At 58.8% G+C, this 113299-nt stretch carries 111 protein-coding genes, 1 other RNA gene and 1 riboswitch (2 of these 113 only partly in view); of the genes, 39 read left to right on the plus strand and 73 right to left on the minus strand.

Annotation, left to right across the window (positions count from 1 at the left end; genetic code table 11):
• The 13 genes from murC to rsmI form a co-directional block, all read right to left on the minus strand.
• Positions 1-959: the 5' portion of a UDP-N-acetylmuramate--L-alanine ligase gene (gene murC / locus AB4N82_RS05035; protein ID WP_032886323.1), read on the minus strand. The gene continues 487 nt to the left of window position 1, outside the view; only the first 959 of its 1446 coding nucleotides appear in the window; it begins with the start codon at positions 957-959; its stop codon lies beyond the left edge, outside the window.
• Positions 952-2022, minus strand: a complete 1071-nt coding sequence (murG, locus tag AB4N82_RS05040; protein ID WP_032886322.1) for an undecaprenyldiphospho-muramoylpentapeptide beta-N-acetylglucosaminyltransferase — start codon at positions 2020-2022, stop codon at positions 952-954. Before murG ends, murC begins: the two co-directional genes overlap by 8 nt.
• Positions 2012-3235, minus strand: coding sequence for a putative lipid II flippase FtsW (ftsW, locus tag AB4N82_RS05045; RefSeq protein ID WP_032886321.1), 1224 nt, complete (start codon positions 3233-3235; stop codon positions 2012-2014). The genes murG and ftsW overlap by 11 nt, the downstream gene beginning before the upstream one ends.
• On the minus strand, positions 3232-4578 hold the full coding sequence (gene murD / locus AB4N82_RS05050) for a UDP-N-acetylmuramoyl-L-alanine--D-glutamate ligase (protein WP_122764748.1): 1347 nt from the start codon (positions 4576-4578) through the stop codon (positions 3232-3234). Before murD ends, ftsW begins: the two co-directional genes overlap by 4 nt.
• A 6-nt stretch (positions 4579-4584) precedes the next feature.
• On the minus strand, positions 4585-5667 hold the full coding sequence (gene mraY / locus AB4N82_RS05055) for a phospho-N-acetylmuramoyl-pentapeptide-transferase (protein ID WP_032886319.1): 1083 nt from the start codon (positions 5665-5667) through the stop codon (positions 4585-4587).
• Positions 5667-7037 (minus strand): UDP-N-acetylmuramoyl-tripeptide--D-alanyl-D-alanine ligase, encoded by a 1371-nt coding sequence (locus AB4N82_RS05060; protein ID WP_122764747.1) that lies wholly within the window; start codon positions 7035-7037, stop codon positions 5667-5669. The genes mraY and AB4N82_RS05060 overlap by 1 nt, the downstream gene beginning before the upstream one ends.
• Positions 7030-8493 (minus strand): UDP-N-acetylmuramoyl-L-alanyl-D-glutamate--2,6-diaminopimelate ligase, encoded by a 1464-nt coding sequence (locus tag AB4N82_RS05065; RefSeq protein WP_122764746.1) that lies wholly within the window; start codon positions 8491-8493, stop codon positions 7030-7032. The genes AB4N82_RS05060 and AB4N82_RS05065 overlap by 8 nt, the downstream gene beginning before the upstream one ends.
• Entirely contained in the window at positions 8493-10235 is a 1743-nt protein-coding gene (locus tag AB4N82_RS05070; RefSeq protein WP_163033163.1) for a peptidoglycan D,D-transpeptidase FtsI family protein, read from the minus strand. The genes AB4N82_RS05065 and AB4N82_RS05070 overlap by 1 nt, the downstream gene beginning before the upstream one ends.
• The gene (ftsL, locus tag AB4N82_RS05075; RefSeq protein WP_003216203.1) at positions 10235-10528 is read right to left on the minus strand and encodes a cell division protein FtsL; all 294 of its coding nucleotides are present in this window, start codon (positions 10526-10528) and stop codon (positions 10235-10237) included. Before ftsL ends, AB4N82_RS05070 begins: the two co-directional genes overlap by 1 nt.
• Positions 10525-11472: a 16S rRNA (cytosine(1402)-N(4))-methyltransferase RsmH gene (gene rsmH / locus AB4N82_RS05080; RefSeq protein WP_032886315.1), complete on the minus strand. Its 948-nt coding sequence runs from the start codon at positions 11470-11472 to the stop codon at positions 10525-10527. Before rsmH ends, ftsL begins: the two co-directional genes overlap by 4 nt.
• Entirely contained in the window at positions 11469-11924 is a 456-nt protein-coding gene (mraZ, locus tag AB4N82_RS05085) for a division/cell wall cluster transcriptional repressor MraZ (RefSeq protein ID WP_003171868.1), read from the minus strand. Before mraZ ends, rsmH begins: the two co-directional genes overlap by 4 nt.
• Positions 11925-12278: 354 nt before the next feature.
• An RNA gene (gene rnpB, locus AB4N82_RS05090) (RNase P RNA component class A) lies at positions 12279-12630 on the minus strand.
• A gap of 95 nt (positions 12631-12725) precedes the next feature.
• Entirely contained in the window at positions 12726-13631 is a 906-nt protein-coding gene (rsmI, locus tag AB4N82_RS05095; RefSeq protein WP_163034886.1) for a 16S rRNA (cytidine(1402)-2'-O)-methyltransferase, read from the minus strand.
• Between the two features lie 187 nt (positions 13632-13818).
• On the opposite strand from rsmI, the gene AB4N82_RS05100 reads away from it, so the two are divergent.
• The 4 genes from AB4N82_RS05100 to AB4N82_RS05115 all read left to right on the plus strand — a co-directional run bounded on the left by AB4N82_RS05100 (position 13819) and on the right by AB4N82_RS05115 (position 17265).
• A complete protein-coding gene (locus tag AB4N82_RS05100; protein WP_122764745.1) occupies positions 13819-15630 on the plus strand; it encodes a penicillin-binding protein activator in 1812 nt (603 codons plus the stop codon).
• Positions 15630-16001 carry a YraN family protein gene (locus AB4N82_RS05105; protein WP_032886313.1) on the plus strand — a complete coding sequence of 124 codons (372 nt, stop codon included), beginning with the start codon at positions 15630-15632 and terminating at the stop codon, positions 15999-16001. Before AB4N82_RS05100 ends, AB4N82_RS05105 begins: the two co-directional genes overlap by 1 nt.
• Before the next feature lie 92 nt (positions 16002-16093).
• The gene (locus AB4N82_RS05110) at positions 16094-16687 is read left to right on the plus strand and encodes a phosphoheptose isomerase (RefSeq protein ID WP_032886312.1); all 594 of its coding nucleotides are present in this window, start codon (positions 16094-16096) and stop codon (positions 16685-16687) included.
• Positions 16684-17265 (plus strand): BON domain-containing protein, encoded by a 582-nt coding sequence (locus tag AB4N82_RS05115; protein WP_032886311.1) that lies wholly within the window; start codon positions 16684-16686, stop codon positions 17263-17265. Before AB4N82_RS05110 ends, AB4N82_RS05115 begins: the two co-directional genes overlap by 4 nt.
• A 68-nt stretch (positions 17266-17333) precedes the next feature.
• Here AB4N82_RS05115 and AB4N82_RS05120 read toward each other — a convergent pair whose 3' ends face one another.
• From AB4N82_RS05120 to AB4N82_RS05150, 7 genes are all read right to left on the minus strand, one after another.
• Positions 17334-18107 (minus strand): OmpA family lipoprotein, encoded by a 774-nt coding sequence (locus AB4N82_RS05120; RefSeq protein ID WP_032886310.1) that lies wholly within the window; start codon positions 18105-18107, stop codon positions 17334-17336.
• Between the two features lie 235 nt (positions 18108-18342).
• Positions 18343-18987 (minus strand): MBL fold metallo-hydrolase, encoded by a 645-nt coding sequence (locus AB4N82_RS05125; protein ID WP_095183863.1) that lies wholly within the window; start codon positions 18985-18987, stop codon positions 18343-18345.
• Between the two features lie 162 nt (positions 18988-19149).
• Entirely contained in the window at positions 19150-21879 is a 2730-nt protein-coding gene (locus tag AB4N82_RS05130) for a LuxR C-terminal-related transcriptional regulator (protein WP_095183862.1), read from the minus strand.
• A 242-nt stretch (positions 21880-22121) separates the two neighbouring features.
• A complete protein-coding gene (locus AB4N82_RS05135) occupies positions 22122-23486 on the minus strand; it encodes a DUF1329 domain-containing protein (protein WP_032886307.1) in 1365 nt (454 codons plus the stop codon).
• A gap of 28 nt (positions 23487-23514) precedes the next feature.
• Positions 23515-25377: a DUF1302 domain-containing protein gene (locus AB4N82_RS05140; RefSeq protein ID WP_095183860.1), complete on the minus strand. Its 1863-nt coding sequence runs from the start codon at positions 25375-25377 to the stop codon at positions 23515-23517.
• 330 nt (positions 25378-25707) lie between these two features.
• Entirely contained in the window at positions 25708-27390 is a 1683-nt protein-coding gene (locus tag AB4N82_RS05145) for a fatty acid--CoA ligase (RefSeq protein ID WP_095183859.1), read from the minus strand.
• 261 nt (positions 27391-27651) lie between these two features.
• Positions 27652-28284, minus strand: coding sequence for a LysE family translocator (locus tag AB4N82_RS05150; RefSeq protein WP_016978297.1), 633 nt, complete (start codon positions 28282-28284; stop codon positions 27652-27654).
• Between the two features lie 84 nt (positions 28285-28368).
• Between AB4N82_RS05150 and AB4N82_RS05155 the strand changes: the two genes are divergently transcribed.
• From AB4N82_RS05155 to AB4N82_RS05165, 3 genes are all read left to right on the plus strand, one after another.
• Positions 28369-29334, plus strand: a complete 966-nt coding sequence (locus AB4N82_RS05155; RefSeq protein WP_032886304.1) for a 2-hydroxyacid dehydrogenase — start codon at positions 28369-28371, stop codon at positions 29332-29334.
• Positions 29335-29364: 30 nt separating this feature from the next.
• Positions 29365-30363 carry a class I SAM-dependent methyltransferase gene (locus tag AB4N82_RS05160; protein WP_032886303.1) on the plus strand — a complete coding sequence of 333 codons (999 nt, stop codon included), beginning with the start codon at positions 29365-29367 and terminating at the stop codon, positions 30361-30363.
• Positions 30364-30413: 50 nt separating this feature from the next.
• A riboswitch (yybP-ykoY riboswitch) is annotated at positions 30414-30535 on the plus strand.
• 88 nt (positions 30536-30623) lie between these two features.
• Positions 30624-31208, plus strand: coding sequence for a TMEM165/GDT1 family protein (locus AB4N82_RS05165; protein WP_005784895.1), 585 nt, complete (start codon positions 30624-30626; stop codon positions 31206-31208).
• A gap of 135 nt (positions 31209-31343) precedes the next feature.
• On the opposite strand, the gene AB4N82_RS05170 is transcribed toward AB4N82_RS05165, so the two are convergent.
• The 4 genes from AB4N82_RS05170 to AB4N82_RS05185 all read right to left on the minus strand — a co-directional run bounded on the left by AB4N82_RS05170 (position 31344) and on the right by AB4N82_RS05185 (position 33415).
• Positions 31344-32162 (minus strand): M48 family metallopeptidase, encoded by an 819-nt coding sequence (locus tag AB4N82_RS05170; protein ID WP_122764744.1) that lies wholly within the window; start codon positions 32160-32162, stop codon positions 31344-31346.
• A gap of 141 nt (positions 32163-32303) precedes the next feature.
• The gene (locus AB4N82_RS05175; RefSeq protein ID WP_095183857.1) at positions 32304-32924 is read right to left on the minus strand and encodes an SOS response-associated peptidase; all 621 of its coding nucleotides are present in this window, start codon (positions 32922-32924) and stop codon (positions 32304-32306) included.
• Between the two features lie 36 nt (positions 32925-32960).
• Positions 32961-33221: a putative signal transducing protein gene (locus AB4N82_RS05180; RefSeq protein WP_095183856.1), complete on the minus strand. Its 261-nt coding sequence runs from the start codon at positions 33219-33221 to the stop codon at positions 32961-32963.
• Between the two features lie 11 nt (positions 33222-33232).
• The gene (locus AB4N82_RS05185; protein WP_081797681.1) at positions 33233-33415 is read right to left on the minus strand and encodes a CPXCG motif-containing cysteine-rich protein; all 183 of its coding nucleotides are present in this window, start codon (positions 33413-33415) and stop codon (positions 33233-33235) included.
• Positions 33416-33547: 132 nt separating this feature from the next.
• Here AB4N82_RS05185 and AB4N82_RS05190 point away from each other — a divergent pair, with 132 nt between their 5' ends.
• Positions 33548-34711, plus strand: a complete 1164-nt coding sequence (locus AB4N82_RS05190; protein WP_177326426.1) for a 1-acyl-sn-glycerol-3-phosphate acyltransferase — start codon at positions 33548-33550, stop codon at positions 34709-34711.
• A gap of 120 nt (positions 34712-34831) precedes the next feature.
• Here the strand turns inward: AB4N82_RS05190 and AB4N82_RS05195 are convergent, their stop codons facing one another.
• Positions 34832-35089 (minus strand): hypothetical protein, encoded by a 258-nt coding sequence (locus AB4N82_RS05195; RefSeq protein WP_095184310.1) that lies wholly within the window; start codon positions 35087-35089, stop codon positions 34832-34834.
• Between the two features lie 183 nt (positions 35090-35272).
• Here AB4N82_RS05195 and AB4N82_RS05200 point away from each other — a divergent pair, with 183 nt between their 5' ends.
• Positions 35273-35482, plus strand: coding sequence for a hypothetical protein (locus tag AB4N82_RS05200; protein WP_032886298.1), 210 nt, complete (start codon positions 35273-35275; stop codon positions 35480-35482).
• A 56-nt stretch (positions 35483-35538) separates the two neighbouring features.
• Here AB4N82_RS05200 and AB4N82_RS05205 read toward each other — a convergent pair whose 3' ends face one another.
• On the minus strand, positions 35539-36126 hold the full coding sequence (locus tag AB4N82_RS05205; protein ID WP_032886297.1) for a YajG family lipoprotein: 588 nt from the start codon (positions 36124-36126) through the stop codon (positions 35539-35541).
• 194 nt (positions 36127-36320) lie between these two features.
• Between AB4N82_RS05205 and AB4N82_RS05210 the strand changes: the two genes are divergently transcribed.
• Entirely contained in the window at positions 36321-36554 is a 234-nt protein-coding gene (locus tag AB4N82_RS05210; RefSeq protein ID WP_032886296.1) for a hypothetical protein, read from the plus strand.
• A gap of 728 nt (positions 36555-37282) precedes the next feature.
• Positions 37283-38791 (plus strand): malate dehydrogenase (quinone), encoded by a 1509-nt coding sequence (gene mqo, locus AB4N82_RS05215; RefSeq protein WP_032886295.1) that lies wholly within the window; start codon positions 37283-37285, stop codon positions 38789-38791.
• Between the two features lie 55 nt (positions 38792-38846).
• Here mqo and AB4N82_RS05220 read toward each other — a convergent pair whose 3' ends face one another.
• From AB4N82_RS05220 to AB4N82_RS05230, 3 genes are all read right to left on the minus strand, one after another.
• Positions 38847-39134, minus strand: coding sequence for a PA4642 family protein (locus AB4N82_RS05220; protein ID WP_095183854.1), 288 nt, complete (start codon positions 39132-39134; stop codon positions 38847-38849).
• A 125-nt stretch (positions 39135-39259) separates the two neighbouring features.
• Positions 39260-39745 (minus strand): hypothetical protein, encoded by a 486-nt coding sequence (locus AB4N82_RS05225; RefSeq protein WP_032886293.1) that lies wholly within the window; start codon positions 39743-39745, stop codon positions 39260-39262.
• 60 nt (positions 39746-39805) lie between these two features.
• Positions 39806-40363, minus strand: coding sequence for a hypoxanthine-guanine phosphoribosyltransferase (locus AB4N82_RS05230; RefSeq protein ID WP_032886291.1), 558 nt, complete (start codon positions 40361-40363; stop codon positions 39806-39808).
• 164 nt (positions 40364-40527) lie between these two features.
• Here AB4N82_RS05230 and upp point away from each other — a divergent pair, with 164 nt between their 5' ends.
• Positions 40528-41166 carry a uracil phosphoribosyltransferase gene (gene upp, locus AB4N82_RS05235; RefSeq protein ID WP_004372055.1) on the plus strand — a complete coding sequence of 213 codons (639 nt, stop codon included), beginning with the start codon at positions 40528-40530 and terminating at the stop codon, positions 41164-41166.
• A gap of 2 nt (positions 41167-41168) precedes the next feature.
• The gene (locus AB4N82_RS05240; RefSeq protein WP_032886290.1) at positions 41169-42443 is read left to right on the plus strand and encodes a uracil-xanthine permease family protein; all 1275 of its coding nucleotides are present in this window, start codon (positions 41169-41171) and stop codon (positions 42441-42443) included.
• A gap of 124 nt (positions 42444-42567) precedes the next feature.
• Here AB4N82_RS05240 and hisC read toward each other — a convergent pair whose 3' ends face one another.
• The 10 genes from hisC to AB4N82_RS05290 form a co-directional block, all read right to left on the minus strand.
• Positions 42568-43620, minus strand: coding sequence for a histidinol-phosphate transaminase (gene hisC, locus AB4N82_RS05245; RefSeq protein WP_032886289.1), 1053 nt, complete (start codon positions 43618-43620; stop codon positions 42568-42570).
• Positions 43621-43623: 3 nt separating this feature from the next.
• Positions 43624-44943, minus strand: coding sequence for a histidinol dehydrogenase (gene hisD / locus AB4N82_RS05250; protein WP_032886288.1), 1320 nt, complete (start codon positions 44941-44943; stop codon positions 43624-43626).
• Positions 44944-45071: 128 nt separating this feature from the next.
• Entirely contained in the window at positions 45072-45707 is a 636-nt protein-coding gene (hisG, locus tag AB4N82_RS05255; protein WP_003171824.1) for an ATP phosphoribosyltransferase, read from the minus strand.
• Positions 45708-45946: 239 nt separating this feature from the next.
• On the minus strand, positions 45947-47212 hold the full coding sequence (murA, locus tag AB4N82_RS05260; RefSeq protein ID WP_010213103.1) for a UDP-N-acetylglucosamine 1-carboxyvinyltransferase: 1266 nt from the start codon (positions 47210-47212) through the stop codon (positions 45947-45949).
• A 23-nt stretch (positions 47213-47235) separates the two neighbouring features.
• Complete coding sequence (locus tag AB4N82_RS05265) at positions 47236-47475, minus strand: BolA family protein (protein WP_032886286.1); 240 nt, start codon at positions 47473-47475, stop codon at positions 47236-47238.
• A gap of 114 nt (positions 47476-47589) precedes the next feature.
• Positions 47590-47895 (minus strand): STAS domain-containing protein, encoded by a 306-nt coding sequence (locus tag AB4N82_RS05270; RefSeq protein WP_032886285.1) that lies wholly within the window; start codon positions 47893-47895, stop codon positions 47590-47592.
• On the minus strand, positions 47892-48539 hold the full coding sequence (locus tag AB4N82_RS05275) for an MlaC/ttg2D family ABC transporter substrate-binding protein (RefSeq protein ID WP_032886283.1): 648 nt from the start codon (positions 48537-48539) through the stop codon (positions 47892-47894). Before AB4N82_RS05275 ends, AB4N82_RS05270 begins: the two co-directional genes overlap by 4 nt.
• A gap of 11 nt (positions 48540-48550) precedes the next feature.
• Positions 48551-49018: an outer membrane lipid asymmetry maintenance protein MlaD gene (gene mlaD, locus AB4N82_RS05280; RefSeq protein WP_003171814.1), complete on the minus strand. Its 468-nt coding sequence runs from the start codon at positions 49016-49018 to the stop codon at positions 48551-48553.
• Positions 49018-49815 (minus strand): lipid asymmetry maintenance ABC transporter permease subunit MlaE, encoded by a 798-nt coding sequence (gene mlaE / locus AB4N82_RS05285; protein ID WP_010213107.1) that lies wholly within the window; start codon positions 49813-49815, stop codon positions 49018-49020. Before mlaE ends, mlaD begins: the two co-directional genes overlap by 1 nt.
• On the minus strand, positions 49815-50624 hold the full coding sequence (locus AB4N82_RS05290; RefSeq protein ID WP_460104562.1) for an ATP-binding cassette domain-containing protein: 810 nt from the start codon (positions 50622-50624) through the stop codon (positions 49815-49817). Before AB4N82_RS05290 ends, mlaE begins: the two co-directional genes overlap by 1 nt.
• A gap of 311 nt (positions 50625-50935) precedes the next feature.
• Here AB4N82_RS05290 and AB4N82_RS05295 point away from each other — a divergent pair, with 311 nt between their 5' ends.
• The 10 genes from AB4N82_RS05295 to AB4N82_RS05340 all read left to right on the plus strand — a co-directional run bounded on the left by AB4N82_RS05295 (position 50936) and on the right by AB4N82_RS05340 (position 57959).
• The gene (locus tag AB4N82_RS05295) at positions 50936-51910 is read left to right on the plus strand and encodes a KpsF/GutQ family sugar-phosphate isomerase (protein ID WP_032886281.1); all 975 of its coding nucleotides are present in this window, start codon (positions 50936-50938) and stop codon (positions 51908-51910) included.
• Complete coding sequence (locus AB4N82_RS05300) at positions 51911-52435, plus strand: KdsC family phosphatase (protein WP_032886280.1); 525 nt, start codon at positions 51911-51913, stop codon at positions 52433-52435.
• Positions 52436-52443: 8 nt separating this feature from the next.
• Positions 52444-53016 carry an LPS export ABC transporter periplasmic protein LptC gene (gene lptC / locus AB4N82_RS05305; RefSeq protein WP_032886279.1) on the plus strand — a complete coding sequence of 191 codons (573 nt, stop codon included), beginning with the start codon at positions 52444-52446 and terminating at the stop codon, positions 53014-53016.
• On the plus strand, positions 53003-53536 hold the full coding sequence (gene lptA / locus AB4N82_RS05310) for a lipopolysaccharide transport periplasmic protein LptA (protein WP_095183848.1): 534 nt from the start codon (positions 53003-53005) through the stop codon (positions 53534-53536). The genes lptC and lptA overlap by 14 nt, the downstream gene beginning before the upstream one ends.
• Positions 53536-54261, plus strand: a complete 726-nt coding sequence (gene lptB, locus AB4N82_RS05315) for an LPS export ABC transporter ATP-binding protein (RefSeq protein WP_004372092.1) — start codon at positions 53536-53538, stop codon at positions 54259-54261. The genes lptA and lptB overlap by 1 nt, the downstream gene beginning before the upstream one ends.
• A gap of 197 nt (positions 54262-54458) precedes the next feature.
• Entirely contained in the window at positions 54459-55952 is a 1494-nt protein-coding gene (locus AB4N82_RS05320; protein ID WP_122764743.1) for an RNA polymerase factor sigma-54, read from the plus strand.
• A 75-nt stretch (positions 55953-56027) separates the two neighbouring features.
• Entirely contained in the window at positions 56028-56333 is a 306-nt protein-coding gene (gene hpf / locus AB4N82_RS05325) for a ribosome hibernation-promoting factor, HPF/YfiA family (RefSeq protein WP_095183847.1), read from the plus strand.
• Positions 56334-56345: 12 nt separating this feature from the next.
• A complete protein-coding gene (gene ptsN, locus AB4N82_RS05330) occupies positions 56346-56810 on the plus strand; it encodes a PTS IIA-like nitrogen regulatory protein PtsN (protein WP_027604813.1) in 465 nt (154 codons plus the stop codon).
• Positions 56811-56812: 2 nt separating this feature from the next.
• The gene (rapZ, locus tag AB4N82_RS05335) at positions 56813-57670 is read left to right on the plus strand and encodes an RNase adapter RapZ (protein ID WP_032886275.1); all 858 of its coding nucleotides are present in this window, start codon (positions 56813-56815) and stop codon (positions 57668-57670) included.
• A gap of 16 nt (positions 57671-57686) precedes the next feature.
• Complete coding sequence (locus tag AB4N82_RS05340) at positions 57687-57959, plus strand: HPr family phosphocarrier protein (protein ID WP_032886274.1); 273 nt, start codon at positions 57687-57689, stop codon at positions 57957-57959.
• Positions 57960-57996: 37 nt separating this feature from the next.
• Here the strand turns inward: AB4N82_RS05340 and AB4N82_RS05345 are convergent, their stop codons facing one another.
• From AB4N82_RS05345 to pmbA, 6 genes are all read right to left on the minus strand, one after another.
• On the minus strand, positions 57997-58890 hold the full coding sequence (locus tag AB4N82_RS05345) for a ZIP family metal transporter (protein ID WP_122764742.1): 894 nt from the start codon (positions 58888-58890) through the stop codon (positions 57997-57999).
• Positions 58891-58923: 33 nt separating this feature from the next.
• A complete protein-coding gene (locus tag AB4N82_RS05350; protein ID WP_122764741.1) occupies positions 58924-59535 on the minus strand; it encodes a superoxide dismutase in 612 nt (203 codons plus the stop codon).
• A gap of 1 nt (position 59536) precedes the next feature.
• The gene (locus AB4N82_RS05355) at positions 59537-59965 is read right to left on the minus strand and encodes a hypothetical protein (protein WP_032886271.1); all 429 of its coding nucleotides are present in this window, start codon (positions 59963-59965) and stop codon (positions 59537-59539) included.
• Positions 59966-59992: 27 nt separating this feature from the next.
• The gene (locus AB4N82_RS05360) at positions 59993-61369 is read right to left on the minus strand and encodes a class II fumarate hydratase (protein WP_095183842.1); all 1377 of its coding nucleotides are present in this window, start codon (positions 61367-61369) and stop codon (positions 59993-59995) included.
• Positions 61362-61757: a FagA protein gene (locus tag AB4N82_RS05365; RefSeq protein ID WP_095183841.1), complete on the minus strand. Its 396-nt coding sequence runs from the start codon at positions 61755-61757 to the stop codon at positions 61362-61364. Before AB4N82_RS05365 ends, AB4N82_RS05360 begins: the two co-directional genes overlap by 8 nt.
• Before the next feature lie 141 nt (positions 61758-61898).
• Complete coding sequence (gene pmbA, locus AB4N82_RS05370) at positions 61899-63245, minus strand: metalloprotease PmbA (RefSeq protein ID WP_122764740.1); 1347 nt, start codon at positions 63243-63245, stop codon at positions 61899-61901.
• 108 nt (positions 63246-63353) lie between these two features.
• On the opposite strand from pmbA, the gene yjgA reads away from it, so the two are divergent.
• Entirely contained in the window at positions 63354-63875 is a 522-nt protein-coding gene (yjgA, locus tag AB4N82_RS05375; RefSeq protein ID WP_017138246.1) for a ribosome biogenesis factor YjgA, read from the plus strand.
• A gap of 45 nt (positions 63876-63920) precedes the next feature.
• Here the strand turns inward: yjgA and tldD are convergent, their stop codons facing one another.
• From tldD to mreB, 8 genes are all read right to left on the minus strand, one after another.
• On the minus strand, positions 63921-65363 hold the full coding sequence (gene tldD / locus AB4N82_RS05380; RefSeq protein WP_032886267.1) for a metalloprotease TldD: 1443 nt from the start codon (positions 65361-65363) through the stop codon (positions 63921-63923).
• A gap of 16 nt (positions 65364-65379) precedes the next feature.
• On the minus strand, positions 65380-66228 hold the full coding sequence (locus AB4N82_RS05385; RefSeq protein ID WP_122764739.1) for a carbon-nitrogen hydrolase family protein: 849 nt from the start codon (positions 66226-66228) through the stop codon (positions 65380-65382).
• A gap of 63 nt (positions 66229-66291) precedes the next feature.
• Positions 66292-70107, minus strand: a complete 3816-nt coding sequence (locus tag AB4N82_RS05390) for a YhdP family protein (RefSeq protein ID WP_122764738.1) — start codon at positions 70105-70107, stop codon at positions 66292-66294.
• A 76-nt stretch (positions 70108-70183) separates the two neighbouring features.
• On the minus strand, positions 70184-71641 hold the full coding sequence (rng, locus tag AB4N82_RS05395; protein ID WP_032886264.1) for a ribonuclease G: 1458 nt from the start codon (positions 71639-71641) through the stop codon (positions 70184-70186).
• A gap of 70 nt (positions 71642-71711) precedes the next feature.
• Positions 71712-72308 carry a Maf family protein gene (locus tag AB4N82_RS05400; protein WP_032886263.1) on the minus strand — a complete coding sequence of 199 codons (597 nt, stop codon included), beginning with the start codon at positions 72306-72308 and terminating at the stop codon, positions 71712-71714.
• A 51-nt stretch (positions 72309-72359) separates the two neighbouring features.
• Positions 72360-72848: a rod shape-determining protein MreD gene (gene mreD, locus AB4N82_RS05405; protein WP_032886262.1), complete on the minus strand. Its 489-nt coding sequence runs from the start codon at positions 72846-72848 to the stop codon at positions 72360-72362.
• The gene (gene mreC, locus AB4N82_RS05410) at positions 72848-73969 is read right to left on the minus strand and encodes a rod shape-determining protein MreC (protein ID WP_122764737.1); all 1122 of its coding nucleotides are present in this window, start codon (positions 73967-73969) and stop codon (positions 72848-72850) included. The genes mreD and mreC overlap by 1 nt, the downstream gene beginning before the upstream one ends.
• A 138-nt stretch (positions 73970-74107) precedes the next feature.
• The gene (mreB, locus tag AB4N82_RS05415) at positions 74108-75145 is read right to left on the minus strand and encodes a rod shape-determining protein MreB (RefSeq protein ID WP_002555108.1); all 1038 of its coding nucleotides are present in this window, start codon (positions 75143-75145) and stop codon (positions 74108-74110) included.
• 210 nt (positions 75146-75355) lie between these two features.
• Here mreB and gatC point away from each other — a divergent pair, with 210 nt between their 5' ends.
• The 6 genes from gatC to AB4N82_RS05445 all read left to right on the plus strand — a co-directional run bounded on the left by gatC (position 75356) and on the right by AB4N82_RS05445 (position 80579).
• Entirely contained in the window at positions 75356-75643 is a 288-nt protein-coding gene (gatC, locus tag AB4N82_RS05420) for an Asp-tRNA(Asn)/Glu-tRNA(Gln) amidotransferase subunit GatC (protein WP_003188556.1), read from the plus strand.
• 16 nt (positions 75644-75659) lie between these two features.
• Positions 75660-77111, plus strand: a complete 1452-nt coding sequence (gatA, locus tag AB4N82_RS05425) for an Asp-tRNA(Asn)/Glu-tRNA(Gln) amidotransferase subunit GatA (RefSeq protein WP_122752411.1) — start codon at positions 75660-75662, stop codon at positions 77109-77111.
• Positions 77112-77121: 10 nt separating this feature from the next.
• Positions 77122-78567: an Asp-tRNA(Asn)/Glu-tRNA(Gln) amidotransferase subunit GatB gene (gatB, locus tag AB4N82_RS05430; RefSeq protein WP_032886259.1), complete on the plus strand. Its 1446-nt coding sequence runs from the start codon at positions 77122-77124 to the stop codon at positions 78565-78567.
• A 158-nt stretch (positions 78568-78725) separates the two neighbouring features.
• Positions 78726-79097, plus strand: coding sequence for a septal ring lytic transglycosylase RlpA family protein (locus AB4N82_RS05435; RefSeq protein ID WP_032886258.1), 372 nt, complete (start codon positions 78726-78728; stop codon positions 79095-79097).
• Between the two features lie 58 nt (positions 79098-79155).
• Positions 79156-80202, plus strand: a complete 1047-nt coding sequence (locus AB4N82_RS05440; RefSeq protein WP_122764736.1) for a calcium/sodium antiporter — start codon at positions 79156-79158, stop codon at positions 80200-80202.
• On the plus strand, positions 80199-80579 hold the full coding sequence (locus tag AB4N82_RS05445; RefSeq protein ID WP_032886256.1) for a carboxymuconolactone decarboxylase family protein: 381 nt from the start codon (positions 80199-80201) through the stop codon (positions 80577-80579). The genes AB4N82_RS05440 and AB4N82_RS05445 overlap by 4 nt, the downstream gene beginning before the upstream one ends.
• On the opposite strand, the gene AB4N82_RS05450 is transcribed toward AB4N82_RS05445, so the two are convergent.
• The 5 genes from AB4N82_RS05450 to kdgD all read right to left on the minus strand — a co-directional run bounded on the left by AB4N82_RS05450 (position 80576) and on the right by kdgD (position 87148).
• The gene (locus AB4N82_RS05450; protein ID WP_032886255.1) at positions 80576-81517 is read right to left on the minus strand and encodes an AEC family transporter; all 942 of its coding nucleotides are present in this window, start codon (positions 81515-81517) and stop codon (positions 80576-80578) included. The two genes, AB4N82_RS05445 and AB4N82_RS05450, sit on opposite strands and share 4 nt — an antisense overlap.
• 191 nt (positions 81518-81708) lie before the next feature.
• Positions 81709-83262: a galactarate dehydratase gene (gene garD, locus AB4N82_RS05455; RefSeq protein ID WP_032886254.1), complete on the minus strand. Its 1554-nt coding sequence runs from the start codon at positions 83260-83262 to the stop codon at positions 81709-81711.
• Positions 83263-83273: 11 nt separating this feature from the next.
• Positions 83274-84638 carry an MFS transporter gene (locus AB4N82_RS05460; protein WP_032886253.1) on the minus strand — a complete coding sequence of 455 codons (1365 nt, stop codon included), beginning with the start codon at positions 84636-84638 and terminating at the stop codon, positions 83274-83276.
• Between the two features lie 98 nt (positions 84639-84736).
• A complete protein-coding gene (locus tag AB4N82_RS05465; protein ID WP_460104579.1) occupies positions 84737-86182 on the minus strand; it encodes an aldehyde dehydrogenase family protein in 1446 nt (481 codons plus the stop codon).
• Between the two features lie 54 nt (positions 86183-86236).
• Positions 86237-87148 (minus strand): 5-dehydro-4-deoxyglucarate dehydratase, encoded by a 912-nt coding sequence (gene kdgD, locus AB4N82_RS05470; protein WP_032886251.1) that lies wholly within the window; start codon positions 87146-87148, stop codon positions 86237-86239.
• 234 nt (positions 87149-87382) lie between these two features.
• Here kdgD and AB4N82_RS05475 point away from each other — a divergent pair, with 234 nt between their 5' ends.
• Both AB4N82_RS05475 and AB4N82_RS05480 read left to right on the plus strand, forming a co-directional pair.
• A complete protein-coding gene (locus AB4N82_RS05475) occupies positions 87383-88537 on the plus strand; it encodes a phospholipase (RefSeq protein ID WP_095183833.1) in 1155 nt (384 codons plus the stop codon).
• 276 nt (positions 88538-88813) lie between these two features.
• The gene (locus AB4N82_RS05480) at positions 88814-89056 is read left to right on the plus strand and encodes a hypothetical protein (protein ID WP_032886249.1); all 243 of its coding nucleotides are present in this window, start codon (positions 88814-88816) and stop codon (positions 89054-89056) included.
• Positions 89057-89136: 80 nt separating this feature from the next.
• On the opposite strand, the gene AB4N82_RS05485 is transcribed toward AB4N82_RS05480, so the two are convergent.
• The 8 genes from AB4N82_RS05485 to rplM form a co-directional block, all read right to left on the minus strand.
• Positions 89137-89883, minus strand: coding sequence for a FadR/GntR family transcriptional regulator (locus AB4N82_RS05485; protein WP_032886248.1), 747 nt, complete (start codon positions 89881-89883; stop codon positions 89137-89139).
• Between the two features lie 157 nt (positions 89884-90040).
• Entirely contained in the window at positions 90041-90460 is a 420-nt protein-coding gene (locus AB4N82_RS05490) for a ClpXP protease specificity-enhancing factor (protein ID WP_032886247.1), read from the minus strand.
• A gap of 17 nt (positions 90461-90477) precedes the next feature.
• A complete protein-coding gene (locus AB4N82_RS05495; RefSeq protein ID WP_032886246.1) occupies positions 90478-91095 on the minus strand; it encodes a glutathione S-transferase N-terminal domain-containing protein in 618 nt (205 codons plus the stop codon).
• Positions 91096-91243: 148 nt separating this feature from the next.
• Complete coding sequence (locus AB4N82_RS05500; RefSeq protein WP_095183832.1) at positions 91244-92023, minus strand: cytochrome c1; 780 nt, start codon at positions 92021-92023, stop codon at positions 91244-91246.
• Positions 92023-93234 (minus strand): cytochrome b, encoded by a 1212-nt coding sequence (locus tag AB4N82_RS05505; protein WP_032886244.1) that lies wholly within the window; start codon positions 93232-93234, stop codon positions 92023-92025. Before AB4N82_RS05505 ends, AB4N82_RS05500 begins: the two co-directional genes overlap by 1 nt.
• A complete protein-coding gene (gene petA, locus AB4N82_RS05510; protein ID WP_032886243.1) occupies positions 93234-93827 on the minus strand; it encodes a ubiquinol-cytochrome c reductase iron-sulfur subunit in 594 nt (197 codons plus the stop codon). The genes AB4N82_RS05505 and petA overlap by 1 nt, the downstream gene beginning before the upstream one ends.
• Positions 93828-94093: 266 nt before the next feature.
• A complete protein-coding gene (gene rpsI, locus AB4N82_RS05515; RefSeq protein ID WP_003216038.1) occupies positions 94094-94486 on the minus strand; it encodes a 30S ribosomal protein S9 in 393 nt (130 codons plus the stop codon).
• A gap of 14 nt (positions 94487-94500) precedes the next feature.
• A complete protein-coding gene (rplM, locus tag AB4N82_RS05520) occupies positions 94501-94929 on the minus strand; it encodes a 50S ribosomal protein L13 (RefSeq protein ID WP_003171742.1) in 429 nt (142 codons plus the stop codon).
• Positions 94930-95177: 248 nt separating this feature from the next.
• Between rplM and AB4N82_RS05525 the strand changes: the two genes are divergently transcribed.
• Entirely contained in the window at positions 95178-96218 is a 1041-nt protein-coding gene (locus tag AB4N82_RS05525) for an NADP(H)-dependent aldo-keto reductase (RefSeq protein WP_122680367.1), read from the plus strand.
• 105 nt (positions 96219-96323) lie between these two features.
• Here the strand turns inward: AB4N82_RS05525 and AB4N82_RS05530 are convergent, their stop codons facing one another.
• Positions 96324-97460 carry an acyl-CoA dehydrogenase family protein gene (locus AB4N82_RS05530; protein WP_099601127.1) on the minus strand — a complete coding sequence of 379 codons (1137 nt, stop codon included), beginning with the start codon at positions 97458-97460 and terminating at the stop codon, positions 96324-96326.
• Positions 97461-97680: 220 nt separating this feature from the next.
• Between AB4N82_RS05530 and AB4N82_RS05535 the strand changes: the two genes are divergently transcribed.
• Positions 97681-98601, plus strand: a complete 921-nt coding sequence (locus AB4N82_RS05535; protein ID WP_177326430.1) for a GlxA family transcriptional regulator — start codon at positions 97681-97683, stop codon at positions 98599-98601.
• Positions 98602-98713: 112 nt separating this feature from the next.
• Here the strand turns inward: AB4N82_RS05535 and zapE are convergent, their stop codons facing one another.
• The 3 genes from zapE to AB4N82_RS05550 all read right to left on the minus strand — a co-directional run bounded on the left by zapE (position 98714) and on the right by AB4N82_RS05550 (position 101897).
• On the minus strand, positions 98714-99808 hold the full coding sequence (gene zapE, locus AB4N82_RS05540) for a cell division protein ZapE (RefSeq protein WP_032886239.1): 1095 nt from the start codon (positions 99806-99808) through the stop codon (positions 98714-98716).
• 79 nt (positions 99809-99887) lie between these two features.
• Complete coding sequence (locus AB4N82_RS05545) at positions 99888-101243, minus strand: tryptophan--tRNA ligase (protein WP_122752409.1); 1356 nt, start codon at positions 101241-101243, stop codon at positions 99888-99890.
• A 24-nt stretch (positions 101244-101267) separates the two neighbouring features.
• A complete protein-coding gene (locus tag AB4N82_RS05550) occupies positions 101268-101897 on the minus strand; it encodes an alpha/beta hydrolase (protein ID WP_095183828.1) in 630 nt (209 codons plus the stop codon).
• A gap of 147 nt (positions 101898-102044) precedes the next feature.
• Here AB4N82_RS05550 and AB4N82_RS05555 point away from each other — a divergent pair, with 147 nt between their 5' ends.
• Complete coding sequence (locus tag AB4N82_RS05555; protein ID WP_032886236.1) at positions 102045-102482, plus strand: Z-ring associated ZapG family protein; 438 nt, start codon at positions 102045-102047, stop codon at positions 102480-102482.
• A gap of 168 nt (positions 102483-102650) precedes the next feature.
• Here the strand turns inward: AB4N82_RS05555 and AB4N82_RS05560 are convergent, their stop codons facing one another.
• The 3 genes from AB4N82_RS05560 to AB4N82_RS05570 form a co-directional block, all read right to left on the minus strand.
• Positions 102651-104375, minus strand: coding sequence for an ABC transporter ATP-binding protein/permease (locus AB4N82_RS05560; protein ID WP_122764735.1), 1725 nt, complete (start codon positions 104373-104375; stop codon positions 102651-102653).
• A 97-nt stretch (positions 104376-104472) separates the two neighbouring features.
• Entirely contained in the window at positions 104473-105033 is a 561-nt protein-coding gene (locus AB4N82_RS05565) for a response regulator transcription factor (protein WP_003171731.1), read from the minus strand.
• Complete coding sequence (locus AB4N82_RS05570) at positions 105026-106288, minus strand: ATP-binding protein (RefSeq protein WP_032886234.1); 1263 nt, start codon at positions 106286-106288, stop codon at positions 105026-105028. The genes AB4N82_RS05565 and AB4N82_RS05570 overlap by 8 nt, the downstream gene beginning before the upstream one ends.
• 396 nt (positions 106289-106684) lie before the next feature.
• On the opposite strand from AB4N82_RS05570, the gene AB4N82_RS05575 reads away from it, so the two are divergent.
• The 4 genes from AB4N82_RS05575 to AB4N82_RS05590 form a co-directional block, all read left to right on the plus strand.
• Positions 106685-107389: an SIMPL domain-containing protein gene (locus AB4N82_RS05575; RefSeq protein ID WP_095183826.1), complete on the plus strand. Its 705-nt coding sequence runs from the start codon at positions 106685-106687 to the stop codon at positions 107387-107389.
• A gap of 880 nt (positions 107390-108269) precedes the next feature.
• A complete protein-coding gene (locus AB4N82_RS05580; RefSeq protein ID WP_460104588.1) occupies positions 108270-110774 on the plus strand; it encodes a hypothetical protein in 2505 nt (834 codons plus the stop codon).
• Between the two features lie 111 nt (positions 110775-110885).
• A complete protein-coding gene (locus AB4N82_RS05585) occupies positions 110886-112487 on the plus strand; it encodes an ABC transporter substrate-binding protein (RefSeq protein WP_122764734.1) in 1602 nt (533 codons plus the stop codon).
• A gap of 258 nt (positions 112488-112745) precedes the next feature.
• Positions 112746-113299, plus strand: the start of a protein-coding gene (locus AB4N82_RS05590; protein WP_032886231.1) for an ABC transporter substrate-binding protein. The gene runs 1075 nt beyond the window's last position; the window shows 554 of its 1629 coding nt (coding positions 1-554); the start codon lies at positions 112746-112748; its stop codon lies off the right edge, out of view.

A 113299-nucleotide genomic window follows, 5' to 3' on the forward strand; every position in this document is an offset into this window, starting at 1 on the left:
CCCGCAAAACGCGACAGGCCTTCCACGATGGCTTCATCGCTGACGCCTTCATCGGAAGCGATGCAGATGGTCGCCAGGGAATTCAATACGTTGTGGTTGCCCGGCATGTTCACCGACACATCCAGCGGCTCACGGTCAGGACGCAGTACGGTGAAGAAGGTTTGCATGCCTTCCTGGCGCACATTGATCGCACGCACGTCGGCGTCTTCGCTGAAGCCGTAGGTCACGGTCGGACGCTTGACCAGCGGCAGGATTTCACGCACTACCGGATCGTCCAGGCATACCACGGCCAAACCGTAGAACGGCAGGTTATGCAGGAACTCAACGAAGGTTTTCTTCAACTTGTTGAAGTCACCGTCGTAGGTCGCCATGTGGTCTTCGTCAATGTTGGTCACGACGGCCACAAGCGGTTGCAGGTGCAGGAAGCTCGCGTCGCTTTCATCGGCTTCGGCGATCAGGTAGCGGCTGGTGCCGAGCTGGGCATTGGTGCCGGCTGCATTCAGGCGACCACCGATAACGAAGGTCGGGTCCAGGCCACCAGCGGCGAACACCGAAGCGATCAGGCTGGTCGTGGTGGTCTTGCCGTGGGTACCGGCGACGGCGATGCCGTGGCGATAACGCATCAACTCGGCCAGCATCTCGGCACGTGGCACCACGGGAATGCGGCGCTCAAGGGCGGTGGCCACTTCCGGGTTGGAAGTGTTCACGGCGCTGGACACCACCAGCACGTCGGCCTCAGCGGCGTTCTCAGCGCGGTGGCCGATGAAAATCTGTGCACCAAACGACTTCAGGCGCTCGGTGACCGGCGACTCTTTCAAGTCCGAGCCGGACACTTGGTAGCCCAAGTTCAGTAACACTTCGGCAATGCCGCACATGCCCACGCCGCCGATACCGACGAAGTGGATGCGACGGATGCGGCGCATCTCGGGTTGTGGCATGGCTTTCTGATTCTCAACCATGGGCCACCTCCAGGCAGATATCCACCACGGTGCGGGTTGCGTCAGGTTTGGCCAGGCGGCTTGCGGTGCTCGCCATATTGTTGAGTCGTTCCGGTTGCATCAAAACCTCGGTCAGGCGTGCGGCCAAATCGGCGGCGCCAGTCGTTCTTTGCGGCAGCAGGAAGGCAGCGCCCTCCCCGGCCAAATATTCGGCGTTGCGGGTCTGGTGATCGTCGATGGCGTGGGGCAAAGGCACCAGCAAGGACGGCAGACCGGCGGCGGCCAGTTCACTGACGGTCAGCGCACCAGCGCGACAGACCACCAGGTCGGCCCAGCCATAGGCATGGGCCATGTCTTTAATGAAAGGCTGTACGTTCGCCTCGACACCGGCTTCGCGATAACGCGTGGCGGTGATTTCATCATGGTTCTTGCCGGCCTGATGGAAGATCTCCGGGCGCAATTCCACAGGGAGTTGCGCCACCGCTTCCGGTAGCAATTTGTTCAATGGCTCAGCGCCCAGGCTTCCGCCCAGGATCAGCAGGTGCGCCTTGCGACCCGCCAGTGCTTCGCGGGCGATGTCCATAAACAGCTCGGTGCGCACCGGGTTGCCGGTGGTACGGCGCTTATCCGACACACTGAAAGTGTTGGGAAACGCTTCACACACCCGCGCAGCCAACGGCACCAGCAAGCGGTTGGCGGTGCCGGCCACAGCGTTCTGCTCGTGCACGATCACCGGCACACCGGCGAGCTTGGCCGCGACGCCGCCAGGGCCGGTTACATAACCGCCAAAACCGAGCACACACACTGGCTGCAATTCACGGATGACCTTGCGCGCCTGCCACACCGCCTTGAGCAAGACGAAAGGTGCCTTGAGCAAGGACAACTTGCCTTTGCCGCGCAGGCCAGTGACGTTGATCAGATGCAACGGCAAACCGGCACTCGGTACCAATTCGTTTTCGATACCGCGCGGCGTGCCCAACCAGTGCACGGTGTAGCCACGGTTCTGGAACTCGCGCGCACACGCCAGGGCTGGGAATACGTGGCCCCCAGTGCCGCCAGCCATGATCAGCACATTAGCGCCCATGGGTCGGCTCCTCGGCGAAGTCGCTTTCGCTGAACTCCATCTCTTCGCTGCCCAAGTGGGTTCGACTCTCCCACTCGATGCGCAGCAACAAGCCCAGACAGGCGCAGCAAATCACCAGCGAACTGCCGCCGTAACTGAGGAACGGCAAGGTCAGCCCCTTGGTCGGCAGCAGGCCGACGTTCACACCGATATTGATCAAGAACTGGCCGATCCACAGGAACGACAAGCCGTACGCCACATAGGCGGCGAAATACTGTTTGGCCTTCTCGGCCCACAAGCCGATGTACATGCCGCGTACGCACACGAACACAAACAGCGCGACGGTGCACAGCGAACCAACCACGCCCAACTCTTCGGCGAGTACCGAGAACACGAAGTCGGTGTGGGCTTCCGGAAGGTAGAACTGCTTCTGCACGCTATTGCCCAGGCCAACGCCCAGCCACTCACCACGACCAAAGGCGATCAACGCCTGGGTCAATTGATAGCCGGAGCCAAACTGGTCGGACCACGGGTCGGTAAAGGTAATCAGACGCGCCATCCGGTAGGGTTGCGCCTGCACCAGGATGGTCACGGCCGCCACTGCCAGCACCACCATCAAACTGAAGCGGAACAGGCCCACGCCGCCGAGGAACAGCATCGCCGCTGCCGCCCCCATCATCACGACGGTGGCGCCGAAGTCGGGCTCCATCAGCAACAGGCCGGCCATTGGCAAAAGCACGATGAATGGCTTGAAGAAGCCCATCCAGCTTTCGCGCACTTCCTTCTGACGACGCACCAGGTAACCGGCGAGATAGATCACCACGAACACCTTGGCGATTTCAGACGGTTGCACGTTGAACGCGCCGAAACCAATCCAGCGCATCGAGCCGTTCACCTCGCGGCCGATACCCGGCACGATCACCATGACCAGCAAGCCAAACGCGCCGATCAGCATCAGCCAACCGAGACGCTGCCAGGTGGCGATGGGGATCATCATGGTGACGATGCACGCACCCAGACCGATGATCAGGTACACCAGGTGACGGATCATCATGTACAGGGTGTTGCCCGACTGCACGGCAGCCACTTCGGAAGAGGCCGAGGTGATCATCACCAGGCCCAGGCCCAGCAGCGCGAGGCAACCGGCGAGCATTGGGAAATCGAGGTCAATGCCGCGCCCGGTAATGATCGGCGACGGGTACGGCTTAATGATGTTTCTGAAATCAATGCTCATGCCAAGCCCTCCACGACGCGGGCGAACAACTGGCCGCGCTCTTCGTAGTTCTTGAACATGTCGAAACTGGCGCACGCCGGCGACAGCAGTACCGCATCGCCTGGTTGGGCCAAGGCTTTGCATTGGGCAATGGCGTCATCAAGGGAGGAGGCACGCACCTGTGGCACGGCATCACCAAGCGCGGCGGCGATCAAGTCGGAGTCGCGGCCCATCAAGACCACGGCGCGGCAATGCGCAGCCACCGGTGCCTTGAGATCTTTGAAATCGGCGCCCTTGCCATCGCCACCGGCGATCAGCACCAGCTTGCCGTCGATATCGGCGCCAAGCCCTTCGATCGCAGCCAGTGCGGCGCCGACGTTGGTGGCTTTGGAGTCGTTGTAATAGCTGACGCCATCGAGATCACGCACCCACTGGCAGCGGTGTTCAAGACCGGCGAAGGTGCGCAGGCTGGAGAGCATCGCGTCGAATGGCAGACCGACGGCATGGCCAAGCGCCAATGCCGCCAGTGCGTTGGACTGATTATGGGCACCACGAATTTTCAGCTCGCGCACTGGCATCAGGTTCTGAAATTCGAAGGCCAGGTATTTCTCGCCGTTCTCTTCGCGGATACCGAAGGCCTTGAAGTCGGGCTTGCCCAAACCGAAGGTCCAGCAGGGCATGCCCTCGCCCATCAGCGGACGGCTCAGGGCATCCTGGCGGTTGACCACAAATTGCTTGGCGCCGCGGAAGATCCGGTGCTTGGCCAGATGATATGCCGGCAGGCCGCTGTAGCGGTCCATGTGGTCTTCGCTGACGTTCAGAACAGTGGCGACTTCGGCGCCGAGGTCATGGGTGGTTTCCAGCTGGAAACTAGACAGTTCCATCACGTACAGCTCGATGTCGTCGCTGAGCAGGTCCAGCGCCGGGGTGCCGAGGTTACCGCCCACGGCCACGCGCTTGCCGGCCGCCATCGCCATCTCACCGACCAGTGTGGTCACGGTGCTTTTCGCGTTGGAACCGCTGATGGCTACTATCGGCGCCTTCGCGTTACGCGCGAACAGGTCGATATCGCCGGACAGCTTCACGCCACGGGCCGCTGCGGCTTGCAGGGCCGGTGTCGCCAGGGCTAGGCCGGGGCTCACGTAGAGCTCATCGGCGCGGCACAGAAACTCGACATCCAACTCGCCACAACGCACTTCCACGTGCGGGTAGTCACGGCGCAGCGTGACCAGCTCCGGTGGATTTTCCCGCGTATCGGCAACGGCAAACGACGTGCCCCGGTTCGCCAGGAAGCGAACCAGGGACATGCCGCTCTTGCCGAGGCCGACAACGATGCGGAAGTGGTCTGAAGCGATCAGGGACACTCGTTTCTACCTCAGTTTCAGGGTGGCAAGGCCAACCAGTACGAGAATCACAGTGATGATCCAAAAACGGACGATCACGCGTGGCTCGGGCCAGCCCTTGAGTTCAAAGTGGTGGTGAATCGGCGCCATGCGGAACACGCGGCGCCCGGTCAACTTGAAGGACGCCACCTGGATGACCACCGACAGGGTTTCCATCACGAACACACCGCCCATGATGAACAGCACGATTTCCTGGCGAACAATCACCGCGATGGTGCCCAGGGCTGCGCCCAGCGCCAGTGCGCCGACGTCGCCCATGAAGACTTGTGCCGGGTAGGTGTTGAACCACAAGAAGCCCAGACCGGCACCGATCAAGGCGCCGCAGAACACAATCAGTTCACCCGCGCCCGGTACATAAGGGATCAGCAGGTACTCAGCGAACTTCACGTTACCTGACAGGTAGCAGAAGATGCCAAGCGCGCCGCCCACCATCACCGTCGGCATGATCGCCAGACCGTCGAGGCCGTCGGTCAGGTTCACCGCGTTGCTGGAGCCGACGATCACGAAGTAGGTCAGCACCACGAAGCCGATACCCAATGGAATGCTGGCGTCCTTGAGCATCGGGATGATCAGGGTGGTTTCCACTGCGCTTGGCGCCGTGGTGTACAAGAAGATCGCTGCGCCCAGGCCGAACACCGACTGCCAGAAATACTTCCAGCGGCTTGGCAGCCCCTTGGAGTTTTTCTCGATCACTTTGCGGTAGTCATCGACCCAGCCGATGGCGCCGAACAGCAGGGTCACCAGCAGCACCACCCAGACGTAGCGGTTGTGCAGGTCGGCCCACAGCAAGGTGCTGATGCCGATGGACGACAGGATCAACGCGCCGCCCATTGTCGGGGTGCCGGACTTGGACAGGTGCGACTGCGGGCCGTCATTACGAACCGATTGACCAATTTGCAGGTTCTGCAGGGTGCGGATCATCCACGGCCCCAAAAACAGCGACAAAGACAGCGCGGTCAGCACACCCAGGATCCCGCGCAGGGTCAGGTACTGAAAGACCGCGAAGCCTTTGTGGAACTGTTGCAGATACTCAGCCAGCAGCAGCAGCATTAATGTTTCTCCGTACTTGAGCCACACAAGGCCGCGACGACGTTTTCCATCACCGCGCTGCGCGATCCCTTGATCAAAATGGTTGTGTGTTTGTCTTGTTCTGCTGTGCCCAGCGCCTGAATCAACTCGGCCTGGGTTGCGAAATGTCGCGCACCTTGGCCGAAGGCAGCCACGGCATGGGCCATGTTCGTACCAACGGCGTAGAGGGCGTCGACTTTGCCTGCGGCATACGCGCCGACTTCGCGGTGGCCTTGTTCAGCCCAGTCGCCCAATTCGCCGATGTCACCCAGTACCAGCACCTTGCGACCGTCAAAACCGTTTAGCAGGTCTACAGCGGCATTAATGGACGATGGGTTGGCGTTGTAGGTGTCATCAATCACACGCATGCCGTTGGTTGCCAACTGCGCCACGGTACGACCCTTGACCGGTTGCACCGCGCCCAGGCCCGTGGCAATACCGAACAGCGAAACGCCCAAGGCATGGGCCGCAGCGGCGGCGGCCAGGGCATTGGCGACGTTATGGTTGCCCAACAAATTCAGTTGCACGTGTTCGTCACCTTGCGGGGTGTGCAAGGTGAAGGACGGACAGCCGCGGGCATCGACGGTGATGTTGGATGCATGGAAATCAGCCGCTGCGTTAAGCACGGCAAACGTCAGGACCTTGCGACCGGCGGCGCGTACACGCCAGGTCTCGAAGGCCTTGTCGTCCAGATTCAAAACCGCGGTGCCCGATGCATCCAGGCCCTCAAGAATCTCGCCCTTGGCTTCGACGATTTTTTCCGGGCCACCGAACTCGCCAACGTGGGCAGTACCGGCGTTGTTGATAATTGCTACGTGGGGCTTGGTCAGCGCCACGGTGTAGGCGATTTCGCCGATACGCGAAGCCCCCAGTTCGATCACTGCCGCCGTGTGTTCCGGGGCGAGTTCAAGCAGGGTCAGCGGAGCGCCAAAGTCATTATTAAGGTTGCCACGGGTCGCAAGCACCGGGCCGCGCGTACGCAGTACACCAGCAAGCAGTTCCTTGATCGTTGTCTTGCCGCTGGAGCCGGTAACGGCTGCGACAGGCTTATCAAAAGCGGCACGGTTCAGCGCACCCAATTGACCGAGAGCCAAGCGGGAATCCGCGACCAGCAGTTGCGGCAAGGTGGAGTCGGCGACTTCGCGCTGAACCAAGGCACCCACGGCACCTTTTGCGGCAACTTCGTTCAGGTAATCGTGGCCGTCAAAACGCGGGCCGGCCAAGGCGACAAACAGTTGCCCTGGCTTGATCGCGCGACTGTCGATACTCACGCCATCGAAGCAGCAATCGCTCGACAGCATACGAGCGGACAGAGCCTGGGTCAGTTCGCTGAATTTCATCGCTTTAAGCATGGGCAACCTCCCAGGCGGTCAAGGCGTGATCGGCCTCGACCAGATCGGAGAAGGCATGACGCTCGCCATTGATTTCCTGGTAGTCCTCGTGTCCCTTACCGGCCAGTACTATCACGTCATCAGCGCTGGCACTGGCGATCAACTGGGCGATGGCGGCACCACGACCGGCAACGAAAGTAGCCTTGGACGCGTCTTTAAAGCCTGCGCGGATATCGTCGAAGATCTGGCTCGGGTTTTCGCTGCGCGGGTTGTCATCGGTGACGAGTACGCCGTCGGCCAGTCGCTCGACAATCTCGGCCATCAGCGGACGCTTGCCGCGATCGCGATCACCGCCGCAACCGAACAGGCACAGCAACTTCCCTTTGGCGTGAGGACGCAAGGCTTCGAGGACTTTTTCAAGGGCATCCGGGGTGTGGGCGTAATCAACCACCACCAGCGGCTGGGTGCCGCCACCCAGGCGTTGCATGCGACCAGCCGGACCTTCCAGCTTCGGCAGCACTTTGAGGATTTCGTCCAGGGCGTAATCCAGGCCAAGCAGCGCGCCGATAGCGGCGAGAACGTTGCTGAGGTTGAACCGCCCGAGCAAGGTGCTGCGCAGGTGATGTTCGCCTTGGGGCGTTACCAACGTGGCGCGAACGCCTTCGTCATTAAATTGGGCTTCGCGGCAATACAGGTACGCGCTGGAGTCCAGCAGGCTGTAGCTGATCAAACGCGATTCGCTGTCCTGCGCAGCCAACTGGCGACCGAACTCGTCGTCCAGGTTCACAACCCGGCACTTCAGGTCATTCCAGGCGAACAGCTTGGCCTTGGCGGACGCATACGCCTCCATCGTCCCGTGGTAGTCCAGGTGGTCGCGGGACAGGTTGGTCATCACCGCCACATCAAAGGCCAGGGCGGTTACGCGGCCCTGGTCCAGACCGTGGGACGAGACTTCCATGGCAACCGCCTTGGCACCGGCCTTTTTCAGGTCGGCCAGGGTCGCTTGCACAGCAATAGGATTGGGCGTGGTGTGCAGGCCGCTTTGAAGCGCGCCATAAAAACCGGTGCCAAGGGTGCCAACGATGCCGCAGTGCTGGCCCAGCAGGTCAAGCGCCTGGGCAACCAGTTGGGTCACACTGGTCTTGCCGTTGGTACCGGTCACACCCACCAGATTGAGATAGCGGCTCGGGTCGCCATAGAAGCGCCCGGCGATGTCCGACAATTGCTTGGCCAAGCCTTTGACAGGGATCAGCGGCACGTCGGTGATCGGCAGCACGGTGGCGCCTTCCACTTCATAAGCCACGGCTGCGGCGCCGCGCTGCAAGGCGTCGGCGATATGCGCACGACCATCGACCTTGCCGCCTGGCACCGCCAGGAACAGGTCACCGGCGCGCACGTTACGGCTGTCGAGGGTCAACTCGCGAATCAGCAGATCGCGACCAGCGTGGGCAAAAATCTTATTCAGGCTAAGAGACATCAGCCGCGCCCTCCATTGGCTTTGACTGCAGCAACCGGTGGTCCGGCATTCGCTTGTTGAGTCGGCGGCAAGTTGTCCGGCGTGATGTTCATCAAGCGCAGGGTGCCGGACATCACTTTGCTGAACACTGGCGCCGAGACCAGACCACCGAAGTAACCGGCTTTGCTCGGCTCGTCGATCACTACAACAATGGCGTAACGTGGATCGCTCATCGGGCCAAAGCCGGCGAACAGCGAACGGTAGGAGTTTTCGGCATAGCCCTTGGTACCCACCGACGTTTTACGCGCGGTACCGGACTTGCCTGCCACGTGATACGCCGGCACCTGGGCACGGAATACACCGCGCGGCGCTTCGATCACTTGTTGCAGCATGCCTTGCATAGTCTTGGCGACGTTTTCCGGGATCACCTGGGTGGCTTTCGGCGCTTCGTCGACGTGAATCAGGCTCAGCGGCACCATGCGACCGTTGTTGGCCAGCACGGAGAACGCGTGCGCCAGTTGGATTGCGGTTACCGACAGGCCGTAACCATAGGAAAGCGTGGCGGTCTCGGCCTTTTTCCAGTCGCGGTAGTTCGGCAGGTTGCCGACACGCTCACCGGGAAAATCCAGACCGGTGGGTTGGCCCAAGCCGATTTTCTGCGCCAGGTGGTAGATGGTTTCACCGCCGATATCGAAGGCGACCTTACTCATGCCCACGTTACTGGAGTTGATCAGGATGCCTGTCAAATCCAACACCGGACCTTCGGTGCGCGATACGTCACGAATAGTGTATTTGCCAAGCTGCAAAGTACCTGGGTACACCTCGACCTTGTCGCTGGGTTTCCAGCGCCCGGTTTCCAGGGCGGCACTCATGGAGATGGCTTTCATGGTCGAACCCGGCTCGAACACGTCGATCATGGCGCGGTTGCGCATCATCGCCGGCTGCAGGTTGCGACGGTTATTCGGGTTGTAGGTCGGCTGGTTGACCATAGCCAGGATCTCGCCGGTCTTCACGTCCATGATCACGAGGCTGCCGGCCTTGGCGCCGTTCTCGATGATCGCGTTACGCAGCTCGCGGTTGGCCAGGTATTGCAGACGCAGGTCAATCGACAACGCCAAGGGCTTACCGGCCTTGGCGTTTTTGGTGACTTGGACATCCTTGATCAGTCTGCCGCGCCGATCCTTGATGACTTGTCGTTTACCAGGAACACCAGCCAGCCATTCGTCGTAGGCCAACTCCACGCCTTCGCGGCCGTGGTCATCGATGTCGGTAAAGCCGACCATGTGGGCGGTGGTTTCACCGGCCGGATAGAAACGACGGAATTCCTCGATGCCGTAGACACCGGGGACTTTAAGGTCGAGCACTTGCTGGCCCTGCTCGGGGGTGAGGCCACGAACAAGGTAGATGAATTCTTTATTGGCTTGAGCCTCAAGGCGCTCGGCCAAGGCTTTTGGATCCTGGCCCAGTGCGGCAGCCAGCTGTGGCCACCTGTCCTTGGCAACCTGCAACTCCTTGGCGTTGGCCCACAGGGTAGTTACCGGCGTACTGACGGCCAGAGGCTCGCCGTTACGGTCGGTAATCAGGCCGCGGTGCGCAGGAATCGGGATATGACGAAGGCTACGGGCGTCGCCCTGGCCGATCAGGAAGTCACGATCGACGACCTGCAAGTCAATGATCCGCCAGGCAATCGCCCCCACCATCAATGCCAGCAACCCGAGCATCAGTCGGAAGCGCCATGGATAAAGTGCGCCCTCGAGCTTCATCATGGCGCCACCATGCGGACTTCGGCCGCGCCCGGAATGTGCATTTTCAGTTGTTCGGTGGCCAGAACTTCGATACGGCTATGGGCCGTCCAGGTGCTTTGCTCCAGGATCAACCGACCCCATTCCGCCTGCGCTTTGTCGCGCACACTCAATTCCCCGTACAGGGTGTTAAGCAGTTGACGGTTGTAGTGGGCGCTGTAGGACACCGCAATCGCGGACACCAGCACGCCGACAAACAACAGCAACATAAAGAAGCTGCCGCCCGGCAGGGGCTTGGCGAAAAGCTTGCTCACCGCAGCTTCTCCGCGACGCGCATGACGGCGCTACGGGAGCGTGGGTTGGCCTTGAGTTCGGCTTCGGAAGCAAACTGCGCTTTGCCATGGATTTTGATTTTCGGCACAAAGGCTTCGAAACGCACCGGCAGGTTGCGCGGCAGGTTGTCGGACTCACCCTTGACCAACCGACGCATGAACAATTTGACGATGCGGTCTTCAAGGGAGTGGAAACTGATCACCACTAGACGACCGCCCACTTCCAAAGCGTCCAGCGCGGCTTCAAGACCAGCTTCCAGATCGCCCAGTTCGTTGTTGACGTGAATGCGCAGGCCTTGGAACGCACGGGTCGCAGGATTCTTGCCCTTTTCCCATGCAGGGTTGGCGACTTTGAGTACTTCGGCCAGGTCGGCGGTGCGTTCGAACGGCTGAATTTCACGGCGCTCCACCACGGCACGTGCCATGCGACCAGCGAAACGCTCTTCACCGTATTCCTTGAATACGCGGGTAATTTCTTCATGGGGAGCGGTGGCGATGAACTGTGCCGCACTGATGCCACGGGTAGGATCCATGCGCATATCGAGAGGGCCATCGTTCATGAAGCTGAAGCCGCGCTCCGGATCATCGAGCTGCGGCGAAGACACGCCTAAGTCGAGCAAAACCCCGGCCACCTTGCCCGCCATACCACGCTCGGCGACTTCAGCACCCAGCTCGGCAAAGCTGCGCTGCACAACGACAAAGCGGCCGTCTTCGGCCGCTAGCGCTTGCCCGGTGGCAATCGCTTGGGGGTCTTTGTCGAACCCGAGGAGCTTGCCGTCGGGACCGAGCTGGCTGAGTATCAACCGGCTGTGCCCGCCCCTGCCAAAGGTGCCATCCAAATAGCAGCCATCCGCGCGTACGGCGAGAGCCTCAACGGCTTCGTCAAGCAGTACGGTGATGTGGTTAAAGCCGCTATCAATAGTCACAGGATCAAATCACGCAGTTCATCAGGCATAGCGCCCGGTTGTTGAATAGCAGCCAGGTCAGCTGCAGAAACAGCATCCCAGGCATCTTCGTCCCACAATTGGAACTTGTTCAGTTGGCCAACCAGCATTGCGCGCTTGTCCAGCTTGGCGTACTCGCGAAGACGCGGGGGCACCAGGAAACGACCACTGCCATCGAGCTCAAGGTCGACGGCATTACCGATCAGCAAACGCTGCAGGCGGCGGTTTTCTTCACGCAATGAAGGCAGGGCGCGCAATTTGGTTTCAATCAACTCCCACTCATCGAGCGGGTAAACACATAAACAAGGATCAACAGCATCGATAGTGATGATTAATTGCCCGGAACTTCGCGAAATCAGCTCGTCACGATACCGGCTCGGCATGGCGAGACGGCCTTTTGCATCGAGACTGATAGCGTTAGCTCCGCGAAACACAGATGCGTTTCTCCAAATTTTAGCGTTTTACGTTCAAAAAACCCACTTTGTGCCACTTTCCGCCACTTGCGCACACTATAGGAATGCGCCCACCACACCGTCAAGGCGCGGATTCAAGGAAAAGCCTTACAGAACGGAGATTTAGGAGCGTAAAAGCAGGAGAAACCAGAGTTCGGCGGTATTTCTGACCCAATAAGGGCAAATAGCTCAAAGAGCTACGACTTAAAGTTAAAGTAATTTATTAAGAGTAAGATTTTTTTGGTATTACGAAGATGCATCTGCCAATGATTTGGCAGGGAAGGATTCTTGCGTTATTACCGGTTTTCTGCCCGAGACTCGGGCAGAAGGAAAAAGGTGGAGAGTCGATCTGTAAGCCGGGTTCTGTCTTGAACAGTCATTCGTCTACGATGGCCATCACTGGACATCTTTAGCAACCTACCCGGTCCCAGCGCGGGCCACGCCTTGGGACCCTATTTGGTCTTGCTCCAAGTGGGGTTTACCTAGCCACGAACTGTTGCCAGTCGTGCGGTGCGCTCTTACCGCACCTTTTCACCCTTACCGGTACCGAAGTACTTAGGCGGTTATTTTCTGTGGCACTTTCCGTAGGCTCACGCCTCCCAGGCATTACCTGGCACTTCGCCCTATGGAGCCCGGACTTTCCTCCCCCCTAATTTTCATAGAAGGCAGCGACTGTCCAATCGACTCTCCGCCGCGCAGGTTAACGGCACGACGGCCTCAGGACAAGTAATAATAGTCACCAAGGCCATCACGTTCAGACGGAATACCGGTTTAACCCCGGAACTATTCAGCTTTCTGTTTATCCAGCGCAACTTGATACAACACATTCTTGCGCAGACCGGTAATTTCTGCAGCCAGGGCCGCGGCGCGCTTGAGAGGCATCTCCTTGAGGAGCAGGTCAAGAATACGCATGGCCTCGCTGCCGACCGCATCTTCGGCCTCCGGCGCCGTCCAGCCCGCCACCAGCACCACACACTCGCCACGCTGTTGATTGCTGTCGCCCTCGACAAATGCACGCAACTCCTCCAGCGGCAGCCCCTTGAGGGTTTCGAATGTTTTAGTCAGTTCTCGCGCCAACAATGCCAGGCGCTCGCCGCCAAACACCAATTCCATATCTTGCAGACATTCAAGGATGCGGTGCGGCGCTTCGTAGAAGATCAAAGTACGCGGCTCTTCCTTTACCGCTTCAAGACGCGCACGACGCCCCACTGCTTTGGCCGGCAGGAAACCTTCGAAAATAAACCGATCTGAAGGCAGCCCCGCGGCAGACAATGCAGCAATCAGTGCGCACGCACCCGGAACAGGCACTACATTGATACCAGCGGCCCGCGCCTGGCGAACCAAGTGGTAACCCGGATCAGAAATCAGCGGCGTTCCCGCGTCTGAGATCAGCGCCACATCGTCACCGGCCAGCAGGCGCAAGATAAAGCGGCTGCCTTCTTCGCGCTCGTTGTGCTCGTGACAGGCGGCTAATGGCGTGCTGATACCAAAATGCTGCATCAACCGCTGGGAGTGCCGGGTGTCTTCCGCCGCGATCAATTTAACCTCGCGCAACACTTTCAGCGCCCGGGCACTGATGTCGTCCAGGTTGCCAATGGGCGTCGCCACGACAAAAAGCGAGCCTGCAGTGGAATTCAAAGGACCTGGAGCAGTCAAAACGCACACCTCGATGGTTGGCAAAAGCCGCATTGTAGCGCGTAGATGCTTTGAAAATATGCCATCACGGTCGATGCCGTTTCTGCCGCCGATTGCCTACAACAGCCCAATACCAACATTTGCACGACCTAAATCGACGGTTTCACACCAGTAACATCGCGCCTGGGCCAGTGCTTGGGTACAATTCCACGCTAATTTGATCGGTATCAGGAACACTTACATGATCGCTTGCCTGCGGCTGCTCTCTGCCCTCTGCCTCGCTGCCTTACTGGCGGCTTGCGCCAGCTCGCCCTCGTCCAGCCTTGGCGAACTTCCACGGACCCCGGATGCCAGTATCGAGCAACTGCTCGAACAGGCAACCACCGCCAAGACGCCAGAAAAGGCCGCATTGCTGCGCCTGAGTGCGGCAGACATGGCCTACAAACAAAACGACGCTGGCCGCTCGTCGCAAATTCTTGCCCAAGTGCCCCTGGATGCCCTCAAGCCGGCAGCACAAGTGTTCGCCAGCACCCTGGCCGCCGAGCTGGCCATGGCACGCAACCAGCCGAAGGCTGCGCTGACTGCCTTGAACCACGCTAGCCTGCAAAGTCTGAAGGACCTGCCGACTGAACAGCAGATCCGCACAGGTACCGTGCATGCTCGTGCTTATGAGGCTGATGGCCAAACCCTCAACGCTGCCCGCGAGCGTGTCGCCATGGCGCCACTGCTCACTGGCGATGCAGCCCAAAGCAATCACGAAGCCATCTGGACTTTGATTGCCGCACTACCTGCCGAACAACTGCAAGCCAGTGGCAACCCGACCCTGGACGGCTGGATCACCTTGGCCCAAGCGGTCAAGGGTGCCGGCACGCTGGAGCAACAACAAGCCGCTATCGACACCTGGCGCGCGCAGAACCCCGGCCACCCGGCTGCCGTGCAGTTGCCAACACCGCTGACCAAGCTCAAGGAACTCGCAAGCCAGCCCTTGAGCAAGATTGCCCTGCTACTGCCCCAAGAGGGCCCCCTGGCTTCCGTGGGCAAGGCACTGCGCGAAGGCTTCATGGCCGCTCACTACCAGGCTGAACAAGCCGGGCAGAAGCCTCCGGTGATCGAGTTCTATGACAGCTCGCGCCTGACTTCCATCGACGACTTCTACGCCAAGGCCCAGGCTGCCGGCGTGCAATTAGTCGTCGGCCCACTGGAGAAGCCGCTGGTCAAGCAGCTCAGTGCGCGCCCGCAACTGCCGATCACCACCCTGGCACTGAACTACAGCGAAACCGATCAAGGTCCAGCGCAATTGTTCCAGTTCGGCCTGGCCGCTGAAGACGAAGCTCGCGAAGTCTCGCGCCGCGCCCGTGCCGACGGCCTGCATCGCGCTGCCGCGATGGTGCCACGTGGCGAATGGGGTGAGCGCGTCTACAAAGCGTTCCGCCAGGATTGGGAAGCCAACGGCGGCACCGTCATGGGGGTCGAGTATGTCGACCAGCCGGTCGCCCTGGCCCAGCAGATTGCCGATCTGTTCCAACTGCGTAAAAGCGAAGGCCGCGCCAAGAGCCTGCAAAGCACCGTTGGTACTGACGTAGCGGCACAACCGTCGCGTCGCCAGGACATCGAATTCATCTTCCTGGCCGTCACTCCGCAACTGGCCCAGCAGATCAAGCCGACCCTGAACTTCCAGTACGCCGGTGATGTACCGGTCTACGCAACGTCCCACGTTTTCAGCGCCAGCGGTGACCGCAACCAGTACCTGGACATGACCAATGTGATGTTCTGCGAAACGCCTTGGCTGCTCAACACCACTGACCCGCTGCGCAACCAGGTTGCAGCGCAATGGCCACAAGCCAACGGCAGCCTGGGCCGCCTGTATGCAATGGGTGTCGACGCCTACCGCCTCGCGCCACGCCTTGGCCAGCTCAAGGCCCTGCCGGACACACGGGTTGACGGCCTTTCGGGCAACCTGGGTATCAGCGCCAACCAGCGCGTTGATCGCCAGATGCCATGGGCGAAGTTCGTCGGTGGCGAGATCCAACGCCTGCCGGACACCCCGCGCTGATGCCCGAGAGGTCCAGTGCGCAAAGCGGCAAGGATGCCGAACTTCAAGCTCTGCAACACTTGCAAAAACAAGGCCTGCGCCTGCTGGCGCAGAACTGGTTGTGTAAACGCGGCGAGCTTGATCTGGTCATGCTTGACGGCGATACAGTAGTATTCGTCGAAGTCCGCTACAGAAAACACGCACAATGGGGTGGCGCGCTCGCCAGTATCGACGGGCGCAAGCGTCAGAAGCTGATACTCGCCGCGCAGTTTTTCCTGCAAAAAGAGCATCGCTGGGCCAACTCCCCCTGCCGTTTCGACGTGGTTGCCATAGAAAGCACACCGTCAGGCAAGGCTGATCTGAACTGGCTCAAAGATGCCTTCGACAGCTGATTCGCCGGACATCTTCACCACACACTTTTGCTCTTTGCTTTGCGGGCTGCACATTCCTGTGCCAAATAGCCGCGCTAATTAAGGTCACACAGATGGACATGCAATCCCGAATTCGCCAGCTTTTCCAGGCCAGCATCGACACCAAGCAACAGGCGATGGACGTACTTGCACCGCACATCGAGCAAGCCAGTCAGGTCATGGTTAATGCCTTGCTCACCGAACGCAAAATGCTTTCGTGCGGCAACGGCGGTTCGGCCGGCGATGCCCAGCATTTCTCGTCCGAATTGCTCAACCGCTTCGAGCGGGAGCGTCCGAGCCTGCCGGCTATCGCCTTGACCACCGATTCGTCGACGATCACCTCGATAGCCAATGACTACAGCTACAACGAAATCTTCTCCAAGCAGATCCGCGCCTTGGGCCAACCAGGCGATGTACTGCTGGCGATTTCCACCAGCGGCAACTCGGCGAATATTATTCAAGCGATCCAGGCCGCACATGATCGCGAAATGATTGTCGTAGCATTGACCGGACGCGACGGCGGCGGCATGGCCTCGCTGTTGCTGCCCGAAGATGTTGAAATTCGCGTCCCGGCCAATGTCACCGCACGTATTCAGGAAGTCCACCTGCTGGCGATCCACTGCCTGTGCGATCTGATCGACAGCCAACTGTTTGGGAGTGAAGAATGACCGTTAACCGCCTCGGCCTCTTGGCCATTACGCTGTGCCTCGGCATCAGCGGCTGCAGCACGGCGATCACTGCGACACGTGACACCCCTATTCAGGATGACAAGGGCACCCGCACCTTCGGCAGCAAGATTGACGACTCGTTGATCGAAACAAAGGTCGAAGTAAACGTCGCCAAAGCCGCAACGGACTTGGGCAACGGTGCGTCGCGTATCGTCGTAACCAGCTTCAATGGCGTGGTGCTGCTCGCAGGCCAAACGCCGCGCGCCGACCTCAAGGCCCAGGCCGAACAGGCCGCTGCGTCGGTTCAGCGGGTCAAGAAGGTCCACAACGAATTGCAGGTCATGGATCCGATCACCCTGCTTGCCATCAGTAATGACGCGCTGCTGACCACCAAGATCAAAGCGCAGATGCTCACCGACAATGCGATCCCCGGCTCGCGTATCAAGGTCGTGACGGACAACGGCATCGTTTACCTGATGGGCCTGCTGACCCAGGCAGAAGCCACCCGTGCGTCCAACCTGGTACAGGGCGTATCCGGCGTGCAGAAAATCGTGAAGGTGTTCGAATACATCGACTGATGTAATCGACAGCCACAAAAAAGGGCGCCGTGCATTGACTGCACGGCGCCCTTTTTATTAGCCGTTGTTTACTGGTACTGCGAGTACGGGTTGCCTTGGAACTGGTTGTTCTGTTGTGGCGCCTGTTGCTGGGTGCCCGGCTGGCCGTACTGCTGGCCAGGGATTGGGCCCAGGTTAACTTCCACGCGACGGTTCTGAGCGCGACCGTTGACGTCGGCGTTGCTGGCAATCGGGTTATCCGGACCGGCACCACGGGCACTCAGGTTTGCACCGTTGACGCCTTGGGAGGTCAAGTAGTTGGCCACGCTCTGCGCACGACGCTGGGACAGATCCATATTCAGTTGGCGGCTACCGGTACTGTCGGTGTAGCCCACAATCTGGATGGTGTTTTGGTTGAACTGTTTGAGGGAGTTGGCCAGGTTGTTCAGCGGCTGATAGAAGCTACTGGAGATCGCATCCGAGTTGGTCGCGAAGGTGATGTTGCCCGGCATGATCAGCTTGATCTGGTCACCCTGGCGCTGAACTTCAACTCCAGTGTTGGCCATGCTCTCGCGCAGTTTCTTTTCCTGTTGGTCGGCGTAGTAGCCATAACCCGCGGCACCAGCACCCGCCACCACCGCACCGATCAGCGCACCCTTGCCACGGTTGTTATGGTCAATGGCAGCACCGGCCAACGCACCGGCAAGAGCACCGAGACCACCGTACTTGGCGGTTTTGCTCATACCGCTGGATTCATTATTCGCCTGTCCCTGGCTGCTGCCGTCATAAGGATTAGGTGAAGCGCAGCCGGACAAAAGGGCTACGGCGGTGGCGACTACAAGCAGACGACGCGGAGTGAACATGAAGAGAGCTCCTACTTTTTGCATTCTGTGGTGCAGAGGACATTGGCAATGGACCTTTGCCGAGTTTGGAACACGACAAATGGCAAAAATTCCGTGAACACTCGCGCAGCTGTAACGAAACGTTAGCCCGCATTACCGCTGTAGAAAACGTAGCAGACCCAGCCTGAACGCGACCTGCGTTTTTACTACAACAGATTACCCCTCATGAAACATGCATCAGCCCGCTTTCACCTCCTCAAGCCCGCACAAATGGATTCTCGCGCATCTCATCGCCCAGTCGCGTGTCCGGTCCGTGGCCGGTGACCACCGTGGCACTCTCGTCCAGCGTATAAAGCCGCTGTTTGATCGAGCGCACAATCGTGGCCTGGTCCCCACCCCACAGATCTGTACGCCCCACGCCACGACGGAAAAGCGTATCGCCGGCGATCAACAGCTTGGCGTCCGCAAACCAGAAACTCATCGAGCCCGGCGTGTGACCCGGAGTATGCAAGGCAACGCCACAGCCGCAGGCTAACTCTTCATCATCTTCCAGCCAACGGTCTGGCGACGGCACGGGGGTATAAGGCACGCGAAACATCTGGCACTGCATTTCCAGGTTGTCCCACAGAAACTGGTCTTCCTTATGCAGGTGCAAGGTGGCGCCAGTTTTCTCTTTCAACTGACCCGATGCCAGGAAGTGATCGAGGTGGGCGTGGGTATGGATGATGCTCACCACCTTGAGGCCCAGCGCGTCCAGGCGGGCCAGGATCAATTCATGGTTGCCGCCCGGGTCGACCACAATGGCTTTTTTGGTAATGGGATCGCCGATGATGGTGCAGTTGCACTGCAGGGGACCGACAGGGAAGGTTTCGCGTATGAGGGGTGGCTGTGCGGTTTCCATGAACGGGCCTCTGGTGCAAATTAACTGGGGGGTTGGGCAGTATCGCCAGGATAATTGCACTATTAAAACAGACTGGGACCGCTTCGCGGCCCAACGCAAGCAAGCTCGCTCGCCACAAGAAGCTTACTCACACAAAAAACTCTCACCGCAAACGGTCAAGCGCTAACCAATCAACCTCAACTCCTGCGCCCTCGCCACCGCCTGGGTGCGTCGCTCCACGCCGAGCTTGCTGTTGATATGGCTGGCGTGAGTCTTGACAGTGTGCAGGGAGATAAACAGTCGGTTGCTGATCTCCTGGTTGGAGCAACCTTGGGCGATGAGTTGCAGCACTGCCAGTTCCCGGGCGCTCAGACTTTCATGACTAGGTGACGCGTGCACTTCAGCAACGGTAGGCAGAAGTGCCAGAAGGCTCTGATTCAGCAAGCCATGGGGATCCTTGCCGAGTTGCTCGCGCATCCAGTCCGGGTGGTTTTCCAGCAGCCTCTGGAAAGGTTGCAACGCCCCTCCGGCGCCAGCCTCAAGCGCTCGGGACAGTACCGGCCGCGCCTTGGCTTCCTGACCGCATTCCAGCAGCAACTGCGTCTGCTGGGCGAATGCCATCAGTGCAATCATCTGCCGCCCACAGCTATGAGCGTGTTGTGCCAGTTCGCCGAGCCGTTGCAAAGCAGCGTCGGGTTGATGACGAATGGCATCAAGGGCGGCTTGTTGCAGCCCGATATGTTGCGGCAAATGCGGGTGGAATTCCGGCGCAGCGGCAGCATGCTCGCCGTTGTAAGTCTGCCCCAGCCGCGTCAACCAGGCATCGGCCAGATCGGTGCGGCCTTGGGCCAGCCACAGCTCGCATTTGATCAGGGTGATCATCGCCAGATAGTAGATCGGCGGCACGTCCCAGATATGCATCAAGCGTTCGGCTTCGGCGAGTTCGGCGAAGGCTTTGGAAAAGTCATTGCGCCGCCCTTCGAAGCTGGCGATCACGCAATGGCCGATCAGTACGCTGATGTCGCGACAGGCGCGCGCCTCGGCCAGCCCCGCCCGCAGGTGAGCGATACCGGCGTCAGGTTGATTACGCATTAACAGCAAATAGCCTTCGTACAACGACAGTCGCGCACGCACCGCATACAGCCTCTGCGGCGCCAGACCGTGCAAACGTTGCAGGCCCTGACGCACTTCATCAAGGGCACGCAGGATCTCACCGCGGGCCTGCAATACCCGCGCGCGGTCGTAATGGGCCAGGGCTTCGAACAAAGGGTTGCCGACGCGCTGCGCCAGTTCCAGGGATTCGCGGTTCAGGCCACGGGCGCGCCACAAATCGCCATCGGCGATGGCCAAGTTGGACAGCGTCGACAGACACACCAGGCGCTGGCCGTAACGCCGTTGCGGCAGGCTTTCCAACGCCTCACTGCAATAGCGCTGAGTCAATTCACGATCACCTCGGCCCCGAGCGATAATCCCGCTCAGCGCCAGCCATTGGGCCAGCATTGAGCGCTGTGCAGTGGCCGAGGGCGCCGGCAGGAAGCGACTGAGGTACGCGGACAATTCCTCCGCCGCATCCAACTGGCAGGCCAACCCCAAGGCCCAGCTGTACAACACGATCAAGCGCGGTGTGCTGATCAGCAGGCTGTCGGGCAAGTCCATTTTCCAGCGCAGCAACATGCCGACATTCTGCTCGGCCAGCAGTTGCTCTTCGGACAGGTTCTGCACCAGGTTGGCCGCCACGTCGAGGTGCCCGGCGCGTAAAGCCTGCTCCACCGCCTCATCGATCAAACCCTGGGCGTTGAACCAACGACACGCGCGCAGGTGCAGGCTGGCGGCTGGCAATACATTGCTGCTCGCACGGCGGGTGCGCAGCAGGTCGGAGAATAAATGATGATAACGGTACCAGTGGCCCTGCTCGTCCAAGGGCACCAGGAACACTTGGTGCGCTTGCAGATAACGCAGGATTTCGGCGCTGTCATGAGCTTCGCGCACGGCGTCACACAGTTCGCTGCAGAAACGGTCCTGGGGCGCAGTGTCGAACAGGAACGCCTGCACTTCGGGTGGCAAGCAATCGATCACCTCCTCCAGCAGGTAGTCGCGGATCAGCCCTTCTCCACCGTGCAGGCTTTGCGGCAATGCGTCTTCGTTGCCGGCTTCGGAAGCCGCCAGCAGCCAGAAACGCAAACCGGCTACCCAGCCTTCGCTGCGGCGGATCAGGTTGTCGAGGGCCTCACCACTCAGGGAACTGCTGTGGCGATCCAATAGCGCCTGAGATTCGGCATGGGTCAGGCGCAGGTCTTGCTCGTGCAACTCCAGCAAGTGCCGTGACAGACGCAAGCGTGCCAGATGCCAGTCGGGGCGCTGGCGACTGGTGACCAATACCAGCAGGCCATCCGGCAAATGGTTGAGGAAAAACTGAAGACAACGGTCCAGCACCGGACCCTGGGCCAGATGATAGTCATCCAGTACCAGTAACAATGGCGCGCGCGTGGACAGGTGAACCGCGAGCTCATCAAGCAGGCCATCGAGCCATTCTTCAAAGGCAAAGGGCTGGTGACGCTGGCGCATTTTCAGCAAGCCCAGGGATTGAGCGCCGAGTGCGGGGAAGTAGTGTTGCAACCCCTCGAGCAGACGCTCAAGGAAGCGCCCCGGGTCGTTGTCCCGAGGGCTCAGCCCAAGCCATAGACTTTGCCAGTGAGCCGGCAGGCTCTGGCAGAACTCCACCGCCAGCGAACTCTTACCGAACCCCGCCGGGGCGCTGACCAGCAGCAACCGTCCTTCGAGGCCAGCGCTCAGCCGTTCACACAGGCGGGGGCGCAGCACATAGCCGTCAGGCAGCGGAGGCCTGTAGAAGCGACCTTCCAGAGTCGGGATTACCGCACTGGCAGGCCCTTGGATTCGGGACAGATCAGTCATCGCCGGGCTCTTGTAGAAGGCTGTTGTCGGCATTGCAGATGTCCGCAGACTAGCGGTAAAAGCAGCAGCTTTGTAGATCTTTGCAACATTTGCCTGAAAAAGAACTGAGACAAAAAATATCGCCACAAACAAAAAGTGGGAGGGGGCTTGCTCCCGATAGTGGCGGATCAGTCAATACGCGTGCTGACTGTCACACCGCTATCGGGGGCAAGCCCCCTCCCACATTGAGTTACTCGTGCCGCTTAGCGAACACCGTCCTGGCGCAGGGCCGCTGGGGTGAAGTCGCTGGTAGTGGCGGTGAAGCCAAAGTCATAGGCCTGCTTCTCTTCGTTCTTCATGCCCAAAGCCAGGTAGCGGCCGGACTGCAGGTCGTAGAGGGTTTCCAGGGCATACCAAGGCACCTGTTTGTCGTAGTAGTTCTCGGCATGGGCCTCGGCGACGCGCCACAGTTGGCCGCGACCGTCGTAGTGATCGATCACTGCCGCTTGCCAGGTGTCTTCGTCGATGAAGAAGTCACGCTTGGCATAGATGTGGCGCTGGCCTTCTTTCAAAGTGGCGACCACATGCCAGACACGGCGCAGCTCGTAGCGCGTCAGGTCCTGGTTGATGTGGCCGGCCTTGATGATGTCGGCGTACTTGAGTTTCGGATCGTCGATCTTGTAGCTGTTGGAGGCGATGTAGATTTCCTTCTTGCCTTCCAGTTTCCAGTCGTAGCGATCCGGCGCACCGTTGTACATGTCGAGGTTATCGGAGGTACGCAGGCCGTCGGCGGCGGTACCCGGACCGTCATAGGACACTTGCGGCGCCCGGCGCACACGGCGCTGGCCGGCGTTGTAGACCCACGCCGAACGCGGCTCCTTCACCTGGTCCAGGGTTTCGTGCACCAGCAGCACACCACCGGCCAGACGTGCCGGCGCGGTCACTTGCTGCTTGAAGTAGAACAGCACGTTGCCCGGGTTTTTCGGATCGAAGTCCTTCATCTTGTCGCGGAACACGAACTGGTCGCGGAAGTACACCAGGCTGTAGGAACCGTTGGTTTGCGGCGTGGCCTGGGTCACCAGGCGGGTCACGCTGCCACCGCGATAACGGGTGATGTGGTTCCAGATAACTTCCACGCCGCTTTTCGGGATCGGGAACGGTACGGCGGTTTCAAAGTTTTCCAGGCCGTTGCCGCCCGACACCAGGTTGGTGGTGGTGGCGTTCTTCTTGATGGCGGCGAACACATCCGCCGGCACGGTAGCGCCGCGATGGGTCGGGTAGACCGGCATCTTGAAGGTTTCCGGGTAACGCTTGAACATCGCGTACTGCCCCGGCGCCAGCTTGTCTTTGTACTGCTCGACGTTCTGCGCGGTGATGGTGAATTGCGGTTGTTCACTGGCGTATGGGTTGGCCAGGAAGCCTTTGGCATCCACAGCACCCGCGTTGGTAGGCAGTGGCGACCACTTAGGGATAGTGCCCGCCGCGTTACCAGCCATTTCAGCGCCCATCGGGGTCAGGCTCGTACCCAGCTTGGCGGCTTCATCCGCCGACACTGCCGCCATGACGTTGCTCGCCAGGATCGACAGCCCAAGCACACCGACGTGCAACAGACTTTTGGTTATTTTCATGTTCTGGTCTTCCTAGAAATACGTTCGCTTAGAAGTTGGCGCCGACACTGAGCGCGATGAAATCGCGGTCATCCACGGTGGAATACTTACCGCCGAAGAAGTTGGTGTAGGCCAAGCTCGCGGTGTAGGTATTCTGGTATTCGGCATCCAGCCCAAGGCTTACGGCTTTACGGCCTTCTTCAAAGTTGCCGCCAGGGCCTGGGGAGTAACCACTGACGTCGTGGGACCATGCCACGTTAGGCTTTAGGTTCACACCCGCAAACACATCCGGATATTCCCAGATGGCACGGCCACGGTAGCCCCAGGAGTTAGCGGTGGTGAAGCCGTCGTTGTTGCAGTTAGTGGTCAGGTTGCTGCGGTCGGTGCCAGGACCTGCACCGTTGAACGTACCGGTATTAAGGGCGGTACACATAGGGCCTCGACCTGGACCGAATACCGGGTCACGTCCGTAACGGGCTTTGTCACTGCTTTCCAGGCCGCCGACGTGGGTCAGGCCCACCTCGCCCACCAATGTCAGACGGCTGGCGCCCATGACCTGATCAAAGAAGTGCGTGAAGGTCGTCTGGATCTGAGTGATTTCCTTACGGTTATACCCATGTAGGTCCTGGCCCTCGACACCTTTGAGCGGCGAGGCATTGGCGTAAGCCGCAAGAGGCGTTACGCCGGCATAGAGGATGTCGGTGGTATTCAACTGCACCGGCGCATTGGGGCGATAGCTGATTTCACCGCTCCACGCGGTACCGGTAGGAAGCGTCGTGGAGAAACTCAACCCGTAAAGGCGAATATCTTCCGGGTACTCGATGAAGTACTTGGAATTACCCGCCACTGCGAGCGGCTGTAAAGTCGCCGGCAAGCCCGCTCGAGCAGCAGCGTAAACGGAGGGCGGAGCGCCAGTCGCACTGAAGATCGGAGCACGGCTGTGATAATTCATGAAGTAGGCGCCGAACTCTGTGTCCAGCGGCTCGTAGTTGTAGTGGAACGCTGCACCGAACTGGCCGCCATCACGCGCTTCGCGATCCTTGCTGCGCTGGACAAGCACACCCTCTTCGTTGATGTTGACCCCGAACCGGTTCAACACGGGCAAAGCACCCGCGCCCGCCATCACTGAGCGCTTGCTGAGCAACCGGAGGTTGTCATCGCAACCTTTGGAGATCACATCAGCCTGCGAAAAAAACGTTCCGCAGTTATCGGTGACAGTCTGCTGCCAATCCAACTGATAGAAGGCTTCAGCCGACAAGTTATCCGTCAGCGTCTGCGACACATAGAACATGTTGACTGGAATCAAGCCTTCCTTGATTTCAGCCCCGGGACGACGGAAAGCAGCCACATCGACCGGGTTGATCGAGTTGATACCGCCACCAATGAAGGTACTTTCACCCCAGCTCACGACCTGCTTACCAAAACGCACGGAACCCGGCTCATCGGCAATGGAGTAGTTGTGGTAGATGAATGCGTCGAGAATTTGCCCACCAGACGACCTTGCGCCCTCTTGGCGACCTTTATCGCTGATGTCCTTGAACTCACGGTTTTCATCCTTGAGTTCAAAGTCATACCAGTACTTGCCACGCACAAACACGCCGGTGTCACCGTACTTCAGTTCCAGGTCATGGATACCCTTGAAGATCTTCGAGAATGTCTCCCCACGCTTGAAGTTCAAATGGCCGTCATCCGAGGTCTGGGACAAGCCCTTGCCACCGTTGTTAACACCAATCAGGTCGCGGTTGGCCTTGGCTGTCGACCAGCTCGCCCCCACCGAAAGCGACGAGTCAAAACTCCCTTCGATTTCACCGATATTGAAACTGACGCCGAATGCGGGCCCGGCGAGCGTAGAGGCGAGACTGACGGCCAGGGGCAGTCTTGCCCGGCGCCAGAACTGGTTTACTGAGGTCATCGACGCTACTCCATGTGCATTATTGTTATGGCAGTGAGTTCTTTACGTGATGCTTGTAACGGCCGGAATACAACGATTCCAATGCCGCCTGGCAACTGAACCTCCATGGCCCGAAGCGACGCATCCTTGAAAAACTCTGGGTGGGACTATAGCCAGCAGGGGGTACCGCTTGATCCCTCTAAAGTGTGATTTGCATCACCAACCCGTCTGCCACAGCCCTTTCGCCATGTCGGCGAAGGCCGACGCGGCAAGGATGGCTGAAAATTGGCAAATCACAAGTGAGGGCGCGAGATAGAGCATCGCCGTGCCACGAGGGCACGGCAAATCAGCTCAGAGGGTGGACAGGAAGGTACTGTTGTTGGCCTGCCACTCGACGATGTCAATACGGATACGTTTTTTGTCGAGCTTACCGACACTGGTCTTGGGAATTTCGGTAACAACGGCGATCTGGCTCGGAATCGCCCACTTGCTCAAATGGCCCAGTTCGACAAAAGGCTTGAGGTGCTCCTTGAGCTCGCGGGCCCCTATCACATGGCCATCATGCACCACCAGCAGCGCAAACGGACGCTCGCCCCACTGCGGATCGGCGATGCCCACCACCGCTACTTCGCGTACCGCCGGGTGACGGCTGACCAGGTCTTCAAGGGCCAGGGAGGAGATCCACTCGCCGCCGGTCTTGATCACATCCTTGATGCGGTCGCGGATATCGATCACGCCAAATGCATCCAGCGTGGCCACATCGCCGGTGTGCATCCAGCCGCCGGCCCATAGCTCCGCGCCCTTCTGCGGCTCGTTGAAATAGCCCTCGCTGAGCCACGGCGCACGCAGCACCAGCTCGCCCTGGGACTCGCCGTCGGCGGGCAGGAAGTTGCCCTCGCTGTCGATGATTGCCGCGTCGACCAACGGCCCTGGCACGCCGGCCTTGATGCGGTAGGTGATGCGCTCGTCTTCGCTGCCGGCCAGTAGTTCTTCGTTGAGGTGGGCGCAGGACACCAGCGGCCCTGTCTCGGACATGCCGTACGCAGCGGTCAGCTGAATCCCACGCGCCTTCGCCGCCTCATACAACGTGCGATTGAGGGCGCTGCCACCGATGACGATTTTCCAACCGCCAAAATCGACGCCTTGGGCGGCCTTGGCGTTGAGCACCATTTGCAGGATGGTCGGCACGCAGTGGGAGAAAGTGACCTTCTCCTTGCGCCACAGCTCCACCAGGTATTCGGGGTCGTAGCGGCCGGGGTAGACCTGTTTCAGGCCGAGCATGGTCGCCACATACGGCAGGCCCCAGGCGTGAACGTGAAACATCGGCGTGATCGGCATGTACACGTCGTTGGTGCCTAGCAGGCGCACGCTGTCGATGCTGCCCATGATGGTCGACACCCCGATGGTGTGCAGTACCAATTGGCGGTGGGTGAAGTACACGCCTTTGGGGTTACCGGTGGTGCCGGTGGTGTAGAACGTGGTCGCGACGGAATGCTCGTCGAAATCCTGAAAGTCGTACTTGGTGCTGGCCGCAGCCAGCAGGGTTTCGTACTCGCCTACCAGGTTAGGCAGCTCGGCCGTTTTTGATTCACCGTCAGTGAGCAGCAGCGTCTTGTCGACGGTGGTAAGTTGCCCGGCGATGGCTTGGTACAAGCCCACGAACTCACTGTTGACCAGCACAAAGCGGTCTTCGGCGTGGTTCATGGTGTAGAGAATCTGTTCCGGCGACAGGCGCACGTTGATGGTGTGGATCACCGCGCCGATCATCGGGATAGCAAACATGCATTCCAGGTAACGATGGCTGTCCCAGTCCATCACTGCCACGGTATCACCGGCCTTTACCCCGGCTTCGGTCAGCACGTTAGCCAAGCGCGCGACCCGCTCGATCAGGGTCGGGTAGGTGTAACGCAGCTTGTCGCGGTAGACGATTTCCCGGGTCTTTTCGTAGCGGGCGCCGGACATCAACAGGCGCTTGATCAACAGCGGATATTGGTACGCACCTTCGGCGGGGGGAATAACACGGGTCTGCAACATACGAATCCCTTTTATGACTGCACGGTCTTGGCTGAACGATCTGCACTGTAGAGCGCTTATGTTTCAGCTAAATCAGCCAAAGGAATGATTTGCAGCGCCCAGTGAATGCTAGCTTTGCGCCATTATCCAGGGACACTAGAGGTCAAATGTGGGAGGGGGCTTGCTCCCGATAGCGGTGTTTCAGTCGACACACGTATTGACTGATCCACCGCCATCGGGAGCAAGCCCCCACATTCGATTGTGCTCACTTGAGACCCGCGTTTACTTCATGCTCGTGAACGCCAGTTTCACGCCGATTGCAATCAACACCGCCCCCATGGTCCGATCAAACCAGTGCCCCATCCGCGCAAAGCCTGCGCGCACGCGCTGCTGGCTGAACAACATCGCCACCAGGCAAAACCACAGCGCCGTCGCCACCGCCAGATACACACCGTAACCGGCCTGGATCGCCAGCGGCGTGTGCGGGTTGATCACTACGGTGAACAGCGACAGGAAGAACAGCGTGGCCTTGGGATTCAAGCCATTGGTCACGAAACCGGCGGTAAACGCGCCGCGCGGGGTGCGCTCGCCCGCTTCACGGTGCAACTCGCCCTCGGCGACAGGCTTGGCCGGTTGCGCGCGCAGGGCCTTGAAGCCGATGTACAGCAGGTAGGCCGCCGCCGCCCATTTCAGGGCGTTGAACAACACGATGGACTGGGAAACGATCAGGCCGATACCGAGCAACGAATAGCCCACGTGCAGAAAAATCGCCGAGCCCACACCCAGCGCGGTCCAAGTCCCGGCGCGACGGCCGTGGGTAACACTTTCGCGAACCACCACCGCGAAATCCGGGCCGGGGCTGGCCACCGCCAACAGGTGAATCAGGGCTACGGTCAAAAACTCGGCGGCGTACATATTCACTCCATTAAGTAACGGATTATTTCATCTGATAGGCTCGGCAGATTACGCCTTCGAACCCTGTCGCAAAAGGTACAGTTGATGACGAACAATCGCCGCGCCGTCTTCCTTGATCACCCGTCCCTGGACCTTGGGGACCTCGACCTCAGCGGTCTGAGAGACTGCTTCAGCGACCTGCAGCTGTACTCTGATACCACGCCGCTGAATGTGATTGCGCGCCTGCAAGGCGTCCAAGTAGTTATCAGCAACAAGATTGCCCTGAACACCGAAACCCTGGCGGCCTGCCCGGACCTCAAGCTGATCCTGGTATCGGCCACCGGCACCAACAACGTTGACCTCGACGCCGCCCGCGCCCACGGCATCACGGTGAGCAATTGCCAGGGCTACGGCACGCCTTCAGTGGCGCAGCATACGATCATGCTGCTGCTCAACCTGGTGACGCGTGTAAAGGACTATCAGCGCGATGTGAGCGCAGGCAAATGGCAAGAAGCCAAGCAGTTCTGCCTGCTGGACTACCCCATCGTCGAGCTTGAAGGCAAAACCCTCGGTTTGCTCGGCCATGGTGAATTGGGCAGCGCCGTGGCGCGGCTGGCCGAGGCTTTTGGCATGCGCGTAATTCTTGGGGCCATTCCCGGGCGCCCTGCACGTGCCGACCGCGTGCCCCTGGATGAACTGCTGGCCCAAGTGGACGCACTCACCCTCCACTGCCCACTCAACGAGCACACTCGCGACTTTATCGGCGCCCGCGAACTCGCACTGCTCAAGCCAGGCGCGTTTGTGGTCAACACCGCGCGCGGTGGCTTGATCAACGAACAGGCCCTGGCGGATGCCTTGCGCAGCGGTCACTTGGGCGGCGCGGCCACCGATGTGCTGAGCGTGGAGCCACCGGTCAACGGCAACCCGTTGCTGGCCGATGACATTCCCCGGCTGATCGTCACACCGCACAATGCCTGGGGCAGTCGCGAAGCGCGGCAGCGGATCGTCGGCCAACTGACGGAAAACGCCCTGGGCTTTTTCAGCGGCGCCCCGCTGCGCGTCGTCAGTTGATAAACTGCGCCCCTTTTCAAGGAGCAGACCATGGATCCGCGCAGTGAAGTACTGCTTCGTCAGGCCGAACTTTTTCAAGGCAACCTGCTGTTGGTGGGCTTGCCCGCCGACGACCTGCTGGGTCGCCTGCCCAACGCCCATGGGTGGTGCTGGCATGCAGGTGACCAAGCGGCGCTCGACGCACGCTTCCCGGACCGCAGCCAATTTGGCGTGAATGTGCCAGAGCGTGAGTTCGACGCCGCGGTGATTTTCCTGCCCAAGTCCAAGGACCTCACTGACTACCTGCTCAACGCCGTGGCCGCACGCCTGCCCGGCGCCGAGCTGTTTTTGGTCGGCGAGAAAAAAAGCGGTATCGAAAGTGCCGCCAAGCAGATGATCCCCTTCGGCAAGCCGCGCAAGCTCGACAACGCCCGGCATTGCCAGCTGTGGCAAATCACCGTTGCCAACGCGCCGCAAGCAGTGGAACTGGAGAGCCTGGCGCAAGTCTTCGAAGTGCCACTGGCCGAAGGTCCGCTCAAAGTAGTGAGTCTGCCAGGCGTGTTCAGCCATGGCCGCCTGGATCGTGGCACCGAGTTGTTGCTGGCGCATTTGGACAAATTGCCGAGTGGCCATCTGTTGGACTTTGGTTGCGGAGCCGGCGTGCTGGGGGCTGCGGTGAAACGTCGCTACCCGCACAACAGCGTGACGATGCTGGACGTGGACGCCTTCGCCGCTGCCAGCAGCCGCTTGACCCTCGCTGCCAATGGGCTGGAAGCCGAGGTGCTCACCGGTGATGGCATCGATGCTGCACCGATGGGTCTGAATGCGATCTTGAGCAACCCGCCGTTCCATGTCGGTGTGCACACCGATTATTTCGCCACCGAGAACCTGCTGCGAAAAGCAGCGAAACATTTGGCAAAAGGCGGCGAACTTCGCCTGGTAGCTAACAGTTTCCTGAAATACCAACCGCTGATTGAAGAGCATTTGGGCGTGTGTGCGATCAAGGCCGAGGGCAATGGTTTTCGCATCTACCGTGCCAAACGCGGCTGATGGCTATTTGAAAAAGAAGGCTTGCCGAATGGATTTTGCCTAGGCAGAATCCGCTCCGTCCTAGGGGAGTAGTCTCCCACGAGCGCCACGCTCGTCCGGCATACGTCAACATACTTGGTCAACAGACCATGGCGTATGCGACCCAGGAGTCCGCACAGACGGACCGGGGTTTGACAAGACCTATGACACGCACACCTTACCCGGGGCGGGAAGGCTGTACGTGTCATAGCCGTGTCGACCCGCCCCTGGAAACTTACCTGATGCTGGATTCATTACTCGTTCCTACCGCAATCGTTGCCTTGGCCGAAATCGGCGACAAGACGCAACTGCTCGCGCTCATTCTCGCTGCTCGCTTCCGCAAGCCTTGGCCAATCATCGCCGGCATCGTCGCCGCGACCCTGGCCAACCATGCGGCTGCCGGCGCAGTGGGGGCCTGGTTTGGCAGTTTTTTCTCGGATGCGGTGTTGCACTGGATCCTCGCAGCGAGCTTCTGCGCCACTGCGCTGTGGACCCTGGTGCCAGACAAACTCGACGATGACGAAGCCAGTACCACCCGCAAGTTCGGGCCGTTCCTGACCACGCTGATTGCATTCTTCCTGGCGGAAATCGGTGACAAGACTCAGATCGCCACGGTGATGCTGGCCGCGCAATATCCGGAGCTGTGGCTGGTGATTATCGGCACCACTCTGGGCATGTTGATTGCCAACGTACCGGTGGTTCTGGCGGGGAATTTCGCGGCGGAGAAACTGCCGCTGACGTTGATTCGTCGACTGGCGGCTACGGCGTTTTTTGTCCTGGCGATCGTGGCGGTGTACAAGGCCATGCAGAGCAGCGGCTGGATCTAAGGATCTAAGCCTGCAAACCCAATCCAATGTGGGAGGGGGCTTGCCCCCGATAGCAGTAGATCAGTCAATGCATCTGCTAACTGACCTAACACCATCGGGGGCAAGCCCCCTCCCACATTTGGATCTTCATCAGCCTTAGGACTTCTTGGCCTGTTGATACAACGGCATCACCTTAGGAATCGCCGCCTGCAAGGACGCGATTCGGCTGTCCGACGCCGGGTGAGTACTCATGAACTCCGGTGGCGAGCCTTCCGATGCCTTGGCCATCTTGTTCCACAGCGTGATGGCGGCGTTCGGGTTGTAGCCGGCGCGAGCCGACAGTTCCAGCCCGATCAGGTCCGCTTCGTTTTCATTGCTCCGGCTGTTGGGCAAGGTCATGCCGTAGTTGGCAACCGTGTCCGCCAATGCCAGGCTATCTTGACCCAAGCCGAACAACGCACCAGCACCCTGCTTGGCGATCTCGATACCGTACGCCTTGGACATTGCCTCACGACCGTGCTCGCGCAAGGCGTGGGCGATTTCATGGCCCATCACTGCTGCCAACTCGTCATCGGTAAGCTTGAGATTGTCGATCAGTGCGCTGTACACAAAGATCTTGCCGCCTGGCCCACAGTTGGCGTTCATCTCATCGCTTTTGATCAAATTCACTTCCCACTTCCACTGCGCTGCATCAGGACGGAAGGTGGGCGCCTGGGCGATCAAACGCTTGGCAATTGCCTGCACGCGCTTGGCGTTGGTGCTGGTCTTGTCCAACTGGCCTTTGGTACTGGCCTCACCCAGCGTCTGCTGGTAGGACTGGGCATACATCTGGTCGACTTCCTGACTCGACAGCATGCTGAACATGTATTGCTTGCGCTCAACCCCAACGGCGCCGCCGCTGGTGGTATTGACCGACTGACACCCAGCCAGCAGCATCGCCGCAGCCAATACACTTACCGCCAATGTTCTTTTCATCAACACTCTCTCCCTGAAAAAGACGCCCTGAAAAACGCCCTCAAAACATGGCGCGTATCGTAGGCGCTCATTTGTATCAGCGCCAGATACAACAGACGCGTAACCGAGGAATTTCGGATACATCCCACGGCGCCTTCAGGTTTAGGCCGGAGTCAGGCACTCCGGCCCATTGAGCTTGGGATCGTTGACCATATTAGCCAGGACCCGCTCGCGCAGTGGGATGGGCTCACTGGCCAATAGACCTTGCAACACATGCAACGGCGTCTCGGGATCGAGCCAGGCGGCCTGCCCTGCGGCATCAAGAATCAGCGGCCGGCGCTGGCTCTGGGCCGCCTGGGTCACTACCGCCGTGCTCAACCACACTTGTTCCTGCACAGGGTAGGCCTCCCAGATCGCCGCAAAAAACAACGTGGAGCCTTCCCCCGGCGTCAGCCAGTACGGGCGTTTGCGCTGGGTGCCGCGCCATTCATAAAAACCATTGGCGGGCAGCAGGCAGCGGCGCTGACGAAAGGCCTCGCGGAACATCGGCTGCTCGGCGAGGGTTTCGGCGCGAGCATGGGCCGGGGTGCGGGAAAGGTCGGTCAGCCAGGGCGGCGTCAGGCCCCAACGGGCGCGGGCCAGGGTGTGATGGCCGTCGTTCAGGCGCTGGATCAGCACCGAATCATTCGGGGAGATGTTCCACTGGGCCTGCTGGTCAGCCGGAAAGCCTGGCAAGGCAGCAAAGGAGGGATTCCAGCGAAACAGGGCATAACGTCCACACATGGGGCAACACGACTCTTGGGTAAACCGGCCGACAGCCTAACAGACCAGCACGTCGGGGAAGCTGTCGGGTTCATCACCCGGCAGCGGTTGCGCCCCGATATAGGCAGTAATCAGCTCCCGGGCATCAGCCGCCCGGTCATTGTCTACTTCCAAACCCAAAAGTCCGAAGATCGGTAGCTCGCCGGTGCCGCCGAGCAAATGGCGCCCCACCAAATGTGCTTCGATGCCTTCGCTGGCGAGCATCTGTTGCAGCAGCTCGCCTTCCATCAGGTTTTCCGGTTCGTAGATTCGCTGCATGAGCTTGCCTGTTATTCGTTTTCACTGCGGGTTTCAAGCATCCACTCTTCACCATGGACCTGCAGGTCGAAAATAATCGGTCGGCAACACACCTGACAATCTTCTATGTAGGTCTGATCACCGCCGGATAAATCCACCGCTGTCTCTACCGTTTCACCACAATAAGGACAATCGTACGTCGTAGTTTCCAGCATCGCAGCCTCCAAGGTGACTTGTGCGTATAATCGCCGGTCTATTTACAGGGCTATTTCCGGCCGAGCCCATTACTCGGGCCGCACCCTGATATTTCCTCTACTTACCCTAGCCGTTTCTAACAAGAGAGCATGATGGGCGAATTCGATACCATCCGACCTTACAACGACAGCGAAGTCCCGGCAGTGCTGGACCGACTGTTCAGTGACAAGGCCTTTCTGGACATCCTGACCCACTTCCGCTTCCCGCGCTTTGCCGGCGCCCTGGGCTGGCTGCTCAAGCCGATGATTGCCCGCAAGCTGCGCCGTGAATTTGCCGGCGTCACCACCGTGGCTACGCTGCAGGACAAAGTCGAGTACTACGTCGACCATACCATTGACCGGGCGACCGATGGCGTTACCTACACAGGCGTCGAACAGCTCAAATCCGGTACCGCTTACCTGTTTCTGGCCAACCACCGCGACATCGTGATGGACCCGGCCTTCGTCAACTATGCCGTGTACCACGCCGGCCTGCCGACGCCACGCATCGCCATCGGCGACAACTTGCTGCAAAAGCCGTTTGTCAGCGACCTGATGCGCCTGAACAAGAGCTTTATCGTGCACCGCTCGATCACCGGGCGAAAGGAGAAGATGGCGGCGTTCAACCTGCTATCGGCCTACATCAATCATTCGATACGCAACGACTGCCAGTCGATCTGGATCGCCCAGGCCGAAGGCCGCGCCAAGGATGGGGATGACCGCACCGAGTCAGCCATCCTCAAGATGTTCCATGTCAGCCGCAAGGACGAGCCGTTTGCCGAGGTGATCCAGTCACTGAACCTGACGCCGGTATCCATCAGCTACGAGTACGACCCGTGCGATGCAGCCAAGGCCCGCGAGTTGTATATCCGCGCCACCACCGGGACCTACGTCAAGGCACAGGGTGAAGATGACGTGAGCATTGCCCTGGGCATCACCGGCTACAAAGGCCGCGTGCACATCAACTTCGCGCCGCCCATTAGCGAGCGCTTCGAAGACACCAAAGTGCTGGCCGTGGAAATGGATCGGCAAATTCTCGGCGGTTATCGGCTATTCCCGGTGCACTACCTGGCGTACGCCCAGTGGGCCGACGCCGACCCGCAATTGCAGGTGCCAAAGGCGGCCGAAGTGTTCCCGGCCGATGAGCTGGCGAAGGCGAAAGCTGAGTGGGAACGGCGCTTGAACGAATGCCCGGCGGAACACCGACCATTTCTGGTGGTGCAATATGCGACGCCGGTGCGTAATCAATATCGGGTCAAGGCCGGAATCCCGCTGTAAACACCGATCAGAAAATGTGGAAGGGGGCTTGCTCCCGATAGCGGTGAGTCAGCTAATGAATACTTGGCTGACACACCACTATCGGGGGCAAGCCCCCTCTTACATTGGTTCTGCCGTGTTTTAGATTCGGGTGCTGAGCCAGGAAATAGCCAGCGCCAGCACCAGGCAGGCGAACCCGATGCGGTAAGCCACACGATTTGCCCGCTCGGTACGCGCGTCCAGGAACAGCATGGGCTGATCAATCGCGCGCGCTTCACTTTGCGCAGCCAGGTCAGCCATGGCGCGCTGCTCGCGCAGGCGGGTGATGGAGAGCAGCGCTGCACCGGAGCAGGCCACCAATAAAGCCACAACATTGATCAACAGTGCGGGCAGCGCCATCGCAAACCTCGGGTGAAACGGTGTCTGGGTATCGGTTCCGATATCAACCTGAACGGTAGTGGCGGCCAGCGCCAAACCGCTCCATCTTCCATGGACGGCTAATGTATCCAGTAATTTACGGCGTCACCTGAACGTCACCTTAACAAGCCACTCTGTTGCCCTTCGAACACTCAGGAGCTTGTCATGCTGCACGCGCACAACCAGGATCGGCTGTATCTAATTGCCCAAAGCGATGAGCAGGAGGCGCTGGTCGGCAGCCTGGCGTTCAACGTGCAGGACCGCCATTGGCTGGTCTATTGCGCCCTTGGCGGGCACCAGCATGCAGACTCGCCAGAGGCCGACCTGTTGACGGGTGTGAGCCTGCTGGACTTCTGTATCGACACCGCCGCGTGAAACTGCAGACGAAAAAAAACCGGGCACATGACTGAGCCCGGTTTTTATTTGGACGGTTACTGCGAGCTGAGCAATGAACCGATGCTTGGATCCTTGAACAGGCGAGTCAAGGCGTCGCTCAGGACGTCGCTGACCAGCTTGGTATTGGTTTCCTGGTTCGGCGACATACCGAAACGCTGGTTCAACGATGCGCCGTAACGACCGCTATAGCGACGGGTGCCAGCGGTGACATCGGACTTGAAGGTTGCGCCGATGGCGGCTTCTGTCACATAGAGACCTTCTTTAGGCGACTGATACTTCAGCTCAGCCAAGGTGATGGTCAACTGAGGAGCGCCCGGCGCGTTGGCGCTCGGGGTAAAGCCCAGCAGGCGCACGGCGGCTTCGGCCTGAGCTTGCAACTTGGGCAGCACGTCCTGACCAGTCACCGAGATAAGCGCGGTCTCCGGGTACAAGCCCCCGCGAGAGCCCAACGTTGGCGAAGGACGACCATCCACTACACGCACCGACACTGGCTGACCATGACCCACTGGCGCCAACTGCGTGGTGAGCTTCGGTTGCGGGCTCAGTTGTTGCGGGCTGTTGGCGCAGCCAACCAAGGTCAAACTGGTCACAGTGATCAAACCGAACAACAGGCGTTGCAACATGCGCTTCTCTCCAGAAATCAGGTACCGACAGGCCGGCAGTATAACGGGGCGCCCCCGCAGGGAACTAGCGTCAGTTACAACCTATGACTCGTCGGTTCGACAGCGGTTCGCTGTCACCGATATGTAATAGCCGTTACATGGGCTCGTCATCCTCGCAAGGCATGCTTGGCCTCAATCTCAGGAGGTCTATCGCCATGCATTTTCTCTGGACGCTATTTACGCGCAAACCTGCCCTTCGCCAGTTCGCCCGGCTTGATGCGCAAGGCCGCTGCCAGGCCTTCAAAGAGTGCAGCCAGCCGCCTTTGGGCGACGGCTGGGTGGAAATTGATGAAATCCGCCTGAGCTGGATGCACCACCCGCTGCCCGCCGGCGCCCGTGTCAGCCCACGCCCGGCGCGGTCGCCGCGGCACCAGCCGTTGGCCGCCTGACCGAAGACCTAATAAAAGTCATAAAACACGCCCATTTCCCTGACGTTCTTCGCTACAATCTCCCCCCGATTATAAGGACGTCTCCTGATCGGGCCTCGCAGCATCGTTAATGCCTCGGTATTAACTCCAAGAATCGCCCACAGAGAGCCGCCCACACAGATCGAGTGAAGCTGGCGCGCTTGCTGTTTCCTTTGCAAACCACCCACCTTTACCGAATCTGCCAGAGCTGCCATTGCGCTCGGCCACTTGAGTTGTTTGCCCGTATTGCCGCGTGTCGGCAGATGTCTTGCGAGCCAAGTGCCAGGCTGAGGCAGCCCTTTTTTGAGGTTCACGTCTTCAAAAGAGCGTGAAAAAACGGGTTTTCACAACTTCACAAGAGTGTGGCGAGCAAATGAATAGTTTGGCGTTTGTAAAAGCACCATCAGCGTCTGGAACAGCCCAACCACACAGGACTGAGTACTCCTCAACAACCGGAGCTTGAGCCTGTCCGCTACGGATTGATTGCACGAATCGCACGCTTTGACCATAAGTCGAATTGCCACAGGCGCCCATGAATGCGTTCATAGGCAGATTAGGCCGGGCAGGAAGCGTGCGCCGAAGTTGCAAAGAATTGCGAAACGGACATGGCGATCCTGGCCATGGGTAACCTGGGGCAACACGTGAACCGCCCCGTCACTCCTGGCAGCCATGCCGTCAATTTGGTGCTGCAGATTTTGGAGACGCGTTAAATGGCGCATAACGAAGCAGTCGACGTAGTACTGGTAGGGGCCGGCATCATGAGTGCCACCCTGGCCGTATTGCTCAAAGAGCTCGACCCCGGCCTCAAGCTGGAAGTCGTTGAGCTGATGGATTCGGGTGCAGCGGAGAGTTCCAACCCATGGAACAACGCCGGTACCGGTCATGCCGGTCTGTGCGAGCTGAACTACACGCCGCAGGCCGCCGATGGTTCCATCGACATCAAGAAAGCCGTGCACATCAACACTCAGTTCGAGGTGTCGAAGCAGTTCTGGGCGTACCTGACCAAAAAGGGCACCTTTGGCTCGTCCAAGTCCTTTATCAGTCCGGTGCCGCACCTGAGCTTCGTACAGGGCGACAAAGGCGTGGACTTCCTCAAGAAGCGCTTTGAAACCCTCAGCCAGCACCACGCGTTTTCGGACATGCACTACACCGAAGACCGCAGCGAAATGGCCGAATGGATGCCGCTGATGATGCCGGGCCGCCCGCTCGACGAAAAAATCGCTGCCACTCGCGTAATGAATGGCACCGACGTCAACTTCGGCGCCCTGACCAATCAGCTGCTTAGCCATCTGACCAGCTCCCCGGATGCCCAGGTCAAGTACAGCAAGCGCGTGACCGGCCTCAAGCGCAACGGCGCCGGCTGGACCGTGAGCATCAAGGACGTCAACAGCGGTACCAGCCGTGAGGTGGACGCCAAGTTTGTATTCCTCGGCGCCGGTGGCGCGGCGCTGCCGCTGCTGCAAGCTTCGGGCATCGAAGAAAGTAAAGGCTTCGGCGGCTTCCCGGTCAGCGGCCAATGGCTGCGTTGCGACAACCCGGAAGTGGTCAAGCACCACCAGGCCAAGGTCTACAGCCAGGCCGCCGTCGGCTCGCCACCGATGTCGGTGCCGCACCTCGACACCCGTGTAGTGGATGGCAAGAAATCCCTGCTGTTCGGGCCATACGCCGGTTTCACCACCAAGTTCCTCAAGCACGGCTCGTTCCTAGACCTGCCGATGTCGATTCGTGCCAGCAACATCGGCCCGATGCTGGCCGTGGCCCGCGACAACATGGACCTGACCAAGTACCTGGTCAGCGAAGTGCGTCAGTCCATGGAACAACGCCTGGAATCCCTGCGTCGCTTCTACCCTGAGGCGAAAGCCGAAGACTGGCGTCTTGAAGTGGCCGGCCAACGGGTGCAGATCATCAAGAAAGACCCGAAAAAAGGCGGCGTGCTGCAATTCGGCACCGAGCTGGTAGCGGCCAAAGACGGCTCGCTGGCGGCGCTGCTGGGCGCGTCCCCAGGCGCTTCGGTGACGGTGTCGATCATGCTGGAACTGATTGAGCGCTGCTTCCCGGCCAAAGCCGCCGGTGAGTGGGCGGCCAAGCTGCACGAGATCTTCCCTGCCCGGGAAAAAGTGCTTGAGACTGATGCCGAGCTGTATCGCAAGATCAACACGCAGAACAACATCAGCCTGGAACTGGTTGAGCAAAGCAACGAGGCCGAAAGCTACGCTTGAGGCCTGGCTGCAATAAAAAAACGCCCCTCGGGGCGTTTTTTTGTGGCCGGGATAATCAGCCGCGAGCGTTTTTGATCAGCTCGATGTAATCGTCCGCGTTGCGCTGATCCTTGATCAGATCAACGAAGGTCTGCCCATGCTCATCCTTGCCATCCAGGTCCAGGCCGGCTTCCTTGAAAAAGCCCAGGAAGCGCTCAAAGTCGTCGATACGCAGGCCACGATAGGCCTTGATCAGTTTGTGCAGGGACGGTGAAGTCGCGTCGACCGGCTCGAAGTCCAGGAACAACTTGATCTGATCGTCGCCGATCTCATCGCCAATCACCTGTTTCTTATCTTTACGCATTACCGACTCCAGCCTGCAGACATTTACACGGGGTTTGAAGTCTACCTGCGAGCCGCGGGCTTCGAAAGCGCTGAAGAACCAATATGGGAGCAATCCCCCACCACATTTATTCTTCAATGTTAGCGCTACTTGGTACGTACAACGCCGGTATGCAGGTCCGCCCAGATATGGCCGTTGGCGTAACTGAGGAACTGAACATACACCGTGTCATTGCGCAGCAAATCGACGATCACCCGGTACTGGGCCACCGGATAAGACAGCGTCAGGGTCTTGCTCTTGTCGTCAAACACCGGCTTTTTCAGGCTTTTACTTTCGGCATCGAAGTTGAGCACCACTTGGCTGATGCTCGCACCTTTGTTCAGGGGCTTGCCCTTAAGCCGGAGCATCAGTGGCGAAGTCACCGGGATAGGTTGCTGGTTGGATTGGCGCTGGTTGCCCACCACCACCGCGTACTCCGTGACTTGCAGCAACTGCTGCTGGTCAGGGCTTTCAGTCCGCAGGGTGAGGTCATCGGGAGGCAGAAATTGACCATGCATAGGCGCCGGTGCGGCGGCCAGGGGCAAACTCAGGGTCAGCGCCAGGGCGGCGCAAGTGCGAATCAACAGGCTCATGGACAGCTCCAGACGCAGGGGCCAAGCACGATAGCATGACAACCCTGCGCCAGGCCTGGATCACATACCTTTGACGGCGTAGATCCCATTGGCGTTGCGCCAGTAGCCTTTGTAGTCCATGCCATAGCCGAAGATGTAGCGGTCGATGCACGGCAGGCCAACGTAATCAGCCTTAAGGTCCGGGCGAGCCTTGCGGTCGTGGTCTTTGTCGATCAGTACGGCGGTGTGCACTTTGCGCGCGCCGGCGTGTTTGCAGAAATCGATGATCGCGCCGAGGGTGTGACCTTCGTCGAGGATGTCGTCGATGATCAGCACGTCGCGGTCAATGAACGAGACTTCCGGCTTGGCCTTCCAGAACAGATCGCCGCCAGTGGTTTCGTTGCGATAGCGAGTCGCGTGCAGGTAAGACGCTTCCAGCGGAAATTGCAGGTGAGTCAGCAATTTTCCGGCGAAGATCAGGCCGCCGTTCATCACGCAAAAGACCACCGGGTTGGTGTCGGCCATTTCGCGAGTGATGTGGGCGCCAACCTTGGCGATCGCAGCTTCGACTTGCGCTTCGGTGTACAGGCAATCAGCCTCACGCATGATTTGACGGATATGCTCAAGATCAGCGGACATGGCGCTCTCCAAGGGGGTGCTGTGGCAAGAAAAGCGGGCGAAGGTACGCTTCTCATGCGCTCCGAGCAAGCCTTAATGGACTAACGTACTAGATGCCTATAGGACAACACCCTCGGATAGATTAATCTAGGCCGGTTTTTTTGCCCGCCGCCGGAGCCTTTCCCATGCCCACTCGCGAGATCCGCCACCCGCTGATCCAGCACAAGCTCGGCCTTATGCGCCGCGCCGACATTAGCACGAAGAACTTCCGTGAGCTTGCTCAGGAAGTCGGAGCGTTGCTCACTTACGAAGCCACCAAGGATTTGCCCCTGGAAACCTACGAGATCCCCGGTTGGGCCGGTCCCGTCCAGGTGGAAAAAATCGCTGGTAAGAAAATAACCGTGGTGCCGATCCTGCGCGCAGGTATCGGCATGCTCGAAGGTGTACTCAGCCTGATTCCGGGTGCCAAAGTCAGCGCCGTGGGCGTGGCCCGCAACGAAGAAACCTTGCAGGCTCACACCTACCTGGAAAAACTCGTACCGGAAATCGACGAGCGCCTGGCCATGATCATTGACCCGATGCTCGCTACCGGCAGTTCCATGGTCGCCACCATCGACCTGCTGAAGAAAGCCGGCTGCAAGGACATCCGCGCCATGGTGCTGGTCGCCGCTCCCGAAGGCATCGCCGCCGTCGAGAAAGCCCACCCGGACGTGCAGATCTACACCGCTTCCATCGATGAGCGCCTGAATGAACACGGTTACATCATCCCTGGCTTGGGCGACGCGGGTGACAAGATCTTCGGCACCAAGCAGAAGGACGCGTGAGCATGCAGGATGAATTCAACGACCCGCTTTGGCGCCAGATCCTGTCTGGCGCACAAATGCTCTTCGTAGCATTTGGCGCGCTGGTGTTGATGCCGCTGATCACAGGTCTTGATCCAAACGTCGCACTGTTCACCGCCGGCCTGGGCACGTTGTTGTTCCAGGTGGTGACAGGGCGGCAGGTGCCGGTATTCCTGGCATCGAGCTTTGCCTTCATTACCCCGATCATTCTCGCCAAGCAGCAGTTCGGCCTGGCGGCGACCATGGGCGGGGTAATGGCGGCCGGTTTTGTTTACACCTTCCTAGGGGCAGCGGTAAAAATCAAAGGCACTGGTTTCATCGACCGACTACTACCGCCCGTGGTAATCGGGCCAGTGATTATTTCCATCGGCCTGGCCATGGCGCCGATCGCGGCCAACATGGCGATGGGTAAAGGCGACAACGGTGCCGAACTGATCCCGTACAAGACCGCCATGCTGATCTCGATGCCAGCGCTGCTTACCACGTTGATCGTGGCGGTGTTCGGCAAAGGTATCTTCCGCCTGGTGCCGATCATCTCCGGTGTGCTGGTAGGTTTTGCCATGTCGTTCTACTTTGGCGTTGTCGACACGGCCAAGATCGCCGCTGCGCCTTGGTTCGCCCTGCCCCACTTCACCGCGCCGGAATTCAACTGGCAGGCGATCCTGTTTATCGTCCCAGTGGCCCTGGCCCCGGCGATTGAACACATCGGTGGTGTGATTGCGGTGGGCAGCGTGACCGGTCGCGACTACCTGAAGAAGCCTGGCCTGCACCGCACCCTGCTGGGTGACGGGATCGCCACCACGGCAGCAGGCATGTTTGGCGGCCCGCCGAACACTACCTACGCCGAAGTAACCGGCGCGGTAATGCTGACCAAGAACTACAACCCGAAAATCATGACCTGGGCGGCGGTATTCGCCATCAGCCTGGCGTTTATCGGCAAGTTCGGCGCGCTACTGCAGAGCATTCCGGTGCCGGTAATGGGGGGGATCCTGTGCCTGCTGTTCGGCTCGATTGCCGCAGTGGGGATGAACACATTGATTCGCCACAAGATCGACCTGGGCGAGGCGCGCAATCTGGTGATTGTGTCGGTGACCCTGGTGTTCGGTATTGGCGGTGTGCTGGTGGGGACAGGAACTGGTCCAGATGACTTCGGCCTGAAGGGCATTGCTCTGTGCGCGGTGGTAGCGATTGGTTTGAACCTGCTGCTGCCGGGCAATGATGGCTGGAAGAACAAGAAGCCAGATGAGCCGTTGATCTAACTGCCAATACAAGCCAATGTGGGAGAGGGCTTGCCTCCGATAGCAGTGTGTCAGTCAATACATTAACTGACTGATACGCCGCCATCAGGGTCAAGCCCCCTCCCACATTTGATTTCAGCGCCCGTTAAAGCTCGCCGAGGCCATCAATCAGCGCCTGGTTCTGCTCCGGCGTACCGATGCTGATCCGCAGGAACTGGGCAATCCGCTCCTGCTTAAAGTGCCGCACGATAATCCCTTGCTCACGCAGCTTGGCCGCTAGGCCGGCAGCGTCATGCCGTGGGTGGCGCGCAAAGATGAAGTTGGCCGCTGATGGCAGCACCTCAAAACCTTTGCCTTCCAATTGCGCGACTACTTTGTTACGGCTGTCGATCACCAACTGGCACGTCTTCTCGAAGTACTCACGGTCCTCAAACGCCGCTGCCGCGCCGACAATCGCCAAACGATCCAGCGGGTAGGAGTTGAAGCTGTTCTTGACCCGTTCCAGCGCCTCGATCAGGTCCGGGTGACCCACGGCCAAGCCCACGCGCAAACCGGCCAGTGAGCGCGATTTGGAAAGGGTCTGGGTCACCAGCAGATTAGGGTAGCGATCCACCAGGCTGATGGCGGTTTCGCCGCCGAAGTCGATATAGGCTTCATCGACCACCACCACCGAATCCGGGCTGGCCTTGAGGATCTGCTCTACTGCGTCCAGCGCCAGCACGCAGCCGGTCGGCGCATTCGGGTTGGGGAAGATGATCCCGCCGTTGGGCCTGGCGTAATCCGCAACACGGATCTGAAATTTCTCATCCAACGGCACCGGGTCGGACTGGATGCCGTAAAGACCGCAGTACACCGGATAGAAGCTGTAGCTGATATCCGGGAACAGCAGCGGCAGGTCGTGCTGGAACAGGCCGTGGAAGATGTGCGCGAGCACTTCATCAGAGCCGTTACCGAGAAACACTTTGCCGGCGTCGACCCCGTAATACTTGGCCACCGCCTGCTTGAGCAGGTCGCTGTTGGGGTCCGGGTACAAACGCAGGTTGTCGTTCAACTCGGCCTGCATCGCGGCCAGTGCTTTGGGCGACGGACCGTAGGGGTTCTCATTGGTGTTGAGCTTGACCAGCTTGGTCAGCTTTGGCTGTTCGCCGGGTACGTAAGGCACGAGGTCCCTGACGAAGGGGCTCCAGAATTTGCTCATGTGTTATTTCCCTTCTTCCAGGATTCGATACTCAGCACTACGGGCGTGTGCGCTCAACGACTCACCACGGGCCAGCACCGAAGCGGTCTTGCCCAACTCGGAAGCACCTTGTGGCGAGCAAAAGATGATCGACGAGCGCTTCTGGAAGTCGTACACCCCCAGCGGTGATGAGAACCGCGCGGTGCCGGAGGTCGGCAACACATGGTTCGGGCCGGCGCAGTAGTCGCCCAGCGCTTCACTGGTGTGGCGCCCCATGAAGATCGCACCCGCATGGCGAATCGACGGCAGCCAGGCCTGTGGGTCAGCCACGGACAGCTCCAGGTGCTCCGGGGCGATACGGTTAGCCACTTCGATGGCCTGTTCCATGTCACGCACCAGGATCAGCGCGCCACGGCCGTTGATGGATTTCTCGATGATCTCTGCACGGTCCATGGTAGGCAGCAGCTTATCGATGCTGGCGGCGACCTTGTCGAGGAACTCGGCATCGGGGCTGACCAGAATCGCCTGGGCGTCTTCGTCGTGCTCGGCCTGGGAGAACAGGTCCATGGCGATCCAATCCGGATCGGTCTGGCCGTCGCATACTACGAGGATTTCCGAGGGACCGGCGATCATGTCGATGCCAACCTGGCCAAAAACGTGGCGCTTGGCGGTGGCGACGTAGATGTTGCCAGGCCCCACCACTTTGTCGACCTTCGGCACGCTTTCGGTGCCGTAGGCCAGGGCCGCGACGGCTTGAGCACCGCCAATGGTGAACACACGGTCAACACCAGCGATGCAGGCCGCAGCCAGCACCAGTTCGTTGATTTCGCCGCGCGGGGTCGGTACCACCATAACCACTTCGGTCACGCCCGCCACCTTGGCCGGAATTGCGTTCATCAACACCGACGATGGATACGACGCTTTGCCACCCGGCACGTAGAGACCGGCACGATCCAGCGGCGTGACCTTTTGGCCCAGCACAGTGCCGTCGGCTTCGGTATAGCTCCAGGAGTCCTGTTTCTGCTTTTCGTGGTAGCTGCGCACACGCGCCGCCGCGACTTCCAGGGCTTCACGCTGAGGCGCAGTGATGCGCGTCAGTGCGAGCTCCAGGCGTTCGCGGGGAAGAATCAGATCGGACATGGACTTGACGTCCAGACCGTCGAACTGACGAGTGAAATCCACCAGCGCCGCATCACCACGCTCGCGCACGGCCTTGATGATGTCGAGCACCCGCTGGTTGACCGAGTCGTCGGACACGCTTTCCCAGCTCAGCAGATGATCCAGATGATGGGCGAAATCCGGGTCGGCAGCGTTGAGTCGGGCAATTGCAGTGGACGTGGTCATAGCGAGGGCCTCAATAGAATTGGCAAAAACTCAGGCGCCCTAAACTAGCAGTCGTTTCCGCTTGGGCACCTGAGAATTCTGGCTATGAGGCGGATAGACGGGCGCAGCCTTTCAGCTACGCGGGTAGGTCAACCGCGGTGTCGAGACTCCACTGCGGTGCGCAGGGTGTCGATCAACGCTTGGATACGGGCGTGCTGCATCTTCATCGACGCTTTGTTGACGATCAAGCGGGAGCTGATATCGGCGATGAAGTCTTGTGGTTCGAGACCGTTGGCACGCAGGGTGTTGCCGGTGTCGACCACATCGATGATCTTGTCGGCCAGGCCGATCAGCGGCGCCAGCTCCATCGAGCCGTAGAGCTTGATGATGTCGACCTGGCGGCCTTGCTCGGCATAATAACGCTTGGCGACGTTGACGAACTTGGTCGCCACGCGCAGGCGGCCTTTAGGCTCGACGTCACCGACACGGCCGGCGGTCATCAGCTTGCACAGGGCAATACGCAGGTCCAGCGGCTCATACAGGCCCTGGCCACCGTATTCCATCAGCACGTCTTTACCGGCGACGCCGAGGTCGGCCGCGCCATGCTCAACGTAGGTCGGCACGTCGGTAGCCCGCACGATCAGCAGGCGAACGTCGTCCTGGGTCGTAGGGATGATCAGCTTGCGGCTCTTGTCCGGATTCTCGGTCGGCACGATGCCCGCTTCAGCCAGAAGCGGCAAAGTGTCGTCAAGGATGCGGCCCTTGGACAGTGCGATGGTCAACATGGGAAACGTCAGTCCTTCATCAGGCTATTGCTGTCCGGTCGCAAACGGCGCCAGACGCAGATCGAGGCCATGACAGCCTCGATTTGAAACAAATTCAGCATACTGCGAGCTGACACCGTCTGTAGTGAGTGGGCTTGCCCCACGCTGAATTGCGTAGCGACCCAAAAAACGGGACCGCTACGCAGTCCGGCGCGGGGCAAGCCCGCTCACCACAGTGACGGTGTTTTCAGCTCTGGGAACTAGCCCGGTACGCGGCGGATTTTAGCGCCGAGCATCTGCAGTTTCTCTTCGATGCACTCGTAACCACGGTCGATGTGGTAGATGCGGTCGATCAGAGTGTCGCCTTCGGCGATCAGCGCCGAGATCACCAGACTGGCCGAAGCACGCAGGTCGGTAGCCATGACTGGCGCGCCCTTGAGCTTCTCGGTGCCGGTAACGATGGCGGTGTTGCCTTCAACCTGAATCTTCGCGCCCATGCGGTGCAGTTCATACACGTGCATGAAGCGGTTTTCGAAGATGGTCTCGATCACGGCACCAGTGCCTTCGGCAATCGCGTTCAGGGAGATGAACTGCGCTTGCATGTCAGTCGGGAACGCCGGGTACGGAGCGGTCCGCACGTTGACGGCTTTCGGCCGCTTGCCGTGCATGTTCAACTCGATCCAGTCTTCGCCGGTGGTGATTTCGGCGCCAGCTTCGCGCAGTTTTTCCAGGACCGCTTCCAGGATGGTCGGATCGGTGTCCTTTACCTTGACGCGACCACCGGTAACGGCGGCAGCAACCAGGTAGGTACCGGTCTCGATGCGGTCAGGCATCACTTTATAGGTTGCAGTGTGCAGGCGCTCTACACCATCAATGGTAATGGTGTCGGTGCCGGCACCGGAAACCTTCGCGCCCATGGCGTTCAGGAAGTTGGCCAGGTCGACCACTTCCGGCTCGCGCGCGGCGTTTTGCAGGACGCTGCGGCCTTTGGCCAGGGCAGCGGCCATCATGATGTTCTCGGTACCGGTCACGCTGACGGTATCAAAGAAGAAGTTCGCACCACGCAGGCCGCCTTCCGGCGCCTTGGCTTTGATGTAGCCGCCTTCAACGTCAATGACTGCGCCCATGGCTTCCAGGCCACGGATGTGCAGGTCCACTGGACGCGAGCCGATAGCGCAGCCGCCAGGCAGGGCGACTTCGGCTTCACCGAAACGGGCAACCATCGGGCCCAGCACCAAGATCGACGCACGCATGGTTTTCACCAGTTCGTACGGGGCGATCAGGGTCTTGATGGTGCGCGGGTCAATTTCGACGGCCAGCTTCTCATCAATCACAGGCTCGATGCCCATGCGACCGAACAGCTCGATCATGGTAGTGATGTCGTGCAGGTGCGGCAGGTTGGCCACGGTCACCGGGCCATCGCACAGCAGGGTCGCTGCCAGGATCGGCAAGGCGGAGTTTTTTGCACCGGAAATGCGAATCTCGCCATCAAGGCGAGCACCGCCGGTAATAATCAATTTATCCATAAGAATCTCGACGCCTTGAGGGCTCAGGTGCGCTCGGCCCAGGCCGCGCGGCTGAAAAATTTCATAGTGACCGCATGGATGCTGCCATCGGTGATCCACGGGTTCAAATGGGCATAGATCTGCTGCTGACGCTTGACTGGGCTCAATGCCGCCAGTTCATCGCTAATCACGTTCAGCTGGAAGTTGCAGCCTTCGCCTTCAACTTCTACGGTCGTATCCGGCAGCTTTCCTTCAAGAAAGCTCTTAACTTCTAGGGCCTGCATGCTCAACCTCTATCGGCGCCCAGTGCGCACGGGTCGCACATCATACAAAAAAGCCCCGCGCCTGCGAACCCCGCATAGCAGGACTCTGACGGGGGGCTTCTCTAATAATGTGTATTAAGGATGCGCCAACAGCTCGGTCAGACCGGAAACTTCGGCAATTTCGCGCATGTCTTCGGGCAACGCACGGATGCTAACCGGCTTCTTGGCCGCTTCGGCATCACGCATGAAGCACAGCAGCAACGACAACCCGACACTGCTGGACTTGGTTACCGCTGAGCAATCCAGGACCAGCTCCGGCGCAGCGCTCGACTTGATCAGCGCTTGGCCATGCTTGCGCAGAGCCGGGCCAGTTCGGTAATCCAGCACCCCGCTGATGAACAGCTGGCCAGAGTCGCCGAGACGAACAGCCGACTCGGTCATTGCGCCGGCTTCCCAGCAGCTTTATCGGTTTCTTCCTTGGCCTTGGCGACTTCACCGGCCCAACCATTGATGGTTTTGTCTAGGTCGTTGCCATTGCGCTGCATGGCGTCGGCAAACTGGTCACGGAACAGCTTGCCGATATTGATGCCGTTGATGATCACGTTGCGCAGTTTCCACTCGCCGTTGATCTTCTCCAAGGTGTACTGCACCGGGTACACGGCACCGTTATTACCTTTGACGCTCATGTTGACGCTGGTGCGATCGCCCGACTCATCACCGGCTGGAGCAACGGTAATACCTTGGTTGTTGTACTCAAGCAAAGCGTTGCCATAGAACTGGAACAGGCCGCGCTTGAAGTTTTCCTGGAACGTCTGCATCTGCGCAGGCGTGGCCTTGCGCGAATATTTGACCGTCATGATGCTGCGTGAGATGCCTTCAGCATCGACGACCGGACCGACGATGCTGTTGAGCGCTTCATAGAACTTGGTTGGATCTTGCTTGTACTGTTCTTTATTGGCCGTCAGGTCAGCCAGCATCTTGCTGGTGGTGTCCTGCACCAGTTCGTGCGCAGAACCTGCCGCGTTGGCCATCAATGGCAGTGCTGCAAGCAGTACCAGCAGGCCACGTCGCAAGGTAGAGATCATGAACAGATTCCTCATTTGGCGTCTTTATTGACCGTATTGAGCAAAAATTTTCCGATCAGGTCCTCAAGTACCAGCGACGACTGAGTGTCGTGGATGGTCGAACCATCCTTGAGCAGGGCTGTTTCCCCGCCCACGCTGACACCGATGTACTTCTCGCCCAGCAGCCCCGCAGTGAGGATAGATGCAGTAGAGTCGGTAGGCAGATTATCCACCTTCTTGTCCAGTTGCATCGTCACTCGCCCGGTGAAGCTGTCGCGATCCAGATCGATTGCCGTGACCTTGCCAATGGTTACACCGGCCATGGTCACTTTAGCTCTGACAGTCAAACCGGCGATATTGTCGAAGTATGCGTAAAGTTTATAAGTATCGGCGGTTGGGCTGGCCGAAAGACCGCTGACTCGCAGAGCCAGCAACAGTAAAGCCAGGATGCCAGCCAGCAAGAAAAGGCCGACACCGATTTCCACAGTGCGGTTTTGCATCAGAAGTCTCCAAACATCAAGGCGGTCAAAATGAAGTCAAGGCCAAGTACTGCCAGCGAGGCGTACACAACGGTCTTGGTGGTGGCACGACTGATCCCTTCTGAGGTGGGCTCACAGTCATAGCCTTGGAATACGGCGATCCAGGTCACTACAAAGGCGAAGACGATGCTCTTTATAATGCCATTGAGCACGTCACCACTGAAGGTCACGCTGTTTTGCATGTTGGCCCAGTAGGAGCCGTCGTAGACGCCAAGCCAGTCCACCGCTACCCACGAACCGCCCCAGATACCGACCACGCTGAAGATCATCGCCAGCAATGGCAGGGAAATGAAGCCGGCCCACAGGCGCGGGGCAACAATGTATTTGAGCGGGTCCACACCGATCATTTCGAGGCTGGACAGCTGCTCGGTAGACTTCATGTTGCCAATTTCGGCAGTCAACGCGGAACCTGCGCGCCCGGCGAACAGCAACGCGGTCACCACCGGTCCCAGTTCACGTAGCAGCGTCAGGGCAACCATCTGCCCCACTGCCTGCTCCGAACCGTAGCTGGACAGGATATTGAAGCCCTGCAACGCCAGCACCATGCCAATGAACACCCCGGAGACCACAATGATCACCAGGGACATCACACCCACCGAATGCAGCTGCTTGATCAACAGGCCAAAGCCACCGCCAATACCGCCGCGGCCGAGCAAGGCGTGGAACAGGAAAATCGTCGAGCGGCCGAGCACTTCGACGATGTCGATGCCGGAGCGACCGAAAAGGCGAACTTTCTCGATAAGAGATGTTTTGCGCATCAACGCTTCCCCAGAAGATCTGAGCGGTAATCCGCTGCCGGAAAGTGGAAAGGCACAGGGCCATCGGGGTCGCCGGTCATGAATTGGCGAATGCGCGGGTTGTCGGCGTTCATCAGCTCTTCAGGCGTACCCTGCCCCAGCACCTGGCCATCACCGACCACATAGAGGTAATCGGCAATGCTCGCGGTTTCTGCAAGGTCGTGGGAGACCACGATACTGGTGATACCCAGGGCATCGTTGAGCAGACGGATCAGTCGTACCAGCACACCCATGGCGATCGGATCCTGACCGACGAAGGGCTCGTCGTACATGAGAACCTGTGGATCGAGGGCAATGGCTCGCGCCAGGGCCACACGGCGCTTCATGCCGCCGGACAGTTCGTCGGGCATCAGATCAATTGCGCCACGGAGGCCGACGGCCTGCAATTTCAGCAACACAATGTCGCGAATCATTTCGTCGGACAGCTGGGTATGCACCCGCAGCGGAAACGCTACGTTCTCGAACACATCGAGGTCGGTGAACAGCGCACCGCTCTGGAACAGCACGCCCATATGCTTGCGCGCATCGAACAGATCACTGCGCGACAGCGTAGGCAGGTTTTGGCCATTGACCCACACTTCGCCGGCGCTGGGACGCAATTGCATGCCCATCAACCGCAACAGCGTGGTCTTGCCGCAACCGGACGGCCCCATGATGCCCGTGACCTTGCCACGGGGAATGCGAATATCGACGTTATTGAAGATGCTGCGCGTCCCGCGCTTGAAGGTCAGTCCCTTCAGCTCGACCGCGTAGGCGTTATCGGCACTCATCTAAACTCCTTGGGATGCAGCCTCTCACTCAGACACCACGCATGCGACAAACGTTTGCAACGGCGACGCATATAGATAGCCACATGGGCTGGGCGGACCGAACTGGCGGCGAACTATATCACTGCTGGTACAAGGCGCCCAAGGCCGGAACAGCGCTAGTTCAGTTTGGGGACAGGGAAAAAACGTTGCCGACTGTGTGACTGAGGATCGATCTCAGTCCCCTGCTGAATAAAGCCTGACGAACTTGCGTGAGGGAATTGATCATTACCGCTATAATCGCCGACTTTTCGTCAGGCTATACGATTTCAGACATGAGCCAATCCAGCGACCTTATCCAATCCGCACAACGCACCATCCGCCTCGAAGTCGAAGCCGTAGAAGGCTTACTGGCCCATATCGACGCAGATTTCGTACGCGCCTGCGAGATGATTCTGGCCAGCAAGGGCCGCGTTGTCGTGGTCGGCATGGGCAAATCGGGCCACGTCGGCAACAAGATCGCCGCCACCCTGGCGAGCACCGGGACCACGGCGTTTTTCGTGCATCCGGCGGAGGCGAGCCACGGCGACATGGGCATGATCACCAAAGATGACATCATCCTGGCGCTGTCCAACTCCGGTACCACCAACGAAATCGTGACCCTGCTGCCGCTGATCAAGCGCCTTGGCATCCAGATGATCAGCGTCACCGGCAACCCGGAGTCGACGCTGGCCAAGGCTGCCGATGTTAACCTGAACGTTCACGTCGCCCACGAAGCCTGCCCGCTGAATCTGGCACCGACCTCCTCCACTACCGCTGCCTTGGTTATGGGCGACGCTCTGGCCGTTGCACTGCTTGAAGCTCGCGGGTTCACGGCTGAAGACTTCGCGTTCTCCCACCCGGGTGGCGCACTGGGCCGCCGCCTGCTGCTGAAAGTGGAAAACGTTATGCATTCAGGCGATGAATTGCCCCACGTCCAGCGCGGCACCTTACTTAAGGACGCGCTGATGGAAATGACTCGCAAGGGCCTGGGCATGACCGTGATCCTTGAAGCTGACGGCCGCCTGGCTGGGGTATTCACCGACGGCGACCTGCGCCGCACCCTGGACCGCACCATCGATATCCACACTGCGACCATCGATGCAGTGATGACGCCACACGGCAAGACCGCACGCCCTGAGATGCTGGCAGCCGAAGCATTGAAGATCATGGAAGACCACAAGATCGGCGCCCTGGTGGTTGTCGATAGCGACGACCACCCGGTTGGCGCCCTGAACATGCACGACTTGCTGCGTGCGGGAGTGATGTAAATGACCAGCGACCTGTTGCAACGCGGCAAAAACATCAGACTGGCGATTTTCGACGTTGACGGCGTGCTGACTGATGGCCGCCTGTACTTCCTCGAAGACGGCAGCGAATTCAAGACGTTCAACACCCTCGACGGCCAAGGCATCAAGATGCTGATGGCTGCAGGCGTGCAAACCGCGATTATCAGCGGCCGAAAAACTCCCGTTGTGGAACGCCGCGCACAAAACCTGGGGATTCCTCACCTGTATCAGGGCCGCGAGGATAAACTGGTAGTTCTGGACGAGCTTCTTGGCCAACTCAACCTAAGCTATGAGCAGGTCGCCTACTTAGGCGATGATCTGCCCGACCTGCCGGTCATTCGTCGAGTAGGGCTTGGCATGGCCGTCGCCAATGCGGCGGCGTTTGTTCGCGAGCACGCCCATGGCATCACCTGCGCCCGTGGTGGCGAAGGTGCAGCCCGCGAGTTCTGCGAACTGATCCTGCGAGCCCAAGGCAGCCTTGAAGCGGCCCACGCCGCCTACCTATAGAGCGTTTTATGCTGAGTAAAAAGATTCGCAACTTCCTGTTATTCGGGGTCATTGCCGCGCTGTTCCTCGCGGTGGGCTACTGGAATATCAGTCCGGGGCGCTTCCTCGACCAGCCTGTTGCGCAGGTCGACGAGGGGGCCATCGACTATTACGCCACCAATGCCTATAGCGTGCAGTTCCTGCCCGACGGCAAGCTGCAGTACGAAATGACGTCGGACAAAGTCGAGCACTTGAAGGCCACCGAAGTCACTCTGCTGACTAATCCGGACCTGAACCTGTACCGCGGCACCGAATTTCCGTGGCATGTCACCAGCAAGCGTGGTGAGGTGAACCCCGACGGCACCGAGGTAGAACTGATTGACTCGGTACGTGTTGCGCGCACGGATGCCAAAGCCCGTGACACGGTGATTACCAGCAGTCGCATGACCGTATTCCCGCAGAAGCAATATGCGCAGACCGAGCAAGACGTTAGAATCGACGGCGCTGGCGGTGTATCGACTGGCAAGGGAATGAAAGCGTATTTGAAAGAAAGCAGGATACACCTGCTATCGAACGTAAGAGGACAGTATGAGGCTCGTTAAAACTCTCCCTATTTTGCTCGGTTTGGGCGCAGCACTGGGAAGCGTGAGCGCCTGGGCTCTGCCGAACGATAGCCAGCAACCGATCCACATCTCGGCTGACGATGCGCAACTGGATGACAAGCAAGGTGTTGCCACCTATACCGGCGGCGTAATCATCACCCAAGGGTCGATGAAGATCACCGGTAATACCGTGACACTGACGCGTACCCAAGCCGGTGACATCGACGTCGTGACCTCAGTGGGCAACCTGGCTTACTTCGAACAGAAGCAGTCCGCTGCCGACACTGGCCCGATGAAGGGCTACGGCAAGACCATTCAGTATCACGCCCAGCAGAATCGCATTGTGCTGATCGACCAGGCCAAGGTGCTCAGCCCCGATGGCAACTCCACGGAAGGTGAAAAGATCACCTATGACACCGTGAAACAGATCGCTAACGCCGGTCGTGCCAATGGCAGCAAGGTCACCGCACCGCGCCCACGCATCGACATGGTTATCCAGCCGAAGAAGAAGGCCGAGTAATGGCAACCCTGAAAGCCCAGCATCTGGCCAAGGCCTATAAAAGCCGTCAGGTCGTGCGCGACGTCAGCCTGTCGATCGACAGCGGCCAGATCGTCGGCTTGCTCGGCCCCAACGGCGCAGGCAAGACCACATGCTTCTACATGATTGTTGGCCTGGTCCAGGCGGATCAGGGTCGCGTACTGATCGACGACCTGGATGTCAGCCACCAGCCAATGCACGGTCGTGCACGCGCGGGTATTGGCTATCTTCCTCAAGAAGCATCGATCTTCCGCAAACTGTCAGTTGCCGACAACATTATGGCCATTCTTGAAACTCGCAAGGAACTGGACCGTGACGGCCGCCGACAGGAGCTGGAAAGCCTGCTGCAGGAATTCCATATCAACCACATTCGCGACAACCTTGGCATGAGCCTGTCCGGTGGTGAGCGGCGTCGCGTGGAAATCGCCCGCGCCCTGGCCACTGCCCCCAAGTTCATTCTGCTGGACGAACCGTTTGCCGGCGTCGACCCTATCTCGGTTGGCGACATCAAGCAGATCATCCATCACCTCAAGGCCAAGGGCATCGGTGTACTGATCACCGATCACAACGTGCGTGAGACCCTCGATATCTGCGAAACCGCGTATATCGTCAACGATGGTCAACTGATCGCAGAAGGCGACTCCGCCACCATTCTGGCCAACGAACTGGTCAAGGAAGTGTACCTGGGTCACGAGTTTCGCCTGTAAAGCCGCCTGCACAAACAAGGCGGTGGCAGGTCGTTTGCCTGATGCGCGGGAGTCAATGAAAACCTCCGGTTTTTTATTGTTACCGCGCTCTAGGCAAAGCCCTCGATATCAGGCATATAATTTGCTTATGTTTGGCGCTCACGCGCCCTGTCGTGGATGGCGCGTTGCGCCGGCGAATAAGGTGTTAAGCCCCTGCCATGAAACCATCGCTAGTCCTAAGAATGGGCCAGCAGCTGACGATGACACCGCAGCTGCAACAGGCCATCCGCCTGCTCCAATTGTCGACCCTGGACCTGCAACAGGAAATCCAGGAGGCTCTGGAGTCTAATCCGATGCTCGAACGCCAGGAAGAAGGCGACGACTTCGATAATGCAGACCCGTTGGCCGACAACATCGAGCAAAAACCCAACGCAGACGTGCAGGAACCGTCCTACCAGGAAACCGCCCCTACGGTGGATAACCTTGAGGAAGGCGATTGGAACGAACGCATTCCCAACGAGCTTCCCGTAGACACTGCTTGGGAAGACGTCTACCAGACCAGCGCCAGCAGCCTGCCCAGCAACGACGATGATGAGTGGGACTTCACTACCCGCACGTCCGCCGGCGAAAGTCTGCAGAGCCATCTGTTGTGGCAACTGAACCTCGCACCGATGTCGGACACCGATCGCCTGATCGCCGTCACCCTGATCGATTGCATCAATAACCAAGGCTATCTGGACGAGACACTCGAAGAGATTCTTGAGGCCTTCGACCCCGAACTAGATATCGAACTGGACGAAATCGAAGCCGTCCTGCACCGCATCCAGCAATTTGAGCCCGCGGGTATTGGTGCGCGCACCCTTAGCGAATGCCTGCAGCTGCAACTGCGCCAGCTGCCCGCCAAGACCCCATGGCTCGCCGAGGCCCAGCGCCTGGTCACCGAATACATCGACCTGCTCGGCAGCCGCGATTACAGCCAACTGATGCGTCGCATGAAACTCAAGGAAGACGATCTGCGCCAGGTCATCGAGCTGGTGCAAAGCCTCAACCCGCGTCCCGGCTCGCAGATCGAGTCCAGCGAGGCCGAATACGTAGTTCCTGACGTGATCGTGCGCAAGGACAACGAGCGCTGGCTGGTGGAGCTTAACCAGGAGTCAGTGCCACGCCTGCGAGTCAACCCGCAATATGCAGGTTTCGTGCGACGCGCCGACACCAGCGCCGACAACACCTTCATGCGCAACCAGTTGCAGGAGGCGCGCTGGTTCATCAAGAGCCTGCAAAGCCGTAACGAAACCCTGATGAAAGTCGCCACGCAGATCGTCGAGCATCAGCGCGGCTTCCTGGAATACGGCGATGAAGCGATGAAGCCTTTGGTTCTGCACGATATCGCCGAAGCGGTAGGCATGCACGAGTCGACGATTTCCCGCGTTACCACGCAAAAATTCATGCATACCCCACGGGGTATTTATGAGTTGAAATACTTTTTCTCCAGCCATGTCAGCACCTCAGAAGGCGGCGAATGCTCGTCCACGGCAATCCGCGCAATCATCAAAAAACTGGTTGCCGCGGAAAATCAGAAAAAGCCGTTGAGTGACAGCAAGATCGCTGGTTTACTGGAGGCACAAGGCATTCAGGTCGCCCGTCGAACCGTCGCCAAGTACCGCGAATCCCTTGGGATCGCGCCTTCCAGCGAGCGTAAGCGTTTGATGTGACGGGCGGGCCACAGCGTTCCAGTGGCGGGTATTCCTACCCGCCGCTTTATGCACTGGCAACGAAGGAGAAGCTGTATGCAAGTCAACATCAGTGGACACCATGTAGAAGTCACCCCTCCCCTGCGCGAATATGTCGAGCAAAAGCTGAAAAAGCTTGAGGGTCATTTTGACAAGATCACCAATGTGCAAGTGATCATGAAGGTCGACAAGCTTCAGCAGAAAATCGAAGCGACCCTACAGATTCCCGGTGGCGAAGTAGTCGCCAACGCCGAGCATGAAGACATGTATGCATCAATCGATGCCTTGACTGACAAGCTCGACCGCCAACTTAAAAAGCATAAGGAAAAGCAGCAGAGCCTTCTTCAGGGCACAGGCCGCTAACACTCCCCACCCATGATTCGACTTGAAACCATCCTGACCCCCGGCCGTTCCCTCGTGAACGTGCCGGGCGGCAGCAAGAAGAAAGCCCTCGAACAAATTGCCAACCTGATCAGCAGCCAAGTGCCTGAACTGGAGATGCAAGATGTCTTCGAGGCTCTGATTGCCCGTGAAAAACTGGGTTCCACCGGTTTTGGTAACGGCATCGCCATTCCTCACTGTCGCCTCAAAGGCTGTGAGACACCTGTCAGCGCGCTGCTGCACTTGGACGCGCCTATCGATTTCGATGCCATTGATGGCGCCCCGGTCGACCTGCTGTTTGTTCTGCTGGTCCCACAGGCCGCCACCGATGCGCACCTGGAACTGCTTCGGCAGATCGCCAGCATGCTCGACCGCAAAGAAGTACGCGACAAACTGCGCAGTGCCAGCAGCAACGAGGCGCTGTACCAAGTTGTCCTGGATGAGCAAAACGGGCAGTAATCATGCGTTTGATCATCGTCAGCGGCCGCTCCGGCTCGGGTAAAAGTACCGCCCTCAACGTTCTTGAGGACAACGGCTTCTATTGCATCGATAACCTGCCGGCCGGCCTACTGCCGGAGTTGGCGGAACGCGCTCTGATCCACACCGAGCTGGCGCAACCTCTGGTTGCCGTTTCGATCGACGCCCGCAACCTGCCCAGCCACCTCTCTCGGTTCCCGGAACTGTTGGAAGAAGTGCGCGCCAAGCATATTCATTGTGATGTGCTGTACCTGGACGCCGATGAAGAGACGCTGCTCAAACGCTTCTCCGAAACCCGTCGACGCCACCCCCTCAGCAGCCCTCACCGTTCTCTGGCTGAAGCCATCGAGGACGAAACCAAGTTGCTGGGGCCGATCATTGACCTCGCCGACCTTAAGATCAACACCACCGGCCTTAACCTTTACCAGCTGCGCGATGCCATCAAACTGCGCCTGCTGAACCAGCCGGAGCCTGGCACGGCGTTTCTCGTCGAGTCTTTTGGCTTCAAACGTGGCATGCCGGTGGATGCCGATCTGGTGTTCGACGTGCGCTGCCTGCCCAACCCCTACTGGAAGCCAGAGTTACGCGACCAATCAGGGCTGGACCTACCTGTGGCTGAGTACCTAGCCGCGCAGCCGGATGTGGAGGAGATGTTCCAGGACATTTCCAGCTATCTGCTCAAGTGGCTGCCGCGCTTTGCCGCGAGCAACCGGGCCTATGTCACTATTGCCATTGGATGCACCGGCGGTCATCACCGTTCGGTATACCTGACCGAGCGCTTGGGCCAAGCACTGCAACAAACCCTCAAGAACGTCCAGGTTCGCCACCGCGACCTTAGCTGAAAGGAACACCTGCGCGATGCCCGCTCTGGAAATTGAAATCATCAACAAGTTGGGTTTGCACGCCCGCGCCTCGGCCAAGTTTGTCGGAGTAGCCGGGCAGTTCCCCTGCCAGATCAGGGCTGGACGCACACCTGAAAGCATGGTCGACGGCAAAAGCATCATGGCAATGATGATGCTGGCGGCCGGCAAAGGCACCAAAATTCATTTGAAGACCGAAGGCGAGCAAGACCAGGAAGCGATGGAAGCTCTGGTGGCGTTGATCAACAACTACTTTGATGAGGGTGAGTAACCTCACCCTTTGACACAAACGTGAAGCCGCAACGGCTTCACCCCAATGCGGTATCCATCGCCATCATCAAGCAAAATCCAATGCAGAGCCCCAAGCTGGCGAGCTTTTCGTGGCCATTGCGCCGCGACTCCGGGATCACCTCATGGGTCACTACCAACAGCATCGCCCCGGCAGCCAGCGCCAGCCCCAAAGGCAACAACACCTCGGCCAGGCTCACCAGCCAAGCGCAGAGCACGGCAAACACCGGTTCCACCAAGCCTGAAGCAGCACCAATCAGGAATGCCTTGGCCCGCGACATCCCTGCCCCGGCCAACACCAACGCAATCACAAGACCTTCGGGCACATCCTGCAAGGCGATGCCCATGGCCAAGCTGTCGGCATCCGGCATGCCGCCGCCGGCAGAGACGCCAACCGCCATGCCTTCCGGAATGTTGTGAGCAATGATAGCGAACACGAATAGCCAGATGCGCGGCGACATCATCGGTTTGTCCGGCGTGCCCACCAGCATTTCCGGACTCGCGCCGGAGACCTTGCGGTCAACCAGATACAGCCCGAACGCTCCCAACATAATGCCGAAACTGATCAGCCCGCTCGCGCCCCAGGACGTAAGCCCCAGGCTTTCCGCAGCAGCGATACCCGGTACCACCAGTGAAAAGGCGGTTGCAGCCAGCATCACGCCAGCCCCAAAGCCCAGCAAGGTATCGCTCACGGCCACCGGCATCCGCCGAATCACCAATACCGGAACCGCGCCCAGCGCAGTACCGAGCGCGCAGATCGCCCCGCCCTGCAAAGCACGCAGGATGCGCGGTTCAAGGTCCAGCCAGGCCAGCCCGTGGGCCACCAGCAATGCAGTACCTGCCAGTAGCAGTAGCGAGCCAAGCGCATAACGAAACATTCGCACGCTGCCGATCGCCAGTGTTTCAGTGCCCATAGTCGGCCTTAGATCTTGTTATAGAGGTAAATGTCAGGCCATAGCAGCCTGATAGCGTGCGGCAACTTCTGGCCAGTTAATAACACTGTAGAAGGCATTGATGTATTCCGGGCGGCGGTTCTGGTAGCGCAAATAGTAAGCATGCTCCCATACGTCCAGGCCGAGGATCGGCGTGTTGCCGCTCATCAGCGGGCTGTCTTGGTTACCGCTGCTTTCCACCACCAAGGTCTTTTGCGGCGTAACGCTCAGCCAAGCCCAGCCACTGCCGAAGCGGGTCAATGCGGCTTTGGTGAAGGCCTCCTTGAAACTATCAAAACCTCCAACTTGCTCGTCAATTGCCTTGCCCAATGCGCCCTCTGGCTTACCGCCCCCTTGAGGTGACATCACCGCCCAGAACAGCGAGTGGTTAGCGTGGCCGCCACCTTGGTTGATCACGGCTGCGCGAAGCTTTTCCGGTAGTTGGTGCACGCTGGACACCAGTTTTTCCACCGGCCAGCCGGCGAACTCAGTGCCCTCGACGGCGGCATTAAGGTTGTTGATGTAGGTCTGGTGATGCTTGGTGTAGTGAATTTCCATGGTTTGCGCATCAATATGCGGCTCCAGGGCATCGTAGGCGTAAGGCAAGGCAGGCAAGGTATAGGTCATATCAATGTGCTCCGTATTGAGGCGTAGTCGGTTGCGCAGCAGTACCGCCCAGCAAGCGATGGGTGCGCGGGTACTCGCCGTGATCGCTGATGAAATTCAACAGTTCGACGTAAGTCTTGCTGCTCTGGCGCAGGGCCGCCTCCCGCAGCTGCGGGCTCAGGCGCGCGTCCTGCATGGTCTGCAGCAAGCGCTGGTGAATGGCGCAAAGGTATTCGGCGCTTTCCTCAGGCTGATTCAAGTGCAGGTGCAGGTCCGCCAGGTTGTGATGGGAAATGACGCAAGCCGCCACTGCTTCGTCGGCATTCGCCCAGCGTTCGAACAGCACCTGGGCCAAGGCCAGGGCTTGCAAATAGGCCTCGCGAGCGTCAACCAACTCGCCTTGCATAAAGCAGCGATTGGCCCGTTCGATCGTGCGCTTCCAGTGCTCCATGGTGAGCCTCCAAAGCAGAGTCGGTGATTAAACGCCGCCAGCCGTGAGCTTTTCCGGATCCAGCAGGATTTCCAGTTGGCTGCGCGGCAAGTCGGTGTGCTCAAGGGCGACATCAATCACTGGACGGCCTTGCTGATAGGCCTTCTTGGCGATTTCAGCAGCCTTTTGGTATCCAATGATCGGGTTGAGTGCAGTAACCAGTATCGGGTTGCGCGACAGTGCTTCCTTGAGCTTGGCTTCATTGACCTTGAAGCTGGCGATGGCTTTGTCCGCCAGCAGGCGACTGGAGTTGGCCAGCAGTTCGAGGCTGCTGAGCAGGTTCTGGGCGATGATAGGCAGCATCACGTTCAGCTCGAAGTTGCCGGATTGGCCAGCGACGGTAATCACCGTGTCATTGCCAATGACTTGTGCAGCCACCATGGCAGTCGCTTCAGGGATTACAGGGTTGACCTTGCCGGGCATGATCGAAGACCCCGGCTGCAGGCCTTCCAGCTCGATCTCACCCAGGCCGGCAAGTGGACCGGAGTTCATCCAGCGCAGGTCATTGGCGATCTTCATCAGCGATACGGCGGTGGCTTTCAGTTGGCCGGACACCGCCACGGCTGTGTCCTGGGAACCAATCAGCGCAAACAGGTTTTTACCCGGAGTGAATTTCACATCCGTCAGGCTGCTTAGTTGCTGACTGAAACGCGCCGCGAATTCCGGATGGGCGTTGATCCCAGTGCCCACCGCCGTTCCGCCTTGCGCGAGGGCCTGCAGGCTTGGCAGCAAGTCCTGCAGATGACCGATATTGGCTTTGAGTTGCTGCGCCCAACCATCGAGTACCTGACTCATACGGACCGGCATGGCGTCCATCAGGTGCGTGCGGCCTGTCTTGATGAACGGGTGAACTTCTTTGGCTTTCTGCTCGATCACCTGCACCAGGTGAAGAAGCGCCGGAAGCGTTTGCTCGTGCAATACCAGCGCCGCGCTGACGTGAATAGTGGTCGGGATAATGTCGTTGCTGCTTTGGCCGCAGTTGACGTGATCGTTCGGGTTCACCGCTTCGCCCAGCAAACGGCTGGCGAGGGTCGCGATCACTTCGTTGGCGTTCATGTTGGAGCTGGTACCAGAGCCGGTCTGGAAGATATCCACCGGGAAGTGCTGCATGAAGTCGCCTTCCAGCAACCCTTGGGCAGCATCAACGATGGCCTTGCCCTGCCCTTCGCTGATTTGCTTGAGGTCGACGTTGACCTTGGCGGCAGCAGCCTTGGCAAGGATCAAGGCGCGAATAAACTGTGCCGGCATACGTTGGTGGCTGATAGGGAAGTTGTTCACTGCGCGCTGGGTCTGTGCGCCATACAAGGCCTCGGCAGGCACTTGCAGTTCGCCCATGCTGTCGCGTTCGATACGGGTGTTACTCATCGTTAGATCCTTGCACCAGGTCGGAGTGGGAGATTGATGGCAGCAATTCGCACGTCGCCAATTGCCAGGCAAAGGTCTGCCAGCGCTTGAGGCGGCAGGCACAGTGGGAGAGTTTTTCCAAGTCGCGCAGAGGGCGCCAAGCCTGATCCAGACAAGTGGAACGCCAATGCCAAGGCAAGGCGATATCACTGGCGGTATCGATTAACAGGCGGAATGACGTTTCAGCGATCGTCCACGGATGAGTCGCAGTGCAGCACGCCAGGTATCGACCCTCATTTAGGTAATGTTCGATCAGGCGAGGTTCATCAGGATCGAGGCCGCAGCGAATCTGACGACTCATCCAGCGCCAGCTTTCCAGGTACGGATCCTCATGCAGGACAGAACTCATGATCCATGCTCACTCGATAATGATATTTATTATTAAATGATATTGAGAATCAACGCAATGGCAGCATTGTGATCGCCCTGAATTCCAAGCACAAAAAAAGCGCGCTATCCGTGGGATAGCGCGCTTCTCAGAGAGGATCGATCAGCTGCCGGCGACAGTCATCCGCTCGATCAACACCGAACCGGTGCGAATATTGCTGCGCAGTTCCAGATCGTTACCCACGGCAACGATCTGCTTGAACATGTCACGCATATTGCCGGCAATCGTCACTTCCTGAACCGCGAACTGAATCTCGCCATTTTCCACCCAGAAACCCGCCGCGCCGCGGGAGTAATCGCCAGTGACCATGTTCAGGCCGTGCCCCATCAATTCGGTTACCAGCAGGCCACGTCCCATACGCCGCAACAGCGCTGCCTGATCTTCATCGCCATGGGTCACGAACAGGTTATGTACGCCGCCGGAGTTGGCAGTGCTGGGCAGGCCGAGTTTGCGACCTGAGTAAGTACCCAGTACGTAAGACACCAACTCACCGTTCTCGACGAACGGCTTGGCGTACGTGGCCAGGCCATCGCCATCGAACGCCGAGCTGCCCATGGCGCGCATCAAGTGCGGACGCTCATCAATGGTCAACCAATCGGGAAAGAGCTTCTGGCCAATGGCGCCTTCAAGGAACGACGACTTGCGATACAGATTGCCGCCCGAAATCGCGCCAAGGAAACTGCCAAACAAACCGCCCGCCAACTCCGCTGAAAACAGCACCGGCACTTCGCAGGTTGGCACCGGACGGGCGCCCAGGCGGCTAGCGGCACGTTGTGCGGCACGCTGACCAATGCTGACCGGGTCGGCCAGCAGTTCACCCTGACGGCTCACGTCATACCAGTAATCACGCTGCATCTGGCCATTGGCCTCGGCGATCATCACGCAGCTCAAGCTATGACGGGTGGATGCATATCCCCCGGTAAACCCGTGGCTGTTGCCATAAACACGACAGCCTTGGTGAGTATTCAACGTGGTGCCATCGGCGTTCTTGATGCGGGCATCAGCATCAAACGCAGCGGCTTCACAGGTCAGCGCCAGCTCAATGGCCTGCTCGGGCGTAATGTCCCAGGCATGGAAAAGATCGAAATCCTTCAAGTCCTTGGCCATCAGCGCTTTGTCTGCCAGACCTGAGCTTTCATCTTCGGAAGTGTGCTTGGCAATCGCCAACGCAGCGGCCACAGTCTCGCGAATGGCTTCCGGGCCACTGGCGGAGGTACTGGCCGACCCTTTACGCTGCCCCGAATACAAGGTGATGCCAAAGCCCTGGTCGCGGTTGAATTCAACAGTTTCCACTTCCCGCTGACGTACCGACGTCGACAGACCCTGCTCCAGCGAGACCGCAACTTCACAGGCACTGGCCCCCTGGCGCTTAGCCTCGGCAAGGATCTGCTCGACTTGTTCCTGCAGGGCCGGTAACGCTTGCGGACCGACGCTTTGGGCTGCACTCATGGTTTTCTCCACTCAAATTCTGCTTTCGGTTAAGGCCATCGAGCGACCGGGCCGGACAAGCGGCCCCCGACTGGTTATCATGGCGGCGTTTCTTTGCGGACTGCCACCATGGTTGATTCTTACGACGACTCCCTCGATGGGGAGAAAAGCAAAACCCAGGTCAAACGTGAGCTGCATGCTCTGGTTGACCTTGGCGAGCGCCTTACAACGCTCAAGAAAGACTTGATTGCAAAACTGCCACTGACCGACGAGATGCGCCGGGCGCTTGCTGACGCACCCAAGCACACTGCGAATATCGCGCGTAAACGGCACATCATGTTTATCGGCAAGCTGATGCGCGATCAGGACACTGACGCCATTCTGGCCTTGCTTGATCAAACCGATGCCTCCACTCGCCAGTACAACGAACGTTTCCATAATCTGGAACGTTGGCGTGACCGCCTGATCTCGGGCGATGACGCAGTGCTGGAGAAATTCGTGCTGGACTACCCGGATGCGGACCGCCAACAACTGCGCTCCCTGATCCGTCAGGCCCAGCATGAGCAGGCGCATAACAAGGCGCCCGCCACCAGCCGTAAAATCTTCAAATACATCCGTGAGCTGGACGAGACTCAACGCGGACTGCGTTGATGCCCTTCCCCGGGTGGCGGTCTTCGCCACCCGAAGCTCCATCCCTTACGACCCCGTGCCACCCACGGTGATCGCATCAATTTTCAGGGTTGGCTGGCCGACACCGACCGGTACTGACTGCCCATCTTTCCCGCACACGCCGACGCCGCTGTCCAGCGCCAAGTCGTTGCCGACCATCGACACCTTGCTCATGGCTTCCGGGCCATTGCCAATCAACGTTGCCCCTTTGACCGGCGCGGTAATCTTGCCGTCTTCGATCAGGTATGCCTCGCTGGTGGAGAACACGAATTTGCCACTGGTGATATCCACTTGGCCGCCGCCGAGGTTGGCGCAGTAGATACCGCGTTTAACCGAGGCGATGATTTCCGCCGGATCGCTTTCGCCACCGAGCATGTAGGTGTTGGTCATGCGGGGCATCGGCAGGTGCGCGTAGGACTCACGGCGGCCGTTACCGGTGCGCGCCACGCCCATCAGGCGGGCATTGAGTTTGTCTTGCATGTAGCCCTTGAGCACACCGTTTTCAATCAGGGTGGTGCATTCAGTGGGCGTGCCTTCGTCATCGACGCTCAGCGAACCACGGCGACCAGCCAAGGTTCCGTCATCGACAATGGTGCAGAGCTTGGACGCAACCATCTCGCCCATACGCCCGCTGTAGGCAGAGCTGCCCTTGCGGTTGAAGTCACCTTCCAGGCCGTGGCCCACGGCTTCGTGGAGCAATACCCCTGACCAGCCAGAACCCAGCACCACCGGCAGCGTACCCGCCGGGGCCGGAATAGCTTCCAGGTTCACCAACGCCTGGCGCAGCGCTTCACGGGCATAGCCCATCGCGCGGTCTTCAGTAAGGAAATAACGGTAGTCAGTACGCCCGCCGCCGCCATGCCCACCGCGCTCGCGGCGACCGTTCTGTTCGACGATCACACTGACATTGAAGCGCACCAAAGGCCGTACATCCGCCGCCAGGCCGCCGTCGGTGGATGCCACCAGGATGCGCTCCCACACACCGGCCATGCTCACGGTGACCTGCTGGATACGTGGATCCAGGGCGCGGGTAGCCGCGTCGATGCGCTTGAGCAAATCAACCTTTTCCGCCCGGCTGATCACTTCCAAAGGATTGTCCGGCGCGTATAGCTGGGCCACGTCCTGAGTGCTGAACGCTTGCACCGTGCCATTTTGGCCGGCGCGGGAGATCGAACGCGCTGCACGTGCGGCAAGACCCAAGGCCTCCAAAGTGATTGCGTTGCTGTAGGCAAAACCGGTCTTTTCACCGGATTGCGCGCGCACGCCGACACCTTGGTCGAGGTTGAAACTGCCTTCCTTGACGATGCCATCTTCCAGCGCCCAGGACTCGGAAATCTGGCCCTGGAAATACAGGTCAGCGGCGTCGATTCCTGGCCCGGCAAGATCGCCCAACACGGTTTGCAAGCTTTCGATGGTCACGCCACCGGGTGCCAGGAGGTGTTCACTGACTGAGGACAACAACTCGCTCATAGGTTTGGCCTTAAATTCATCGTTCTGAAGCAGGTCGCTGCGCGCCCTGCGAGAAAAAGCGCCGATGGTTGACCACCGGCATGCGCGCCCGTATCGACGCCTGTTCACTGCTATCGCGCTCGGCCAGCAACACCGCTTCGCCTTGATCCTGTTGTTTCAGCACACGCCCCCACGGGTCGACAATCGCTGCATGACCATGGGTTTCCCGTGGTCCCGGATGCACGCCGCCCTGGGCCGCCGCCAGCACATAGCACTGGGTTTCGATGGCCCGTGCGCGTATCAGCACGTCCCAGTGCGCGGCACCGGTTACAGCGGTAAAGGCCGAGGGCGCGGTGATCAATTCAGCCCCCGCCGCCCGCAGCTCGCTGTACAGCTCAGGAAAGCGAAGGTCGTAACACACCGTCAGGCCCAAACGGCCGACCGGTGTATCCGCCACCACCACGTTACTCCCGAAAGCATAGTCGTCGGACTCCCGATAGCGACCCCGGGCATCGGCCACATCCACGTCAAACAAATGCAGCTTGTCGTACCGAGCAACGATTTCGCCATGATCATCGATCAACAGCGAGCAGGCATTGGATTTGGAGTTCGGTTGGTCCTTGGGCGGCAACGGCAATGTGCCGGCCACTATCCATAAGGTGAGGTCGCGGGCGGTCTGTTTCAACCACGGCAGGATGGGACCTTCGCCCAGAGCCTCAGCCCGACCGATGTCCGCCACGTCGCGGCGGCCCATTGCGGCGAAGTTTTCCGGCAGCACCGCCAGCTTCGCGCCGCCCGCCGCCGCTTTTTCCAACAAACGCCGAGCCTGTGCCAGATTGGCCAACACATCGCTCTGGCTGACCATTTGAATTACCGCAAAGGACATGAGCCGACACTCCGTAATGGGCATGCACCAAAAAAAGAGAGCCCCATGCTACTCCGCAGGCCCTCAGTTTGGTTTTTCAAATGGCTTGTCGAAGGTGATTTTTGGATCCTTCCACGGTCCTTCCACCTTGTATTGGACGCTGGCAAAACGCGAAACCCGATCACCAATCAGCTTGTCGATCAGGAACAAAGCCCCACCAATGGCAGGTGCACCGACGATCAGTGCAGCGATCGGCAGGTTGTTGGTCACAGGCAACGTCACCAACAACTTGGCATCGACGCGGTCAGCTACCAAGTCCAAGGTACCGTTCAGTTCCAAGTTGCTCGACGGCCCGGTCATAGTGATCGGCTCCCGCGTGACGAACACACCGTTGCTCGCCGCCAACAGGCCTTTGACTCGGTCATAGCTCAAGCCTTTGCCGAGCAGGTCGGAGAAATCCAGCCGCAGGCGTCGCCCGATGGAGTTGAAGTTGAGCAGACCGAACACCCGCAGCGCCTGGGCGCCACCTTCTACTTCAACAAACTGACCTTTTCGGAACGCTGCATCCAGGCTACCGGAGAAGCGCTTTGGCCCGACCCATGCCGGCGAACCAGGCCAACGCCCATCCACATCCAGATGGAAGTCTTCGCTGGTTACAGTGGGTGCATAGCCCCAGCCCTTGAGTACATCGGCGATATTTTTACCGTCCAGGCGGCCTTTGTACCAACTGCTGCTGCCCCCTGGAGCGCCTTCCCATCCGCCAGCGCCTTTGAGCTGCATGCCCTTCAGACCCAGGTCCAGATCGCTGAAAGCCAAGCCTTTAGTAGTTGGACGGATTTTTAGCGACCACGCGCCCAGCAGCTCGGGCCCCTGGAACAGTTGCGCAATGGCGATATCCAGAGCCGGAATATCCTTTGGGTCGATGCTGCCCAACGGGTCGGGGGCGTTTTCATCGGCCTGCACCGTAGGGTCCACCGCCGGTAGTTTTACGTATTGCAGGTTGACCCCAATCGGCGCGACCTTACTATCAGGCAAGGTCACACTGCCCTTGGCCTGCTGACTGTCGAACTGCAAGCCCCAGGCAACGGGTTTTCGGTCCAACTGCAGATTGACCTGATCGAACTGAGTACCTAAACCGGTGAGCTTGCCTATCTTGAAGTCGGCACCGCTTAGCAGTTGCTTGGCACTGCCACCCGGATCGTTGCCGGCATACTGGCTCACCAGTTTTTTCCACGGATCGATGTCGAGCTCCGAAAGCACTCCACGAATGCGCAAGCCCTTGGCAGCGGGCAGCACTGCATCGCCATCGCCGAGGAACAACTCGCCACGGCCATCATTGAATTTGTCCGGCGGCGCAGCAAAGGTAAAGTTGGCCAGCTCACCGTAATCAAACCAGTAGCGTCGTTCGGCGCCCTGCAAGGTCATGCGGAATACGCTGTCACGCCCCTGGCTCGCTGGCATGCCGAACGGTGCAGGCAAGTCCACCGCAACACCCTTGAGATTGGAGCTGACCATCAACTGGCTGTCGGCACCGTCCAGGTTGAGCTGCAACTGATACGGAATATCACCGGAAACCGGCAACGGCTGGCTGATTTTCAACCACTCTGTCAGCCGCTTGACCGTCACCTGGCCCCTGGCGGTTACACGGGTGCTGATATTGCCCGGTTTGCCATCGGCAAAGATTTGCGCGGAGATCGGCCGGTCAAACGCCTGGGCCGTGATGTTCTCGCCACTGAGGCCCTTGGCGCTGTCGAAGCGGAAATTGCCCTTGAGTTGAGTCAGGTCCAGGGGTGGTTCAGCCAATTGCAGGCGTGCCTTGTCGGTCTGGAAATCCACTACGATCTTGGGCTCGATGCCTTTAACAAGCGGAACATCCAGGTCCAACTTGCCTTGCAGGTCGCCTTCGCCTTTCCAGCCGGCAAAGGTGGAAGCGGTACCAATCGGCGCTTCTTGAAGGATCTTCAGCCCATCCCCCAGGCCGCCGGCAAAACCACCTGTCAGCAGCAGGTGACTTTCCTTGCCGGACGGTGCGTGGGGAATATTGACGTACACGTCCTTGACCTTGGTATCCAACAACTCGCCCTTGCTGGCCAGGATGCGCACACCAGTCTCTTCGACAAACACCTCACCCTTGACCTTGCTCACATGAGGCCAGCCCGGCTGGAACGCTAACTCGGCGTCATGCACCTTGAAGAACAGGCTGATATTGCGCGAAGCCGGCAACGCGTCGTGATTCAACGAACCCTGATACTGGAAAAAACCTTGATCCACCGCCCCCTTGAGAATCGCCGTGCGCAGCCATTCATCAAGGGCCGGGCTCAGCACCGCAGGCAGGTACTTTGGAGTGAAACGCCCATCGCCGTCGACCATACCGACCCGCAGGTCCATGTAGTCTTCCTGGCTATGGTCGAAATGCAGGCGGATCAGGAAGTCCGCAGCGATCTTGCCTTCTTCTCCCAGCACCTTGATATACGGGGCGATGAGGGTGAAGCCTTCTTTATCCAGCTTCCAGGTCAGGCGCGCATTGGCCTGTAGATATTGCCAGGGCTTGGCGAAGATCGGATCGAGGTGCAGGGAAAAATCCTTGCTGTCCATGCGCAACTCGCCACCGCCCAAGTCGCCGCTGATACTGCCAGACACGTTTCGCGCGGCCGGTGCTCCGAAATAGGCGTCAAACCCGACCCGCTCAAGGTTGGCAGCAAAACTGACTTTTTGATCGGTCGTATCCTGAGGACGGAAATCCACCAGCACGTTGCGCAACAGGCCGATGGCCTTCAGATGCTCGACGGTCTTGGCGAAGCCTTCCGGCAGAGGCGCCAGAGCGTTCAGCAATGGCGTGATAGGGGTCAGGTCGAGGCGGTCAGCCTGCAGCTTCCAGACTTCCTGGTCCTTATCGGTAGCCAGAGTCTGTTGCAATTGCAGGCGCGACTCCCAGCGAGTTTCACCCAGGTTCATCGCCAGGGAATCAAACAGCACCTTAAGTCCCGTATCACTGCGTTGCAGGTAAGCCGTGAGGGCCAGGTTTTCGATGAGCACTGGCTTGCGTTCTGCGTAGCGGCCTTTCACTTGTGGAGAGTTGAGGCGCACCACCGCGCTCTGCACAGTACCTTTGCCCCAGTTCAGCCAGAATTCACCGCCGGCTTTGAACTGCGTGAGTGTCCACTGCTGAGTCAGCTTGGCCGGAATCCACTTGGCCCAGTCGCTTTGCGGCAGGCTGAGATAGGCCTGAACCTCGGCATCCTTCCATTGGCTGGCGCGAATGCGGCTGCGCAGGCTGAGCGCCATAGGCTGCCCGTCTGGCAGGGTCAGGCGTGCGTCCAGACGTTGACGGGTGATGCCGGTGTGCAGACTCAGACCCACGTAGGTCAAGGTGACCGGTGCCTGATCGAACGGTTGCAAAGTGAGCTGACTGTCGAGCAAGGACACGCGCTTTACCATCTGCATGCGCTTGAGCAATTGCTCCGGATCCAGCGGCTGCTCGTCCTGAACCGGCATGCCTTGAAGCGCCCAATGACCGTCCTTGTCTTCCTTGGCGCTCAGTTGCAGACCGCTGACCTGCAGGTGCGCGAGACGCACCTCACGCGCCATCAGGCTGTCCCAGATAGCCGGCACCACTTCGACCTGGTCAAGACGCAAGGCATTGCTGCCCTCGCCGACCATCACGTCATGGGCCAGCAACACCGGGGCAAAACCGCTCCAGCGCCCCTCCAGGCTGCCGATGTGCAGCGGCACGCCCACCGCCGCCTGGGCCTTGGCTTCGACTTCGGCACGGTATTCGGCTACCAGGGGGGTCAATTCACGACCCAAGCTCACATACACCGCCGCCAAAACCAGCAGCAAGGCGCACAGACCCAGGCCCCAGCGGGTCAAAGCGGCAAAAAAGCGTATCAGACGCTCCATGTCAGGCGACCCTCAAGGCAGTAGGCGGACGGCAGATCAAGGTCTGCCGGTCTCGAAGAAAGAACGCGAATGGGGATCAGAGCAGCACCACGTCGTATTGTTCCTGGGAATACATGGTTTCAACCTGGAAACGAATCGTCCGCCCAATAAATCCTTCCAGCTCGGCAACGTTGCCGGACTCTTCGTCCAGCAGCCGGTCGACCACTTTCTGATTGGCAAGCACTCTATAACCTTCGGCCTGATAGGCCCGCGCCTCTCGTAAGATTTCCCGGAAAATCTCGTAGCAAACCGTTTCGGGGGTCTTTAACTTACCCCGTCCCTGGCAACTGCTGCACGGTTCGCATAGCACCTGCTCAAGGCTTTCACGGGTGCGCTTGCGCGTCATCTGCACAAGGCCCAGCTCGGTAATACCGATGATATTGGTCTTGGCGTGATCGCGCTCGAGCTGCTTCTCCAGGGTGCGCAGCACCTGACGCTGGTGGTCTTCATCTTCCATGTCGATAAAGTCGATGATGATGATGCCGCCCAGGTTGCGCAGGCGCAGTTGGCGCGCAATCGCAGTAGCGGCCTCAAGGTTGGTCTTGAAGATGGTCTCTTCGAGATTGCGATGGCCAACGAAAGCGCCAGTGTTGACGTCAATGGTGGTCATAGCTTCCGCCGGGTCCACCACAAGATAGCCCCCGGACTTGAGCGGGACCTTGCGCTCCAGGGCCTTCTGGATTTCGTCTTCGACGCCATACAGGTCGAAGATCGGCCGCTCGCCAGGGTAGTGTTCCAAGCGGTCAGCAATTTCCGGCATCAACTCGGCAACAAATTGCGTGGTTCGCTGGAAGGTTTCCCGCGAGTCGATACGAATTTTCTCGATCTTGGGGCTGACCAGGTCGCGCAACGTGCGCAGCGCCAGGCCCAGGTCTTCATAGATGACGCTTGGCGCACCGATGGTTTTGATCTGTGCGCCGATCTGATCCCACAGACGCCGCAGGTAGCGGATGTCCATTAGGATTTCATCAGCACCCGCGCCTTCAGCGGCAGTACGCAGAATAAAACCGCCCGCCTCTTTGATGCCTTCGGCGGCCACACAGTCGCTGACCACCTTTTTCAGGCGCTCGCGCTCAGCCTCATCTTCGATCTTCAGCGAAATGCCGACGTGGGCAGTACGCGGCATGTACACCAGGTAACGCGACGGAATCGACAGCTGGGTGGTCAGGCGTGCGCCCTTGGAACCGATGGGGTCCTTGGTGACTTGCACCACCAGGCTCTGCCCTTCATGTACCAGGGCGCTGATGCTTTCTACCGCTGGCCCTTCGCGCAGGGAAATTTCCGACGCGTGGATAAACGCAGCGCGGTCCAGGCCTATGTCGACAAAAGCCGCCTGCATGCCCGGCAACACCCGCACTACTTTGCCTTTATAGATATTGCCCACGATCCCGCGTTTCTGGGTGCGCTCAACGTGCACTTCTTGCAGAACACCGTTCTCTACCACCGCCACGCGCGATTCCATCGGCGTGATATTGATCAGAATCTCTTCACTCATGGCTGGGTCTCGTTCAGGCGTTTTCACAATAGTGACCGATCGCTTAAGGCTGGGCGCTGATGCAAGGCGTTTAGCGCACGGTAAGGTTTTGCCAACAGGGTATGCCGAATTGGTCGAGCAGTTGCGCGGTTTCGCACACCGGCAGCCCTACTACGGCGGAATAGCTGCCATTGAGGCCCGCGACAAACACCGAGCCAAGCCCTTGAATAGCATAGCCGCCCGCCTTGTCCTGGGGTTCGCCACTGTGCCAGTAGGCTGTCGCTTGTTCGACAGTGATCCCACAAAAACGTACACGACTGCTTACACATTGGGTTTCGCAGCGCTGGCCATCGGTGAGCGCGATGGCGGTGAGCACCTCATGCTCACGTCCAGACAAGGCCATCAACATCGCCAGGGCATCGGCCTGGTCTACCGGCTTACCGAGGATCTGACCGTCCACGATCACTGCCGTGTCGGCACCCAGCACACAAGCACCCAATGGATGATCAAGCGCAGCAAATCCGGCCAACGCCTTGCCGCGCGCAAGACGCTCGACGTAGGCAACAGCTGATTCATTGGTAAGAGGAGTTTCATCGATAGCGGCGCTGACCACGGTGAAAGGCACACCGATCTGGGTCAGCAATTCACGCCGTCTTGGGGAGCCCGAGGCCAGATAAAGCGAATTCATTGCAGACTCTCCCTGTGGGGTTCGATAACCAGGCAGAGCCTCGCAATCCATTCAATTGATTTTATAGCGTCGACGTAACCCACGCAGACCGAAACTGATCCAGGGCCACAACAGCGCACTGACCAAAGCTGGCAAAACCAGCGCCAGGGTCGGCTGACGGTTACCGGTCAAGGCACTGAGCCACAGTTGTACCAACTGCGCCAGGCCGAAGATCACCAGAATCACCAGGCACTGCTGCCACATCGGGAACATGCGCAAACGCTGCTGCAACGACAGCACCAGAAAGGTGATGAGGGTCAGGATCAACGCGTTCTGGCCCAGCAAGGTGCCATATAGCACATCTTCCGCCAAGCCCAGGAACATGGCTGTGACCATGCCCACTTTATGCGGCAGGTTCAGTGACCAGAAGGCCAGCAGCAATGCCAGCCAGAGCGGTCGCAAGATTTCCATGAATTGCGGCAGCGGTGAAACGCTGAGCAGCAGTCCAATGGCGAACGTCAACCAAACGATCCAGCCATTGCTCGAATGAGTACTGGCCATTATTCCTCCCTCTGCCGCGTGGTAGCCGCAGCTGCGGCTGGAGGCTTCGTAGCGGGCGTCGTGGTGGCAGGCGTGCTGACCGGCGGTTTCGCTGCGGCCGGTTTCACCGGATGCGCGTTATGGGCCGCGGGCTTGACCGGCGTGGCCACGGGCGCTGCAACTGCTGGAGTTGCCGCCGGAACAACGGGAGTCGCCGCGGCGGGCTTGGGTACGGTCGCTGGAACCACCGGCGCCGTGCCGTTTTTCTTGTCTTCCGCCTCCTGGGCCTGGGCGGCGTCGTTGGCGCGCTCTTCCGGGGTGCGGTTATCGCTGAACACCAGCAGCAGGTAGCGGCTGCGGTTCAAGGCGGCAGTGGGCACGGCGCGTACAATGGCGAAGGGCTGACCGGAATCGTGGATCACTTCCTTAACTGTCGCTACCGGGTAACCCGCGGGGAACCGCTGACCTAGACCGGAGCTGACCAACAGGTCGCCTTCCTTGATGTCGGCGGTGTCGGCGACGTGACGCAGTTCCAGGCGCTCGGGGTTGCCGGTGCCGCTGGCAATCGCGCGCAAGCCGTTACGGTTCACTTGCACCGGAATGCTGTGGGTCGTGTCCGTCAGCAGCAGAACCCGCGATGTGTAGGGCATCAGCTCTACTACTTGCCCCATGAGGCCACGGGCATCCAGTACCGGCTGCCCGAGGACCACACCGTCGCGCTCACCCTTGTTGATGATGATGCGGTGAGTAAAGGGATTCGGGTCCATGCCGATCAACTCGGCCACTTCGACCTTCTCGTTGACCAGTGCCGAAGAATTGAGCAGCTCGCGCAGCCGAACGTTCTGCTCCGTGAGGGCCGCGAGCTTTTGCATGCGCCCCTGCAAAAGCAGGTTTTCAGTCTTGAGTTTTTCGTTTTCGGCGACGAGCTCGGTGCGGCTGCCAAATTGGCTGGACACGCCCTGGAACAGACGTTGCGGCAGGTCGGTGATCCAGTAAGTCTGCATCAACACCAGCGACATCTGGCTACGCACCGGCTTGAGCAGTGAGAAGCGGGCATCGACCACCATCAGCGCGACCGAAAGCACGACCAGCACCAATAAGCGCACGCCCAATGAGGGGCCTTTGGCGAAAAGCGGTTTAATAAGCCGCTCCTCCCAGGCAAATGTTCTCTTTATTCATACGGCATCTAACCGGCCTGGATGCAGATTGAAGAAGATAAACGCCGACAGGCAGCACTGAGAAGTGCTGCCTGCGGGCGAAACATGGCGCAACCAACGAGCTTATTCGCTGGAAAGCAGGTCCATGGTGTGTTTATCCATCATTTCCAGTGCACGACCACCGCCACGCGCAACGCAGGTCAGCGGGTCTTCGGCGACGATCACCGGCAGGCCGGTTTCCTGGGCCAGCAACTTGTCGAGGTCACGCAACAGGGCGCCACCACCGGTCAGCACCAGGCCTCGCTCGGCGATATCGGAAGCCAGCTCCGGCGGCGATTGCTCCAGGGCGCTCTTCACAGCCTGAACGATGGTGGCCAGGGACTCTTGCAGAGCTTCCAGCACTTCATTGGAGTTCAGGGTGAAGGCACGTGGAACGCCTTCGGCCAGGTTGCGACCGCGAACATCGACTTCGCGAACTTCGCCGCCCGGGTAAGCGGTACCGATTTCCTGCTTGATGCGCTCGGCGGTGGATTCGCCGATCAGGCTGCCGTAGTTACGACGAACGTAAGTGATGATCGCTTCGTCGAAACGGTCGCCGCCTACGCGTACGGATTCGGCATACACCACACCGTTCAGGGAAATCAGGGCGATCTCGGTAGTACCACCACCGATATCCACCACCATCGAACCGCGAGCTTCTTCAACCGGCAGGCCGGCACCGATCGCAGCAGCCATTGGCTCTTCGATCAGGAATACTTCGCGGGCACCGGCGCCAAGGGCCGATTCACGGATGGCACGACGCTCAACCTGGGTGGACTTGCATGGAACGCAGATCAGCACACGAGGGCTGGGCTGCAGGAAACTGTTTTCGTGAACCTTGTTGATGAAGTACTGCAGCATCTTCTCGCAGACACTGAAGTCGGCGATCACGCCGTCTTTCATCGGACGAATGGCAGCAATATTGCCAGGTGTGCGGCCGAGCATGCGCTTGGCCTCGGTGCCAACGGCAACGACACTTTTCTGATTACCATGGGTCCGAATGGCCACAACCGATGGCTCATTCAGAACGATACCGCGCTCGCGCACGTAAATAAGGGTGTTGGCAGTGCCCAGGTCAATGGAAAGATCGCTGGAAAACATGCCACGCAGTTTCTTGAACATGGGGAAAGGACCCTAGGCAACGCGTGGGTAAAAAAGTGCGGCAAACTCTAACAACGACAGGGATTTTGGGCAAGGCGCCAATGTGCTAAATTGGCCGACTTTCTGTGCACCAACCCCCACAATCGCGGCCTTATGACCGTAGAAATGCGGTAGTGTTCCGACAATCTAACACACGGACAGCCTCCGTTCTGTTTTCCACAGGAGATTCCCATGGCGCTTGAACGCTCCGACGTGGAAAAAATCGCGCATCTGGCCTCGCTTGGCCTCAATGACGCCGATCTTCCACAGACCACCGCAGCCCTGAACAGCATTCTCGGGCTGGTTGACCAAATGCAGGCCGTAAACACCGACGGCATCGAGCCCCTGGCTCACCCGCTGGAAGCGAGCCAGCGCCTGCGCGCAGACGTCGTGACCGAGCGCAATAATCGCGAGGCCTACCAGTCCATCGCGCCAGCGGTCGAAAACGGCCTGTACCTGGTTCCGAAAGTCATCGACTAAAGGGAAAGAGCCTGCAATGCATCACATGACTCTGGCCGAGATCGCCCGCGGTCTCGCCGACAAAACGTTTTCTTCCGAAGAGCTGACCAAGACCCTGCTGGCGCGTATCGCCGAGCTCGATCCCAAGGTCAACAGCTTCATCAGCATCACCGAAGAGCTGGCCCTGAGCCAGGCCAAGGCCGCCGACGTACGTCGCGCCAACGGTGAAAATGGCGCGCTGCTGGGCGCACCTATCGCCCACAAAGACCTGTTCTGCACCCAGGGTATTCGCACCAGTTGCGGCTCGAAGATGCTCGACAACTTTAAAGCGCCTTACGACGCCACCGTGGTATCCAAGCTGGCCGCTGCTGGGGCCGTGACCCTGGGCAAAACCAACATGGACGAATTCGCCATGGGTTCGGCCAACGAGTCGAGCTACTACGGCGCGGTGAAAAACCCGTGGAACCTGGAACACGTGCCGGGCGGTTCGTCCGGTGGTTCCGCCGCCGCCGTTGCCGCGCGCCTCCTCCCGGCCGCCACGGCCACTGACACCGGCGGCTCCATTCGCCAACCAGCCGCCTTCACCAACCTCACCGGTTTGAAGCCGACTTACGGTCGCGTTTCCCGTTGGGGCATGATCGCCTACGCATCCAGCCTCGATCAGGGCGGCCCTCTGGCCCGCACCGCCGAAGACTGCGCGATTTTGTTACAAGGTATGGCTGGCTTTGATCCGCAGGACTCCACAAGCATCGATGAGCCAGTCCCGGACTACAGCAGCAGCCTGAATACCTCGCTCAAAGGCCTGCGCATCGGCGTGCCGAAGGAATACTTCAGCGCCGGTCTCGACCCGCGTATCGCCGAATTGGTGCACAACAGCGTCAAGACGCTGGAAGGCCTGGGCGCCGTGATCAAGGAAATCAGCCTGCCGAACAACCAGCACGCCATTCCTGCGTACTACGTGATCGCGCCGGCGGAAGCTTCGTCCAACCTGTCGCGTTTCGACGGCGTGCGCTTCGGCTACCGCTGCGAAAACCCGAAGGACCTGACCGACCTGTACAAACGCTCCCGTGGCGAAGGTTTCGGCGCCGAAGTTCAACGCCGCATTATGGTCGGTGCCTACGCCCTGTCGGCCGGCTACTACGACGCGTACTACCTCAAGGCGCAAAAAATCCGTCGCCTGATCAAGAACGACTTCATGGCTGCCTTTGAAGAAGTCGACGTGATCCTCGGCCCAACCACGCCGAACCCGGCCTGGAAGATCGGCGCCAAGACCGGCGACCCGATTGCCGAGTACCTGGAAGACCTCTACACCATCACCGCCAACCTCGCGGGCTTGCCGGGCTTGTCCATGCCCGCCGGCTTCGTCGATGGCCTGCCGGTGGGCGTGCAACTGCTCGCGCCGTACTTCCAAGAAGGCCGCCTGCTCAATGTGGCGCACCAGTACCAGTTGAACACCGACTGGCACACTCGCACCCCTACCGGCTTCTGAGGAGAACACTATGCAATGGGAAGTTGTGATCGGGCTGGAGATTCATACCCAGCTCGCCACCCAATCGAAGATTTTCTCCGGTAGCGCTACCACGTTCGGCTCCGAGCCCAACACCCAGGCGAGCCTGGTAGACCTGGGCATGCCCGGCGTATTGCCGGTGCTGAACCAGGAAGCGGTACGCATGGCGGTGATGTTCGGCCTGGCGATTGACGCCGAGATCGGTCAGCACAACGTGTTCGCGCGCAAAAACTACTTCTACCCGGACCTGCCCAAGGGCTACCAGATCAGCCAGATGGAACTGCCAATTGTCGGCAAGGGCTACCTGGACATCCCGTTGGAAGACGGCACCATCAAGCGTGTCGGCGTGACCCGTGCGCACCTTGAAGAAGACGCTGGCAAGAGCCTGCATGAAGAATTCAACGGCGCCACCGGGATCGACCTGAACCGCGCCGGCACTCCGCTACTGGAGATCGTGTCCGAGCCGGACATGCGCAGCGCCAAGGAAGCCGTGGCCTACGTCAAGACCATCCACGCGCTGGTCCGCTACCTGGGCATCTGCGACGGCAACATGGCAGAAGGCTCACTGCGCTGTGACTGCAACGTGTCGGTGCGGCCAAAAGGCCAGGCCGAGTACGGCACCCGCTGCGAGATCAAGAACGTCAACTCGTTCCGCTTTATCGAGAAGGCGATCAACACCGAAGTACGTCGCCAGATCGAACTGATCGAAGACGGCGGCAAGGTGATCCAGCAGACCCGCCTGTACGACCCTAACAAAGACGAAACCCGCGCCATGCGCAGCAAAGAGGAAGCCAACGACTACCGTTACTTCCCCGATCCGGACCTGTTGCCGGTGGTGCTTGAGGATTCGTTCCTCAATGACATCCGCGCAACCCTGCCGGAGTTGCCTCCGCAAAAACGCGAGCGCTTCCAGGAGCAGTTCGGCCTGTCGGTCTACGATGCCAGCGTATTGGCGTCCAGCCGCGAGCAAGCCGACTACTTCGAAAAAGTCGTGAGCATTGCCGGTGACGCCAAGCTGGCGGCCAACTGGGTGATGGTTGAGCTGGGCAGCCTGCTGAACAAGCAGGGCCTGGAAATCGACGAAGCCCCGGTGACCGCCGAGCAGTTGGGCGGCATGCTGCTGCGCATCAAGGACAACACCATCTCCGGCAAAATCGCCAAGACCGTGTTTGAAGCCATGGCGAGCGGTGAAGGCAGCGCCGACGAGATCATCGAGAAGCGCGGTCTGAAGCAAGTCACCGACAGCGGCGCAATCTCGGCGGTGCTGGATGAGATGCTGGCGGCCAACGCCGAACAGGTCGAGCAATACCGAGCGGCAGACGAAGCCAAGCGCGGCAAGATGTTCGGCTTCTTTGTCGGCCAGGCCATGAAAGCCTCCAAAGGCAAGGCCAACCCGCAACAGGTGAACGAACTGCTGAAAAGCAAGCTCGAAGGCTGAATGCGATGAATGGTCCGGTTGAGAATTCACGCTTAACTCGGACCCGCTGTGGGAGGGGCTTGCCCCCGATGGCGGAGTGTCAGTCATTACTGTTTTGACTGAATCACCGCTATCGGCGACGAGCCCCCTCCCATATTTGTGATGGGGGCACCTTGATAATGAAGCGTCTATTAGGCCTATGCGCCCTGTTTTCACTACTGGCCGGCTGCGCCAGCGGCCTCATCAACCCCAACGGCTACGACGAAACCGGCACCGCCTCCTATTACGGCGCCCGGCACCATGGCAAGAAAACAGCCAGCGGTGAACCTTTCAACCAGAACGCCCTGACCGCCGCCCACCGGCAATTGCCCTTCGGCACCCAGGTCAAGGTTACTAATCTCGACAACGACAAATCCGTCGTTGTGCGCATCAATGATCGCGGCCCGCATACCCGCGGGCGCTTGATTGATCTTTCACGCAAGGCTGCCGAGCAACTGGGTATGCTGAGCAGCGGCACTGCACGGGTTCGCGTGCAAGCCCTGAGCAACTGAAGACGGAGCCCTGGCCATTTTCGGATTAACCGCCCTCTCGCCCTGGAGCCTGCTCGAACTGGTCAGCGGGCTTGTGCTGCTGATCATCGGCGCCGAAATCCTGGTGCGCGCCGCGGTGCGCCTGGCGGCCAGCCTCAAAGTGCGACCGTTAATCATCGGCCTGACGATCGTGGCCTTCGGCAGCAGCGCGCCACAGATGACCGTCAGCCTGCAGGCCACCCTGGCCGGCAATACCGACATCGCCGTGGGCAGCGTAATCGGCAGCAGCATCTTCAACATCCTGGTGACCCTTGGCCTGTCGGCGCTGATCATCCCCTTGCGAGTCTCGCGTCAGTTGGTACGCCTGGATATACCGGTAATGATCCTCGCCGGCCTGCTGGTGTTTACCCTTGCAGCCAATGAAGAACTGACGCCGCTCGATGGTCTTCTGCTGCTGATTGCTTTGATGGCCTACCTTGGCGTGCTGCACTACCAGACCCGACACTCGCGGCGTCCACGCACGCTGGACACCGTGACCCAGGCGCCCTGGCTGAGCAGTGTATTGCTGATGCTCGGCGGTTTTCTGATCCTGGTGCTAGCCGGCCACCTGCTGCTCGGTGCGGCGGTGGACGTGGCCAGCGACCTGGGTTTGTCGGAACGCATCATCGGCCTGACGCTTATCGGCGTCGGTACCTCGCTGCCGTGCCTCGCGACCTCACTGATTGCCGCCCTGCGCGGCCAGCGAGAAATTGCCGTGGGCAACGTGATCGGCAGCAACCTGTTCAACCTGCTGGGCGTGTTGGGTCTAACCGCGCTGCTGGCGCCATCGCCACTGTCGGTGTCGCCCAACGCCCTGGATTTCGACCTGCCGGTGATGCTCGGCGTGGTGGTGCTGTGCCTGCCGGTGTTTTATACCGGATACCGCGTCACCCGCGCCGAAGGTCTGGTATTGCTGGGCCTGTACCTGGCGTATGGGCTGCACGTGATGTCGTTTACCACCGGCATGCCCCTGGCCAACAAGCTTGAACAATTGATGCTGTATTACGTCCTGCCAGCGCTGGTGGTGATCCTGCTATTCACCTCGCTGCGCGCCTGGCGCCGCCAACACAAGAGGGAATCGAAATGACCGATCAAAAAAAGCCCGGGGTTGAGATGCGTCGCCAGGTCATGGGCGATGTATTCGTCGACCGCGCCCTGGGCAACGCCACCGACTTCACCCAGCCGCTGCAGGATTTCGTCAATGAACATGCGTGGGGCAGTGTGTGGAACCGCGAAGGTTTGCCGCTGAAGACGCGCAGCCTGATCACCCTCGCCGCCCTCACCGCGCTCAAGTGCCCGCAGGAGCTCAAAGGCCATGTGCGTGGCGCGTTGAACAACGGCTGTACTGTGGAGGAAATTCGCGAAGCGCTGCTGCATTGCGCGGTGTATGCCGGTGTACCGGCTGCGATTGATGCGTTCCGCGCGGCCCAGGAAGTGATCGACAGCTACCAGAAGGAAGGCTAGATCCAGCCACCCGCCTGCAATACGAAAATCCCAATATTCGTGGTCACTGCCGCCATCAGCGTAGTGATCACGATAATCGCCGCCGCCAGCTCATGATTCCCCTCGGCCGCCCTGGCCATCACGAAACTTGCAGCGGCCGTCGGCGCGCCGAAGTACAGGAACAGAATCCCCAACTCCGGACCGCGAAAGCCCAGCAGCCACGCGCCCAAGGTCGCGACAACCGGCAACCAGACCATCTTCATCAAGCTCGCGCTCAGCGCCATATTGCCGCTCTTGCGCAACGCCGCCAGTGACAAAGTGCCGCCAATGCAAATCAAGGCCAGCGGCAAGGTGGTATCCGCCAGGTACTGCATGGATTTTTCCAGCCAGCCCGGCAGGCCAATCTGAAAAAACGCGAACGGCGCCGCCACGATGACGCTGATGATCAGCGGGTTGGCCACCACACTTTTGCAGATACTCCACGGGTCGGACTTGATCACCGGGCTGTACACCGCCAGCACGATGGTCGACAGGGTGTTGTAGAACAGGATGACCAGCGCCGCGAGAATCGCGCCGAGGGAAATACCGTAGTCGCCGTACATGCTGGCGGCCAGGGCCAGACCGATCACCCCGTTATTGCCGCGAAACGCGCCCTGGGTGTAGATGCCCCGGTCTTCACGCTTGCAGCGAAAAATCGCCCAGCCCCAGGCCAGGGCAAAGCTCGCCAGCGTGGCGACGGCAAAATAGATCAGCAAACCCGGCTTGAGCGCCGAGTGCAGGTCGGCATGCAGAATGCCCAGGAACAGCAACGCCGGCATGGTGACGTTGAACACCAGGGACGAAGCCGTGTGGATAAAGTTGTCGTTGATCCAGTTGATGCGCTTGAGCAGCACACCCAGGAACAGCATGGCAAATACCGGCGCGGTGATGGTGAGGGTGGTGAGGAAGATAGCCAGCATGCCGGGGAGAACCTTGGTGAGCGTCGTTAGGTGGCTAATGATAAGCCATACAGCCCAACGGCGCCCGGTAGACCGCTATCGGGGGCAAGTCGAATCGTCGCACCGCCCCTCCCACACTCGACCGCATTCCTACAGGATAAACGCGGTCAAACTGTGGGAGGGGCCTTGCTCCCGATGCAGGCGACTCGGTCTCAGGTAATCGGCGCCGGGTTAAACAACGTGATGTCGTTATGCAGCTTGTGATGCTCCGCCCAGGTCTTTTTCTTACCGCTGGCCACATCCAGATAGAAGTGGAACAACTCCCAACCCAGCTCCTCGATACTCGCACGCCCGGTAGCGATGCGCCCGGCGTCGATATCGATGAGGTCCGGCCAGCGCTGCGCCAGCTCCGTACGGGTCGACACCTTCACCACCGGCGCCATTGCCAGCCCGTACGGCGTGCCACGCCCGGTGGTAAACACATGCAGGTTCATCCCCGCCGCCAATTGCAGCGTACCGCAGACAAAGTCGCTGGCCGGCGTCGCACAAAAAATCAGGCCCTTGCTCTTGAAGCGCTCACCCGGACCCAGCACGCCGTTGATCGCGCTGCTGCCGGACTTGACGATGGAACCCAGGGACTTCTCGACAATATTCGACAACCCGCCCTTCTTGTTGCCCGGCGTGGTATTGGCGCTGCGATCTGCTTCGCCTTTGGCCAGGTAACGGTCGTACCAGTCCATTTCCCTGACCAACTCCTCGGCAACTTCCTTTGTTTGCGCACGAGAAGTCAGCAGGTAGATGGCATCGCGTACTTCGGTCACTTCGGAAAACATAACCGTCGCCCCAGCCCGCAACAACAAGTCAGAGGCGTAACCCAGCGCGGGGTTGGCGGTGATGCCGGAAAACGCATCACTGCCGCCGCACTGCATACCCAGGATCAGTTCGGATGCCGGCACGGTTTCCCGGCGGCGCTGGTCGAGCTTCTTCAGGCGGACTTCGGCCAAGTCCATGATCTGCTCGATCATCTCGGTAAAGCCGTGGCTGGAATCCTGCAACCGATACAGCCACGGCTCGCTCAGGTCGACCGAGCTGTCGTTGTCGTGCATCACCTGCCCGGCCTGCAATTTCTCGCACCCCAGGCTGATCACCAGGGCTTCGCCGCCCAGGTTCGGGTTGCGCGCCAGGTTGCGTACGGTACGGATCGGGATGTACGCATCTGTCGCCGTGATCGCCACCCCGCAGCCGTAGCTGTGGGTCAGCGCCACTACGTCATCGACGTGTGGGTACTTGGGCAGCAATTCGTCCTTGATGCGCTTGACCGCATGGTCCAGCACCCCGGTCACACACTGCACCGTGGTGGTGATGCCAAGGATGTTACGCGTGCCCACAGTACCGTCGGCGTTGCGATAGCCCTCGAAGGTAAACCCCTCCAGCGGTGCCTGGGTTTCGGGCACCTCGGTGGACAGCGGCAAGCTGTCCAGCGGTGGCGCGGTCGGCATGCGCAATTGATCTTCCTGGACCCAACTGCCGCGCGGAATCGGCGCCAGGGCGTAACCGATGGTCTGGCCGTAGCGAATAATCTGACCGCCTTCGGGGATGTCTTCCAGGGTCACTTTATGGCTCTGGGGGATGAAATCCACGGTCACCAGGCCGTCCGGAAACTCGGTACCGGCCGGTACGCCCTGGTCATTGACCACGATCACTACGTTGTCGCGCTCATGCAAACGAATGGAACGCGGCGAGTCGGCATGTTCAATCAACTGCATCACGGGGCCCCTCAGGAATGCGCTTCGGTTAGGTTGGTCAACTCTGGCCCCTTGGTTGGCGGCTCTTTGAGTACTACACGTTTGATCGGACCGACGATGACCAGATAGCTGAACACCGCTACCAGTGCATTGGCGCCGACAAACACCAGGGCCCATTTAAAGGAACCGGTGGTGCTGATGATGTAGCCGATCACGATAGGCGTGGTGATAGAAGCCAGGTTACCGAAGGTGTTGAACAAGCCACCACTGAGACCGGCGATTTGTTTCGGCGAGGTGTCGGACACCACCGCCCAACCCAGTGCGCCAACGCCTTTGCCAAAGAAGGCCAAGGCCATGAAGCCCACCACCATCCATTCAACGTCGACGTAGTTACACGCGATGATGCTGCTGGAGACCAGCAAGCCCGCAATGATCGGCGCCTTGCGGGCGAACGTCAGCGAATGGCCTTTGCGCAGCAGGTAGTCGGAAATGACCCCACCCAACACGCCACCGATAAACCCGCAGATCGCCGGTAACGAGGCGATGAAACCGGCCTTGAGGATGGTCATGCCACGGTCCTGCACCAGGTACACCGGGAACCAGGTCAGGAAGAAGTAAGTGATGCCATTGATGCAGTACTGGCCCAGGTACACGCCTAACATCATGCGGTTGGTCAGCAACTGGCGGATGTAATCCCACTTCGGCCCGTCGGTTTTCTTACCCTTGCCTTTGTCCTGATCCATATCGACCATCGCGCCATTGGCAGCGATGTGGTTGAGCTCAGCTTCGTTGATCATCGGGTGCTGGCGCGGGCTGTGGATCACTTTCAGCCAGATCAGCGAGAACACGATGCCGATCACGCCCATCACGATAAACACGTGCTGCCAGCCAAAGCGGTAGACGATCCAGCCCATCAGCGGCGCGAACAACACCGTGGCGAAGTACTGCGCCGAGTTGAAGATCGCCGAGGCCGTACCGCGCTCGGCGGTGGGGAACCAGGCCGCCACAATCCGAGCGTTACCCGGGAAGGAAGGCGCTTCGGCCAGGCCCACCATAAAGCGCAGCATGAACAGCGCAACAACCGCGGTGGATACACCGAACTCACCGACATAGCCTTGCAGCACGGTGAACAGTGACCAGGTGAAGATGCTCAGGGCGTAGACTTTTTTCGAGCCGAATCGGTCCAGCAGCCAGCCACCGGGAATTTGCCCGGCCACGTAGGCCCAACCGAATGCAGAGAAGATATAACCGAGGGTGACCGCGTCGATGCCGAGGTCTTTCTGCAGGCTGGAGCCTGCGATGGCGATGGTGGCCCGGTCGGCGTAGTTGATCGTGGTCACCAGGAACAGCATGAGCAGGATCAAATAGCGGACGTGAGTCGGCTTGGTCGCTTGCATGTAGAAGTACTCCCACTAATTATTTTTTTTGCGGGTAATAGTTTTGTGTTTTTAGCGTGGGAGCCGGCAGGCGTCCGGCCCCCACTGGGTGCAGCGTCTTACGAGCCGATGTAGCTGGTTTTCACCACTGTGTAGAACTCTTGTGCATAGCGACCTTGCTCCCGCGAGCCATAGGACGAGCCTTTACGGCCACCGAACGGAACGTGGTAATCCACGCCTGCCGTGGGCAGGTTGACCATCACCATCCCAGCCTGGGAGTGGCGCTTGAAGTGGTTGGCGTATTTCAACGATGTGGTCGCAATGCCCGCCGACAAACCGAATTCGGTGTCGTTGGCCATGGCCAGTGCCGCCTCGTAGTCCGCAACGCGCACAACGTTTGCCACTGGACCGAAAATTTCTTCACGGCTGATGCGCATGGCGGCTTCGCTGTCGGCAAACAGCGTCGGCGCCAAGTAGTAACCCTCGGTGTCACACGTCACCAGGCCGCCACCGCTGACCAGCCGCGCGCCTTCGCTTTGGCCGATGTCGATGTATTTCAGGTCCTGATCCAACTGAGCCTGGGAAACCACCGGACCGATGTCGGTACCGCTTTTCAACGCGTGGCCAACCTTGATCGACTTCATGCGCTCGGCCATGGCCGCGACGAACTGGTCGTGAATACCAGCGGTGACGATCAAACGGCTGGACGCGGTGCAACGCTGGCCAGTGGAGTAGAACGCGCTCTGTACCGACAGCTCGACAGCTTGCTTGAGGTCGGCGTCGTCGAGAATGATCTGCGGATTCTTGCCGCCCATTTCCAACTGCACTTTGGCCTGGCGCGACACGCAGCTGACGGCGATCTGACGGCCCACACCGACGGAGCCGGTGAAGCTGATGCCGTCGACTTTCGGGCTGTTGACCAGCACGTCGCCTACCACGCGGCCGCTGCCCATCACCAGATTGAACACACCGGCAGGGAAACCGGCGCGGGAGATAATTTCTGCGAGGGCCCAGGCGCAGCCCGGTACCAGTTCGGCCGGCTTGATGACTACGCAGTTGCCGTAAGCAAGCGCCGGGGCGATCTTCCATGCAGGAATGGCGATCGGGAAGTTCCACGGCGTGATCAGGCCGACCACACCGAGCGCTTCACGGGTGACTTCAACGTTGACACCCGGGCGTACCGACGGCACGTAGTCGCCGGACAAACGCAGGCACTCACCGGCGAAGAACTTGAAAATGTTACCGGCGCGGGTCACTTCGCCGATGGCTTCAGGCAAGGTCTTGCCCTCTTCCCGGGCCAGCAGGGTGCCGAGCTCTTCACGGCGCGCGAGGATTTCGCTGCCAACTTTATCCAACGCATCATGACGCGCCTGGATACCGGACGTGGACCACGCCGGAAATGCTGCGCGGGCGGCGTCGATGGCAGCGTTGACTTGAGTGACGTTAGCCTTGGCGTATTCGCCAATGACATCAGACAACTCCGAGGGATTGAGGTTGGTGCAGTAGTCGGCGCCGGTTACCCATTGGCCGTTGATGTAGTTTTCGTAACGTTGGACTTGGGACACGAATCTTCTCCTGACGCAAAAGGCCGCTGATTACTCAGCGGCCTTGTGAATGGGTTATTGCGGACCTTGCTTGTCGATCAGCGCGGCCAGGGCTTCGTATTCTTCCGGCAGCAAGTCGGTCAGCGGCGTACGCACTGGGCCTGCGTCATAGCCAGCGATTTTTGCGCCTGCCTTGACGATACTCACGGCATAGCCGGACTTGCGGTTACGGATGTCCAGGTAAGGCAGGAAGAAGTCGTCGATGATCTTGGCGACGGTGGCGTGATCATCCTTGGCAATAGCGTGATAGAAGTCCATCGCGGTTTTCGGGATGAAGTTGAACACCGCCGAGGAGTACACCGGCACGCCCAGAGCCTTGTAGGCAGCGGCGTAAACCTCTGCAGTCGGCAGGCCGCCGAGGTAGCTGAAACGATCGCCCAGACGACGGCGGATCGACACCATCAACTCGATATCACCCAGGCCATCCTTGTAGCCGATCAGGTTCGGGCAGCGCTCGGCCAAACGCTCCAGCAACGGAGCGGTCAGGCGGCACACGTTACGGTTGTAGACCACCACACCGATTTTCACCGATTTGCACACCGCTTCAACGTGGGCTGCAACGCCGTCCTGACTGGCTTCGGTGAGGTAGTGCGGCAGCAACAACAGACCTTTAGCGCCCAGGCGTTCAGCCTCTTGGGCATATTCGATGGCTTGGCGTGTCGAACCGCCAACACCGGCGAGGATCGGCACGCTGGTGGCGCAAGTATCAACAGCGGTCTTTACCACTTGGGAATATTCGCTGGCCGCCAGGGAGAAAAACTCACCCGTGCCGCCTGCGGCGAACAATGCGGTGGCGCCGTAAGGGGCCAGCCATTCAAGACGCTTGATATAGCCCGCTTGGTGGAAGTCACCCTGGGCGTTGAAATCGGTCACCGGGAAAGACAGCAGACCGTGGGAGAGGATGGACTTCAGCTCTTGTGGATTCATTATTCGAACACCCTGGGTAAAGACTTTCTGTCGAAAGATTGTTGTTGGTTTTGGTGATGTCGTACGTCATCGTACAACTATAAAAGGATTCGTCAACTGCAATTCATCGGCCTTCGGTTTAAACGGTGTTGATACAAGCGTTCTTGACGTAGGAAATTTATCCTCTATGCTCGTCAATGCTGTATATACATACAGCAATTAAGGAAGATTCCTACGACATAGCAAGGAGCTAACATGTCAGGTCTTGATCTCGTAGCACCCGAAAAAACTCAACCGATCCTACGTTTCGAAGGTGGCGAACACACCGCCATCGGCGACGACACACTGTTGCGCTTCAATACGAACGCCCCGGCGATTCCCGCCCGGCAAGTCGAACTGCACCTACCCAATGGGCTGGCACTGACTTACGGCCAAGTGATTGCCCTGGGCGGTGACTTCTATGGCATTCCTGGCAAGCCGATCAGCGATGGCGCCTCCCCTGCCGAGCGCGTGCAACGCTTCACCGCCGCCTTTAACTCGCTGGCAGTGTTGCCGGCCTCACGGGATGAAGCAGGAAAGATTCTCGCGGTGATGCAAAAGGAAATCAGCGCGGTCAATCAAGCCATCAAAGATGGCAAACAACCCCATGAAGCCTATGACGCGCTGGGTGATACGTTGTCCGAGGAATGGAACCGAATCACCGGGGGCGGCAGTACGGTATCGGCGCTGGTTCCGCTGGGCCGTTACCTGAAACTGGCGGCGGACAACGCCGATCACTTCGGCGAATGGGCGCTATCGGCCTACCTGGCGGGGCATACGGCAGCGTTGCAACAGGCCGTGATAGCGCATCAAACCGGTACCGATCAGGCACTGGAACTGGCGTATGCCATGAACAGTTTTGCTGATCACTTCTTGACCGATCTGTTTTCCGCCGGCCACTTGCGGGTGCCACGCAAGCAACTGGCGGCGGTGGTCACGCCGGGAGAGTTGGGCTCGCTGATCAGTCGCTTCATGCACGATGAAGACAGCAAATTCGGGCTGAAGGTGCGCAATGCCATGGGTGATGAGTGGCACGCCTATGGAGATAAGCGCTATTTCGATACCGTTGACGCAAACAATCGAGCACAGGTCAAACGCGCCGTTCAGGCATCCGCAGACGAGATCTTTGAGACCTTCATCAGTGGTATCGCGCCCTCCCCGGCCAACTTCAAGGCTCCACTGTATGTGCCGGATTTGAACGCAGCACAGAACCCGGCAAATAACTTTTCGCCATTGTTCAAGATGGAGGGTGACAAAGTGCTGCGCCGCAAGGACGTGAATGACCTGAACGACAAGCATTGGACCAATGATTGGTGGGGGTGGAGTACGTATTTGTTGCTTAAGGACTACAAGCCGAGTCCTCAGACCTAGACAGTACCGCTTGTCGATACTGTGATTTCTAACAGTTATGCACAGTTCATACACGAGGGATAACAAACCTCAGGGGCTAAGGCATTAGCTCCTGAGGCGATTCGCTGTAGCTCTCCTGATACCTGAAGTCGCCGCATCAGGACGTCGCCATGCCCCATTCCGAATATGCCGACAACGGAACTGACACCACGAACATCAAGAGGTCGTAACGTGGCGCAGGTTCCAGTCCGTGCTTGATTCTGCTTCTAGAACTCACACTGAGAAGAGAGGTGCTTCATGAAAACCACTGATGAAATTTTCGGCCTACTGGCATCCGGTTTCGAAGCCAGTCGGGATGAAAAAGATCAAGACTTTGATCCCGATAGGCCTTTGGCTGAGCTGATCGCTGACAAGAAAGAAAGGCTTCGGGTGATCAACTCGTCGATGACGGAGCTTCATTTACAACTGCCTGACGACGTGGCCGAGAAACCAACACTGGACGAATTGGCTGCCTATATCCAATCCAGGCAACAGTCATAGAAAAACGCTGAATGGCACATCGTCACGCTAGACACCCTGATCACCAAGCCGCCCAGCGATACCAACCAGCGGCGGCTTGATCAGCCTGCCCTTTCAGCCTCTTCATGGGCATGGCGCAGCCGTTCACGGCTGTTAGTCAGGTGCAAACGCATCGCCGCCCGCGCCGCATCTGAGTCCTGGCGGGCAATCGCCTCGTAAATCTCTTCGTGCTCACGGCTCAGGCGCCCCATGTAATGCTGTTGATCATCATGGGCCAGGCGCGCCGAATTCAGGCGGGTACGTGGAATGATGCTGGTGCCCAGGTGCGTCATAATGTCGGTGAAGTAACGGTTGCCGGTGGAGAGTGCGATTTCCAGGTGAAATGCGAAGTCTGAGGCGACGGCATCGCCGGCGTGCGCGGCGCTTTCATTCAACGCATCGAGTGCTGCACGCATCGCAGCCAACTGCTCTTCGCTACGACGCAGGGCCGCCAGGCCGGCAGACTCCACTTCCAGGCTGATACGCAACTCCAGAATCGCCAACACATCGCGCAGGGTCACGACCGTGGCGGGATCAATCCGGAAACCGCTGGGGCTCGGCGTGTCCAGCACGAAAGTGCCGATACCATGACGGGTTTCCACCTGCCCCGCCGCCTGCAAACGTGAGATGGCTTCGCGCACTACGGTGCGACTGACGCCATGGGCTTCCATGATCGCGGACTCCGTGGGCAGCTTGTCGCCCCGTTTGAGTTCGCCGTCACGGATCTGCTCAGACAGCACCGTGACCAATTCCTGGGCAAGGCTGCGGCGCTTGCGGGGAAGACGAGGGGCGGTGCTGGCGTTTTCCATGTGGAATCATCTATCTCGGTTGAGTAAAGAGGCATCATAGCCCATGGCGGTTGTACGATCACCGTTCAGTCGCGACTTTCACTTATATCCTTCACGCAAAAAAATGCCCCGACACGAATCGAGGCATTTTTCAGGCACACCCGAAGGCAAACGCCGATTACTTCACCACTTTCAGGCTAGGCCGGCCGCTAGGACGCGGTGGCTCGGCATCTGGTGGCGGCAGATCATCACCTTCTTCGCTTTCGATCGATTCGTCGTCCTCGAAAGGTGACTCCAGATCAAACACCATGCCCTGACCATTTTCCCGAGCATAAATCCCAAGAATGGCGCCAATCGGCACGTAGAGCGTGTGCGGTACACCGCCAAAACGCCCTTCGAAACTGACCGCCTCATTGTCCATGTGCAGGTGGCGCACGGCACTCGGCGATACATTGAGCACAATCTGCCCGTCACTGGCAAAACCCTGCGGTACCTGAACCGCAGGAAATTCGGAATTGACCAGCATGTGCGGGGTGCAATCGTTATCCACAATCCACTCGTAGAGCGCGCGGACCAGGTAAGGTCGACTGGAGTTCATCAACGGCTCCTTAAGCCTTAGCGCATATCGCGTTCGACACCAGACAGACTTGCCTGGAAAGCCTCACGCGCAAACTGGCGCTCCATGTAATCAAGCAGCGGCTTGGCCGGCCGCGGCAGTTCAATACCGAGAATCGGCAAACGCCAGAGTATCGGTAATAGGCAGCAATCCACCAAACTTTGTTCCTCGCTGAGGAAAAAAGGTTTATCGGCGAACAACGGCGAAACGCCGGTCAGGCTCTCGCGCAATTCCTTACGCGCCACGACACGGGCCGCCTCTTTGCTGCGCGAATCCAGAATCACATCCACCAGCCCACACCAGTCGCGCTGGATCCGATGGATCAGCAGGCGACTGTTGGCGCGCGCCACCGGATATACCGGCAGCAAAGGCGGATGAGGATAACGCTCATCCAGGTATTCCATCACCACGGTCGACTCCCACAACGCCAGGTCACGATCGACCAGGGTGGGCAAGCTGCCGTAAGGGTTCACTTCGATCAGTTTTGGCGGATGACGGCCCGCCTCCACACTGATGATCTCGGCGCTGACACCCTTCTCTGCGAGCACGATACGTACTCGGTGGGAATAGTGGTCGGCGGGGTCGGAGTAACAGGCCAACCGATTGGTCACGCCCATGGCGGTCCTCCTCGCTTGTTGAAATTATCGGAAGCTCAAAAACGAGCGCGCCCAGAGAGCATCTCTGTAACGGCGGGTTAACCCGTTCGCTACGTATTCAGAGATGCCGCTGGGCGCGCAAGATTAACAGCAATTGCTTACGGTTGGATCAATGCACATCCTTCCAGTATTCGCGTTTGAGCAGATAGGCGAATACGAAGAAGAAAGCCAGGTACAGCAAGACGTAAGTACCGATGCGCTGGTGCTGCAGTTTGACCGGGTTGGCAGAGTAGGCCAGGAAGGTCACGAGGTTCTTGACCTTCTCGTCGAACTGCTCGTCAGTCAGCGAACCAGGGGTTTCGATCTTCAGTTGATCACACGCTTCATGAGTCAAAGGCGTACCGGTCAACGGATCATATTGCTTCTTACCGTCTTCAACGACCTGGATCTGCTTGCATCCTACCACTTGCTTGCCCTGAAGGCCGACCAGAACGTTAGGCATGCCGACGTTCGGGAATACTCGGTTGTTCACGCGATAAGGCCGGGCCGGATCTTCGTAGAACGACTTCAGGTAGCCGTACAGCCAGTCGGTGCCGCGCACACGGGCCACCAGGGTCAGATCAGGCGGTGCGGCGCCGAACCAGGCCTTGGCGTCCGCCGGTTGCATACCGATATTCATGTGGTCGCCAATCTTGGCACCGGTGAACACCAGCTTATCCAACATCAGTTCGTGGGGAATGCCCAAATCATCGGCAACCCGCTCGTACCGCTGGAACTTGGCACTGTGACAGCCCATGCAATAGTTGGCGAACGTACGCGCGCCGTCTTGCATGGCAGCCTTGTCAGACACGTCGATATCGACTTTTTCCAGCTCCGGACCACCGTGCTCGGCAGCGAAGGACAGTAGCGGCAGCGCCGCAAGCATCAATGCAACGAATAATTTTTTCATCAGCCAGTCACCCTTTCCGGAACCGGTTTGGTCTTCTCAAGCCGGGTATAGAACGGCATCAGAATGAAGTAGGCGAAGTACAGGAAGGTGCAGACCTGCGACAGCAACGTACGTTCAGGAGTTGGCGCCAATACGCCCAACACACCCAGGATCACGAACGAAATGCAGAACACCCACAACCAGATCTTGCTCAGCCAGCCTTTGTAGCGCATGGATTTGACCGGACTTCGATCGAGCCAAGGCAACACGAACAGCACGGCAATGGCTGCACCCATGGCGATCACGCCCATGAGCTTGTCGGGGATGGCCCGCAAGATTGCGTAGAACGGCGTGAAATACCAAACCGGGGCAATGTGCTCAGGTGTCTTGAAGGCGTTGGCCTGTTCGAAGTTCGGCTTCTCCAGGAAATAACCGCCCATCTCCGGGAAAAAGAACACGATCGAGCAGAACACGAACAAGAACACGACCACGCCGACGATGTCTTTCACGGTGTAGTACGGGTGGAATGGGATTCCATCCAGCGGGATGCCGTTCTCGTCCTTGTGCTTCTTGATGTCCACGCCGTCCGGGTTGTTAGAGCCAACTTCGTGCAACGCCAAGATGTGCAGAACCACCAAGCCTAGGATCACGATAGGCAAGGCCACCACGTGCAAGGCAAAGAAGCGGTTCAGGGTGATACCGGAGATCAGGTAGTCACCACGAATCCACTGGGTCAGATCGTTGCCGATAACCGGGATCGCGCCGAACAGCGAGATGATCACCTGGGCGCCCCAGTACGACATCTGCCCCCAAGGTAACAGGTAACCCATGAAGGCTTCGGCCATCAGCGCCAGGTAGATCAGCATGCCGAAGACCCACACTAACTCGCGGGGTTTCTGGTACGAACCGTAGAGCAGGCCGCGGAACATATGCAGGTACACGACGATGAAGAACATCGACGCGCCCACGGCATGTAGCAATCGAAGGATCGCGCCATGATTGACGTCACGCATGATGCCTTCAACGGAAGCAAATGCCTCCTCCGCTGACGGGGTGTAACTCATCGTCAGCCAGACACCGGTCACGATTTGGTTGACCAGCACCAGAAGGGCCAGGGAGCCGAAGAAGTAGAAGAAGTTGAAGTTTTTTGGCGCGTAGTACTTGCTGAGATGGTCTTCCCACATCTTAGTGGCGGGGAAGCGCGCATCTACCCAATCCATGAACTTGCTCATCACGCGTTCTCCTTATCGAGGCCAATGACAATAAGGTCGTCAGTTTCGTAGGTATGCGGAGGCACGGGCAGGTTCAAAGGAGCAGGCTGGGACTTGTAGACACGACCGGCGAGGTCGTAGTGAGAACCGTGGCACGGGCAGAAATAGCCGCCGACCCAGTCCTTCCCCAGATCTGCCGGGGCTACTTCCGGGCGGAAGGTGGGCGAGCACCCCAGATGGGTACATAGACCAACCAGTAGCAGAATCTCTGGTTTGATCGAGCGCACTTCGTTTTTGGCGTAGGCGGGTTGGTCGGAATTCTCAGATTTTGGGTCAGACAACTGGCCTTCGATCTTTTTCAGATTCCCCAGGATTTCCTCAGTACGACGAACGATGAAGACTGGCTGGCCGCGCCACTCAGCAATCATCTGCTGGCCTGGCTCGATCTTGCTGACATTCACCTTCACCGGTGCACCTGCGGCTTTCGCCTTGGCACTGGGAAACCATGACCCCACGAACGGGACCGCAGCCCCCACCGCTCCTGCAGCACCCACCACGGATGTGGCTGCTACTAAGAAGCGACGCCGGCCTGCATTCACGCCGTCATTGCTCATTCAGTCCTCTCCCATCAGCTTTTTGGCCTGTTAAATCAGGCGTCTACTAAGTATTGAATCTTTACTTATAAAAATTTTGTCGGATGGTAATGAAAAGCCCCACGTATGACAAGGGAATTGCCCGAGGCTCTGCCTCCAGGCCTTGTAGTATAGGGGGTCTACGGATGTGGCAAGTTGTCACGGCGAAAAATCTAGATAAATCGCAGGCAATAAAAAACGCCCAGCTCCGTGAGGAGGCTGGGCGTTTTTGTGGAACGTAAAGCGAATTAACGCTTCGAGTACTGCGGACGCTTACGCGCTTTACGCAGACCGACTTTCTTACGTTCAACTTCACGAGCATCGCGAGTAACGAAGCCAGCTTTGCGCAGAGCGCCACGCAGGGTTTCGTCGTACTGCATCAGAGCGCGAGTGATACCGTGGCGAATTGCGCCAGCTTGACCACTTACACCGCCACCGATAACGGTGACATAGATGTCGAACTTCTCAACAGTCTCGGTCAGTTCCAGCGGCTGACGAACTACCATGCGGGCAGTTTCGCGACCGAAGAAATTTTCCAGAGTGCGGTTGTTGATCGAGATGTTGCCAGTGCCCGGACGCAGGAAAACGCGTGCGGTTGCGGTTTTGCGACGGCCAGTGCCGTAATTTTGAGTCGCCGACATAATGAACTATTCCGTTAAAACTTCAGTTCTTGGGGCTGCTGAGCAGCATGAGGGTGTACAGCGCCCGCATAGACTTTCAGCTTGCGAAACATATCGCGACCCAGTGGGCCCTTAGGCAGCATACCTTTGACCGCGATTTCGATCGGGGCTTCAGGCTTCTTGGAGATCAGGCCTTCGAAGTTCGAAGACTTGATACCGCCTGGGAAACCGGAGTGACGGTAGTACATTTTGTCTTGCGCTTTGTTGCCGGTAACACGTACCTGCTCAGCGTTGATGATCACGATGTAGTCACCGGTATCAACGTGAGGGGTGTACTCAGGCTTGTGCTTGCCACGCAGACGGCTGGCGACTTCAGTGGCCAGACGACCCAGGGTCTGACCAGCGGCGTCGACGACAAACCAGTCGCGCTGAACTGTTTCCGGTTTTGCAGTAAAAGTTGTCATTCTTTAATAGCCTCAGGGGCCGCCCTGTAAATTAGACGGCGGATCTTACTGAATAGTGCGTACTTTGACAAGTCAAAGGCAGCCGGATACAGACGCTATCGGGGGCTCGGGTCGGCGCGTCCGTTCAACGGCAAGATTCTTCGGCAGGCGGCGCATCACTTCCACTGCAGAAAGAGGTGGGCAATTATGCAGATTGCGAAAAAAAATTCAACCTGCTTTTATGATTGTTTTCCCCGAAGGAGTACCCGATGGATTATCGACAGCTGGGCCGTACGGATCTGAACGTGAGCGCGATAGCCTTGGGCACCATGACCTGGGGCGAGCAAAACAGCGAGGCAGAGGCCTTCGCGCAGATCGAGCGAGCCAAGGCCGCGGGGATCAACTTCCTCGACACGGCCGAAATGTATCCGGTGCCGCCCAAGGCCGACACCTATGCCACCACCGAGCGTTATATCGGTAATTACTTCAAAAGCCGTGGCGACCGTGCCGACTGGATCCTCGCCAGCAAGATCGCCGGCCCCGGCAACACCATCGACTACATCCGCGATGGCCACCTGCGCCACAACCGCAAGCACATCGTCGACGCCTTGGACGCCAGCCTCAAGCGCCTGCAAACAGACTGGATCGACCTCTATCAATTGCACTGGCCAGAGCGCAGCACCAATTTCTTCGGCCAACTGAGCTACAAGCACAAGGACGAAGACGACCTCACCCCACTGGAAGAAACCCTCGAAGCGCTGGACGAACAGGTAAAAGCCGGCAAGATTCGCCACATCGGCCTGTCCAATGAAACCCCATGGGGCACCATGAAATTCCTCGCGTTGGCCGAAGCCCGTGGCTGGACCCGTGCAGTGTCGATCCAGAATCCCTACAACCTGCTCAACCGCAGCTTTGAAGTGGGCCTGGCGGAAATCGCCATTCGTGAGCAGTGCGGCCTGCTGGCCTACTCGCCCCTGGCATTCGGCATGCTCAGCGGGAAATACGAAGGTGGTGCACGCCCGGCGAAAGCGCGTCTGACGGAATACAGCCGTTTCAGCCGTTACTTCAACCCGCAGTCGGAAGCGGCTTGCAGCCGATATGTTGCACTGGCTCGGGAGCATGGCCTGGACCCGGCGCAGATGGCGTTGGCGTTCGTGACCCAGCAACCGTTCGTGACCAGCAACATTATTGGCGCAACGTCGCTGGAGCAACTGGACAGCAACATCGCCAGTGCTGATCTGACGCTGTCGAAGGAAGTACTGGAAGGGATTGAGGCGATTCAGAAGGATCATCCGAATCCTGCGCCTTGACTGATCTTTAGACCGCTATCGGGGGCAAGCCCCCTCCCACATTGGCATGCACTCCACATGTGGGAGGGGGCTCGCCCCCGATGACGCTCCAAGACCTGCAAAAAATCAAAGCGCCCGCGCAATGATCTCCTTCATGATCTCATTGGTTCCCGCATAAATCCGCTGCACCCGAGCATCCGCCCAGGCTCGTGCAATCGGGTACTCCCACATGAAGCCGTAACCGCCGTGCAACTGCACGCATTCGTCGAGCACCTTGCATTGCAGGTCAGTGGCCCAGTACTTAGCCATCGCGGCTGTAGGCACATCCAGCTTGCCCTCCAGGTGCAGCGCCATGCATTTATCGACAAACACTCTGCCGATCTGAATCTCAGTCGCCATCTCCGCTAACTTGAACCGCGTGTTCTGGAAATCGGCAATCGCTTTGCCGAACGCTTTGCGTTCACGGGTGTACTCCAGCGTCCATTGCAACGCCGCTTCGGCTGAGGTGATCGCGCCGATGGCCACGGTCAATCGCTCCTGGGGCAGTTCCTGCATCAAGTAGGCGAAGCCCATGCCCGCCTGGCCCAACAAGTTTTCCTTGGGCACCCGCACGTCCTGGAAGAAAAGCTCCGAGGTGTCCTGGGCCTTCATGCCGACCTTCTCCAGCCGCTTGCCCTTGGCGAAGCCGTGCGTGTCAGCCTCCACCAGAAACAGGCTGGTCCCCTTCGCGCCGGCCTTGGGATCGGTCTTGGCCACGACGATTACCAGCTCGGCCAGATAGCCGTTGGTGATAAAGGTCTTGGAGCCGTTGATCACATACTCGTCGCCATCCAGCACGGCGGTGGTCTTGACCCCTTGCAGGTCGGAACCGGCACCCGGCTCGGTCATCGCGATGGCGGTGACCATCTCGCCGGAGATCAATTTGGGCAGGTATTTGTGCTTCAGCGCCTCACTGCCGTAATGCAGGATATAAGGCGCGACGATGTCCGAATGCAGAGAGAAACCAATACCGGTCAGGCCCAGCCGACTGATCTCCTCAATCACCACCGCACTGTAGAGAAAGTCCGCACCCAACCCGCCATACGCCTCTGGAAGATGGGAGCACAGCATCCCCGCCTCCCCTGCCTTGCTCCATAGAGTGCGGTCGATATACCCCTGTTTTTCCCATTGCCCATGGAACGGCGCAGCGTCTTTTTCGAGGAAGGTGCGCACGCTCTCGCGAAAGAGTTCGTGCTCAGGGCTGAACAAAGTTCTGGGAATCATGGGTCACCTGCGTGGATTGTCGGACAAAAACAAGCCCACAGAGCCTATGCCGCGAAAGCATGACAGGACACTGGACACATGCGACAAAAAATAAGACGATCCAGCCGTCTGGTGACCACTTTCCCCTATAAGAATAAATGAAATTATGTCTAACCAAATCTCCACGCCCCTGAGGCGCGTCAGCATTTTGGCCATTGATCGGGTATTCGCTTCGACCCTCATGCAAGCCAAGGATTTCTTCCACCTCGCAAGCCTGCGTTATGGCAAACAGCAAGGCCTGGGCCTGACGCCGGCGTTTGAAACACGCCTGGTGAGCCCGGATGGGCAATCGGTGCGCAGCTTCAGCGATGTGATCATGCCCGTGGACGGCGGCCTCGAAGACGCCGACATCATCGTATTACCGGCCTTCTGGGATGACTTCGACGCCCTGTGCACCCGCTACCCCCAAGTGCTGCCGTGGCTGCGTGATCAACACGCTCGCGGCGCCGTGCTCTGTGGCGAAGCCACCGGGGTGTTCTGGCTGGCCGAAGCTGGACTGCTCGATGGCAAGGAGGCGACCACCTACTGGCGCTTCTTCAATGCATTCAGCGAACGCTTTCCCAAGGTCCAGCTCAACCAGGACAAGCACCTCACCGACGCCGACAACCTGTATTGCGCCGGTGGCACTACCTCAGCGTGCGACCTGTATATCTACCTGATCGAACGCTTCTGCGGCGCCAACATCGCCCAGGCCGTGGCCCGTGACATTCTCTACGAAGTGCAGCGCAGCTACTCGCCGGGGCGTATCGGCTTTGGTGGGCAGAAGCTGCACCAGGACGTGATCATCCTGCAGATCCAACATTGGCTCGAAGAGCATTTTGCCGACAAATTCCGCTTCGAAGACGTCGCCCGGGAGCACGGCATGAGCATCCGCAACTTCATGCGGCGCTTCCAGACCGCCACCGGCGATAAGCCGCTGCATTACCTGCAACGACTGCGTATCGAGACGGCAAAAGGCCTACTCTCGGGCAGCCGCAAGAGCATCAAGACCATCAGTTATGAGGTGGGTTACGACGATGCGAGTTTCTTTGCGCGGTTGTTCAGGCAACACACTGAGTTGTCACCAAACCAATATCGCCAGCAGTTCCAGCAGGCCGCGTAAGCAAATGCGGGAGGGGGCTTGCTCCCGATAGCGGCGGATCAGTCAGTGCATCTGTTACTGAAAGACCGCTATCGAGGGCAAGCCCCCTCCCGCATTTTTTACTGTGTCGGTCTTAGGGTTTGTGCCCGCGCGACAGGAACTCGTGGGACTGCATCTCAAGCAAGCGGCTCAGTGTGCGCTGGAACTCAAAGTTCAAGCGGCCGCCGGTATACAGGTCCTTGAGCTCGACTTCCGCCGAGATGATCAGCTTCACGTTACGGTCGTAGAACTCATCGACCATGTTGATAAAACGGCGCGCGATGTCGTCGGTGGTGACGCTCATCTGTTCCACGCCGCTCAAGATCACCGCGTGGAAAATCTTGCCCAGTTCGATGTAGTCGTTCTGGCTACGCGGACCGTCGCACAATTGGCGGAATTCGAACCAGGCCACGTCATCGCAGGTACGCAGTGCGATGATTTCGCGGTTCTCGATCATCAGCTTGTCGTTTTCCACCGCCTGGGTGCATTCCGGCGTCAGCGCGCGAAAGCTTTTGCGCAGGCTTTCGTGGGCGGCTTCATTCAGCGGGAAGTGGAACAGCTCCGCTTGCTCCAGATGGCGCAGGCGGTAGTCAACACCGCTGTCGACGTTGACGATCTCGGTATTCTGCTTGATCAACGCGATGGCTGGCAGGAAGCGCGCACGTTGCAGGCCGTCTTTGTACAAGCCGTCCGGCACGATGTTCGAGGTGGCGACCAGGGTCACGCCGTTCTTGAACAGCTCTTCCATCAGGGTGCCAAGGATCATGGCGTCGGTGATATCGGAGACGAAGAATTCATCGAAGCAGATCACCCGCGCTTCATCGGAGAAGCGCTTGGCGATGATGGTCAGCGGGTTTTTCTCACCCGGCAGGGTCTTCATCTCTTCGTGCACACGCTTCATGAAGCGGTGGAAGTGGGTGCGGACCTTTTCCTTGAACGGCAGCGCTTCGAAGAAGGTGTCGACCAGATAGGTCTTGCCACGGCCCACGCCGCCCCAGAAATACAGGCCTTTGACCGGCGCATGGTCTTTCTTGCCAAACAGCTTGCTGAGCATCCCTGGCTTGCTTTGCGAGGCCGCAACCAGGTCGTCGTACAGACGTTGCAAATGACGCACCGCCGTTTCCTGGGCCGCGTCATGGAAGAACTCAGGGCGTTTCAGATCAGCTTGATATCGTTCTAGGGGCGTCATAATTTCGTTAGCAAGGCAACAAAAACGGGCCGTCACTGTAACGACGGCCCTGGATAATGGCAATCAACCCTTGGTCGGGTTAATCCTCGATTGGGGTCAACGCGATGCGCAACGCTTGGATGGCGGCATCGCGGGTCGCGCTGTCGGCGAACTGAGCGCTGTCGGCCACGGCCGCGCCGTCCAGCCAAACGCTGAAGCCCAAGGCTTCAGGACGCACGTCCAGCATCACGCCACTTTGCAGCTGCTTGGTCACTGCGCCAGCGGCTTTACCGTCGGCAAAGTTGCGCGACAGCAGCAGTTGCTCGCCATCGGCAGCCAATAGGCGGAAGCGGAAGCTGCCGTCGTCTTCGCGAAAGCTCACAAAGCGCGCTGCTTTTGCGACTTTCTTCTTGGTGCTGACGGGAGCAGCAGCCTGCTCGACGAATGAACGCAAGCCAACCGCCTCACGCAACTCGGCGAGGAAAGGTGCGGCCACGGCACGGGCCTTCTTGGCGCCGACCAGCAGCAGGTCTTCCATGTCCGACGGGCGCGACATCAGTTGATGATAGCGTTCGCGGGCTTCGCCCAGTTGGCCGTCCAACAGCTGGAACAGACGACTCTTGGCCTCGCCCCAGCCCAGGCCTTGCAGCAACTCGCCGCGGAACTCTTCTTCCTGGGCCTTGCTGGCAAACGCCTGATAGAGGGTGAACAGGTGCGAGTTGTCCGGGTCCTTGGCTTCGCCGGGTGCGCGCGAATCGGTGACGATCCGCGAGATGGCGTCTTTCATGTCCTTGGCGCTGGTGAACAACGGGATGGTGTTGTCGTAGCTCTTGGACATCTTGCGGCCGTCCAGGCCCGGCAAGGTGGCAACGCTTTCTTCGATCAACGCCTCGGGCATGGTGAAGAATTCTTTGCCGTTACCGAACAGGTGGTTGAACCGCTGGCCGATGTCGCGGGCCATTTCCACGTGCTGGATCTGGTCACGGCCGACCGGCACTTTGTGCGCGTTGAACATCAGGATGTCGGCCGCCATCAGCACCGGATAGCTGTACAAGCCCATGGTGATGCCCGCGTCCGGGTCTTCGCCGGTTTCCACGTTCTTGTCCACCGAGGCCTTGTAGGCGTGGGCGCGGTTGAGCAGGCCCTTGGCGGCGACGCAGGTCAGCAGCCAGGTGAGCTCGGGGATCTCTGGAATGTCGGACTGCCGGTAGAAGGTCACTCGATCCACATCCAGGCCACCGGCCAGCCAGGTCGCAGCGATTTCCATACGCGAGCGCTGGATGCGCTGCGGGTCATCGCATTTGATCAGGGCGTGGTAGTCGGCCAGGAAGTAGAAGGAATCGGCGTTGGCGTCCTGGCTGGCCAGGATCGCCGGGCGGATCGCACCGGCGTAGTTGCCCAGGTGCGGCGTGCCAGTGGTGGTGATGCCGGTGAGGATACGGGTACGAGTCGTCATGGGTAATCGCTTATCAGACTGCTATCAATTCGAGAGGCGCGGCAGTACCAGATCCTTGAGATCGGTCAGCTTGCCATGAAAAAAGTGTCCGCATTCTGCCACTTTCAGCAGCTCATGGGGGCGATTCAGGGCCGCGGACCAGTCGTAGACGAGTTGCGGCTCGACCACTTCGTCGGTTTCCGGCTGGATCAGGGTCAACGGGCAGCCTTGGGGCAGTACATCCGTGTCGCGCAGGCGCATCACAGCGGCAGCGACCATAAACAGGTGTGCGAGTTTTTCGCCCTTGGCTTCCAGGCGACCACCGAGGCTGGCTGCCACATAACCACCGAAGGAAAAACCAAGTAAGGTCATCGGCAGTCCGGGATGTTTTTCCCGCAGCCAGGTAGCGGCCGCTTCAGCATCGTCGACTTCGCCAGTGGCCATGTCGTGGGTACCGGCACTCGCACCGACGCCACGGTAATTAAAACGCAGCGTAATCAAACCGGCGTCGCGGGCGGTACGTTGCAGGGTCGAAACGACTTTATTGAGCATGGTCCCGCCCTGCACCGGATTAGGGTGGCAGATCAGCGCCAGGCCACGTGGCTCGGGGTGATCCAGGTACAGGGCTTCCAATTGGCCTACCGGGCCATCGATCAAAACGGGGGTTTCACGCATGAGCAAGGAATGAACTCCGTGACCTCTCAAAGGGTCGACTCGTCTAGCTAAAAGTCTGTGCATGGCATCATTGCGAGCTTAATCGCGGTATACAGCGCAGGTTTGAGCCGTTAACGTAAAGCAAAGCCGTTTATAGAGGAAGGACTCGTGGAACACTCGCTCTTAGTTTGGTTGTTGCCGACTCTTGCCCTGGTTGCCGGTGTCGCCATTGGATTCCTGGTTGCTCGCCTGCTGCCGAATGCCGCGCCTAACCGCACGCAGCGTCAGTTGGATGACATTCAGGAACGTTTTGACAGTTATCAGAACGAGGTTGTTACCCACTTCAACAGCACCGCAAACCTGGTCAAGAAGCTCACTCAGAGCTATCAGGAAGTACAGGATCATCTCGCCGATGGCGCCAATCGCCTCGCCCTCGACGACATCACTCGTCAGCGTCTGCTGGCTGCGCTGCATTCCGATGCACCGCAAACTCCGCGGGAACGCCTGACCCCACCTCGGGAAAACCAGGAGCCACCTAGGGACTACGCGCCAAAAACGCCAAACGCCCCAGGGATGTTGGATGAGCATTACGGCTTGAAGAAGTAAGTTATTTTCAAGCAATAAAAAAAGCCCGGTTGATCGATGATCAACCGGGCTTTTTTGTTGGGCCTCGCTCTTGTGGGAGGAGGCTTGCCCCCGATAGCGGTAGATCAGTTGATACATGTGCAGACTGACACACAGCTATCGGGGGCAAGCCCCCTCCCACATTGGTTTTCAGGCCACCGGCTGTTCTTGAAGCCACCCTGCCTCGATGCGCACATGCCGCCCATGGAAGCGCTTGAGGCTGCTGCGGTGGCCGACACTGACAATGCTCAGCCCCGGCAACTCATCGATCAGCGCCTTATACAGCGTCGCCTCATCCTCTTCATCCATCGCCGAAGTCGCTTCGTCCATGTACAGCCATTGCGGCGCGAACAGCAAGGCACGGGCAAAGGCCAGGCGTTGTTGCTCGCCCGGTGAAAGCATGCGTTGCCAGTGGTTGGCCTCGTCCAAACGCGTGACCAGGTGCGGCAGGCGGCAAGTTTCCAGGACCTGTGCATAACGCTCTGCCGGGTAGGTGCTGTCGTCCTGTGGATAACTCAACACGGATTTCAACGTACCAATCGGCAGGTAGGGCTTCTGCGGAAGGAACAGATAACGCGCCGCCGGCATGCGAATGCTGCCGTAACCCTCCAGCCACAGATGGCCCATCGCGCGCAGCAAGGTGCTTTTGCCGCTGCCGGAACGGCCGCTGAGCATCAGGCGCTGGCCTGGTTCAACAATCATGTTGGCATCGGTCAGCAAGTGGCGACCATCGCTCAGGTTCATGCCCAAGCCCTGCACTACCAGACGCTCGCCCTCCGCGCTGACCTCTATGGCTGCCGGGCGTTGCTCGTTTTCACTCATGGCTTGCTGGAAGCTCAGCAGACGGTCACTGGTAGCACGCCAGGCGGCCAGGTCGGTGTAAGCGCTGATAAACCAGCTGAAGTTACTTTGCACGTTGCCGAACGCCGAGTTGATTTGCATGAGCTCACCCAGTTCGATCTTGCCGGCAAAGTAGCGAGGCGCGGCCACGACAAATGCAAAGACAATCGCAATCTGCTCATAGCCGGCGGTGAAGAATGTCAGGCGCTTGGACACCTTCATGATGTCCCAGAAGTTGTGCCAGACCTTGCCGAAACGCGCGCTCAAGCGCTGGTTCTCGTTGGGCTCGCCGTTGTACAGGGCAATGCTTTCGGCATTCTCGCGCACCCGCACCATGGAGAAACGCAGGTCAGCTTCGAAACGTTGTTGTTGGTTGCTCAAGCCAATCAAGCGGCGACCGATCAGATGGGTCAACCAACTGCCGACACCGGCGTAAACCAACGCACACCAGAACATGTAGCCGGGGATGGTGATGCCGAACACTTCAATGCTACCCGACACGCCCCACAGGATGACGGAGAACGAGACGAGGCTGACGACATTGCGCAGCAGCCCGAGGCCAAGACTTAACGTGTTCGAGGTGAAGCTATTGAGGTCTTCCGATATACGCTGGTCCGGGTTGTCGGTGTAACCGCCCTGCTCCAGCTGGTAGTAGTTTTTTTGGCTTAGCCAACGCGCAAAATGCTTTTCAGTGAGCCACGCCCGCCAGCGAATGGTCAGCATCTGCGTCAGGTAAAGACGGTACACCGCGGCGAGAATGGCCACCGCTGCGATGCCGCAGAAATAGCCGATCTGCTGCCAGAAAGCGGCGGTGTCTTTGTTCTCGAGGGCGTTGTAGAAGTCCTTGTACCAGTGGTTGAGCCACACGGAAATCGCCACGCTGAACAGCGACAGGGCGATCACCGCTGCCAGCAACCACCAGGCCTTACCCTTCTCTTCACTGTGCCAATAGGGCGTGATCATCGCCCAGGTTCGCCGAAAAAATTGCCCACGCACAGCGTCGTTGACCGCAGAGTACTCAGCGTTCTGATTCATCGTTCAGGCTCGTAGGAAAGAAGGCAGGCGTTTGAACCGATCATAGTTGATCGGTTCAGGGCTCCGTGCGGCCTGAAGCGGGTTGTTCAGCCTAGGTTCAGCGTCGTACCGGACGTTTCTGCAGCTTGCGTTGCAGGGTGCGGCGGTGCATGCCCAGGGCGCGGGCAGTAGCGGAGATGTTGCCTTCGTGCTCGGTCAGGACACGCTGAATGTGCTCCCACTGCAGGCGGTCCACCGACATCGGGTTTTCCGGTACCAGGGTGTCGAGGTCGGCATGCTCGGAGAGTAAGGCGGCCAGCACATCGTCGGCGTCTGCCGGTTTGCACAGGTAATTGCAGGCGCCGCGCTTGATGGCCTCGACGGCGGTGGCGATGCTGGAGTAACCGGTGAGAATCACCACGCGCATTTCCGGGTCGAGTTCCAGCAGCTTGGGCAGCAGCACCAGACCGGAGTCGCCGTCCATCTTCAGGTCGAGCGCGGCGTAGTCCGGCAAATCGGCCTGTGCGATGGTCAGGCCTTCTTCAGCCGAACCTGCGGTGCTCACACGAAAGCCGCGACGGCTCATGGCGCGCGCCATCACGCGGGTAAAGGTAGCGTCGTCATCTACCAGCAGCAGGTGCGGCAGTTCTTCGCCTTCGACTTGGATCTCGTCACTCATCGATATCTCCTCGTGCAACACGGGGCAGGCGCAGCTCGGTGAGCGTGCCGCCTTCCTCATGACTATAGAGCTTCACTGAGCCACCCGCGCGGGTCACGCTGGCCTTGCTCAAAAACAGGCCCAAGCCGAAGCCTTTGCCCTTGGTGGTAAAGAAAGGTTTGCCGATCTGCTCGGCAATAGCCAGCGGCACGCCGGCGCCGTGGTCACGAATGCTGATGGTCACGTTTTCTGCGTCCCAATCCAACTGTACGCCAAGGCCTTCCGGGCAGGCGTCGGCAGCATTGTTCAGCAGATTGAGCAGCGCCTGAGTCAGGTCCGGCGGCGGCGCCATGCGCGGTACTGTGCCCTGCCCCAGCAGACTGAAACGATAACTGGCTTCGGGACGCATCAGGTGCCAGCGGTTGAGCGCTTCGTCGAGCCACTGTGTCACGTCCTGCATCTCCACCGCCAGGCGGCGATTGGCTTCGGCGGCGCGCACCAATTGCTGCAAAGTCTGCTTGCACTGCTTGACCTGCTCGCGCAATACGCCGAGGTCTTCTTGCAGCGCAGGATCGGGGTGGTCCTGAACCATTTCGTTAAGCAGCACGCTCATGGTGGCCAGCGGCGTACCCAACTCGTGGGCGGCTCCGGCGGCCTGGGTGGCAACGGCCAGCAATTGCTGGTCGCGCAGGCCTTCTTCACGGCGAATGGCGCGCAGTTCTTCCTGGCGGCGCAGTTCTTCGGCCATGCGCGCGGCGAAGAAGGTAATGACGGCGGCAGACAGGGCAAAACTCAGCCACATCCCATAGATCTGCAGGTTTTCCCGGGCAATTGGGAACGTTTGCAGCGGGTAGAACTGTGCCAGCAGCAAGGTGTAGAGGGTCAGGGCGATACCCGACAGCACCACCGAGTAGCGCCACGGCAACGTCACGGCGGCGATGGTCAACGGCACCAGGTAATAAGACACGAACGGGTTGGTGGAGCCACCGGAGAAATACAGCAACACACTGTGGATAAACAGATCGCAGGCCAGTTGCAGCGCGTATTCAAGTTCGGTCACCGGCCATGTAGTGCGCAAGCGGATGGCAGTGAACACGCACAGCACGATAGAGAAACCAAGGGTCACGCCCAGTTGTAGCCAAGGCAGCGGCAGCAGGTCGAACCAATAGGCAAGCCCGACCGAACCGGCCTGTGCGGCCAGTACCAGGGTACGAATGAACGTCAGGCGCCAGAGATTCTGGCGGGTGGCGGAAGTCAGTTTTACGGCGGCGAGCATGAGCTCTCCCGGTGAGCGCAGCGGGTAGATCGCATCGAGTATAACCAAGACACGACGATGGCAGGGTGCGTGCGGCAAACCGCCACAGCACATTCGCACACATATTCTGCGGCATTCATTCAGGAACCGCTGTGAACGACGGACCACCCAAGGCGCATTTCCCACGCGTCACTCAGGCGGTGCCCATGACTGTACTTGATCACAGCAGGACCGAGGGCTGGTTGCGGAAGTTCTGAAATAGAACCTCAGCTACAGGCCCACCGCTTCCACCCGGCAAGGCGCAGTCGCTGAGCCTGGCAAACGGCCCTTCTACAATTTGTTTGTATTGTGTAAACCCGAAGAACCCCACGTCGCCGTCTACAGTCATACCGAACACGAATATCCCAAGGAGCTTCCATGTCTCGTTTCAATCGCAGTGCAGCCGTTCTCACCCTCAGCGCGCTGGCCAGCCTTCCGGCGCTGGCCGCCGATGAGCTGCATTACAACCAGATCTCTCTGCGTGCCGAAGTCAGCCAGGAAGTGGCCCGCGACAAGATGATCGTTACGCTCTACACCGAGTCCCAGAACAGTGACCCGGCCAAACTCGCCGCCACTATCACCACCGCCATGAACACAGCGCTGGGCCAGGCTCGTGAAGTCAAGGCTGTGACTCTGCGCCAGGGCAGCCGCAACAGCTACCCGATCTACGACAACAAGACCCAGAAAATTACCGGCTGGCGTGAACGTGCCGAACTGCGTCTGGAAAGCGCGGACTTCCCGGCACTGTCCAAACTCACAGGCGAGCTGCTGAGCACCCTGAAAATGGACAGCATGGATTTCGCCATCGCCGACAGCACCCGCAAGGCCAGCGAAGACGCCCTGCTCAAGGACGCGGTGGCTGCCTTCAAAGCGCGCGCGCAACTGGCCACCGACGCCCTGGGCGGCAAAGGTTACAAAATCGTCAACCTGAACTTCAACACCAATGGTTATCCACAACCCTACGCACGCGGCGCGATGATGATGAAAGCTGCCGAGATGGATTCTGCACCGACGCCGGAAGTCGAGGCCGGTACCAGCCAGGTCAACATGAGCGCCGATGGGGTGATCGAAGTCTTGCAGTAACCGTTTCAATTCATAAAAACGGCGCAGCCTGATGGCTGCGCTTTTTTTTGCCTGTCATTCCATCAATGCAATAACGCCCAGCGGCGCCCGCCAAACAAACCACACTTTAATAGGGTCACCGCTATCAAAGAGGGCGATGCCGATACAGCTGCCCCCGAACGAAGCAGACCTATACTTAAAAATAAATTGCACATAAAACGCCAACATAAAAATTGAACCGTTGCCTTGTGGACTGCCACTTAGTTAAGCCAACCACTTCTAACTCACTGCTTAACTAATCGAACACACCAACAGGAACCATTCACACAACTTTTATGCTTCGGCGCAAAACACGAAAACCGTAAATTTCAATTACAACACAATTCTATTCAGGCACAGGGCAACCAGACACCACCAAAAAGTCGGAACAAACACTTTTGCCTGATAGATCGACATATAAAACATTATTCGAGCGCTCATAAGGATGATGGGATTGCGAGAGTTAACCCAATGGAAACGACGCGAAACATGATCTAACCAGCATCAAAATACCGGCAGTTGAAAACAATAGTCACACCGAAGCTATTGCTTGGCGACGGACGATTAACACTATGACATCCACGAGTAAAATGAGCCTTTAATGAACATACATTCAGCGTCCCCACTTCCACCTGCACATCGCCATCATGCTCATTCAATCAGCGCTCCCCCCTCTTCACAGAATATAACTGAGAGCGGAAGGGGCACCTCGCGCCATACGACGAGTCCGGCCACGCCCAGCAATCCTGAAGCAGCTGTCCAAACAAGAGTGATTTATGGGTCAGACACTTTATCTGCGCCTTCGGCTGGCTACACCCTGCAAGAACGCAAGCAGCGCATCAATGATTACGCTTTTCGCGTCATGATGCTGACTGAAAAAATACCCAGCATCCATCAGGGTGAAAGAAGCGTTAACTTCCAGAATGCCCGACTGTTCATGGAGCCCGCCGGCTACTTCAGCGGTGGTTTATTGGCCGCGGGGTACGACCCTCATGAAAAATTCACAGTGACGTTCTCTTCCTACACGGGAATGGGAAAGCCGGAAAACCTGAGCAGCAGGTCGGAGCGCACCTACTTTGCATGGGAAATTGCAGCAGGTGCTTTAGCGCACGATAAAGTGCAACGGGGCGGCCCGGTCAACTTCAACGAAATGGATATAGCGGCGAAGGATAAAAGGAAGATCGACCAACTGGAGTCGGTTGGTAAAACCCTTCAAAATCATTGGGAAAATGAAGTATCCAAACCCATGCGCGATCCTTCGGGCCCACTGGCGGCCATCTCGGGAGAAGCGGACGCGTATGTTGTAAAAGGAACATTGCAAAGCCTGCGCAGTGATATAGGGAGCTTTAACAAGTTAAGCCCTCAAGGGCAACAAGCGGTCGCGCGCACCCTGGACAACAACTCGCAAGTCATCATTCCAAACGTATACGGCTATCCAATGTCAGGATATGCCTTTATTGCGTACACCCCTTATGATGGAAATTATGAACACCGGCCCAACCAAGGGTTAATGATTGACATCAAGAATGGTTCTGCCCATGAGTTACATGGTGATGCAGATTTTGCAAGCTGGGCTAAAGACAACCACGCCAACTTACTAAGAAGTTTTAATACCCGAGACATACAAGGAGGCAAGGATTCGCACTGGCCAAGTGCGGCCTACGTGCTTGATACGTTAATTTCAGGAGCCAATGCCCACTTCCCTGGCTATCACAACTTTCTTTCAGATGAGGAGATACCGGCGGCGCAACTATTTAACTACACCCGAGCCCGAGGCGGTGATTATCGGTTGAAGTTTGGCACCTTGAACAATGGCGTGGCCTCTCACTATCAAGCGGTGAATGCCAAGAATGCGTTATGGTCCGACCAGACTGAAGTCTTTGGTTCCTCGCAGCAGGACTGGAAGTCTGCGAAAGACTTCTGGGGTAATACATTCGGGTACGTCCCTGTCATTGGTAACACGGGCAACATCGTATTCGGCGTCCATGATGGCCTCTACGGTATGACGGCAGAAGATCGTGTGGGAGGCAATGCAGCAGCGGTCATATCAAGCCTGCAATTAGCCCATGAACTTGCTCCAGGCGCTGTAGAGTCCGGACTGAGTGACACCCTCAAGGGTACTGGCCTCCCGAGTGCCGAAAATTACACCTGGAAGCGAAACTCGCAGACACACGACTTTGAGTTCGTGAACGCTCCCAAGCCCCCAAAAAATACCGATGACATCAGCGTTCCAACTAAAGGACTGCCTGGCAACCGGCTGCGCCCCAGCCAAGCGGGGAACATCAGCCAGCACGCGGTGCCGGACGGCGAGCAACTGATCAAAAACACTGCACCCAACGCCAAGGGTATTTATCAGATCAAGGATGCGAGCACAGGCGCCGACCGCTGGCTCATCCGCTACGCCGACGCAACCGGCACCAGCAAGGTGTACGAGATCCGGGAGGATTTCAAACTGAGCAACAACTATGTGCAGATCATTGACCGCGAAACCAGACTGCCAGTGACGACAGTCCACTCTTCGGGCAATGGCGAATGGGTGTCGGCCAAAGGAAACGGCGGTATCAGGTTGCCCTGGGGGCGCAGCATCTCACCCCCACAAATCGAGGAAATAAAGCCCACACCGTCCTTTGCCAATCATTTCCTCAATACCGACGGCAAACAGATGGAAGGTTCCGCAAGAGTCGATGAATTCTTGAAAATCAAAGCGGGAACCAACTACGACTTCGCCACTACCAATTTCGAGGTCAGCGGAAGCCGCCCCAGAGCGAATTTCAAGGTGTTTTGGAACATCGACGAGACTGGATTTTCCGTTGAATCGGGTGAAAAGGCACAGCTCACGGAACACAGCTCCAGCGAATACTCACCCAACTTTGTTTTGGATATAAACCGCAATCCCTACAGCGTCACCTCGACCGAAAATGGGCTAACCGAGACCCTGCAACTGGACGCCACGGCGGGTTCGGCCGAAAGCATCAGGCAAGCGAGGCTCAGGCAGTTTGAGAGCGCAATTGTTGATGCGGACCTACGTGCACGCATTTCCGAAGTAGCCCATCAAGGCTCAATAGCCCCGGCCACCATTGAATTGAACGGCAGTTCGGTACTGCAGGATGGCTACTACTTTGGCGCTGACGACACCCAGTTCCACATCAATCACGATGTGTCTAATGGCGGGTCCGATAGCGTGACAACGGTCCGGATCACCTCCAAAGGGCACCTCTCCAACCCGGAAAAAGATATCAACCGTGTTCCGGGTGTGGAGGTGATCATCAAGAGAACGTTCACGATCCGGGAAGGCAATGATCTGGATAGTTTATTCACGATCGACAAAGACGCCCCCACTCACATCGAAGTAGTGGTCGCCCCATAGCCGAAGCCTGGCTACAACGCCCCCTTACATGACGCCCCTGAACGGCGGTAACCTCGGTCACCGCCGTTTTCATTTGGCTACGGTTACATGCCTGCCACTTCAGGGGTCTCCATGGAAAGAATCGCCTTAAAACCGCTCCTCCTCGCCGCCGGCCTGCTGGCGTTCATGCCAATGGCCCAGGCCGCCAGCACCCTGGTCTATTGCTCCGAAGCGAGCCCCGCTGGATTCGATCCCAGCCAGTACACCAGCGGCACTGATTTTGATGCTTCCGCCGAAACCGTGTTCAACCGTCTGACCCAATTCAAGCGCGGTGGCACCGAAGTCGAACCCGGTCTGGCAACAAGCTGGGATGTGTCCAGCGATGGCCTGACGTATACCTTCCACCTGCGCGATGGCGTCAAGTTCCACACCACCGATTTCTTCACGCCCACCCGTGACTTCAATGCCGAAGACGTGCTGTTCACCTTCAACCGTCTGCTCGATGCCGACAGTCCGTTTCGCAAGGCCTACCCTTCCGAATCGCCGTACTTCACTGACATGGGCCTGAACACCACGATCAAAAGCGTCGAAAACCTCGACGAACATACCGTGCGTTTCAACCTGAACAACGTCGATGCGTCCTTCGTGCAAAACCTGGCCATGAGCTTTGCCTCGGTGCAGTCCGCCGAGTACGCCGCGCAATTGCTCAAGCAAGGCGCAGCCTCGGACATCAATCAGAAGCCGGTGGGCACCGGACCATTTGTGTTCAAGCGCTACCAAAAGGACTCGCAGATTCGCTACGTGGCCAATAAACAGTATTGGAAACCCGAGGACGTAAAGCTCGATAACCTGGTGTTCGCCATCACCCCGGATGCCGCGTCGCGCCTGCAAAAACTCAAGGCCGGCGAATGCCAGGTCAGCGGTTACCCGCGCCCCGCCGATATCGAAGTGATGAAACAAGACCCGAATTTGCGCGTGCTGCAGCAAGCCGGGTTCAACCTGGGCTTCCTGGCGTACAACGTGACCCACCCGCCACTGGACCAGCTCAAGGTGCGCCAAGCCCTGGACATGGCGATCGACAAGCCGGCGATCATCAAGGCCGTGTACCAGAGCGCCGGGCAATTGGCGCAGAACGCACTGCCACCGGCGCAGTGGTCTTATGACCCCACCATCAAGGACGCCCCTTACGATCCCACCAAAGCCAAGGCGCTACTTAAAGAAGCAGGGGTTGCACCCGGTACCACCATCAACCTGTGGGCGATGACCGTACAACGCGCGTCCAACCCGAATGCGCGCATGTCGGCGCAGATGATCCAGCAGGATTGGGAAAAAGTGGGCATCAAGGCCAATATCGTCAGTTATGAATGGGGCGAGTACATCAAGCGCGCCAAAAATGGCGAGCACGACGCGATGATTTACGGCTGGACCGGTGACAACGGCGACCCGGATAACTGGCTCGGCGTGCTCTACAGTTGTGCCGCGGTGAAGGGCAGCAACTACGCCAAATGGTGTAACCCGGCCTATGACAAGCTGGTGCAGCAAGCAAAGGTCAGCAGTGACCGTGAGCAGCGCATCAAGTGGTATCAACAGGCGCAAAAAATTCTTAAAGAACAATTACCTATAACGCCTATTGCAAACTCGACGGTTTTCCAACCCCTGCGCAAAGAAGTCAAAGACTTCAAGATCAGCCCGTTTGGCCTGACGCCCTTCTACGGCGTGAGTCTAGATAAGTAACAGCGACGCCCCAACCAAGTGCGCTAGACGCCTTGGTTGGGCTTTTTTGGTGCGCCCTGCGCACCGAAAAAACCCTCAAAACAGATACAAATATGTCAAAACTTTCATAATTGCGACATTCCTGTACGTTCGTACCACTCTTTCCCGCCTGCAACGGTTCAGCATCTTGCAATGGGTATGGCGCCTGCATAAGTATCCGCAGGCCGACTCACGAGGTCGCCCTCACCACCAAAAATGACAACAAATCATGAGGCCAACATGCTTAAACACGCAGTCATTCCGTTAATTGTTAGCGCTGGCCTTATGGCCGCAGCCCCTTTCGCCCAAGCGGCGACTAACCTGGTGTTCTGCTCCGAAGGGAGCCCGGCCGGTTTCGATCCAGGCCAGTACACCACCGGAACAGACTTCGATGCTTCGGCCGAAACCATGTTCAACCGTCTGAGCCAGTTCGAACGTGGCGGCACCGCTGTTGTTCCTGGCCTCGCCACCAGCTGGGACGTATCCCCGGATGGCCTGACGTACACCTTCCACCTGCGCGAAGGCGTCAAGTTCCACACCACCCCGTACTTCAAGCCCACTCGTGAATTCTCGGCTGACGACGTACTGTTCACCTTCAACCGAATGATCAACAAAGACGATCCATTCCGTAAGGCCTACCCCACTGAGTTCCCGTACTTCACGGACATGGGTATGGACACCAACATCAAGAACATCGAGAAAGTCGACGCCCACACCGTCAAGTTCACCCTTGGCACCGTGGACGCCGCTTTTATCCAAAACCTGGCGATGAGCTTCGCGTCGATCCAGTCGGC

This window comes from Pseudomonas sp. H1_D04, assembly GCF_054683855.1.

What these genes read in the sequence shown, in the direction of transcription:
- garD (WP_032886254.1), bottom strand. Translation starts at nt 83,262, where the DNA reads ATGCAGTTGATTGAACATGCCGACTCGCCGCGTTCCATTCGTTTGCAT.
- pmbA (WP_122764740.1), bottom strand. Translation starts at nt 63,245, where the DNA reads ATGAGTGCAGCCCAAAGCGTCGGTCCGCAAGCGTTACCGGCCCTGCAG.
- AB4N82_RS05580 (WP_460104588.1), top strand. Translation starts at nt 108,270, where the DNA reads ATGATGCTGACTGAAAAAATACCCAGCATCCATCAGGGTGAAAGAAGC.
- AB4N82_RS05505 (WP_032886244.1), bottom strand. Translation starts at nt 93,234, where the DNA reads ATGAGCAAGTTCATGGATTGGGTAGATGCGCGCTTCCCCGCCACTAAG.
- AB4N82_RS05450 (WP_032886255.1), bottom strand. Translation starts at nt 81,517, where the DNA reads ATGCTGGCTATCTTCCTCACCACCCTCACCATCACCGCGCCGGTATTT.
- mlaE (WP_010213107.1), bottom strand. Translation starts at nt 49,815, where the DNA reads ATGCGCAAAACATCTCTTATCGAGAAAGTTCGCCTTTTCGGTCGCTCC.
- AB4N82_RS05530 (WP_099601127.1), bottom strand. Translation starts at nt 97,460, where the DNA reads ATGATTCCCAGAACTTTGTTCAGCCCTGAGCACGAACTCTTTCGCGAG.
- AB4N82_RS05485 (WP_032886248.1), bottom strand. Translation starts at nt 89,883, where the DNA reads ATGGAAAACGCCAGCACCGCCCCTCGTCTTCCCCGCAAGCGCCGCAGC.
- AB4N82_RS05120 (WP_032886310.1), bottom strand. Translation starts at nt 18,107, where the DNA reads ATGTTCACTCCGCGTCGTCTGCTTGTAGTCGCCACCGCCGTAGCCCTT.
- hpf (WP_095183847.1), top strand. Translation starts at nt 56,028, where the DNA reads ATGCAAGTCAACATCAGTGGACACCATGTAGAAGTCACCCCTCCCCTG.
- upp (WP_004372055.1), top strand. Translation starts at nt 40,528, where the DNA reads ATGCCCACTCGCGAGATCCGCCACCCGCTGATCCAGCACAAGCTCGGC.
- AB4N82_RS05165 (WP_005784895.1), top strand. Translation starts at nt 30,624, where the DNA reads ATGCTGGATTCATTACTCGTTCCTACCGCAATCGTTGCCTTGGCCGAA.
- AB4N82_RS05220 (WP_095183854.1), bottom strand. Translation starts at nt 39,134, where the DNA reads ATGCGTAAAGATAAGAAACAGGTGATTGGCGATGAGATCGGCGACGAT.
- AB4N82_RS05145 (WP_095183859.1), bottom strand. Translation starts at nt 27,390, where the DNA reads ATGTTGCAGACCCGTGTTATTCCCCCCGCCGAAGGTGCGTACCAATAT.
- lptC (WP_032886279.1), top strand. Translation starts at nt 52,444, where the DNA reads ATGCTGAGTAAAAAGATTCGCAACTTCCTGTTATTCGGGGTCATTGCC.
- AB4N82_RS05500 (WP_095183832.1), bottom strand. Translation starts at nt 92,023, where the DNA reads ATGAAAAAATTATTCGTTGCATTGATGCTTGCGGCGCTGCCGCTACTG.
- murG (WP_032886322.1), bottom strand. Translation starts at nt 2,022, where the DNA reads ATGGGCGCTAATGTGCTGATCATGGCTGGCGGCACTGGGGGCCACGTA.
- AB4N82_RS05350 (WP_122764741.1), bottom strand. Translation starts at nt 59,535, where the DNA reads ATGACCTATACCTTGCCTGCCTTGCCTTACGCCTACGATGCCCTGGAG.
- zapE (WP_032886239.1), bottom strand. Translation starts at nt 99,808, where the DNA reads ATGACGCCCCTAGAACGATATCAAGCTGATCTGAAACGCCCTGAGTTC.
- AB4N82_RS05130 (WP_095183862.1), bottom strand. Translation starts at nt 21,879, where the DNA reads ATGACTGATCTGTCCCGAATCCAAGGGCCTGCCAGTGCGGTAATCCCG.
- AB4N82_RS05265 (WP_032886286.1), bottom strand. Translation starts at nt 47,475, where the DNA reads ATGCAGGCCCTAGAAGTTAAGAGCTTTCTTGAAGGAAAGCTGCCGGAT.
- AB4N82_RS05160 (WP_032886303.1), top strand. Translation starts at nt 29,365, where the DNA reads ATGGATCCGCGCAGTGAAGTACTGCTTCGTCAGGCCGAACTTTTTCAA.
- AB4N82_RS05525 (WP_122680367.1), top strand. Translation starts at nt 95,178, where the DNA reads ATGGATTATCGACAGCTGGGCCGTACGGATCTGAACGTGAGCGCGATA.
- AB4N82_RS05140 (WP_095183860.1), bottom strand. Translation starts at nt 25,377, where the DNA reads ATGACCTCAGTAAACCAGTTCTGGCGCCGGGCAAGACTGCCCCTGGCC.
- AB4N82_RS05575 (WP_095183826.1), top strand. Translation starts at nt 106,685, where the DNA reads ATGTCTCGTTTCAATCGCAGTGCAGCCGTTCTCACCCTCAGCGCGCTG.
- AB4N82_RS05240 (WP_032886290.1), top strand. Translation starts at nt 41,169, where the DNA reads ATGCAGGATGAATTCAACGACCCGCTTTGGCGCCAGATCCTGTCTGGC.
- ftsW (WP_032886321.1), bottom strand. Translation starts at nt 3,235, where the DNA reads ATGAGCATTGATTTCAGAAACATCATTAAGCCGTACCCGTCGCCGATC.
- AB4N82_RS05295 (WP_032886281.1), top strand. Translation starts at nt 50,936, where the DNA reads ATGAGCCAATCCAGCGACCTTATCCAATCCGCACAACGCACCATCCGC.
- AB4N82_RS05535 (WP_177326430.1), top strand. Translation starts at nt 97,681, where the DNA reads ATGCAAGCCAAGGATTTCTTCCACCTCGCAAGCCTGCGTTATGGCAAA.
- gatB (WP_032886259.1), top strand. Translation starts at nt 77,122, where the DNA reads ATGCAATGGGAAGTTGTGATCGGGCTGGAGATTCATACCCAGCTCGCC.
- AB4N82_RS05550 (WP_095183828.1), bottom strand. Translation starts at nt 101,897, where the DNA reads ATGCGTGAAACCCCCGTTTTGATCGATGGCCCGGTAGGCCAATTGGAA.
- AB4N82_RS05110 (WP_032886312.1), top strand. Translation starts at nt 16,094, where the DNA reads ATGGACATGCAATCCCGAATTCGCCAGCTTTTCCAGGCCAGCATCGAC.
- AB4N82_RS05360 (WP_095183842.1), bottom strand. Translation starts at nt 61,369, where the DNA reads ATGAGTAACACCCGTATCGAACGCGACAGCATGGGCGAACTGCAAGTG.
- AB4N82_RS05125 (WP_095183863.1), bottom strand. Translation starts at nt 18,987, where the DNA reads ATGGAAACCGCACAGCCACCCCTCATACGCGAAACCTTCCCTGTCGGT.
- AB4N82_RS05320 (WP_122764743.1), top strand. Translation starts at nt 54,459, where the DNA reads ATGAAACCATCGCTAGTCCTAAGAATGGGCCAGCAGCTGACGATGACA.
- AB4N82_RS05355 (WP_032886271.1), bottom strand. Translation starts at nt 59,965, where the DNA reads ATGGAGCACTGGAAGCGCACGATCGAACGGGCCAATCGCTGCTTTATG.
- AB4N82_RS05565 (WP_003171731.1), bottom strand. Translation starts at nt 105,033, where the DNA reads ATGAGTGACGAGATCCAAGTCGAAGGCGAAGAACTGCCGCACCTGCTG.
- rapZ (WP_032886275.1), top strand. Translation starts at nt 56,813, where the DNA reads ATGCGTTTGATCATCGTCAGCGGCCGCTCCGGCTCGGGTAAAAGTACC.
- AB4N82_RS05230 (WP_032886291.1), bottom strand. Translation starts at nt 40,363, where the DNA reads ATGTCCGCTGATCTTGAGCATATCCGTCAAATCATGCGTGAGGCTGAT.
- AB4N82_RS05390 (WP_122764738.1), bottom strand. Translation starts at nt 70,107, where the DNA reads ATGGAGCGTCTGATACGCTTTTTTGCCGCTTTGACCCGCTGGGGCCTG.
- rng (WP_032886264.1), bottom strand. Translation starts at nt 71,641, where the DNA reads ATGAGTGAAGAGATTCTGATCAATATCACGCCGATGGAATCGCGCGTG.
- rpsI (WP_003216038.1), bottom strand. Translation starts at nt 94,486, where the DNA reads ATGTCGGCGACTCAAAATTACGGCACTGGCCGTCGCAAAACCGCAACC.
- AB4N82_RS05475 (WP_095183833.1), top strand. Translation starts at nt 87,383, where the DNA reads ATGTCAGGTCTTGATCTCGTAGCACCCGAAAAAACTCAACCGATCCTA.
- rsmI (WP_163034886.1), bottom strand. Translation starts at nt 13,631, where the DNA reads ATGCGGCTTTTGCCAACCATCGAGGTGTGCGTTTTGACTGCTCCAGGT.
- mreB (WP_002555108.1), bottom strand. Translation starts at nt 75,145, where the DNA reads ATGTTCAAGAAACTGCGTGGCATGTTTTCCAGCGATCTTTCCATTGAC.
- AB4N82_RS05290 (WP_460104562.1), bottom strand. Translation starts at nt 50,624, where the DNA reads ATGAGTGCCGATAACGCCTACGCGGTCGAGCTGAAGGGACTGACCTTC.
- gatC (WP_003188556.1), top strand. Translation starts at nt 75,356, where the DNA reads ATGGCGCTTGAACGCTCCGACGTGGAAAAAATCGCGCATCTGGCCTCG.
- hisD (WP_032886288.1), bottom strand. Translation starts at nt 44,943, where the DNA reads ATGACCACGTCCACTGCAATTGCCCGACTCAACGCTGCCGACCCGGAT.
- mreD (WP_032886262.1), bottom strand. Translation starts at nt 72,848, where the DNA reads ATGGCCAGTACTCATTCGAGCAATGGCTGGATCGTTTGGTTGACGTTC.
- AB4N82_RS05150 (WP_016978297.1), bottom strand. Translation starts at nt 28,284, where the DNA reads ATGTACGCCGCCGAGTTTTTGACCGTAGCCCTGATTCACCTGTTGGCG.
- AB4N82_RS05225 (WP_032886293.1), bottom strand. Translation starts at nt 39,745, where the DNA reads ATGAGCCTGTTGATTCGCACTTGCGCCGCCCTGGCGCTGACCCTGAGT.
- yjgA (WP_017138246.1), top strand. Translation starts at nt 63,354, where the DNA reads ATGGTTGATTCTTACGACGACTCCCTCGATGGGGAGAAAAGCAAAACC.
- AB4N82_RS05445 (WP_032886256.1), top strand. Translation starts at nt 80,199, where the DNA reads ATGACCGATCAAAAAAAGCCCGGGGTTGAGATGCGTCGCCAGGTCATG.
- AB4N82_RS05480 (WP_032886249.1), top strand. Translation starts at nt 88,814, where the DNA reads ATGAAAACCACTGATGAAATTTTCGGCCTACTGGCATCCGGTTTCGAA.
- AB4N82_RS05275 (WP_032886283.1), bottom strand. Translation starts at nt 48,539, where the DNA reads ATGATCTCTACCTTGCGACGTGGCCTGCTGGTACTGCTTGCAGCACTG.
- hisG (WP_003171824.1), bottom strand. Translation starts at nt 45,707, where the DNA reads ATGTTGACCATCGCACTGTCCAAGGGCCGCATCCTTGACGACACTTTG.
- murA (WP_010213103.1), bottom strand. Translation starts at nt 47,212, where the DNA reads ATGGATAAATTGATTATTACCGGCGGTGCTCGCCTTGATGGCGAGATT.
- AB4N82_RS05435 (WP_032886258.1), top strand. Translation starts at nt 78,726, where the DNA reads ATGAAGCGTCTATTAGGCCTATGCGCCCTGTTTTCACTACTGGCCGGC.
- AB4N82_RS05400 (WP_032886263.1), bottom strand. Translation starts at nt 72,308, where the DNA reads ATGAATTCGCTTTATCTGGCCTCGGGCTCCCCAAGACGGCGTGAATTG.
- AB4N82_RS05070 (WP_163033163.1), bottom strand. Translation starts at nt 10,235, where the DNA reads ATGAAGCTCGAGGGCGCACTTTATCCATGGCGCTTCCGACTGATGCTC.
- AB4N82_RS05065 (WP_122764746.1), bottom strand. Translation starts at nt 8,493, where the DNA reads ATGTCTCTTAGCCTGAATAAGATTTTTGCCCACGCTGGTCGCGATCTG.
- kdgD (WP_032886251.1), bottom strand. Translation starts at nt 87,148, where the DNA reads ATGAATCCACAAGAGCTGAAGTCCATCCTCTCCCACGGTCTGCTGTCT.
- AB4N82_RS05135 (WP_032886307.1), bottom strand. Translation starts at nt 23,486, where the DNA reads ATGAAAATAACCAAAAGTCTGTTGCACGTCGGTGTGCTTGGGCTGTCG.
- tldD (WP_032886267.1), bottom strand. Translation starts at nt 65,363, where the DNA reads ATGAGCGAGTTGTTGTCCTCAGTCAGTGAACACCTCCTGGCACCCGGT.
- AB4N82_RS05060 (WP_122764747.1), bottom strand. Translation starts at nt 7,037, where the DNA reads ATGCTTAAAGCGATGAAATTCAGCGAACTGACCCAGGCTCTGTCCGCT.
- rplM (WP_003171742.1), bottom strand. Translation starts at nt 94,929, where the DNA reads ATGACAACTTTTACTGCAAAACCGGAAACAGTTCAGCGCGACTGGTTT.
- hisC (WP_032886289.1), bottom strand. Translation starts at nt 43,620, where the DNA reads ATGAGCAAATTCTGGAGCCCCTTCGTCAGGGACCTCGTGCCTTACGTA.
- AB4N82_RS05200 (WP_032886298.1), top strand. Translation starts at nt 35,273, where the DNA reads ATGCTGCACGCGCACAACCAGGATCGGCTGTATCTAATTGCCCAAAGC.
- AB4N82_RS05105 (WP_032886313.1), top strand. Translation starts at nt 15,630, where the DNA reads ATGCCCGAGAGGTCCAGTGCGCAAAGCGGCAAGGATGCCGAACTTCAA.
- AB4N82_RS05340 (WP_032886274.1), top strand. Translation starts at nt 57,687, where the DNA reads ATGCCCGCTCTGGAAATTGAAATCATCAACAAGTTGGGTTTGCACGCC.
- mraY (WP_032886319.1), bottom strand. Translation starts at nt 5,667, where the DNA reads ATGCTGCTGCTGCTGGCTGAGTATCTGCAACAGTTCCACAAAGGCTTC.
- AB4N82_RS05495 (WP_032886246.1), bottom strand. Translation starts at nt 91,095, where the DNA reads ATGGGCGTGACCAATCGGTTGGCCTGTTACTCCGACCCCGCCGACCAC.
- AB4N82_RS05545 (WP_122752409.1), bottom strand. Translation starts at nt 101,243, where the DNA reads ATGACGACTCGTACCCGTATCCTCACCGGCATCACCACCACTGGCACG.
- AB4N82_RS05270 (WP_032886285.1), bottom strand. Translation starts at nt 47,895, where the DNA reads ATGACCGAGTCGGCTGTTCGTCTCGGCGACTCTGGCCAGCTGTTCATC.
- AB4N82_RS05155 (WP_032886304.1), top strand. Translation starts at nt 28,369, where the DNA reads ATGACGAACAATCGCCGCGCCGTCTTCCTTGATCACCCGTCCCTGGAC.
- lptB (WP_004372092.1), top strand. Translation starts at nt 53,536, where the DNA reads ATGGCAACCCTGAAAGCCCAGCATCTGGCCAAGGCCTATAAAAGCCGT.
- mqo (WP_032886295.1), top strand. Translation starts at nt 37,283, where the DNA reads ATGGCGCATAACGAAGCAGTCGACGTAGTACTGGTAGGGGCCGGCATC.
- AB4N82_RS05205 (WP_032886297.1), bottom strand. Translation starts at nt 36,126, where the DNA reads ATGTTGCAACGCCTGTTGTTCGGTTTGATCACTGTGACCAGTTTGACC.
- AB4N82_RS05300 (WP_032886280.1), top strand. Translation starts at nt 51,911, where the DNA reads ATGACCAGCGACCTGTTGCAACGCGGCAAAAACATCAGACTGGCGATT.
- AB4N82_RS05560 (WP_122764735.1), bottom strand. Translation starts at nt 104,375, where the DNA reads ATGAATCAGAACGCTGAGTACTCTGCGGTCAACGACGCTGTGCGTGGG.
- AB4N82_RS05345 (WP_122764742.1), bottom strand. Translation starts at nt 58,890, where the DNA reads ATGGGCACTGAAACACTGGCGATCGGCAGCGTGCGAATGTTTCGTTAT.
- AB4N82_RS05100 (WP_122764745.1), top strand. Translation starts at nt 13,819, where the DNA reads ATGATCGCTTGCCTGCGGCTGCTCTCTGCCCTCTGCCTCGCTGCCTTA.
- AB4N82_RS05195 (WP_095184310.1), bottom strand. Translation starts at nt 35,089, where the DNA reads ATGGCGCTGCCCGCACTGTTGATCAATGTTGTGGCTTTATTGGTGGCC.
- AB4N82_RS05170 (WP_122764744.1), bottom strand. Translation starts at nt 32,162, where the DNA reads ATGAAAAGAACATTGGCGGTAAGTGTATTGGCTGCGGCGATGCTGCTG.
- ptsN (WP_027604813.1), top strand. Translation starts at nt 56,346, where the DNA reads ATGATTCGACTTGAAACCATCCTGACCCCCGGCCGTTCCCTCGTGAAC.
- lptA (WP_095183848.1), top strand. Translation starts at nt 53,003, where the DNA reads ATGAGGCTCGTTAAAACTCTCCCTATTTTGCTCGGTTTGGGCGCAGCA.
- AB4N82_RS05365 (WP_095183841.1), bottom strand. Translation starts at nt 61,757, where the DNA reads ATGAGTTCTGTCCTGCATGAGGATCCGTACCTGGAAAGCTGGCGCTGG.
- gatA (WP_122752411.1), top strand. Translation starts at nt 75,660, where the DNA reads ATGCATCACATGACTCTGGCCGAGATCGCCCGCGGTCTCGCCGACAAA.
- petA (WP_032886243.1), bottom strand. Translation starts at nt 93,827, where the DNA reads ATGAGCAATGACGGCGTGAATGCAGGCCGGCGTCGCTTCTTAGTAGCA.
- AB4N82_RS05190 (WP_177326426.1), top strand. Translation starts at nt 33,548, where the DNA reads ATGGGCGAATTCGATACCATCCGACCTTACAACGACAGCGAAGTCCCG.
- AB4N82_RS05385 (WP_122764739.1), bottom strand. Translation starts at nt 66,228, where the DNA reads ATGTCCTTTGCGGTAATTCAAATGGTCAGCCAGAGCGATGTGTTGGCC.
- AB4N82_RS05570 (WP_032886234.1), bottom strand. Translation starts at nt 106,288, where the DNA reads ATGCTCGCCGCCGTAAAACTGACTTCCGCCACCCGCCAGAATCTCTGG.
- AB4N82_RS05185 (WP_081797681.1), bottom strand. Translation starts at nt 33,415, where the DNA reads ATGCTGGAAACTACGACGTACGATTGTCCTTATTGTGGTGAAACGGTA.
- AB4N82_RS05175 (WP_095183857.1), bottom strand. Translation starts at nt 32,924, where the DNA reads ATGTGTGGACGTTATGCCCTGTTTCGCTGGAATCCCTCCTTTGCTGCC.
- mlaD (WP_003171814.1), bottom strand. Translation starts at nt 49,018, where the DNA reads ATGCAAAACCGCACTGTGGAAATCGGTGTCGGCCTTTTCTTGCTGGCT.
- AB4N82_RS05210 (WP_032886296.1), top strand. Translation starts at nt 36,321, where the DNA reads ATGCATTTTCTCTGGACGCTATTTACGCGCAAACCTGCCCTTCGCCAG.
- AB4N82_RS05460 (WP_032886253.1), bottom strand. Translation starts at nt 84,638, where the DNA reads ATGCAAGCGACCAAGCCGACTCACGTCCGCTATTTGATCCTGCTCATG.
- AB4N82_RS05585 (WP_122764734.1), top strand. Translation starts at nt 110,886, where the DNA reads ATGGAAAGAATCGCCTTAAAACCGCTCCTCCTCGCCGCCGGCCTGCTG.
- AB4N82_RS05180 (WP_095183856.1), bottom strand. Translation starts at nt 33,221, where the DNA reads ATGCAGCGAATCTACGAACCGGAAAACCTGATGGAAGGCGAGCTGCTG.
- AB4N82_RS05115 (WP_032886311.1), top strand. Translation starts at nt 16,684, where the DNA reads ATGACCGTTAACCGCCTCGGCCTCTTGGCCATTACGCTGTGCCTCGGC.
- AB4N82_RS05490 (WP_032886247.1), bottom strand. Translation starts at nt 90,460, where the DNA reads ATGAACTCCAGTCGACCTTACCTGGTCCGCGCGCTCTACGAGTGGATT.